The 114833-nt window shown below is 70.4% G+C and carries 103 protein-coding genes and 3 pseudogenes (2 of these 106 cut by a window edge); 61 read left to right on the forward strand and 45 right to left on the reverse strand.

Translation table 11 applies throughout. The features are described from left to right. The 3 genes from CLV43_RS00245 to CLV43_RS00255 form a co-directional block, all read right to left on the reverse strand. Positions 1-22, reverse strand: the beginning of a protein-coding gene (locus CLV43_RS00245) for a dynamin family protein (protein ID WP_106184922.1). 1511 nt of this gene lie to the left of the window's left edge; the window shows 22 of its 1533 coding nt (coding positions 1-22); the start codon lies at positions 20-22; its stop codon lies beyond the left edge, outside the window. 136 nt (positions 23-158) lie between these two features. Then, entirely contained in the window at positions 159-530 is a 372-nt protein-coding gene (locus CLV43_RS00250) for a GntR family transcriptional regulator (protein WP_106184923.1), read from the reverse strand. Beyond that, complete coding sequence (locus CLV43_RS00255; protein WP_106184924.1) at positions 527-1252, reverse strand: hypothetical protein; 726 nt, start codon at positions 1250-1252, stop codon at positions 527-529. The genes CLV43_RS00250 and CLV43_RS00255 overlap by 4 nt, the downstream gene beginning before the upstream one ends. Positions 1253-1442: 190 nt before the next feature. Between CLV43_RS00255 and CLV43_RS00260 the strand changes: the two genes are divergently transcribed. Beyond that, positions 1443-2603 (forward strand): sensor histidine kinase, encoded by a 1161-nt coding sequence (locus tag CLV43_RS00260; protein WP_211304226.1) that lies wholly within the window; start codon positions 1443-1445, stop codon positions 2601-2603. A 10-nt stretch (positions 2604-2613) separates the two neighbouring features. Beyond that, positions 2614-3270, forward strand: a complete 657-nt coding sequence (locus tag CLV43_RS00265) for a response regulator (RefSeq protein ID WP_106185870.1) — start codon at positions 2614-2616, stop codon at positions 3268-3270. Between the two features lie 55 nt (positions 3271-3325). Here CLV43_RS00265 and CLV43_RS50400 read toward each other — a convergent pair. From CLV43_RS50400 to CLV43_RS00280, 3 genes and pseudogenes are all read right to left on the reverse strand, one after another. Next, positions 3326-3601 (reverse strand): annotated as a pseudogene (locus CLV43_RS50400) (hypothetical protein); the annotation flags it as partial. Between the two features lie 802 nt (positions 3602-4403). Further along, entirely contained in the window at positions 4404-5318 is a 915-nt protein-coding gene (locus CLV43_RS00275) for an SDR family oxidoreductase (RefSeq protein ID WP_106184926.1), read from the reverse strand. Continuing rightward, the gene (locus CLV43_RS00280) at positions 5318-5890 is read right to left on the reverse strand and encodes a TetR/AcrR family transcriptional regulator (protein WP_106184927.1); all 573 of its coding nucleotides are present in this window, start codon (positions 5888-5890) and stop codon (positions 5318-5320) included. Before CLV43_RS00280 ends, CLV43_RS00275 begins: the two co-directional genes overlap by 1 nt. Positions 5891-5943: 53 nt before the next feature. Here CLV43_RS00280 and CLV43_RS00285 point away from each other — a divergent pair, with 53 nt between their 5' ends. Further along, entirely contained in the window at positions 5944-6747 is an 804-nt protein-coding gene (locus tag CLV43_RS00285; RefSeq protein WP_106185872.1) for an HAD family hydrolase, read from the forward strand. 348 nt (positions 6748-7095) lie between these two features. On the opposite strand, the gene CLV43_RS00290 is transcribed toward CLV43_RS00285, so the two are convergent. Continuing rightward, on the reverse strand, positions 7096-7530 hold the full coding sequence (locus CLV43_RS00290; protein ID WP_106184928.1) for a PPOX class F420-dependent oxidoreductase: 435 nt from the start codon (positions 7528-7530) through the stop codon (positions 7096-7098). A gap of 219 nt (positions 7531-7749) precedes the next feature. Here CLV43_RS00290 and CLV43_RS00295 point away from each other — a divergent pair, with 219 nt between their 5' ends. From CLV43_RS00295 to CLV43_RS00335, 9 genes are all read left to right on the forward strand, one after another. Next, positions 7750-8661, forward strand: a complete 912-nt coding sequence (locus CLV43_RS00295; protein ID WP_106184929.1) for an ABC transporter ATP-binding protein — start codon at positions 7750-7752, stop codon at positions 8659-8661. A gap of 4 nt (positions 8662-8665) precedes the next feature. Continuing rightward, positions 8666-9427 carry an ABC transporter permease gene (locus tag CLV43_RS00300; RefSeq protein ID WP_106184930.1) on the forward strand — a complete coding sequence of 254 codons (762 nt, stop codon included), beginning with the start codon at positions 8666-8668 and terminating at the stop codon, positions 9425-9427. Positions 9428-9631: 204 nt separating this feature from the next. Continuing rightward, on the forward strand, positions 9632-10384 hold the full coding sequence (locus tag CLV43_RS00305; protein ID WP_106184931.1) for an ABC transporter permease: 753 nt from the start codon (positions 9632-9634) through the stop codon (positions 10382-10384). 39 nt (positions 10385-10423) lie between these two features. Then, on the forward strand, positions 10424-11326 hold the full coding sequence (locus tag CLV43_RS00310) for an ABC transporter ATP-binding protein (protein WP_106184932.1): 903 nt from the start codon (positions 10424-10426) through the stop codon (positions 11324-11326). Between the two features lie 458 nt (positions 11327-11784). After that, positions 11785-12279, forward strand: a complete 495-nt coding sequence (locus tag CLV43_RS00315; RefSeq protein WP_245886038.1) for a hypothetical protein — start codon at positions 11785-11787, stop codon at positions 12277-12279. A gap of 105 nt (positions 12280-12384) precedes the next feature. Next, positions 12385-13038 carry a tRNA (guanosine(46)-N7)-methyltransferase TrmB gene (gene trmB / locus CLV43_RS00320; RefSeq protein ID WP_245886155.1) on the forward strand — a complete coding sequence of 218 codons (654 nt, stop codon included), beginning with the start codon at positions 12385-12387 and terminating at the stop codon, positions 13036-13038. Between the two features lie 222 nt (positions 13039-13260). Beyond that, the gene (locus tag CLV43_RS00325; protein ID WP_245886039.1) at positions 13261-14349 is read left to right on the forward strand and encodes a nitric oxide synthase oxygenase; all 1089 of its coding nucleotides are present in this window, start codon (positions 13261-13263) and stop codon (positions 14347-14349) included. 328 nt (positions 14350-14677) lie between these two features. Beyond that, on the forward strand, positions 14678-15835 hold the full coding sequence (locus CLV43_RS00330; protein ID WP_245886040.1) for a sensor histidine kinase: 1158 nt from the start codon (positions 14678-14680) through the stop codon (positions 15833-15835). 114 nt (positions 15836-15949) lie between these two features. After that, positions 15950-17257 carry an amidohydrolase family protein gene (locus CLV43_RS00335; RefSeq protein ID WP_106184937.1) on the forward strand — a complete coding sequence of 436 codons (1308 nt, stop codon included), beginning with the start codon at positions 15950-15952 and terminating at the stop codon, positions 17255-17257. Between the two features lie 229 nt (positions 17258-17486). Here the strand turns inward: CLV43_RS00335 and CLV43_RS49025 are convergent. From CLV43_RS49025 to CLV43_RS00365, 6 genes and pseudogenes are all read right to left on the reverse strand, one after another. Then, positions 17487-18145, reverse strand: a pseudogene (locus tag CLV43_RS49025) (IS5 family transposase); the annotation flags it as partial. Between the two features lie 592 nt (positions 18146-18737). Further along, a complete protein-coding gene (locus tag CLV43_RS00345) occupies positions 18738-19421 on the reverse strand; it encodes an SDR family oxidoreductase (protein ID WP_106184938.1) in 684 nt (227 codons plus the stop codon). Between the two features lie 61 nt (positions 19422-19482). Next, positions 19483-20037: a DUF3455 domain-containing protein gene (locus CLV43_RS00350; RefSeq protein WP_106184939.1), complete on the reverse strand. Its 555-nt coding sequence runs from the start codon at positions 20035-20037 to the stop codon at positions 19483-19485. Positions 20038-20185: 148 nt separating this feature from the next. Then, the gene (locus tag CLV43_RS00355; RefSeq protein WP_245886041.1) at positions 20186-22291 is read right to left on the reverse strand and encodes a PhoX family protein; all 2106 of its coding nucleotides are present in this window, start codon (positions 22289-22291) and stop codon (positions 20186-20188) included. A gap of 109 nt (positions 22292-22400) precedes the next feature. Beyond that, on the reverse strand, positions 22401-24446 hold the full coding sequence (locus CLV43_RS00360) for a PhoX family protein (RefSeq protein WP_106184941.1): 2046 nt from the start codon (positions 24444-24446) through the stop codon (positions 22401-22403). 62 nt (positions 24447-24508) lie between these two features. Further along, entirely contained in the window at positions 24509-25726 is a 1218-nt protein-coding gene (locus CLV43_RS00365; RefSeq protein ID WP_245886042.1) for an MFS transporter, read from the reverse strand. Between the two features lie 68 nt (positions 25727-25794). Between CLV43_RS00365 and CLV43_RS00370 the strand changes: the two genes are divergently transcribed. After that, positions 25795-26430 carry an HAD family hydrolase gene (locus CLV43_RS00370; RefSeq protein ID WP_106185874.1) on the forward strand — a complete coding sequence of 212 codons (636 nt, stop codon included), beginning with the start codon at positions 25795-25797 and terminating at the stop codon, positions 26428-26430. Here CLV43_RS00370 and CLV43_RS00375 read toward each other — a convergent pair. Continuing rightward, positions 26393-26971, reverse strand: a complete 579-nt coding sequence (locus CLV43_RS00375; protein WP_146174594.1) for a hypothetical protein — start codon at positions 26969-26971, stop codon at positions 26393-26395. The two genes, CLV43_RS00370 and CLV43_RS00375, sit on opposite strands and share 38 nt — an antisense overlap. 553 nt (positions 26972-27524) lie before the next feature. Here CLV43_RS00375 and CLV43_RS00380 point away from each other — a divergent pair. Beyond that, the gene (locus tag CLV43_RS00380) at positions 27525-28262 is read left to right on the forward strand and encodes an SDR family NAD(P)-dependent oxidoreductase (RefSeq protein WP_106184943.1); all 738 of its coding nucleotides are present in this window, start codon (positions 27525-27527) and stop codon (positions 28260-28262) included. Here the strand turns inward: CLV43_RS00380 and CLV43_RS00385 are convergent. From CLV43_RS00385 to CLV43_RS00395, 3 genes are all read right to left on the reverse strand, one after another. After that, positions 28259-28669, reverse strand: coding sequence for a hypothetical protein (locus CLV43_RS00385; RefSeq protein WP_146174595.1), 411 nt, complete (start codon positions 28667-28669; stop codon positions 28259-28261). The two genes, CLV43_RS00380 and CLV43_RS00385, sit on opposite strands and share 4 nt — an antisense overlap. Positions 28670-28736: 67 nt before the next feature. Then, positions 28737-29828 carry an inositol-3-phosphate synthase gene (locus tag CLV43_RS00390; protein ID WP_106184945.1) on the reverse strand — a complete coding sequence of 364 codons (1092 nt, stop codon included), beginning with the start codon at positions 29826-29828 and terminating at the stop codon, positions 28737-28739. Between the two features lie 52 nt (positions 29829-29880). After that, complete coding sequence (locus CLV43_RS00395) at positions 29881-30426, reverse strand: PadR family transcriptional regulator (RefSeq protein WP_106184946.1); 546 nt, start codon at positions 30424-30426, stop codon at positions 29881-29883. 164 nt (positions 30427-30590) lie between these two features. On the opposite strand from CLV43_RS00395, the gene CLV43_RS00400 reads away from it, so the two are divergent. From CLV43_RS00400 to CLV43_RS00410, 3 genes are all read left to right on the forward strand, one after another. Next, entirely contained in the window at positions 30591-30995 is a 405-nt protein-coding gene (locus CLV43_RS00400; protein WP_170155652.1) for a DUF5318 domain-containing protein, read from the forward strand. A gap of 562 nt (positions 30996-31557) precedes the next feature. Further along, the gene (locus tag CLV43_RS00405; RefSeq protein ID WP_106184948.1) at positions 31558-34047 is read left to right on the forward strand and encodes a transglycosylase domain-containing protein; all 2490 of its coding nucleotides are present in this window, start codon (positions 31558-31560) and stop codon (positions 34045-34047) included. A 120-nt stretch (positions 34048-34167) separates the two neighbouring features. After that, complete coding sequence (locus CLV43_RS00410; RefSeq protein ID WP_106184949.1) at positions 34168-35739, forward strand: glycosyltransferase family 87 protein; 1572 nt, start codon at positions 34168-34170, stop codon at positions 35737-35739. 43 nt (positions 35740-35782) lie between these two features. Here CLV43_RS00410 and CLV43_RS00415 read toward each other — a convergent pair whose 3' ends face one another. Both CLV43_RS00415 and CLV43_RS00420 read right to left on the reverse strand, forming a co-directional pair. Next, positions 35783-37183, reverse strand: coding sequence for a glycosyltransferase family 87 protein (locus CLV43_RS00415; protein WP_342749740.1), 1401 nt, complete (start codon positions 37181-37183; stop codon positions 35783-35785). A gap of 26 nt (positions 37184-37209) precedes the next feature. After that, on the reverse strand, positions 37210-37980 hold the full coding sequence (locus tag CLV43_RS00420; protein ID WP_106185876.1) for a deoxyribonuclease IV: 771 nt from the start codon (positions 37978-37980) through the stop codon (positions 37210-37212). A gap of 161 nt (positions 37981-38141) precedes the next feature. Between CLV43_RS00420 and CLV43_RS00425 the strand changes: the two genes are divergently transcribed. The 6 genes from CLV43_RS00425 (at position 38142) to dnaB (ending at position 43462) form a co-directional block, all read left to right on the forward strand. Next, positions 38142-39149 carry a hypothetical protein gene (locus CLV43_RS00425; protein WP_106184950.1) on the forward strand — a complete coding sequence of 336 codons (1008 nt, stop codon included), beginning with the start codon at positions 38142-38144 and terminating at the stop codon, positions 39147-39149. Between the two features lie 138 nt (positions 39150-39287). Continuing rightward, on the forward strand, positions 39288-39632 hold the full coding sequence (gene rpsF, locus CLV43_RS00430) for a 30S ribosomal protein S6 (RefSeq protein WP_106185877.1): 345 nt from the start codon (positions 39288-39290) through the stop codon (positions 39630-39632). Positions 39633-39648: 16 nt separating this feature from the next. Continuing rightward, positions 39649-40152 carry a single-stranded DNA-binding protein gene (locus tag CLV43_RS00435; protein WP_106184951.1) on the forward strand — a complete coding sequence of 168 codons (504 nt, stop codon included), beginning with the start codon at positions 39649-39651 and terminating at the stop codon, positions 40150-40152. Positions 40153-40205: 53 nt separating this feature from the next. Then, positions 40206-40445 carry a 30S ribosomal protein S18 gene (gene rpsR, locus CLV43_RS00440; protein WP_106184952.1) on the forward strand — a complete coding sequence of 80 codons (240 nt, stop codon included), beginning with the start codon at positions 40206-40208 and terminating at the stop codon, positions 40443-40445. Between the two features lie 25 nt (positions 40446-40470). Next, positions 40471-40926 (forward strand): 50S ribosomal protein L9, encoded by a 456-nt coding sequence (gene rplI, locus CLV43_RS00445; protein WP_106184953.1) that lies wholly within the window; start codon positions 40471-40473, stop codon positions 40924-40926. A gap of 490 nt (positions 40927-41416) precedes the next feature. Continuing rightward, positions 41417-43462: a replicative DNA helicase gene (gene dnaB, locus CLV43_RS00450; protein ID WP_211304228.1), complete on the forward strand. Its 2046-nt coding sequence runs from the start codon at positions 41417-41419 to the stop codon at positions 43460-43462. 350 nt (positions 43463-43812) lie between these two features. On the opposite strand, the gene CLV43_RS00455 is transcribed toward dnaB, so the two are convergent. Beyond that, positions 43813-45591: a hypothetical protein gene (locus CLV43_RS00455; RefSeq protein ID WP_146174596.1), complete on the reverse strand. Its 1779-nt coding sequence runs from the start codon at positions 45589-45591 to the stop codon at positions 43813-43815. A 208-nt stretch (positions 45592-45799) separates the two neighbouring features. On the opposite strand from CLV43_RS00455, the gene CLV43_RS00460 reads away from it, so the two are divergent. Together CLV43_RS00460 and CLV43_RS00465 are read left to right on the forward strand one after the other, a co-directional pair. Next, on the forward strand, positions 45800-46678 hold the full coding sequence (locus CLV43_RS00460; RefSeq protein WP_106185878.1) for an exonuclease domain-containing protein: 879 nt from the start codon (positions 45800-45802) through the stop codon (positions 46676-46678). A 129-nt stretch (positions 46679-46807) separates the two neighbouring features. Next, a complete protein-coding gene (locus tag CLV43_RS00465) occupies positions 46808-47647 on the forward strand; it encodes a GGDEF domain-containing protein (RefSeq protein ID WP_106184956.1) in 840 nt (279 codons plus the stop codon). 100 nt (positions 47648-47747) lie between these two features. Here the strand turns inward: CLV43_RS00465 and CLV43_RS49935 are convergent, their stop codons facing one another. The 3 genes from CLV43_RS49935 to CLV43_RS00480 all read right to left on the reverse strand — a co-directional run bounded on the left by CLV43_RS49935 (position 47748) and on the right by CLV43_RS00480 (position 54230). Further along, positions 47748-50753 (reverse strand): beta strand repeat-containing protein, encoded by a 3006-nt coding sequence (locus CLV43_RS49935; RefSeq protein WP_106184957.1) that lies wholly within the window; start codon positions 50751-50753, stop codon positions 47748-47750. 252 nt (positions 50754-51005) lie between these two features. Continuing rightward, positions 51006-51938, reverse strand: a complete 933-nt coding sequence (locus CLV43_RS00475) for a hypothetical protein (protein WP_146174597.1) — start codon at positions 51936-51938, stop codon at positions 51006-51008. A gap of 78 nt (positions 51939-52016) precedes the next feature. Continuing rightward, on the reverse strand, positions 52017-54230 hold the full coding sequence (locus CLV43_RS00480; protein ID WP_245886044.1) for a translocation/assembly module TamB domain-containing protein: 2214 nt from the start codon (positions 54228-54230) through the stop codon (positions 52017-52019). A gap of 78 nt (positions 54231-54308) precedes the next feature. On the opposite strand from CLV43_RS00480, the gene CLV43_RS00485 reads away from it, so the two are divergent. Next, complete coding sequence (locus tag CLV43_RS00485; RefSeq protein ID WP_106185880.1) at positions 54309-55460, forward strand: AI-2E family transporter; 1152 nt, start codon at positions 54309-54311, stop codon at positions 55458-55460. A gap of 44 nt (positions 55461-55504) precedes the next feature. After that, positions 55505-56590: an IS630 family transposase gene (locus CLV43_RS00490; RefSeq protein WP_106184959.1), complete on the forward strand. Its 1086-nt coding sequence runs from the start codon at positions 55505-55507 to the stop codon at positions 56588-56590. 3 nt (positions 56591-56593) lie between these two features. Here CLV43_RS00490 and CLV43_RS00495 read toward each other — a convergent pair whose 3' ends face one another. Continuing rightward, positions 56594-57790 carry a diguanylate cyclase gene (locus CLV43_RS00495; protein WP_106185881.1) on the reverse strand — a complete coding sequence of 399 codons (1197 nt, stop codon included), beginning with the start codon at positions 57788-57790 and terminating at the stop codon, positions 56594-56596. Between the two features lie 162 nt (positions 57791-57952). On the opposite strand from CLV43_RS00495, the gene macS reads away from it, so the two are divergent. From macS to CLV43_RS00520, 5 genes are all read left to right on the forward strand, one after another. Further along, positions 57953-59110 (forward strand): MacS family sensor histidine kinase, encoded by a 1158-nt coding sequence (macS, locus tag CLV43_RS00500; RefSeq protein ID WP_106185882.1) that lies wholly within the window; start codon positions 57953-57955, stop codon positions 59108-59110. Next, positions 59107-59760 carry a response regulator gene (locus tag CLV43_RS00505; protein ID WP_106184960.1) on the forward strand — a complete coding sequence of 218 codons (654 nt, stop codon included), beginning with the start codon at positions 59107-59109 and terminating at the stop codon, positions 59758-59760. Before macS ends, CLV43_RS00505 begins: the two co-directional genes overlap by 4 nt. A gap of 2 nt (positions 59761-59762) precedes the next feature. After that, a complete protein-coding gene (locus tag CLV43_RS00510) occupies positions 59763-60374 on the forward strand; it encodes a DUF1707 SHOCT-like domain-containing protein (protein ID WP_106184961.1) in 612 nt (203 codons plus the stop codon). Between the two features lie 208 nt (positions 60375-60582). After that, a complete protein-coding gene (tdh, locus tag CLV43_RS00515) occupies positions 60583-61614 on the forward strand; it encodes an L-threonine 3-dehydrogenase (RefSeq protein ID WP_106184962.1) in 1032 nt (343 codons plus the stop codon). Next, positions 61614-62792 (forward strand): glycine C-acetyltransferase, encoded by a 1179-nt coding sequence (locus tag CLV43_RS00520; protein WP_106184963.1) that lies wholly within the window; start codon positions 61614-61616, stop codon positions 62790-62792. Before tdh ends, CLV43_RS00520 begins: the two co-directional genes overlap by 1 nt. 43 nt (positions 62793-62835) lie before the next feature. Here CLV43_RS00520 and CLV43_RS00525 read toward each other — a convergent pair whose 3' ends face one another. Then, a complete protein-coding gene (locus CLV43_RS00525; protein WP_106184964.1) occupies positions 62836-63738 on the reverse strand; it encodes an SDR family NAD(P)-dependent oxidoreductase in 903 nt (300 codons plus the stop codon). A 102-nt stretch (positions 63739-63840) separates the two neighbouring features. On the opposite strand from CLV43_RS00525, the gene CLV43_RS00530 reads away from it, so the two are divergent. Beyond that, positions 63841-64668 (forward strand): helix-turn-helix domain-containing protein, encoded by an 828-nt coding sequence (locus CLV43_RS00530; protein WP_106184965.1) that lies wholly within the window; start codon positions 63841-63843, stop codon positions 64666-64668. 43 nt (positions 64669-64711) lie between these two features. On the opposite strand, the gene CLV43_RS00535 is transcribed toward CLV43_RS00530, so the two are convergent. Next, positions 64712-64990 carry a hypothetical protein gene (locus tag CLV43_RS00535; RefSeq protein WP_106184966.1) on the reverse strand — a complete coding sequence of 93 codons (279 nt, stop codon included), beginning with the start codon at positions 64988-64990 and terminating at the stop codon, positions 64712-64714. Positions 64991-65473: 483 nt separating this feature from the next. Between CLV43_RS00535 and CLV43_RS00540 the strand changes: the two genes are divergently transcribed. Both CLV43_RS00540 and CLV43_RS00545 read left to right on the forward strand, forming a co-directional pair. After that, positions 65474-66454 (forward strand): hypothetical protein, encoded by a 981-nt coding sequence (locus CLV43_RS00540; protein WP_146174598.1) that lies wholly within the window; start codon positions 65474-65476, stop codon positions 66452-66454. A 16-nt stretch (positions 66455-66470) separates the two neighbouring features. Then, positions 66471-67334 carry a LysR family transcriptional regulator gene (locus CLV43_RS00545; protein WP_106184968.1) on the forward strand — a complete coding sequence of 288 codons (864 nt, stop codon included), beginning with the start codon at positions 66471-66473 and terminating at the stop codon, positions 67332-67334. On the opposite strand, the gene CLV43_RS00550 is transcribed toward CLV43_RS00545, so the two are convergent. After that, positions 67331-67687 carry a winged helix-turn-helix transcriptional regulator gene (locus CLV43_RS00550; RefSeq protein WP_106184969.1) on the reverse strand — a complete coding sequence of 119 codons (357 nt, stop codon included), beginning with the start codon at positions 67685-67687 and terminating at the stop codon, positions 67331-67333. The genes CLV43_RS00545 and CLV43_RS00550 overlap by 4 nt on opposite strands. 131 nt (positions 67688-67818) lie before the next feature. On the opposite strand from CLV43_RS00550, the gene CLV43_RS00555 reads away from it, so the two are divergent. Beyond that, positions 67819-68664 carry an NmrA family NAD(P)-binding protein gene (locus CLV43_RS00555; RefSeq protein WP_106184970.1) on the forward strand — a complete coding sequence of 282 codons (846 nt, stop codon included), beginning with the start codon at positions 67819-67821 and terminating at the stop codon, positions 68662-68664. A 48-nt stretch (positions 68665-68712) separates the two neighbouring features. On the opposite strand, the gene ptsP is transcribed toward CLV43_RS00555, so the two are convergent. Next, positions 68713-70344 (reverse strand): phosphoenolpyruvate--protein phosphotransferase, encoded by a 1632-nt coding sequence (ptsP, locus tag CLV43_RS00560; protein WP_106184971.1) that lies wholly within the window; start codon positions 70342-70344, stop codon positions 68713-68715. Between the two features lie 108 nt (positions 70345-70452). After that, positions 70453-71328, reverse strand: a complete 876-nt coding sequence (locus CLV43_RS00565; RefSeq protein WP_106184972.1) for a ribokinase — start codon at positions 71326-71328, stop codon at positions 70453-70455. Positions 71329-71433: 105 nt separating this feature from the next. On the opposite strand from CLV43_RS00565, the gene CLV43_RS00570 reads away from it, so the two are divergent. Both CLV43_RS00570 and CLV43_RS00575 read left to right on the forward strand, forming a co-directional pair. Further along, the gene (locus tag CLV43_RS00570) at positions 71434-73389 is read left to right on the forward strand and encodes a DUF2339 domain-containing protein (RefSeq protein WP_106184973.1); all 1956 of its coding nucleotides are present in this window, start codon (positions 71434-71436) and stop codon (positions 73387-73389) included. A 242-nt stretch (positions 73390-73631) separates the two neighbouring features. Continuing rightward, the gene (locus tag CLV43_RS00575; protein ID WP_106184974.1) at positions 73632-74714 is read left to right on the forward strand and encodes a YncE family protein; all 1083 of its coding nucleotides are present in this window, start codon (positions 73632-73634) and stop codon (positions 74712-74714) included. Here the strand turns inward: CLV43_RS00575 and CLV43_RS00580 are convergent. Both CLV43_RS00580 and CLV43_RS00585 read right to left on the reverse strand, forming a co-directional pair. Further along, positions 74711-75226 (reverse strand): VOC family protein, encoded by a 516-nt coding sequence (locus CLV43_RS00580; protein WP_106184975.1) that lies wholly within the window; start codon positions 75224-75226, stop codon positions 74711-74713. The genes CLV43_RS00575 and CLV43_RS00580 overlap by 4 nt on opposite strands. A gap of 73 nt (positions 75227-75299) precedes the next feature. Next, positions 75300-77477 carry an MMPL family transporter gene (locus tag CLV43_RS00585; protein WP_106184976.1) on the reverse strand — a complete coding sequence of 726 codons (2178 nt, stop codon included), beginning with the start codon at positions 77475-77477 and terminating at the stop codon, positions 75300-75302. A 125-nt stretch (positions 77478-77602) separates the two neighbouring features. Here CLV43_RS00585 and CLV43_RS00590 point away from each other — a divergent pair, with 125 nt between their 5' ends. Continuing rightward, a complete protein-coding gene (locus CLV43_RS00590; protein ID WP_106184977.1) occupies positions 77603-78343 on the forward strand; it encodes a TetR/AcrR family transcriptional regulator in 741 nt (246 codons plus the stop codon). A gap of 45 nt (positions 78344-78388) precedes the next feature. Here CLV43_RS00590 and leuS read toward each other — a convergent pair whose 3' ends face one another. After that, positions 78389-81178 (reverse strand): leucine--tRNA ligase, encoded by a 2790-nt coding sequence (gene leuS / locus CLV43_RS00595; protein WP_106184978.1) that lies wholly within the window; start codon positions 81176-81178, stop codon positions 78389-78391. A gap of 267 nt (positions 81179-81445) precedes the next feature. On the opposite strand from leuS, the gene CLV43_RS00600 reads away from it, so the two are divergent. Further along, positions 81446-81850, forward strand: coding sequence for an SdpI family protein (locus CLV43_RS00600; RefSeq protein WP_106184979.1), 405 nt, complete (start codon positions 81446-81448; stop codon positions 81848-81850). Between the two features lie 16 nt (positions 81851-81866). On the opposite strand, the gene CLV43_RS00605 is transcribed toward CLV43_RS00600, so the two are convergent. After that, positions 81867-82439, reverse strand: a complete 573-nt coding sequence (locus CLV43_RS00605; RefSeq protein WP_170155653.1) for a YqgE/AlgH family protein — start codon at positions 82437-82439, stop codon at positions 81867-81869. 323 nt (positions 82440-82762) lie between these two features. Between CLV43_RS00605 and CLV43_RS00610 the strand changes: the two genes are divergently transcribed. Further along, entirely contained in the window at positions 82763-84046 is a 1284-nt protein-coding gene (locus tag CLV43_RS00610) for an MFS transporter (RefSeq protein ID WP_106184981.1), read from the forward strand. Here CLV43_RS00610 and CLV43_RS00615 read toward each other — a convergent pair. Together CLV43_RS00615 and CLV43_RS00620 are read right to left on the reverse strand one after the other, a co-directional pair. After that, positions 84029-84289: a LuxR C-terminal-related transcriptional regulator gene (locus tag CLV43_RS00615; RefSeq protein WP_106184982.1), complete on the reverse strand. Its 261-nt coding sequence runs from the start codon at positions 84287-84289 to the stop codon at positions 84029-84031. The two genes, CLV43_RS00610 and CLV43_RS00615, sit on opposite strands and share 18 nt — an antisense overlap. A 111-nt stretch (positions 84290-84400) precedes the next feature. Further along, complete coding sequence (locus tag CLV43_RS00620) at positions 84401-85861, reverse strand: CCA tRNA nucleotidyltransferase (RefSeq protein WP_425445708.1); 1461 nt, start codon at positions 85859-85861, stop codon at positions 84401-84403. Positions 85862-85953: 92 nt separating this feature from the next. On the opposite strand from CLV43_RS00620, the gene CLV43_RS00625 reads away from it, so the two are divergent. From CLV43_RS00625 to CLV43_RS00675, 11 genes are all read left to right on the forward strand, one after another. Next, positions 85954-86493 carry an NUDIX hydrolase gene (locus CLV43_RS00625; RefSeq protein WP_106185883.1) on the forward strand — a complete coding sequence of 180 codons (540 nt, stop codon included), beginning with the start codon at positions 85954-85956 and terminating at the stop codon, positions 86491-86493. Continuing rightward, the gene (locus CLV43_RS00630; RefSeq protein WP_106184984.1) at positions 86490-88778 is read left to right on the forward strand and encodes a DUF6049 family protein; all 2289 of its coding nucleotides are present in this window, start codon (positions 86490-86492) and stop codon (positions 88776-88778) included. The genes CLV43_RS00625 and CLV43_RS00630 overlap by 4 nt, the downstream gene beginning before the upstream one ends. Positions 88779-88792: 14 nt before the next feature. After that, a complete protein-coding gene (gene murJ / locus CLV43_RS00635) occupies positions 88793-90412 on the forward strand; it encodes a murein biosynthesis integral membrane protein MurJ (RefSeq protein WP_245886045.1) in 1620 nt (539 codons plus the stop codon). A gap of 86 nt (positions 90413-90498) precedes the next feature. After that, positions 90499-92043, forward strand: coding sequence for a protein kinase family protein (locus CLV43_RS00640; RefSeq protein ID WP_245886046.1), 1545 nt, complete (start codon positions 90499-90501; stop codon positions 92041-92043). A 200-nt stretch (positions 92044-92243) separates the two neighbouring features. Next, complete coding sequence (gene sigM, locus CLV43_RS00645) at positions 92244-92861, forward strand: RNA polymerase sigma factor SigM (protein ID WP_106184985.1); 618 nt, start codon at positions 92244-92246, stop codon at positions 92859-92861. Further along, complete coding sequence (locus CLV43_RS00650) at positions 92858-93631, forward strand: hypothetical protein (protein WP_146174599.1); 774 nt, start codon at positions 92858-92860, stop codon at positions 93629-93631. Before sigM ends, CLV43_RS00650 begins: the two co-directional genes overlap by 4 nt. Before the next feature lie 135 nt (positions 93632-93766). After that, a complete protein-coding gene (gene trxB, locus CLV43_RS00655; protein ID WP_106184987.1) occupies positions 93767-94765 on the forward strand; it encodes a thioredoxin-disulfide reductase in 999 nt (332 codons plus the stop codon). 50 nt (positions 94766-94815) lie between these two features. Continuing rightward, entirely contained in the window at positions 94816-95145 is a 330-nt protein-coding gene (gene trxA / locus CLV43_RS00660; protein WP_106184988.1) for a thioredoxin, read from the forward strand. A 203-nt stretch (positions 95146-95348) separates the two neighbouring features. Further along, complete coding sequence (locus tag CLV43_RS00665) at positions 95349-96482, forward strand: N-acetylmuramoyl-L-alanine amidase (RefSeq protein ID WP_106184989.1); 1134 nt, start codon at positions 95349-95351, stop codon at positions 96480-96482. Between the two features lie 94 nt (positions 96483-96576). Continuing rightward, complete coding sequence (locus CLV43_RS00670) at positions 96577-97539, forward strand: helix-turn-helix domain-containing protein (RefSeq protein WP_106184990.1); 963 nt, start codon at positions 96577-96579, stop codon at positions 97537-97539. Next, positions 97466-97687 (forward strand): DUF397 domain-containing protein, encoded by a 222-nt coding sequence (locus tag CLV43_RS00675; protein WP_245886157.1) that lies wholly within the window; start codon positions 97466-97468, stop codon positions 97685-97687. Before CLV43_RS00670 ends, CLV43_RS00675 begins: the two co-directional genes overlap by 74 nt. Here CLV43_RS00675 and CLV43_RS00680 read toward each other — a convergent pair. Then, positions 97684-98328: a GNAT family N-acetyltransferase gene (locus CLV43_RS00680; protein ID WP_106185886.1), complete on the reverse strand. Its 645-nt coding sequence runs from the start codon at positions 98326-98328 to the stop codon at positions 97684-97686. The genes CLV43_RS00675 and CLV43_RS00680 overlap by 4 nt on opposite strands. Before the next feature lie 154 nt (positions 98329-98482). Between CLV43_RS00680 and CLV43_RS00685 the strand changes: the two genes are divergently transcribed. Further along, a complete protein-coding gene (locus CLV43_RS00685; protein ID WP_245886047.1) occupies positions 98483-99799 on the forward strand; it encodes an aminotransferase-like domain-containing protein in 1317 nt (438 codons plus the stop codon). 114 nt (positions 99800-99913) lie between these two features. Next, on the forward strand, positions 99914-100861 hold the full coding sequence (locus tag CLV43_RS00690) for a D-alanine--D-alanine ligase family protein (protein ID WP_106184992.1): 948 nt from the start codon (positions 99914-99916) through the stop codon (positions 100859-100861). Between the two features lie 98 nt (positions 100862-100959). Here the strand turns inward: CLV43_RS00690 and CLV43_RS00695 are convergent, their stop codons facing one another. The 3 genes from CLV43_RS00695 to rsmG all read right to left on the reverse strand — a co-directional run bounded on the left by CLV43_RS00695 (position 100960) and on the right by rsmG (position 103657). Then, positions 100960-101946 carry a ParB/RepB/Spo0J family partition protein gene (locus tag CLV43_RS00695; protein WP_106184993.1) on the reverse strand — a complete coding sequence of 329 codons (987 nt, stop codon included), beginning with the start codon at positions 101944-101946 and terminating at the stop codon, positions 100960-100962. Beyond that, a complete protein-coding gene (locus CLV43_RS00700; protein WP_106185888.1) occupies positions 101943-102854 on the reverse strand; it encodes a ParA family protein in 912 nt (303 codons plus the stop codon). The genes CLV43_RS00695 and CLV43_RS00700 overlap by 4 nt, the downstream gene beginning before the upstream one ends. 137 nt (positions 102855-102991) lie before the next feature. Beyond that, the gene (gene rsmG / locus CLV43_RS00705) at positions 102992-103657 is read right to left on the reverse strand and encodes a 16S rRNA (guanine(527)-N(7))-methyltransferase RsmG (RefSeq protein ID WP_245886048.1); all 666 of its coding nucleotides are present in this window, start codon (positions 103655-103657) and stop codon (positions 102992-102994) included. Positions 103658-103909: 252 nt separating this feature from the next. Between rsmG and CLV43_RS00710 the strand changes: the two genes are divergently transcribed. Further along, a complete protein-coding gene (locus tag CLV43_RS00710) occupies positions 103910-104332 on the forward strand; it encodes a protein-tyrosine phosphatase family protein (protein ID WP_211304185.1) in 423 nt (140 codons plus the stop codon). Between the two features lie 54 nt (positions 104333-104386). On the opposite strand, the pseudogene CLV43_RS00715 reads toward CLV43_RS00710, so the two are convergent. The 6 genes and pseudogenes from CLV43_RS00715 to rpmH form a co-directional block, all read right to left on the reverse strand. Beyond that, a pseudogene (locus CLV43_RS00715) lies at positions 104387-104731 on the reverse strand (integrase core domain-containing protein); the annotation flags it as partial. 141 nt (positions 104732-104872) lie between these two features. Continuing rightward, on the reverse strand, positions 104873-105433 hold the full coding sequence (locus CLV43_RS00720) for a Jag family protein (RefSeq protein ID WP_211304187.1): 561 nt from the start codon (positions 105431-105433) through the stop codon (positions 104873-104875). Positions 105434-105462: 29 nt separating this feature from the next. Beyond that, the gene (gene yidC / locus CLV43_RS00725) at positions 105463-106584 is read right to left on the reverse strand and encodes a membrane protein insertase YidC (protein ID WP_106184996.1); all 1122 of its coding nucleotides are present in this window, start codon (positions 106582-106584) and stop codon (positions 105463-105465) included. Positions 106585-106588: 4 nt separating this feature from the next. Then, the gene (gene yidD / locus CLV43_RS00730) at positions 106589-106870 is read right to left on the reverse strand and encodes a membrane protein insertion efficiency factor YidD (protein ID WP_106184997.1); all 282 of its coding nucleotides are present in this window, start codon (positions 106868-106870) and stop codon (positions 106589-106591) included. After that, positions 106867-107241: a ribonuclease P protein component gene (gene rnpA, locus CLV43_RS00735; RefSeq protein WP_106184998.1), complete on the reverse strand. Its 375-nt coding sequence runs from the start codon at positions 107239-107241 to the stop codon at positions 106867-106869. The genes yidD and rnpA overlap by 4 nt, the downstream gene beginning before the upstream one ends. Before the next feature lie 13 nt (positions 107242-107254). Further along, complete coding sequence (rpmH, locus tag CLV43_RS00740; protein WP_106184999.1) at positions 107255-107398, reverse strand: 50S ribosomal protein L34; 144 nt, start codon at positions 107396-107398, stop codon at positions 107255-107257. 461 nt (positions 107399-107859) lie between these two features. Between rpmH and dnaA the strand changes: the two genes are divergently transcribed. The 6 genes from dnaA to gyrB all read left to right on the forward strand — a co-directional run. Next, the gene (dnaA, locus tag CLV43_RS00745) at positions 107860-109503 is read left to right on the forward strand and encodes a chromosomal replication initiator protein DnaA (protein ID WP_106185000.1); all 1644 of its coding nucleotides are present in this window, start codon (positions 107860-107862) and stop codon (positions 109501-109503) included. Positions 109504-110549: 1046 nt separating this feature from the next. Beyond that, positions 110550-111689, forward strand: a complete 1140-nt coding sequence (gene dnaN / locus CLV43_RS00750) for a DNA polymerase III subunit beta (RefSeq protein WP_106185001.1) — start codon at positions 110550-110552, stop codon at positions 111687-111689. A gap of 30 nt (positions 111690-111719) precedes the next feature. Next, entirely contained in the window at positions 111720-112634 is a 915-nt protein-coding gene (gene gnd, locus CLV43_RS00755; protein WP_106185002.1) for a phosphogluconate dehydrogenase (NAD(+)-dependent, decarboxylating), read from the forward strand. A gap of 8 nt (positions 112635-112642) precedes the next feature. Further along, positions 112643-113794 (forward strand): DNA replication/repair protein RecF, encoded by a 1152-nt coding sequence (gene recF, locus CLV43_RS00760; protein ID WP_106185003.1) that lies wholly within the window; start codon positions 112643-112645, stop codon positions 113792-113794. Between the two features lie 58 nt (positions 113795-113852). Beyond that, on the forward strand, positions 113853-114434 hold the full coding sequence (locus CLV43_RS00765; protein WP_425445726.1) for a DciA family protein: 582 nt from the start codon (positions 113853-113855) through the stop codon (positions 114432-114434). A 237-nt stretch (positions 114435-114671) separates the two neighbouring features. Further along, positions 114672-114833 carry the beginning of a DNA topoisomerase (ATP-hydrolyzing) subunit B gene (gene gyrB, locus CLV43_RS00770; RefSeq protein ID WP_245886049.1) on the forward strand. 1806 nt of this gene lie beyond the right edge of the window, so only the first 162 of its 1968 coding nucleotides appear in the window; the start codon lies at positions 114672-114674; its stop codon lies beyond the right edge, outside the window.

Here is a 114833-nt window from a genome sequence, read left to right on the forward strand (position 1 = left end):
GTCGTCCGGTAGCCGTGGTCACGCGGCAGATCGTGCCACGACGGTGCCGGACGTGGTGGCCGTTCGGTTTCGGGACCTGCCGCGACGGGTGCTCGGCAGCCTGCGGAACCCGTTCTCGGTGGGCGAACGCTGATCTCGACCATCGGCCGCTGAAAGCCCTACTCGACCGAGTAGGCGGCGCGGACGGCAGCCACGGCGTCGTCCACCCCGATCCCCAGTGCCCTGGCCGCCCCGGCGAACTCCGCCGCGGCGGCCTCGAGCGCGTCCGGGGCGGGGACGGGCGCGGCGGCGACCACGGTGCCCTGCCGCCTGCCGGTGCTCAGCACGCCGCTCGTCTCCAGCTCCCGGTAGGCGCGCGCCACCGTGCCGGGCGCGATGCCCAGATCGCCCGCGAGCTGCCGGATCGTCGGCAGGCGCGACCCGGTCGGCAGCCACCCCAGGGTGATGAGCCTGCTGATCTGGTCGCGGACCTGGCGCCACGGTGCGACACCGCTGTCCACGTCCACGACGATCCGGGGCGGTGCGCTCATCTCCGGACGGGCGTCCGCGACACGTACGGCGGGGTCGCCAGCCAGCCGAGGCCGAAGACCACCGCGAGCACCGCGAGGAGCAGCACCGGCAGCCCCCGTGCGGACGAGTACGACGTGACCAGGCCGGTCAGCGCCACGCCCAGACCCAGCGCCACCCGCGCGCTGCGCACCCGGAAAGCGGAGTCGACGGCCTCGTCGCCGCTGGTCGGGCGGGTGACGGCCAGCCGGACCCCGCCGAGCGCCGCGAGCACGCCGACCGCCAGCACCGCGAGCCCCACCCAGGGCAGCGGTCGGGTCGTCAGGAGCACCACCAGCACGGCGACAACGCTAACGCCGAACAGCGCCACTCCCCACACGGGCACCAGGTCGAGCGCCCGGCGCGGCGCCAGCACGGCCTCGCGCCTGCGCCCCTTGCTGGGGCGCAGGGCGGCGATCAGCTCGGCCAGCAGCATGCCCGCGAGCACCGTCACCAGGATCGCCAGGAAGAAGTCCGGTTCCGGCTCGACCCGCGAGCTGACGTAGCTCGTCCCGACGAACAGCCACGGGTACAGCAGCCGCCGCCGCTTGAGGTACACCTTCGACTCGGCGACCTGCGCGGCCGTCGGGTCCGCGACGCGCCACCTGCGCAGCACCTTGGCCGCGGTCTTGTCGGTCGGCCACAACGCGATCAGGAGCATGACGCCGACGAACGCGGCGGATACCAGGTCGACCCAGGAGTGCATGCCCGTCCTCCGGTTTTGTACCGACTTCTTGGTACAAGCATGGCACAGCTGGCCGGGTTTTGTACCACGTGCTCGACACAACGCGATCGCGGCCGTCAACCTGGAGGCGTACGCACGTTCAGCCCGTGGCGCGACGCGAATGGTTCGCCCGGTACCTAATCTTGCTGTCGTGCAGCGGTTGAGCCTGTGGATGAGAGCGCACCCGGTGTTCGGGGACTCCCTGATCGCCGGGCTGCTGTTCCTGGCCGACCTCTCGTCGTTCGCGAGCACCGACCGGGTGCCCGGCGGAGCGATCTTCCTCGTGGGGCTGCTGCTCACCGTGCCGGTGGCGTTCCGCCGCCGGTACCCGCTGGCCAGCAGCTACGTCGTCCTGCTCGGCGGGTTCCTCCAGCTGATGACGCACGGCGGTCTGCTGGACGGGCTGCCGGTGCGGGCGGGCGACCTGGCGCTGGCCATCGCCCTGTACACGGTCGTGGCCTACGTGGGGAAGCAGCCCGCGCTGCTCTACACGATGGCGCTGTTCGTCGGGACGCTCATCTGGGCGGTGTGGCGGATCGCCGACCCCACCGCCGCGGTGTTCCTCACCGCACTGGTCGCGGCGATCTTCGGGTTCAGCTGGGCGCTCGGCTCGTTCGTCGGCGCGCGGCGGGCCTACCACTCGGAGCTGGAGCAGCGGCTGAAGCTGCTGGAGACCGAGCGCGACCAGCAGGCCAGGATCGCGGTCGGCGAGGAGCGGTCGCGGATCGCCCGCGAGCTGCACGACGTGGTCGCGCACGCGGTCAGCGTGATGGTCGTGCAGGCCGACGGCGCGGGGTACGCGATCCGCACGAAACCGGAGCTGGCCGAGGCCGCCGTGAAGACGATCTCGGACACCGGCAGGCAGGCGTTGACGGAGCTGCGCAGGCTGCTCGGCGTGCTGCGCAGCGAGGACCAGTCAGGCACCCAGTGGGCGCCCCAGCCCGACGCGCGCGAGCTGGAGAACCTGGCGGAGAACTGCCGGGCCGCCGGGCTGCCGGTGCGGCTGGAGATCACCGGTGACGTCGACCAGCTGCCGGTCGGCCTCGGTCTGAGCATCTACCGGATCGTCCAGGAGGCGCTGACCAACACGCTCAAGCACGCGGGCAGCGGCGCGGGCGCGGTGGTGAAGGTGCTGCGCACCGGCGAGAAGGTCGTGGTCGAGGTGACCGACGACGGGTACGGCACGCCGCACGACCTGGTCGCGGTGTCCGGCGGCAACGGCCTCATCGGCATGCGCGAACGGGCCGGTGTGCTCGGCGGCACGCTCGACGCCGGTCCCAATCCGGGCGGTGGCTGGCGGGTTCGCGCCGTGCTCCCGCTGATCGCGTCCTAGGGTGGCACCCGTGATCCGTGTACTGCTCGTCGACGACCAAGAGCTCATGCGCATGGGGTTCCGCATGGTGCTCGGCGCCCAACCCGACGTGGACGTCGTCGGCGAGGCCGCGGACGGGCTCGACGCGGTGCAGCTCGCCGACCAGCTCAGGCCCGACGTCGTGCTGATGGACGTCCGGATGCCGGTGCTGGACGGAGTCGAGGCGACCAAGAGGATCACCGAAGCGGGCACGTCCAAGGTGCTCGTGATGACCACGTTCGACATGGACGAGTACGCGCTGTCCGCGCTGCGCAACGGGGCCAGCGGGTTCCTGCTGAAGGACACCCCGCCCGGTGACCTGGTGTCGGCGCTGCGCGCGGTCGCCAGCGGCGACGCCGTGGTCTCGCCGAGCGTGACGAAGCGGCTGCTGAGCCGGTTCCTCGGGGAGAGCGGTGGCGAGCTGCGCGACGCGGCGGTGCTGGACGTGCTCACCGAGCGGGAGCGCGAGGTGCTGGTGCTGATCGCGAAGGGCCTGTCCAACACCGAGATCGCCCGGAAGCTGTTCCTGTCCGAGGCGACCGTGAAGACGCACGTCGGGCGGATCCTGGCGAAGCTGGAGATCAGGGACCGGGTGCAGGCCGTGGTCCTGGCCTACGAGACCGGTCTGGTGCGTCCGGGGGACGTGTAGTCCTCGGGCCGGTCGGTGGCGTTACGCGTCACGCCACCGACCGGGACCCGGTCGCTCAGCCGATCTTCTCGATGCGGGCGTTGCGGATCAGGAACTTGCCCGGCTCGCGGACCTGCTCGAACGCCGCGTTGTTCAGCAGGGCGCAGCTGCCCGACACGCTCGTGACGCTGACCGTCGTGGACTTGTTGTTGTCCAGGTTCGTGATCTTCAGCTGCGTGCCGACGGGGAACTGGTTGCTGCTGGCACCGGGCGCGCCACCTTCACCGGAGAGCGTCACGGTCGACCCGGCGCAGACGACCTGGCCGGTCGCGGGCTGCGCGGCGGCAGGCGGGTTGGCCGCCGCGGGCTGACCGGCCGCGGGCTGGGCCGCGGCACCGCCGCCGACGACCTCGACGGTGTTGTTGCGGATCACGTTCTTGCCCGCCTCGCGGACCTGGTCCATCGCCGCGGTGTTGAGCAGCGCGCAGCTCGCCGACGTGCCGATGACCGGAACCGTGGTGGACTTCTTGTTGTCCAGGTTCGTGATCTTCAGCTGGGTGCCGACCGGGAACTTGTTGCTCGTGACGCCCGGTGCGGCGTTGTCGGAGAAGAACGTGAGGTTGCCGGGGCACACCGACGCGCCCGCGGCGGGCGCCGGCTGGGCGGCGGGCTGACCCGCGCCGGGCTGCGCCGCGCCGCCACCGCTGACGACCTCGACCTTGTTGTTGCGGATCACGTTCTTGCCGGTCTCGCGGACCTGGTCCATCGCGGCGGTGTTCAGCAGCGCGCAGCTGCCGGACACCCCGGTGACCGGCACCGTCGTGGACTTGCCGTTGTCCAGGTTCGTGATCTTGAGCTGGGTGCCCACCGGGAACTGGTTGCTGGTCACCCCCGGCGCCGCGGTGTCGGAGAAGAACGTGAGGTTCTGGCCCTGGCAGGCGACCGTGCTCGCGGCGCCGCCCCCCATGGCGAAGGCCGACCCGGCACCCGCGCCAACCACCACTAGGAGACCGGCAGCGATCGTCCAGCGCCGCTTTCGCGCTACCTCGGGCATCCGTCGGCTCATTGCCGTCACTTCCTTTCGTCGCGTGACCAGGCCTACGGCCGATGGCGATGCGCGGTTCAGACCAGTGACGGAAACCTGTGGAGGTCAACTATCGGTAGGCCGAGGCATCAACGCTGGTGGGAGCGGTCCCAGTCGACACCACGTCGGTATTCCACCGACCCCAGTCCGGCTGGGTGCCGTCGAGGTCGGTGACCCCGTACTCGTGCATGAGCGACCACGACGACAGCGCCCGACCGGCGAACTTCGCGCGGTCCGGGTCCGCCGCCAGCGCGGCCACCCCTCGACCGAGGTAGTGCGGCGTCTCCGCCATCACGTAGTGCGGCTCCTTGGCGATGGCGTCGCGCCAGTTCTCCTCGGTGACGCCGAAGTGCTCCAGCATCTGCTCGGAGCGCAGGAACCCCGGTGTCACCGCGACCGCCGTGCAGCCGTGCGGTTCCAGCTCCTTCGCCAGCGCGAACCCGAGCCGCCGGATGGCGACCTTCACGGAGTCGTAGGCCATCGACTCGGGGTAGTAGGAGTCGGAGTCGCCGTCGGTCACCTCGACCACGAGGCCGCCCGGCCGCTTGATGACCAGCGGCACCAGCTTGTGCAGCGCCACGAAGTGGGCCTCCATGCAGTTGCGCCACATCCCGAGCTGCCGGTCGAGGTCGGTCTCCCAGAACGGCTTGAACTCGACGTCCTGCTCGCCGCCCCACACGTCGTCCACGAGGACGTCGAGCCTGCCGTCCACTTCGGACTCGATGCGGGCGCGGAACGCGTCCACGTCAGCCGGGACGGTGAAGTCGCAGCGCACCGCGATCCCCCGCCCGCCCGCGGCCGTCACCAGCTCGGCGGTCTCCTCGATCGTCTCGGCGCGCCCCACCCGCGACCGGCTCTCCCGCGTCGAGCGGCCGCCGACGAACACCGTCGCCCCGGCCGCGCCCAGCTCCACCGCGATCGCCCTGCCCGCTCCCCTCGTCGCACCGGTGACCGCGGCCACCTTGTCCCGCAACGGCTTGTCCATCAGACCTTCCTCCACATCCCCAACACCGAGTCCACGTCTTCGGCGACCCGGTCCGCGAACGCGCCGCGGGGCCGGATCGACCAGTCCATCGAAATGCCGTTGATCAGCCCGGCGAGCACCCGCGCGGCGAGCTCCGGGGCGGGTGCGCTGGGCAGCGCGGCGGCGCGCACGAGCACGCACAGCTCGTCCTCGACGGCCGCGAAGTGCTCGACCAGCAGCGCGCGCAGGCTCGGGTCGACGAGGTCGACGCCGAGCTGGGCCAGGCTGTTCGCCGCGACCTCCGGGTCGGCCAGCTCGCCGAACAGCGTGAGGAGCGCGGCGCGGAGGCCGTCGACCGGGTCGTCGGTCGCCCCGGCCGCGTCGCGCATCCTCGTCACCGCGATCCGGGTGGTGACCCGGCTGACCTCTTGCAGGAGGCCGCTCTTGGAGCCGAACCGCTGGGCGATCGTGCCGACGGAGACACCCGCCTCGGCCGCCACCTCCGCGAGGGTGAACTCGGGGCCGCGACGGCCGATCACCAGCATGGTGGCGTCCAGGAGCCGCTCGTCGGTGATCGTCTTGGGCCTGGCCACACGGTTATTGAACCATGGTTCATTAATGGGTGCCAGTGACTATTCTCGACGCGGTGACCACACCTGACTGGCGTCCGCGGCTCATCGCACTCGACATCGACGGAACGATCGCCCGGATGGGCGAGAACGAGATCGCGCCCGCGGTCCGGGCGGCGATCGGGCGGGCGGTGGGACACGGGACGCACGTGGTGCTGTCCACCGGGCGGTCGCTCATGGGGACCCGGACGATCCTGGACTCACTGGGGCTGGAGAACGCCACCGCGCTGTGTTCGAACGGGGCGGTGTGGTGGGACACGACGTCCGCGTCTGTGGTGAAGTGCACGGCGTTCGACGTGGGAGTGGTGATGGACCGGCTGCTGGGGCTGCTGCCGGGAGCGGTGTACGGCGCCGAGGTGACCGGGGTCGGGAACCTGATGTACGGCCGTTTTCCGGAGGGGAACCTGTGGGGGGAGCTGCGGGAGGTCGGCCTGGAGGAGTTCGTCGCGGAGCCGACGCCGCGGCTGGTGGTGCGGTGGCTGGACCACACGCCGGAGGAGATGGCGTTCCGGCTGATGGACGTGGAACTGCCGGGGGCGGACTGGACGGTGGATCACACGATCGCGTGGTTGACGGCCGGGCCGGTGGGGGTGACGAAGGGGGCCGAGCTGGAGGAGCTGCGGGTTCGATTGGGGGTGGAGGCGTCGGAGACGTTGGCGATCGGGGACGGGCACAACGACGTGGAGATGCTGCGGTGGGCGGCGCACGGGGTGGCGATGGGGCAGGCGCCCGCGACTGTGAGGGAGGCGGCGGATGAGGTGGTGGGGAGTGTGTTCGAGGATGGGGCGGCGGGGGTTTTGGATCGGTTTTTTCCGGGGTGAGGGGGTGGGGGTGGGGGGGTCACCCCGGCTCGCCGAGTGTTCTATGCCCACCACCGCTTGTCAAGACGATAGGGCTGTCTTGACAAGCGGTGGTGGGCATAGAGGGGCTTTCTCGTCGGGGTGGGTGGGGGAGGTGTGGGTGGGGAGGGCATCAGGCTGCGCCTGACAGGGCATCCTCGCTGCGCGTCGGACAGAGCATCCTTGCTGCGCGGCGGACAAGGCCCCAGGCGCTCCGCGCCGGATGCGCGCTGGCGGGCTTCGCCCGGTGGGGTGTTGTGCTCGGCTGCGCCATCGGGGGGAAGGCATCCTCGCTGCGCGTCGGATGGGGTGGTAGGGGTGGGGGTGGGGTTAGTCGGTTACGTCGAGTTTGGCTACGACCTTGATGTCGCGGACTCGGACTACGACCTCGTCGGGGACGCCGTTGCGTTCGGCGAATTCGTCGGCGCGGTGGTCGCCCATGTAGCGGGCGGCGATGCGGCCGGTCCAGTACTTGACCTGGTCGCGGTTGTCGTCGATTTGGGCGGTGCCGCTGATGGTGGCGAAGGAGAACGGGGGGAGTTCGTCGTCGAAGCAGATGGAGACGCGGCCGTCGCGGGCGATGGCCTTGCCCTTGATGGACCGGGTGTTGGTGGTGAAGACCAGGGTGCCGCCGTCCAGGTCGACCCACACGGGGGAGACGTGGGGGGAGCCGTCCTTGCGGACGATGGCGAGCTTGCCGGTCTTGGCTGGTGCCGCGGAGATGAACTCGCGCCACCAGCCCTCAGGAGCGTCGGTGTAACCCATGACCGAACACCGTAGAGGCCTCCGTCCCTGAGAAAAATCGGCAAAGGCCTAGGGGGCGACTCAGGGTCACCACTGATTGCTACGACCGAGGTATCGAGGACAGTAAGACTGAAGTCGCACCGAACAATCAACTACAGACCGATGTGTCCGACCCCTGCGGAGCGGCAGGCTGTGATCCATCAACCAGGGGAAGCGGCAGGCGCCGCCAGGGGAGAGATCATGATCGAGGCGATCGGCCTCACCAAGCGGTACGGGAACACGGTGGCGGTGGACGACCTGTCGTTCACCGTGGCTCCCGGCAGGGTGACGGGGTTCCTCGGGCCCAACGGCGCGGGCAAGTCCACGACCATGCGGATGATCCTGGGGCTCGACCGGCCGACGAGCGGCAAGGCGCTCATCGACGGGAAGCCCTACGCGCAGCTGGACCGTCCACTGCGGACGGTCGGGGCGCTGCTCGACGCGAAGTGGGTGCACCCCAACCGCTCGGCGCGGGCGCACCTGCAGTGGCTGGCGAAGTCCAACGGGCTGCCCGCGCGTCGGGTCGAAGAGGTGTTGGAGATGGTGGGGCTCACGGCGGTCGCGAAGCGGCGGGCCGGGGGCTACTCGTTGGGCATGGCGCAGCGGTTGGGCATCGCGGGGGCGTTGCTGGGGGACCCGCAGGTGCTGCTGTTCGACGAGCCGGTGAACGGGTTGGACCCGGAGGGCATCCTCTGGATCCGGCAGTTCATGCAGGGCCTGGCGGCGGAGGGGCGCACCGTGCTGGTGTCGAGCCACCTGCTGTCGGAGATGGCGCTGACCGCGCAGGACCTGGTGGTCATCGGCAAGGGCAAGATCATTTCGCAGAGCAGCACGACGGAGTTCATCGAGCGGGCGACGGAGAACAGCGTCCTGGTGCGCAGCCCGCAGGCGAGCAAGCTCGGACCGCTCCTGGTCGACAAGGGGTACACGGTCCGCACCGACGACGACGGCTCGCTGTCGGTCACCGGGGCGACCAGCGACCAGGTCGGCGACATCGCGGGCGCCAACGCCGTGGTGCTGCACGAGCTGAGCCCGCAGCGCGGATCGCTGGAGCAGGCGTTCATGCAGCTGACCGGCGACTCCGTCGAGTACCACGCCGAGATCGGGAAGTGAATCGATGACTCTGCTCGCAGTCGAACGCATCAAGCTGTTCAGCACGCGCTCGCCGTGGTGGTGCATGGCGCTGGCCATCGCGCTCACCGTCGGCATGGCCTCGTTGATCGCGGCCAACACGGGTGACCAGTTCCCGCTCAACGTGGCGGTCACCCAGAGCTTCACCGACTTCGGGATGGTCGTGATCATGGTGATGGCCGCCTTGGCCGCCACCACCGAGTACCGGTTCGGCACGATCCGGGCCACGTTCCTCGCGGTGCCGAGCCGCACCGGGGCGCTGGTCGCGAAGGCCACCGTCGTGGCGCTGCTCGCCGGCGTCGTGGGCGAGGTCGTCGCCTTCGGGTCGTGGGGGATCAGCAAGCTGATCAAGCCGAACGTCGACCTGGCGATCAACTCCACCGCGGAGTGGCGCAACGTCGCGGGCACCGGCCTGGTGTTCATGATCGCCGCGCTCCTCGCGGTGGCGGTGGGCATCCTGATCAGGCAGACCGCGGGGGCGGTCGCGATCCTGCTCGTCTACACGATGCTGGTGGAGAACCTGATCGGGCTCATCCCGACGCTCGGCCAGAAGATCCAGCGCTGGCTGCCGTTCATGCACGCGAACAACTTCCGGACCGCGGACGGCGCACCGGTCACCGACGGACCGGGCGCCGGATCGCAACTGGACTTCCCGTTCGGCCCATGGGGATCGCTGGCCTACTTCGCGGCCATCGGTGTCGGTCTGCTGGTCGTGGCGCTGGTCGTCGCGAAGCGGCGGGACGCGTAAAGGGGACGCGTAGGGATGAACGGATCCGACCGCACGGGCGCATCGGGGTCGCTCGCGGTCGGAACGGGGGAGAAGGAGCTCGGATCACCTCTCGGGGTGGTGGTCCGGGCTCCTTCAACGTTCTCGGATCGCGAAGATCACCGGAATGCGCGACGGTTGTCCGGAACACCGCGGCAGTCGCCCCAAGGACCGGGAAGTGAACCAGTGACCCTGCTCGCCGTCGAACGCATCAAGCTCTTCAGCACGCGCTCGCCCTGGTGGTGCATGGCGCTGGCCATGGTGATCACCATCGGCATGGCCGCGCTGATCTCGGCCAACACCGACGACCGGTTCCCGCTGACCGTGTCGGTGTCGCAGGGGTTCAGCAACTTCGGGATGGTCGTGATCATGGTGATGGCCGCGCTGGCCGTCACGACGGAGTACAGGTTCGGCACGATCCGGGCCACCTTCCTCGCCGTGCCCGGCCGCGTGCAGGCGCTGCTGGCCAAGACCGCCGTCGTGGCGCTGCTCGCGGGCGTTGTCGGCGAGGCCGTGGCGTTCGGCTCCTGGGGCATCGGCACGCTGATCAAGCCCGACGCCGACATGGCGATCAACTCCTCGGCGGAGTGGCGCAACGTGGCGGGCACCGGCCTGGTGTTCGCGCTCGCCGCCGTGCTGGCCGTCGCGGTGGGCGTCCTGGTGCGCCAGACAGCAGGCGCCGTGGCGATCCTGCTGGTCTACACGATGCTGGTGGAGAGCCTGATCGGGCTCATCCCCACGCTCGGCCAGAAGATCCAGCGCTGGCTGCCGTTCCAGAACTCGACCAACTTCCAGACGGCGGGCAACGAGTCGTTCATGAACGAGACCGGCGGCCTGGACTACCCGTTCGGGCCCTGGGGGTCGCTGGTCTACTTCGCCGCCATCTGCGTCGGCCTGCTCGTCGTGGCGCTCGTGGTGGCCAAGCGGCGGGACGCCTAGCTCGTTCGTTCACGCACAACGGACCCGATCGGAGCGGTCATGATCGAAGCTGCGGGACTCACCAAGCACTACGGCACCACGGTCGCCGTCGACGACCTGTCGTTCACCGTCGAGGCGGGCCGCGTGACCGGCTTCCTCGGCCCGAACGGCGCCGGCAAGTCGACCACCATGCGGATGATCCTGGGGCTGGACACCCCCAACAAGGGCCGCGCGCTCATCGACGGCAAGCCCTACGTGGAGCTCAAGCGCCCGCTCGGCACGGTCGGCGCGCTGCTCGACGCGAAGTGGGTGCACCCCAACCGCTCGGCCCGCTCGCACCTGCGCTGGCTCGCCAAGTCCAACCACATCTCCTACCAGCGCGTCGACGAGGTGCTGGAGATGGTCGGCCTCACCGCCGTCGCCCACCGCAACGCAGGCGGCTTCTCGCTCGGCATGGCGCAGCGGCTCGGCATCGCGGGCGCGCTGCTGGGCGACCCCTCGGTCCTGCTGTTCGACGAGCCCGTCAACGGCCTCGACCCCGAGGGCATCGTCTGGATCCGCCAGTTCATGCACCGCCTCGCGGGCGAGGGCCGGACCGTGCTGGTGTCGAGCCACCTGCTCTCGGAGATGGCGCAGACCGCGCAGGACCTGATCGTCATCGGCAGGGGCAAGCTGATCGCCCAGACCAGCACCGACCAGTTCATCAAGGACGCCACCGAGGACAGCGTCCGGGTCCGGTCGCCGCACGCCGACAAGCTCCGCGAGCTGCTCGACGGCTCCGCCGCGGTCACCGACGACGCCGTCGACGGCGCCCTCGTCGTGCACGGCATGGACCCCGCGTCGATCGGTGAGCTGGCCGCCGCGAACGGCGTCGTGCTGCACGAGCTGAGCCCGACGCGCGGCTCGCTGGAGGAGGCGTTCATGCAGCTGACCAAGGAGTCGGTGGAGTACCACGGAGCGTGAGCACCCCTCACCCGAACGCGCGCTCACGACCGGCGGATTACGTCCGACCGCACGGCTCCACGACGTTCCGGGCGACCCCTGGAAAACCGCGTTCTCGCACTTCAAACCTGAAAGTGGTGCCTTTCACACAGTGGGTCTCACCACGAATAATCGATGTCCGACATGTTTCAAGAAGGACACCGGACAGGTCAGGCGTAAGACATCCGTTAATAGCACGTGAACTCCGGCACAGCTCCATGACAACGGCCTCCGCACAGGCTCAGATGGAGGTACGGATCGCACGCAGGCCCTGGCACAGCGCGGTGCTCACCAGGTGTGGCCGCGTCCGCGATCGGATATCCCCCGTCTAGGAACTCCGCGGAGGTGAACCCGTGACGGTGCTTGACCCCAACCCGGTAGCCGGATCCCCGGTTGCCAAGAACGCCCGACCCCGCGCACACGGTGTGCGGGTCGAGCCGATGGTCGGTCTCGAATGGTCGCACGCCATCGAGTCCACGAACACGGTTGACCTCGCGTTGAGCCCCGCCGACCACCGGCGCTCGTGGATCCACCGCGCGGACGAGGAACAGGTGCTGTCGCTGTTCCGCGCCGTGCACACCGTCACGCAGAACCCGCCTTCCCCGTGGTGGCTCAGAGCGCTGCACCGGGGCAAGCTGCCCTCCCGCGCCGCGGGCTTCGCGGTCGAGGACGAGGTGACCGCGCTGCTGATCTCCCGACCCGGCTGGGTCTACGTGCCCTGGGCGTCGGAGGGGGAGGTCGGCTACTGGGAGTTCGTGCCGTCGGAGAGCGGCGTGTACGGCCCCTCCGAGCCGACGACGGTCCAGTTCACCGACCTGCACCCCGGCTGGGTCGACCTGCTCCCCGTGCACCGGGGGCCGGGCCTCCAGCAGCCGATCGCGTTCACCGCGGCCGACCTGCGCGAGCAGATCGAGGACCTGGAGAACATCGCCTGACGTGTGCTTCGGCGGGGCTTTGTAGGCTGTGCGGTCGTGACCCCCAGCCAGCAGACCCCGCCGAACCACCGGTCCATCGTCAGCTTCGTCCAGCGCGGCGAGCGGATGACGGTCGGCCAGCAGAAGGCGTGGGACGCGCACTGGGAGCGCCTCGGGCGGGACGTGAAGGAGCTGCCCGCCGGTCCGGTGGACTTCACCGGGTGGTTCGGGCGGGACGCGCCGGTGCTGCTGGAGATCGGTTCGGGCATGGGCGAGACCACGTCGCAGCTGGTCGCCGACGCCCCGGACGTGAACTACGTGGCCGTCGAGGTCTACAAGCCCGGCCTGGCGATGCTGATCCTGCGCGCCGAGCTCCTCGAGGTCGACAACCTGCGCCTGCTGCGCGGCGACGCGGTCGACCTGATCACCGAGCACGTGCCCGAGGCCTCGCTGTCCGGCGTGCGGATCTTCTTCCCGGACCCGTGGCCGAAGAAGAAGCACCACAAGCGCCGCCTCGTGCAGCCGGAGTTCATCTCGCTGCTGTCCTCGCGCCTGGTGCCCGGCGGGATGCTGCACCTCGCGACCGACTGGGAGAACTACGCCGACCAGATGATGGCGGTCTGCTCGGCTGAGCCGAAGCTCGACAACCCGCACGCGGACGAGCCCGGTGGGTGGGCACCGCGACCGGAGTGGCGGCCGATCACCAAGTTCGAACAGCGCGCGGTCGAGGAGGACCGGATCAGCCACGATCTGATGTTCCTCCGGAACACGCTCACCTGACCGTGTACTCAAGTCACGACCCTCAGTGGTCGATGTGCCACCACTGAGGGTTTCGGGATCGCTTGATCGGGTGGTGCTTGTTGATCACCCGGAGTGCCCCGTCTGGCAGTGACGAGTAAAGACGTTCCGCAACTACGGTTACCGACCGTGACCGCAGTCCACAACGGAGTCAGAGCGCTCCCCGAGGCACCAGACCTCGATGCCGCGGAGGGTTTCCTCCGCATGTTCCACATCGCACACCCCGAGGCGGGCGCCATCGGCACCCGGCTGGCGGCCGTGCGTGCGGAAGTGGCGCAGACCGGTACCTACCGGCACACCACCCAGGAGCTGTCCTACGGCGCGCGGATCGCGATGCGCGACAGCGGCTGGTGCACCAGCGGCCTGCCGTGGCGCAGGCTGAAGGTGCGCGACCTGCGCGGCCTGCGCAACGCGGCCGCCGTGGCCAACGAGTGCGTCGAGCACCTGCGGCTGGCCACCAACGGCGGTGAGATCCGCCCGCTGGTGACGGTGTTCGCGCCGGACTCGCCGTCCGGACCCGGCCCGTGCGTCTGGAACGAGCAGCTCATCCGGTACGCCGGGTACTCCGACGGCATCGGCGACCCGCGCTACGCCGCGTTCACCGACGCGGTGCAGGGCATGGGCTGGAAGGCGCCGACCATGCGCAGCAGGTTCGACGTGCTGCCGCTCGTCGTGGAGACCGCCCACGAGGGACCGCGGCTGTTCACGCTGCCACCTGAGGTGGTGCACGAGGTGCCGATCGAGCACCCCGACCTGCCGTGGTTCGGCGGGCTCGGGCTGCGCTGGCACGCCGTGCCGGTGATCGGCAACATGCGGCTGTCCATCGGCGGCGTCAGCTACCCCGCGGCGCCGTTCAACTCGTGGTTCGTCGGGTCCGAGATCGGCACCCGCAGCCTGGGCGACGAGAACGGCTACGCCGCCGCCAAACCCGTCGCGCAAGCGCTTGGCCTGGACACGACCTCCGAGCGCACGCTGTGGCGCGACCGCGCCGTCGTCGAGCTGAACCGCGCGGTGCTGCACTCGTTCGACCGCGCCGAGGTGACCATCACCGACCACCACGCCGAGTCGCAGCACCGGCTGTCGTGGCTGCGCGCCCGGCAGCGGCACAGCGGCAACCGGCCGACGTTCCGCCTCGACCCCGGCTCGGCGCAACGAGCGCGCACCGGTGGCCCCGCGCGATTTTCCGCATCGGAAAGCGAAACCACCCGACCCCAGTCCCCCGGTCGTTTGGCGGAACTCCTCAGGCACCACAACGACCGCTCGAGCGGACTGCACTCCGACGATTCGCGATAATTACAAGCCGGTAATTCCCGGCGGATTCCTCAGCGCTGCGAGTCGACCATCACGCCTGATAGGGCCATCAGGATCAGAATGAGCAAGCCGACGACAGCGCCGAACCACGTAGCGATAACCGTGAACATGACGTCCTCCGTTTCCCCGAACCTCGCCACTCCAGAATCACCCCTCACCGGGTGATCCGACATCGGCCAGCGGGGTATTTCCGCAGGGGTCCGGGTCAGCCTTCCGGCTGATGCCGCACCCGACCGGGGGCGGACGCGCTCTCAGCCTCCAGGTCCTACGGTGGCTCCTTGTGCAGAGCTCACAGTTGGACTGGCGAGCGTTGGCCAGACGCCAGTGGCCGTTGGTCCTGGCACTGCTGTTCCTGGGGTTCCTGGAGACCGTGTCCGTCTGGTCCGGCGACCCCGCGCGGCTGCTCCAGATCCCCGGCTCCATCGTGGTGTGCGTCCTCGCGGTGCTGTCGCCCCGCCGCCCGTTCGACACCGCGCTGGTCACGGCGGCGGCCATCCTGGCCAGCTCGGTGCTGCTCAGGATCGTGAACCAGGCGGGCACCCCGCAGATCCTGGGCGGGCTGAGCTTCACCGAGACGGCGGCGCTGATGGCGTTGATCGCCATCCTCGTCCGGCAGGCACCGAGGGCGCGGGCGGCGATCGGGGTCGTCCTGCTCATCGCGACGGTGGTCGCGGCGAAGCTGATCCGGCCGGACTACTTCGAGCTGCAGGGGTACGAGTCCACCAGCCTGCCCGACGACCTGATCGGCGGCGGCGTGATCCTGGTCCTCTCGGTGGGGACGGGGCTGTACTTCCGGTCCCGCGACCGGGAGCGCAGCCGCGGCGTCGAGGCCGAGATCCTCGAGGCGCAGCACGCCGAGCGGATGGCGTTGGCGCGGGAGCTGCACGACGTGGTCGCGCACTACGTGACCAGCATCGTCGTGCACTCGCAGGCCGCGGAGGCCGTGCTCGAGCTGAACCCGGACGCGGCCCGCGAGGTGCTGCCGGTGATCACCAACAGCGGTACCGAGGCGCTGGCCGCGATGCGCAGGCTCGTCGGCACGCTGCGCGGCTCCGAGCTCGCCGGGCACGGCGCGGTCGACTCGACCAGCGACCTCGCGGGCGACGTGCGGGCCGTGGCCGACCAGTCGAACCTGCCGGTGCACCTGGAGTTCGACCTGTCCGACCAGGTGCCGCCGGAGTTCGAGCGGTCGGTGCTGCGCCTGGTGCAGGAGTCGCTGACCAACTCGCGCAAGCACGCCTCCGACGTGAGCCGGGTGGACGTGTCGGTGTCGACGAAGGAGGGGGCGGTGCACGTGCGCGTCGCCGACAACGGCCGCGGCACCCGGCAGGTGCCGATCGGCGGGTCGGGCGGGTACGGGCTGGTCGGCATGCGCGAACGCGTCGAGCTGCTGGGCGGCACGTTCACAGCGGGCACGCGGCCCGGTGACGGCTGGGAAGTGCGGGCCAGCATCCCGATCACGACCTGAGCGTTCAAGAGGCCCGACGCGTCATCGCGCCGGGCCCCTCGGTGGAGACAGGTCTGGTGACGAGCGGATACCCGGTCCGTGCGGGACCAAACCAGACCGGGCAGGATTTGCCCCATGTCCTCGCGCCTGCACGCCCCGGTGGTCCTGCCCTGCGATCCGACCTGCGGCGTGCTGCGGGACGCCGTGGTCGACGTGGCCGACGACGGCCGCATCACCCACGTCGGACCGGCGGCCACCGCGCCCGCGTTCGACGGCGAGCGGCGCGAGCTGACCGGCATCCTCATGCCCGGCCTCGTGAACACGCACGCCCACAGCCCGATGACCGTGCTCCGCGGTCTGGGCGGCGACCTGCCGCTGCTGCGCTGGCTGCAGGAGGCGATCTGGCCGAACGAGGCCAAGATGACCCCGCAGGACAGCGGCGCCGGCATGCTCCTCGGCGCCGTCGAGATGCTGCGCAACGGCGTCACCACCAGCGCCGAGATGTACTTCCACGCCGAACAGCTCGTCGAGTCCGCGCTGGCCGCGGGCTCGCGCACCGTCGTCGGCATCGCCGTGCTCGACCTGCCCGGCATGCCGTGGCGCCCGATGGCCGAGGCGATCGACAAGTGGATCGACGCCGACGGCCTCCGCTTCGGCCCCGGCGACCGCGTCGAGCTCGGCTACGGCCCCCACTCCGCGTACATGCTCGCACCCGAGGTGCTCGGCGAGCTCGCCGCCGCTGCCCGGCAGCGCGGCGCCCTCACCCAGATCCACGTCGCCGAGGCCCCGAACGAGGACGCCGCCCAGCGCGCCTCCCACGGCTCGGTGCCGAAGCTGCTGGAACAGGCCGGCGTCCTCGACGGCCGCGTGCTCTCCGCGCACTCCGTGCACCTGTCCGCCGAGGACATCGCCATCTACGCGAAGCACCGCGTCGGCGTCGCCCACTGCCCCGGCTCCAACACCAAGCTCGCCTCCGGCATCGCCCCGCTCCGCGCCTACCTCGACGCGGGCGTCCCCGTCGGCCTCGGCACCGACGGCCCCGCCAGCAACGACGACCTCGACCTCTTCGAAGAAGCCCGCCTGGCCGCCCTCCTCGCCAGGGTCACCGCCCTCGACGCCTCCGCCGTCAAAGCCGCCGACGCCCTCCTCCTCGCCACCCGCGGCGGCGCCGCCGCCCTCGGCCGCACCGACATCGGCACCCTGGCCCCCGACCACTGGGCCGACCTCGTCCACATCGACGTCGACGACCCCGCCTTCGCCACCGGCCTCGACGCCCCCGACGACCAGATCCTGGCGAACCTCGTGTGGGCCACGGGTTCCCGGCGGGTGCTCGACGTGTGGGTGGCGGGGGAGCAGGTCGTGGCCGGCGGGGAGAGCACGCGGGTGGACCGGGCGGAGGCTCAGGCGGCGGTGGGCGCCGTCGCGGCTCGCCTGCGGGGCTGATCTGCGGGCTGGCCCACCCGCTGGGTTCACGCCATTCGCTTACAGGTCGGGCAGATCCGCCTGGATTGCCGCATAGGGGCGTCGAAGCAGGGCTCACGTATCCCGCGCCGACCGGCTTCGCGTTCAAGCCGGTCCTGGTGGCCTGGCTGTGCCGACCCAGGAAGTCGGGAACGCGGTTGCGGGCTGGCCGACCGCTCACCGCAGTGGTGACTATCGATGTGCAGCCATCACGGCGTTCGGTTCCGAAGGCGTAGGGCCGTTCCTCGCACAAGGTGCGATCGACCCACCATTGGTCTCCCACCGGTGGCGACGGCTCCGTTCGCGGACGACCGCGACGGCCCCGTATCGCGGGGACGGCTCGGGTCAAGGGCATCAGTTGCGTGACGTCGTTGCGGTTGCCGCCGGTCAGCGACACCGCCAACGGGATGCCGTGCGCCTCGGTGATCAGATGGTGTTTCGAGCCAGGCCTGGCACGGTCGACTGGGCTCGGTCCGGTTTTGGGCCGCCCTTCATGGCTCGCAAGTGGGAGTCGTCGATCACCGCCCGCGACCAGTCCAACGCACCGGCCCCGTTCAACTCGGCCGGCAGCGATTCGTGCAGGCGCTGCCAGACCCCGGCCTCGTTCCAGTCCCGCAGTCGCCGCCAGCAGGTCATGCCCGACCCGAACCCCAACTCCTGCGGCAGGAACTCCCAGGAGATGGCCGTGTACAGCACGAACAGGATGCCGCACAACGCTGTGCGGTCATCCAGTCGAGGACGACCAGGGTGACGAGGGTCGTGTCAGGCGACCGGCAGCAACGACTCGATGCGTGCCCACAACTCGTCGGACACGATCCACGGAGGCTGCTGCCCCTTCCAGGTCGGGCAGATCCGCCTGGCCTGCCGCATAGAGAACGTCAAAGCAGGGCTCACGTATCCCGCGCCGACCGGCTCGCGCTCAGGCCGGTCCTGATGACCTTGCCGTGCCGACCCCAGGGACATCGGGAACGCGGTTGCCGACCGGCTGACCGCCACCGCAGTACACCGAGACATCCATCAAGATCACCACCACCGCCCCCGATACAGACCCCGCCCGACCCAGGGGGACAGCCCTGGGCCAGTTTATCGAGGTGGGAGGCCTGGTGGGGGTGGCGGGCGGGGAGCTGTGGACAACTTCGAGGCTGTGGACAACTCGTGGTGGTGGCGCGAGGGCGGGTGACCTGCGCGGAGAGGGCCGACGTGCTCCGGGGCTCGTGTGGAGGTCTGAAAGTCCCGCTGGTCGGGTGAACGCCGACCCGCCAAGACATGGCTGCAAGTCCTCCCGAAGCACCGCGGGTCCGGCAGGCAACGACTCCGAGCCTGCCAGCTCCAAAGCAGCACGCCGCGTCAGCCAGGACCGCGACCAGCTCCAGCGATGCGCCGGTACCGGCCAAGCACCACCGAAGACCCGACACCAGCCAGAAACCACACCTACTGCAGCCAAACCCGACGACCGCCCCGCCTAGTGCGCCCGTGGCCGGATGACGATGTCGGTGAGGTGGGCGTCGGGGCTGGCGTGGACGGCGGCGGCGACGGCGCGGCCGACCGAGTCCGCTTCGAGGTAGTACTGCGGTTCGTACTCGCCGCCCTCCTGGGCGCGGACGTCGCGCTGCATGTCGGTGTCGACGCGGCCGGGGTGGACCGAGGTGACGCGGAGGCCGCCGCGGTCTTCTTCGGCGCGCAGCGAGTCGCCGAAGGCGTGCAGGGCGAACTTGCTGGCGGCGTAGACGCCCCAGTTGGGGTTGGCGCGCAGGCCCGCGCCGGAGTTGATGAGGACGACGTGGCCCTTGGCCGAGCGGAGGGCCGGGAGGAGGAGGCGGGTGAGCTCGGCGACGGCGAAGACGTTGAGGTCGAACGTGCGGCGCCAGACGTCGGGGGTGGCGTCGGCGACGTGGCCGAGCTCGGTCATGCCCGCGCTGTGCACGAGCACGTCGAGGCTGTCGATGTCGGCGGTGGCCTCGGCGAGCGCGGCGGGGTCGGTGATGTCGACCGGCCAGGTGCGGGCGTCGGGGAGGGAGGCCGCGAGGGACGTGAGGGCGGCGGAGTCGCGGCCGCCGAGGAGCAGCTGGTGGGTGTCCGCGAGGGAGCGGGCGATGGCGGCGCCGATGCCGCGTGACGCCCCGGTGATCAAAGCGACGGGTGACATACCGGAACCCTAAGGGGCGGGATCGTCCTGCGGCTCGGTGGAACCGCAGGACGATCCGCCGTCACGCGGTGGCGTAGAAGGTGTAGAGCGCGCGGTAGGGAACGGACAGCTGCGCGTTCGGCTGGCACGTGCCCGCCGGGGCGACGCCGCCCTCGGTGTTCAGCCGCTGCACGTAGGTGACGCCGCCGAGCAGGCCGTCGCCGCGGGTGGTCTTGGTCTTGAGGAGGAGCTCCGGGATGGCGTCGGGCCGGTCGGCCTTGCCGCCCTCGACCGGGGTCGCGTCGACGGCGCTGCCGTCCACGGTGGACACCCAGACCGGGCCGCGGGAGTGCAGGATGATCGGCTTGCCGTCCTTGTCCACCAGGGTGGCGGCGGGTTCGAGGAGCTTCCACGCGCCGGCGGTGCAGGTGTAGGCCTGGACACCGCCGGCCTCGTACCTGCCGACGAGCTTGTTGCCGTCCGGGACCCGAACGGCGGCGGCGACGGGGGTGTCGGCCACCTTGACGTCCGAAGACGGTAGGGCGGTGCCCGCCGTGGCGTCGCCGCCGCACGCCGTCGTCGCACCCGCCAACGCGATGGCGCCGAGGGTCAGTCCGATGAGCTTGATGCGCTTCACTTCGCACTCCTGTGGGATGGCCGTTGGGGGAACCGGCTGTCCGCGGTGCAGCCACCGACAACACGTGCGGTGTTCTGGAGTGGTTCAAGTTCAGCGCGGAAGTGGCCTGGGACACAGGATGCGCCCCAGGCCACCGTCTCGAGTGGACTCAGCCGCAGATGCGGCCGTTGTCCTTCTTCCACGCCACCACGACGGCGGGCCGGGGCTGGCTGGTGCCGCCGTCGGGCCAGTGCGACAGCGGGTTGTCCGCGTTCGCGCCGGTGATCTCACCGGGGTGCTGCACCGACACCAGCACGAACCGGTCGTTGACCACGGGGCCGCAGGTCTCGGCGCCCTTGGGCACGGTCAGGAACTGCTTCACGCGGCCGCGGTACTTCCCCTCGACGGGCACGGCGAACAGGCCGTCGTTGGAGCCCAGGGCGTTGCCGTCGGTGGAGATCCACAGGTTGCCCGCGCTGTCGAACGCCACGTTGTCCGGGCACGAGATGGGGCTGACCTGCGACTTGTCGTAGCCGCCGAAGTAGGTGTCGGCGGTGGCCGGGTCGCCGCAGACCAGCAGCAGCGTCCAGCGGAACGTCGTCGCGGTCGGGTCGCCCCGGTTCTCCTCCCACTCCAGGACGTGGCCGTTCTTGTTGCCCACGCGCGGGTTGATCTCGGTGCCCGCTTCCTTGCCGGGCTTGCCGCGGTCGGTGTTGTTGGTCAGCGCGGCGTACACCTTCCCGGTGCGCGGGCTGGCCTCGATGTCCTCCGGCCGGTCCATCTTCGTGGCGCCCGCCTTGTCGGCCGCGAGCCTGGTGAAGACGTACACCTCCTCGGCGGTGAACCCGTCCACGAACGACCGGTCGCCGCTGACCAGCTTGAGCCACTCGCCGGTGCCGTCGAAGTGGCCGTCGGACGGCAGCTTGCCGGTGCCGTCGATCTCGGCGGCCGGGCTGTTGCCGCTGAACCTGGCGACGTAGAGCGTGCCGTCGGAGAGCAGCTTCTTGTTCTGCTCGCGGGCACGCCTGCTGTCGCCCTTCACGATCTTGTTCTTCGACACGTACTTGTAGATGTAGTCGAACCGCTCGTCGTCGCCCATGTACGCGACGACCCGGCCGTCCTTCGCCACGCGGATGGTGCAGCCCTCGTGCTTGAACCGGCCGAGCGCGGTGTGCTTCACCGGCGCCGCGTCCTTGTCGTGCGGGTCGATCTCGACGACCCAGCCGAACCGGTTGAACTCGTTGGGCTCCTGCGCCAGGTCGAAGCGCTTGTCGAACCGCTCCCACTTGCGCTCGGTCGCCGCGCCCGGCAGGCCGTAGCGGGTGGCGCGGGCCAGCGCGACCGGGTCGGTGATCGAGGCGCCACCGGCGAAGTAGCCGTTGAAGTTCTCCTCGCCGGACAGGATCGTGCCCCACGGGGTCACGCCGCCCGCGCAGTTGCCGAACGTGCCGAGCACCTTCTTGCCGGTCGGGTCGACCGACGTCTTCAGGAACTTGCTGCCCGCGGCCGGTCCGTCGACGACGAACGGGGTGGTCGCGGTGATGCGGCGGTTGTACTTGCGGTCCAGCTTCGGCACGAGCTTGCCGCTGCGGTGGTCCTGCTCGACCACGACGACGGAGAACCCGTGCGCCGCCCAGCCGATCTTGACCTGCGCCTCGGTGGGGTTGTTGGCGTCGTAGCCCTTGTGCAGGAACGGTTCCGTTGTGTACTCGTGGTTCGACCCCATCAGCCAGCGGTTCCAGCCGTCGAGCGGGACCAGGCCGCAGAAGTCGTTGTTGTAGCCGAACTGCAGGGCCTGCGCCTCGGGCGTCTGGTGGTCGAAGTCGAACGCGGGCGCGCCCGGCACGACCGGGTCGCCCCAGCGGATCACGACGGCGGACTCGTAGCCCTCGGCCGTGACGACGCGGTCCTCGGTGTTCGGTGCCACGGCGGTGAAGTTGAGGCCGTCCCGACGGCGGCCGCCGCCCAGGTCGGCGTCGGCGTTCAGGTCGGCGGAGGGCGGGGGTGTCGCGGGGGCCGCGGCCGCGCTGCCGGTGCCGAGGGTCGCGGCGCCGAGACCCGCCACCGTGAGCACGGCACCCGCCTTCAGGGCACCGCGGCGGCTGACGACCTCGCGGACGACGTCGCCGAAGTAGGCGTTGTCCGACGTGTTGGGCGCGTCGTGCGCACAGGCGTTGGCGCAGCGGTAGAGACAGGTCGTCTCCGACCGCCCCAGGGGGTGGTTGGGCAGCAACAGGGGCAGCAGGCGACGGCCCCGATCGGCGGGTGCGGACACGCGGACCTCCGTGGTGGGTCGGTGGGAACCGGCCGACCGTAGGAGGGGAAGCGGTTGTCCAGTGGACATCGAGGTGAACGCCGGACGAACACCCGCCGATCAGGGCACCTCAGGACCCGATGCCGTCCGGCTGCCGCCTGCCCGGCTTCCACACCGCGACCACCGACGGACGGGGCTGGCTGGTGCCGCCGTCCGGCCAGTGCGACACCGGGTTGTCCGCGTTCGCGCCGTCCACCTCACCCGGGTGCTGCACGCACACCAGCACCACCCGCTCGGTGATGACCGGTCCGCACGTCTCCGCGCCGCGCGGCACGGTGAGGAACTGCTTGAGGTGCCCGCGGTGCGAGCCCGACACCGGGACGCCGAACAGCCCGTCGTTGTTGCCGTTCAACGCGGCCGCGGAGTCGCTGGAGATCCACAGGTTGCCGTGCGGGTCGAACGCCACGTTGTCCGGGCTGGAGATCGGCGACACCTGGTCCTTCGGGAAGCCCGCGAAGTAGGTGTCCGGTGCGGCCGGGTCGCCGCAGACCAGGAACAGGTTCCAGGAGAACGCCAGAGCGAGCGGGTCGCCACGGCGTTCGGTCACCTCCAGCACCTGGCCGTGCTTGTTGAGCAGCCTCGGGTTCGGCTCGGTCGCGCCTTCCTTGCCGGGCTTGCCGCGGTCGACGTTGTTGCTCAGCGCGCAGTAGACGACGCCGGTCGTCGGGTGCGCCTGGATGTCCTCGGGCCGGTCCATCTTGGTGGCGCCGACCTTGTCGCCCGCGAGCCGGGTGAAGACGTAGACCTCCTCTGCCGTCATGCCCTCCACGAACGACCGGTCGCCGGACGCGAGCGGGATCCACTCGCCGGAGCCGTCGAAGTTCCCGTCGGACGGCAGCTTCCCGGTGCCGTCGATCTCGGCGGGCGGGCTGTCGCCGGTGAAGCGGCCGACGTAGAGCGTGCCGTCGTCGAGCAGCGTCATGTTGTGCCTGCGCGCGGCCTTGCTGTCGCCCTTGCGCACCTTGCCGGTGGAGATGAACTTGTAGATGTACTCGAACCGCTCGTCGTCACCGGAGTACGCGACGACCCGGCCGTCGGCGGCGACCCGGATGTTCGCGGTCTCGTGCTTGAAGCGGCCGAGGGCGGTGTGCTTGACCGGTGTCGAGGTCGGGTCGTTCGGGTCGAGCTCGACCACCCAGCCGAACCTGTTGACCTCGTTGGGCTCCTGGGCCAGGTCGAACCGCTTGTCGAAGCGCTCCCACTTGCGCCCGGTCGCCGTGCCGGTGACGCCGTAGCGGGTCAGCCTCGGGTCGTTGAGCGGTCCGGCGTTGGCGAAGTACTGGTTGAAGTTCTCCTCGCCGGACAGGATCGTGCCCCACGGCGTCACGCCGCCCGAGCAGTTGTTCATCGTGCCGAGCACGCGCTTGCCGGTCGGGTCGACCGACGTCTTGAGCAGGTCGCTGCCGGCCGCCGGTCCGCGCACCTCGAACGGCGTGTGCAGGGTGAACCGCCGGTTGAAGCGGCTGAACGACGGCGTGAGCTTCCCGGAGGTGGCGGACCGCCGGACCATCACCACGCTCAGGCCGTGCGCCGCCCACGCGATGCGCACCTGCTCCTCGGTGGGGTTGTTGGCGTCGTAGCCGTGGAACATCATCGGCTCGGTCGTGTACTCGTGGTTGGTCACCAGCAGGTTGACCAGCCCCAAGGGGTCCTGGGGGAGCAGCGCGGCGAAGTCGCAGTTGAAGCCGAACTGCTGGGCCTGCTTCTCGGCGGTCTGGTCGTCGAAGTCGAACTGGGGCACGCCGGGGAACAGCGGGTCGCCCCACCGGATCACGACGTGCTGCTGGTACCCGTCGGGCACCACCACCGCGTCCAGCTGGTTGGGGGCCACGGCCTTGAAGTCGAGCCCGCGCGGCGCCTGGTCGGGGCGCTGCCGCTCCTCGGGGTCGGCGGTGGCCGTGCCGGTCGCGGCGAACCCGGTGCTCGCGGCGAACGCGACCACCGCTCCGGCCTTGAACGCGGTGCGCCGGTCGATCAGCTGCTGGACCACGTCGCCGAGGTAGTTGTTGGCGGACGTGTTGGGCACGTCGTGGAAACACGCGTTGCCGCACCGGTACTCGCACGTCAGCGCGGCACGGCTGGATGAGTGGTTGGACAGCAGGGGTAGGTGTCGCACTCGAACGCCTCCTACGGTCAGTCCGGGGAACACACTGACCGTAAGGGGTCGTTCACCTTTTGTTAACCAACAGCTTCGTCCCCGACGAGCACCGCTCCGGCGGGCAGCTCACGGGCGTCGGGCTGCTCGGCGCCGATGGACAGCAGACCCGCCGCGATCAAGCACAGCACGGTGGCGGCGACGAACGGGGCGTGGTCCGAGCCGAACCACTCGGCAACGTGGCCGACCAGCGTCGCGGCCGCGGCACCGCCGAGCCAGCGCAGGAAGTTGTAGCCCGCGCTCGCGACCGGGCGCGGCGCCGGGCTGATGCTCATGGCGGTACCGGTGAACAGGGTGTTGAGCAGGCCGGACACCACACCGCTGAGGATCACGCCGACGACCAGCACGGCCTTGTTGTCCACGCTCATCACCAGCATCAGGGCGGCGAAGCCGAGCACCGCGAACACCGTCGCGTGCCGCTCGCCGAACCGCGCGGCCAGCCGGGGTGCCAGCACGACACCGGCGACGGCGACGCACAGGCCCCAGCCGAAGAAGATCAGGCCGATCTGGACGGCGCCCCAGCGCAGCACGAACGGCGACCAGGCCAGCACCGTGAAGAACGCGGCGGTGTACAGCGCGGCACCGGCGGACGTGCGGAACAGGCCGCCGTGCCCGAGCGCGCGCAACGGGTCGAGCAGGCCCACCCTCGCGCGCTTTTCGGTCGAGTCCGACGGCAGCATCGTCGCGCACAGGACCAGCGCGACGGCCATCAGCGCGGCCGTGCCGAAGAACGGTCCGCGCCACGAGATGCTGCCCAGCAGGGCACCGAGCAGCGGGCCGACCGACAGGCCGATGCCGAGCGCCGCCTCGTACAGCAGGATCGCGCCCTTCTGGCCACCGGACGCGGCGCCGACGATCACCGACAGCGCGGTCGCGATGAAGAAGGCGTTGCCCAGGCCCCACACCGCGCGCAGCCCGACCAGCTGGCCGATCGTGCCCGCCATCGCGCAGGCCAGCGTCGCCACCACGATCAGCACGAGGCCGGTCAGGACGGTGCGCTTGGCGCCGAACCGCGCGGCCATCGCGCCGGTGAACAGCATCGCGAGGACCTGGACGCCCAGGTAGGAGGAGAACAGGAGGGTGACCTGCGAAGGCGTCGCGTTCAGGCCTTCGGCGATGGACAGCAGGATCGGGTCGACGAGGCCGATGCCCATGAACGCGATCACCGCGGCGAACGCGGTGATCCACACCGGGCGGGGCTGACCCTTGATCGCATCGAGGAGTTTCGGGTGTTCGCTCACAGTTAGCTATGCTAACGTATTTTGCTTCGCCATCCTAAGTACTTTGTCTCACAGGTACGGTCATGCCCGTGGATGCGGTGGTTTTCGACCTGGACGGCGTGCTCGTGGACTCCGAGCGCATGTGGGACGAGGTGCGGCAGGCCTTCGCCGCCGCGCACGGCGGGCGGTGGCTGCCCGACTCGACACGGGCCATGCAGGGCATGAGCACCCCCGAGTGGGCCTCCTACCTGGTCACCGAGGTCGGCGTCGAGCTCACTCCCGAGGAGACGGCCGCGGGCGTGGTCCAGGAGATGGCCTCCCGCTACGCCGAGCACGCCCCCGTCATCGACGGCGCCGTCGAGGCGGTCCGCGCCGTCGCCGCCCGCTACCCCGTCGCCATCGCCAGCTCGTCGCCGCCGGTGCTCATCAAGGCGTTCCTCGTCGCCACCGACCTCACCGCACTGGTTCCCGTCGCCCTGTCCAGCGAACAGACCGGCGCCGGCAAACCCGCCCCCGACGTCTACCTCGCCGCGGCCCGCGCCCTCGGCGTCGACCCCACCGCCTGCGCCGCCGTCGAGGACTCCACCAACGGCCTCCGCGCCGCCCTCGCCGCGGGCATGACCGTCTACGCCGTCCCCAACCCGCACTTCCCCCCGGACCCCGCCGTGCTGACCGACGTCACCGTCGTCAACTCGATCGCGGAGCTACCGGCCGCACTGGGCTGACGAAGCTCAACGCGGCCAACCCGACCGCGAAGCACACCATGGCCACCACACCCTTCGGCCAGTAGATGTGGCTGTCCAGGAACAGGTACGCCCCGAACAGCAGCACCACCCCACCCGGCACCGCCTTCCACCCCACCTGCCACGCGATCCCGCCGAACAGCAACGCGGCCGCCACCAGGAAGCACCACGCCCCCGGCGTCCCCAGCGCGTTGCCCACGTCGAACAACGGGTCGATCACCGCCGTCCGCCCGTTCTGCGCGATCGCCATCGCCCCACCCCCGACACCCGCGATCGTGTCCAACGCCCCGTAGAGCACCGCGTACCCGAACGCCGCCGCCCGCCCCACCCACTTGACCACGACCGGACTGCCCTCGAGCAACACCCACACCGCCACCGCCACCAACGGGAACACGAACGCCAACCCCACATGCATGTCCCGCCAGTGGTGGGCCGTCGACGCATCCAGGTACTGCGGATGAGTCACCCCAACCGCGGCGAGAACCAGACCGGGCAACGCGACCAGAACGGTGCGAATGTGCATCGCGCCAAGCTAACCGCCCCCACCCCAGAACACCCCCGCGGTCACAGACCTGTAAGGACTATGGCGGGCAGGCAGGGGAAGGGGAAAGGGAAGCAACCTGCGCCAGACCGGGCCCAACACACCGCCCAACGACGCTGGAAGCAGGACACAAGCCGCCCAACGACGCTGGAAGCGAGCATGCTCGTCCGCTCGTGCGGTCGGCTTGACTTGGGGTTTTTGGGCTTAGACTTGCGGCGGCGGGCAGGCTCTACCACCTGCCCTTTTTCGCCCGACGAAGCCCAAAAAAGGGGCCCCAAGTCAAGCCGACCGCACCCGGAGTCCGTGGTGGCGACACCCCGTAGTCCGCTGTAGCGACACCCCCGGACACGGCCGCAGCGACCCCCGCCGATTGACCACCACAGACGCCCCCACCAGCCACAAGCACCCCGAAGACACACCACCCCAAGGGTCCCCCGCCCGTGAGAACCCCCCGACGCACACCCTACGACCGGGGTACGACAATTCCCGCCGACAACCCTTCCCACCAGCCGAAACCACCCCCTAACCTCCCCTCATGACCGATCGAGTAGCCGTCGTCACCGGCGCCGCCCAGGGCATGGGTCGCCAGATCGCCGAGGTCCTCCGCGCCGAGGGCTACAGCGTGGTCGGGTTCGACCTCCAGGACACCGAGGGCGGGATCACCGGCAACGTGGCCTCCGCGGCCGACGTCACCCGCCTCACCGACCACGTCCGCCAGGAGCACGGTCGGGTCGACGTCCTGGTCAACAACGCGGGCATCGCGGGGATCACGCCGTTCGAGGACACGTCGCTGGAGCTGTGGCAGCGGATCATCGAGGTGAACCTCACGGGTCCGTTCCTGCTCAGCCAGTCGTTCGGCCGCATGATGCTCGACCAGCGGGCCGGTTCGATCGTCAACATCGCCTCGGTCGCGGGCCTGTCCGGTGTGGCCGACCGCGCCGCCTACAACACCAGCAAGCACGGCCTCATCGGCATGACGCGCACCCTCGCCGTCGAGTGGGGCGGTCGAGGGGTGCGGGTCAACGCGGTGTGCCCCGGCTGGGTCAAGACGGAGATGGACGTGGAGTCGCAGGCGGGTGGGTTCTACGTCGACGACGACATCACCGAGCACGTGCCGATGGGCAGGTTCGCGGTACCGGACGACATCGCGCAGGCCGTCTCGTTCCTGGCCGACCCCGCGCGCAGCGGTTACGTCAACGGCGTCGCGCTGCCCGTCGACGGCGGGTGGACCGCCGACGGGTCCTGGCGATCGCTGCGGTTGTCCAAGCGCTAGACGGTCTGCCAGCGCGTGCAGGTCTCGTACGCGTGCGAGCCCGTCAGCACGAACCCGGTGGCGCACGCGCGGACCGCGGTGGCGTCGGCGCTGATGACACCCGCGTCGGTCACGGCGCTGAGCTCACCGTTGCCGGTGACCGCCTTCCGCGCGATCGTGAGCGGTTCGGGCCACATCTCGCGGCGCTGCTGCACCACGACCTCCAGCTGGTCCGGCGCGTCCTTCGCGGCCGGGACGAACCGGCCGTAGCCCGCGAACTCCTTGCCGCTGTAGGGCAGCAGGTCGACGCACAGCTCGGTCTTGTCCGAGACCGGCGGTTCGAGGCAGGTGGACGGCGGCGCGGCGGCCGCGGCCACGGGCGTGCAGAGACCGGTCAACAACACGGCTACCAACAACGGCTTCATCATGTGAAATACCCCCTGTTCCGCAGGGTATCGGCCCGCGGAACAGGGGGTATCCGCCAAACGGGGAGGCTTAGCGGTCGGCTTCGCCGCGGATGAAGCCCTCCACGGCGAGGTGCGCCTCGGAGTCGGAGTACTGCACGGGCGGGGACTTCATGAAGTACGAGGAGGCGGACAGGATCGGGCCGCCGATGCCGCGGTCGAGGGCGATCTTCGCGGCGCGGACGGCGTCGATGATGATGCCCGCGGAGTTGGGGGAGTCCCACACCTCGAGCTTGTACTCCAGGCTCAGCGGCACGTCGCCGAAGGCGCGACCCTCCAGCCGCACGAACGCCCACTTGCGGTCGTCGAGCCACGCCACGTAGTCCGACGGGCCGATGTGGACGTTGCGCTTGCCGAGGTCGCGGTCGATCTGGGAGGTGACGGCCTGGGTCTTGGAGACCTTCTTGGACTCCAGGCGCTCCAGTTCCTTCATGTTGAGGAAGTCCATGTTGCCGCCCACGTTCAGCTGCATGGTGCGGTCGAGCTGGACACCGCGGTCCTCGAACAGCTTGGCCAGCACGCGGTGCGTGATGGTGGCGCCGACCTGCGACTTGATGTCGTCGCCGACGATCGGGACGCCCGCGGCGCGGAACTTCTCCGCCCACACCGGGTCGGAGGCGATGAACACGGGCAGGGCGTTGACGAACGCGACCTTCGCGTCGATCGCGGCCTGGGCGTAGAAGCGGTCCGCTTCCTCGGACCCCACCGGCAGGTAGGCGACGAGCACGTCGGCCTTGGTGTCGCGCAGCACCTGCACGACGTCGACCGGCGCCTCCTCGGACTCCTCGATGGTCTCCCGGTAGAACTTCCCGAGCCCGTCGTAGGTGTGCCCGCGCTGGACCGGCACGCCGAGCGGCGGCACGTCGGCGATCTTGATCGTGTTGTTCTCGCTGGCGCCGATCGCCTCGGACAGGTCGTAGCCGACCTTCTTGGCGTCGACGTCGAACGCGGCGACGAACTCGATGTCGCTGACGTGGTAGTCGCCGAACTGGACGTGCATCAGACCGGGCACTCGGACGTTCGGGTCGGCGTCCCGGTAGTACTGGACGCCCTGCACCAGCGAAGCCGCGCAGTTGCCCACCCCGACGATGGCCACTCGAACAGTGCGGCGGTTTGCGCTCATGCCGAAGTCCTCCTTCTGTGTTCCTGCGGTGGTTGTGCCGTGAGATCGGCGGTCATTCCTCGGACTTCCGCTGCTCGGCCTGCTCGTGGGCGATCAGCTCGTTGAGCCACCGCACCTCGCGCTCGGTCGTGTCCAGCCCCATGCGGTGCAGCTCACGGGTGTAGCGGTCGATCCGGTCGCTCGCGCTCCCCAACGTGGTGCGCAAGCCCTCCCGGCGTTCCTCGACCCGACGGCGCCTGCCCTCCAGGATGCGCATCCTGACCTCGGCGGGCGTGCGGGAGAAGAACGCCATGTGGACGCCGAACGAGTCGTCGTCCCACGTCTGCGGTCCCGCGTCGACCAGGAGCTCGGCGAACCGCTCCTTGCCCTCCGCGGTGATCTTGTAGACCTTGCGCGCCCGGCGGCCCCAGGCTCTCAGGTCGTCCTCGGGCGCCTCCTCCGCGATGAGGTGGGCGCGCTGGAGCTTGCCGAGCGTCGGGTAGAGCGTCCCGTAGGAGAACGCCCGGAAGGCCCCCAGCAGCTCGTGCAGCCGCTTGCGCAGCTCGTAGCCGTGCATGGGTGCCTCGTGCAGCAGGCCGAGGATGGCGAATTCCAGCACGAGTCACCTCCCTACCCAGGCTCCGATGTACGCGGTCAGTATATCGGTCCGATACATCTGCGCCTCCTGTTGAGTGTGTGCTGTGGCACACCGTGATATCGGATTCACCGACGCTGCCCTGAACGGACCACCGAAGGCGGGCGGTCGCCACGTACTCTTGTCGCGTGGTGACCCAACGACAGGTCGTGGACTACGCGTTGCAGCGCCGTGCGCTGCTCGCCGACGTGCACTCGGGTCGTGTGGGTACCATGGAAGTCTGCGATGCGAGTCCATACCTACTCCGAGCTGCGAAGTTCCACGGCCAGCCGAGCGACGTGACGTGCCCGGTGTGCCGCAAGGAACCGCTGACTCTGGTGTCCTGGGTGTACGGCGAAGAGCTCAAGCACGCGGCCGGTTCGGCTCGAACCGCCGACGAGCTCGCGCGGATGTCGAACCTCTACGAGGAATTCACCGTGTACGTCGTGGAAGTCTGCCGCACATGTAGTTGGAACCACCTGGTGCAGTCGTACGTCCTGGGAACACGTGGCTTGAAGACCCAGAAGCCACGTCGGAGGACCGCGGCGGAGTGAAACCGGCTCCACCCGCGTTCCGCCGCACCCCGAGAACAGGCGACGTACGACCGCACCGAACCGCGCACACCCGTGCGCCGGTCTGGGAGGCCTTTTCGTGAACGACCAGCATGACGACAGGCAGCGTGGCGGGGAACCGCAGTGGCCGACGGGCGACGACCCGGACGCCGGCGGGGCCACACGGCGCCACGGTGCCCCGGATCAGCCGGAGGATCGAGGCGGCGCCCGGAACCCGTCCCAGGACGTGAACCGGCCCCCACGACCGGGCACACCGCCCGGTGGTTTTCCACGCCCTCCGCAGGGTGCGGTACCTCCACGTCCGGGCACGCCGCCCGGCGGCTTCGCGCGCCCGCAGGGCGGACCGCCCGGTCCACCTCCCGGCGCGGCGAACCAGGGGCCACCGCCCCGCCAGCCCGGTGGCCAAGGTGCCCCCGGCGGTCGTCCGGGCGGTCCGCCTCCCGGCCCGGTCGGCCCCGGCCAGCGCCCACCGGTACCACCCGGCGGCGTGCGCAGGCCACCGATCCCGCCCGGCGGCAAACCGCCTCAGGGCGTTCGTCCCCCCATGCCCCCCGGCGGCCCGCGCCCCGGTGGTCCTGGTGGTCCCGGCGCGCCCGGTGGACCGGCTGGTCCGCCCGCCCGCAACAAGGCCGACGAGCTGACCGACCTGCTCCAGCCGGTGCAGCCGCCGATGAAGCGCGAACCCGACCTGCTCACGCACCGGGAGCCCGACGAACCGTCGATGTACCTCGAAGAGGACGCCTACGACGAGTACGACGGCGAGGAGCTGAGCGAGGAGGAGGAGCGCCGCTTGCGCAAGAAGAAGATCTGGCGGCGCGTCCGCCGCATCTCCTACATCGCCGCGGGCCTGATGATCCTGACCCCGGTGGTCGCCTTCGCGATCGCCTACCAGGTCGTCGAGGTGCCCGACCCGGCCGTGGTCGCGGCGGGCCAGGACAAGGCCGTCACGATCCTGTACTCCGACGGCTCCGAGATGGCGAAGATCGCGCCGCAGGGGTCGAACCGCGAGCTGCTCAAGGTCGACGACCCGGCGCTGACCGAGGACGTGAAGCACGCGATCTTCGCGGCCGAGGACGCGACCTTCGAGACCAACCCCGGCTTCGACTTCAAGGCCATCGGGCGAGCGGTCTGGATCCAGATCAGCGGTGGTGAGAGCGGTGGTTCCGGTCTGACGCAGCAGTACGTCAAGAAGGCCACCGAGAACGAGGACCCGACGCTGTCGAGGAAGTTCACCGAGGTCGTCAAGGCCTACAAGATGAGCAACCAGAAGAGCAAGTCGGAGATCCTCGCCGCGTACCTGAACACGATCTACCAGGGGCGGTCGGCGTTCGGCATCAAGGCCGCCGCGCAGATGTACTACAAGAAGGACGTGAAGGACCTCAGCGCGTCCGAGGCCGCCCTGATCGCGGGCATGATCCAGAACCCCAGCCGGTCCGAGGAGGAGAAGTACCCCGTCTCCCGGTGGAAGTTCGTGATGGGTCAGATGCTCGACAAGGGGTGGATCACCAAGGAGTACTACGACACCCAGACCTACCCCGCGCCGGTGCCGCTGGCCGACGTGCAGCAGAACGCGCTGGAGGGCGTCCGCGCCCACATCCAGGCCCAGGTCGAGGCCGAGATGGAGAGCCCGGAGATCGGGCTGACCAAGGAGAAGGCGCTCAAGCAGGGCGTCGTCGTCCACACCAGCATCGACCCGAAGATGCAGACCGCCGCCGAGGAGGCCGTCCAGGAGGTCATGAACGGCCAGCCGGACGTCCTGCGGTACTCGTTGACCGCCATCGAGCCCAGCACCGGCGCCGTGCGCGCCTACTGGGCGGGCAACGACGGCATCGGCATCGACTACAACAAGGGCACGCTCCAGGAGCCCGGCTCGTCGTTCAAGCCGTTCGACCTGGTCGCCGCGCTCAAGATCGGGGAAGGTGTCGGCGAGGTCTACGACGGCAGCTCCCCGCGCCCGTTCCCCGGTCGTGAGAACAACCCGGTGAAGAACGCGCAGGGCGTCGCGTGCAACGTCCCGAAGCAGTGCAGCGTCCGCGAGGCGATGGTCAAGTCGGTGAACACCGTGTTCTACGACATGGCCGTCAACAAGGTGGGCACCGGCGCCGTGGCCAAGGCCGCCTACCAGGCGGGCATCCCCGAGGACGTCGTCGTCGGCGGCGAGGACCACAAGCTGCTCAAGGGCGAGGACGGCGGTGACTCCCCCGACGGCAACATCTCCATCGGTGGTGGTCAGACGCTCGTGCGGCCGTTCGACATGACGTCGGCGTACGCGACCTTCGCGGCCAGGGGCACCTACCACGAGCCGTTCTTCATCACGAAGATCGAGAGCCCGGACGGGACCCTGCTGCACCAGCACGCCGACAAGTCCCGCTCCGCGTTCGACGACGACCCGTCCAAGAGCGAGCAGATCGCGGACAACGTCACCGACGTGCTCAAGGACATCCCGAAGGCCAGCACCCGGACGATCTGCGCCGGCGGCCGCGAGTGCGCGGGCAAGACCGGCACGCACGAGCTCGACGGCGTGGACAACTCGAAGGCGTGGATGGTGGGCTACACCCCGTCCCTCGCCGCGGGTGTCTACATGGGCACCGAGGCAGGCAACGTCGCACTGCGCAACGCCGACGACGCCCCGATCTTCGGTTCCGGCCTGCCGGGCCAGATCTGGAAGGCCTTCATGGACAAGGCCCTGGACGGCTCTCCGAAGGAGACCTTCCCCAAGGCCAAGATGATCGGGGTCGCGGTCCCGCCGCCGCCGAGCACGTCCAAGCCCTCTCCGCCGCCCGCGCCGACCTCGGAGCGGACGCAGGAGTCCAAGCCGGACGACAAGTCGAACACGCCCCCGCCGCCCACGGGCACGAGCACGCCCACCAAGGGCAACCCCGGCAACCCCGGTAATCCGGGCAACTGCCTCCCGCTCCAGCCGAACTGCCCGAGCAACCCCACCAACACGTCCTCCAACAACAACGGACCGGGCAACGGTGGCGGCGGCGGAGCGGGCGCGGGTACCGAGGCACGAGATCCGAACGACCCCTGAACGACCTGAGAACGGACGAAGGGCCCGGCGCACCAGCGCCGGGCCCTTCCCGCGTCCGGGGAGGGTCGACTAGTCGGGACTTGACCCCGGTGAGATCGGGTTGCCCGTAGCATCCGGCGGGTGTCCAGCCCATCGGATGTACAGCACACCAACGCAGACGACACGGACTCGCTCGGCCCGGACGAGCGGGTCATCCCGACGTGGACGGAACCGCTGGCGAAACAGGCCAGCCGTCCGTTCGGCGGACCGGTCGGTCGGCACGCGTCGATCGGGCGGCACTGGTTCTGGACGCCGCTCCGGGTGGTGCTGCTGCTGGCGGTCGTGACGCTGTCGCTGGCGTGGCTGCAGAAGTCGCCGTGCGTGCAGCAGTACGTGGACGACAAGGGGCAGGTGCAGCTGGACTGGCGGGGCTCCCGGCAGTTCGTGGCGCTCTGCTACTCCGACGTCGTGCCGCTCTACACGGCCGAGCGGATGGACCAGCCGGGGACGTTCCCGTACCGGACGTCGTGGATCGACGACGAGGGCAAGCCGACCGCGCACATCCGGTACATGGAGTACCCGGTGCTGACCGGCGTGTTCCAGTGGGTGAACGCGCGGATGGCGCAGGGGTGGATCTCGCTGGCGCAGTCCGGGTGGCTGCCCGCCCCGATGACGGTGATCGTCTACTTCAACATGACCGCCCTGTGGCTGGCGCTGGCGTGGCTGGCGACGGCGTGGGCAGTGGCGCGGCTGGCCAGGCGGAGGGTGTGGGACGCGGCCATCGTGGCGCTGTCACCGCTGGTCGTCGTGCACGCGTTCACGAACTTCGACACGATCGCGACGGCGTTCGCGACGACCGGGATGCTGGCGTGGGCGCGCAAGAAGCCCGTGCTGGCCGGGGTGCTGCTGGGGCTGGGCGGTGCGGCGAAGCTGTACCCGCTGTTCCTGCTGGGCCCGCTGCTGCTGTTGTGCTGGCGCTCCGACCGGGTGCGCGACGGGCTGACCACGGTCGCGTCCGCGCTCGCCACCTGGGCGGTGGTGAACCTGCCGATCGCGCTGCTGTACCGGCCGGGGTGGCAGGAGTTCTTCCGGCTCAACACCGAGCGCGGGGCTGACCCGGACTCGCTGTATAACGTCGTGGCGCAGTGGACCGGCTGGCAGGGCTTCGACCCCGGCCTGGTGCAGGGTCAGGTGCCGGACGGGCTGAACACGGTGAGCGCGGCGCTGTTCGTGCTGTGCTGCGCCGGGGTCGGCTACGTCGCGCTGTCCGCGCCGACGAGACCGCGGCTGGCGCAGCTGGCGTTCCTGGTGGTGGCCGCGTTCCTGCTGACGAACAAGGTGTGGAGCCCGCAGTACTCGCTGTGGCTGGTCCCGCTGGCGGTGCTGGCGCTGCCGCGCTGGAAGCTGCTGCTGGCGTGGATGGCGCTCGACGCGCTGGTGTGGGTGCCGCGGATGTTCTTCTACCTCGGCACCGACCACAAGGGACTGCCGATCGACTGGTTCCTCGGCGCCGTGCTGCTGCGCGACGCGGCGGTGGTCCTGCTCTGCGTCCTGGTGGTCCGCGAGGTCTACCGGCCCGCGCTGGACCTGGTCCGCAAGTCCGGTGAGGACGACCCGTGCGGCGGTGTGCTGGACGGCGCGCCGGACCGCCGGGTGCTGCGGTTCCCGTGGCAGCGACCGGTGCACGAGCCCGCGCACCAGCTCCAGAGCTGACCGAGACCCGGTCGGCGGCAGCGCGCCGCCGACCGGGTGCTGGTCAGATCGGTCGACCCGCTTCGAGCACCGGGTGCTGCTCGACGACCGGCGGCTCCTCATCACCTTCGGTCACCGTGTCGCGGGCTCTCAGGAACACGTAGAACAGCGCCACGAGCAGCGCGGCCCGACCCCAGACGCCGATCACCACGGCCTGCGCGGAGAAGCCGTCGTAGATGCCGGCGGGCTGGCCGAACTCGATCGCGTAGTACCAGCGGAAGATGCCGATGCCCATCGCGAGGTCGGCCGCGAAGTAGGCGAACGCCCAGCCGAGCGGGATGCGCAGCAGCACGAACATCGGCACCAGCCACAGCGTGTACTGCGGCGAGTGGACCTTGTGCAGCAGCAGGAACCCGCACAGCATCGCGGCGGACACCGGGATCCACGGGTAGGTGCCCTCGTGCTTGAAGCGGCGCCAGCCGATCCAGCACGCCAGCACGAACGACAGCGCCATGCACACCGGCGACAGCACGCTGACCAGCGACTGCATGGTGTCGTCGGCCATGAACGGCCGCATGCCCCAGTACCAGATGGAGTTCGTGGTGATGTCGACCTTGCGCTGCCCCTGGAACTCGAACGACGCCTTCCAGCCCTCGTAGCCGAAGATCGCGAACGGCAGGTTCGCCAGCACCACGGTGATGATCGGCGCCAGCGCCACGCGCGCCATGCCCGACCAGTCGTACCGCTTGCCCGCGGGCAGCTCGCGGCCGCCGGGACCGCCGGTCAGGACGTAGAGCATCAGCGGCAGCACGAACAGCGCCGGGTAGATCTTGAACGCGAACCCGATGCCGAGCAGCACCGACGAGACGACGGCCCGGCGCACCAGCGGCCGGTCCGCACCCGCCTTGCCCCAACCTCGGTGCACCACGTAGACGGCGGCGACCGCGCACAGCACGACCGGCAGGTCCCAGTTGTGGAACGCGTAGAGCACCAGCGGCGGCCCGATGGCCCACAGCAGCGCCCGCCACCGCGACAGCTTGCCCAGCAGCCACGCCGTCGCCAGGCCGAACGGGGCCATCAGCAGCGCGGAGAACAGCAGGAAGCCCGCGTCGGTGTCGGTGAAGATCGCGCCCGCCCAGATCAGCAGGCCGGTGAGCACCGGATACTCGACGCTGCCGCCGATCAGCGTGCCCTTGGCGTTGATGTTGCCGTGGACGTAGGGGAAGACGTGCCGGTCGACGTCGCGGCCGATCCACAGGTGCTGGATGTCGGAGTAGCAGACGTCCCGCTTGTTCCGCTCCTCGTAGTCGGGCTGGCTGCGGCCCCACTGGTCGAAGGACGGACCGGTGCAGCGGTCCTTGTTCACGAACCCGATGAGCAGGGTGAGGCCGCAGAGCAGCACCAGCACCGCCATCGCGGTCCGCGCGAAGTGGTTGGACCGAGGCCCGTCGACGTGCTCGGGCACAACGGCCACCACTTCCTGAGCCATGCTCACGGGCCGACGTGCTCGCGCAGGAACGCGATGTCGGCGGCTTGACCCTCGTCCGGTGTCTCCACCACGACGGGGGCACCGGCGGCCGCCACGACGGCGACCAGCTGTTCGGCGGGGATGGTGCCGGACGCGATGTTCGCGTGCCGGTCGCGCGCCGAGTCGAACTCGTCACGGGAGCTGTTCAGGTGCACCAGGTCGATGCGGCCGGTGATCGCCTTGACCCGGTCGACGATGTCGACCAGGTCCTCGCCCGCCGCGTAGGCGTGGCAGGTGTCCAGGCAGAACCCGGCGCCGAAGTCGCCGACCTCGTCCCAGAGGCGTTTGAGCGAGTCGAAGCGGCGGGCCATGGCGTAGTCGCCGCCCGCGGTGTTCTCGATCAGGATCGGCACGGCGAAGCCGCCCGACTCCTGCTGCCGCTCGAACAGCTTTCGCCAGTTCGCGAAGCCGTCCGCCGGGTCCTCGCCCTTGGTGACGTGGCCACCGTGCACGACCAGGCCCTCGGCGCCGACGGCCTTGGCGGCCTCGGCGTGCTGGGTCACGGTCTTGCGGGACGGGATGCGGATGCGGTTGTTGAGGGAGGCGACGTTGAGGACGTACGGCGAGTGGACGAACACGGTGATGTCCGAGGCGAGCAGCTCGGCGGTCCGCGGGTGCGGTTTGGGGGCTTTCCAGCCCTGAGGGTCGGCCAGGAAGAACTGGACGACTTCCGCGCCACGGTCCGCCGCGGCGCCGAGCGGGTCGTCGTCGCGGACATGAGCCCCGATGCGCATGACCATGCAGGGTAGTCGGCTTCGGTGGGGCCCTGCCGCCCCACCGTCGATATGCGGCTGGGTGGATGAAAGTCAACCGAAGACGTGACTGCGTCACCACCAGGACCTACGCTCGTTACTTGAAAGTAGGAAACGAAGTGCGGCAGGTCAGGAGGCACGGCATGCGGACCCGGCTCACCCGGTTGTTCGGGGCGGTCGTCGTGGCGCTCGCGGTCGGCGTGATCGGCGCCGCCGCAGGTCAGGGCACCGCCGCCGCTGCCGAACCGGTGGTCGTGGGCAGCTGCGCCGCGTCCGTCGAGGGCACCCCCGGCACCCCCGTCTCGCTGAGCCCCGGTGCCGTGGTCGACCCCGTGGTCAACGTGGTCCGCGCCGTCCCGCTGCTCGGCCCGCCCATCGCGGACCAGCTCCGACCCGTGTTCACCTCGCTGCCGCCGATCCCGATCGGCGCCATCCCGGACGGCAAGGGCTTCATCACCGGCGGCCAGATCGCCAACCAGGTGGTCGCCCAGCTGAACAACATCCCGCTGCTCGGACCGGTCATCAGCACGGTCAGCGGGTCGGTCCAGCAGACCCTGTCCGGCCTGTGCGGCGTGACCGTGAACGGCGTCAACGCCGTCGCCGCGCCCGTCCAGGACGGGACCAGCGCCATCGCGGACGCCTCGCAGAAGGCCGTCGAGCAGATCCCCGGCCTCGGCCAGCCCCAGACCCCTCCGCCCGGCGGGCAGCCCTCCACGGGCCAGCCGGGCACCGGCACGACCCCCGGCACCGGCACGGGCACCGTCCCCGGCCAGCCGGGCCCCGGCAGCATCTTCAGCCCCGTCGGCGGGGTCGGCGCGGGCGACCTGCAGCTCTACGGCCCGACCGGGCTCGGCGCGAACTTCGGCCGCGTCCCGCTGTTCGGCTACGGCTCGCTGCCGTTCGCGACTCCCGGCCTGTTCTCGCCCTCGCCCGGCGTCCGCTACGGCGGCCAGGTCCCCGGCTACACCCCCGGCTACGGGCTGCCCACGACGGACCCCGGCGCCGTGCAGACCGCGGGCCGGGCGCAGGCGCTGCCGGGCACCGGGAAGATGGGCGGCGTCGCGGCCCCCGTGCTGCTCGCCGTGCTCGCGCTGTCCTGCGTGACCGGTGCGCTGGTGCGCACGTGGGTCCTCCGCCGTTCGGCGGCTTGACCCTCCCCGCACCCCGCTGACCGGGGACGGTGCGTGAGCACTGTGCGCGCGCTGTTACCCTGGACAGGTTGCTGACGCGACGACCCTCCTGCCACGGATAGTCCGTGGCCGCGAGTCCACAGGAGGTGAGTGGTCCTCATGCGTCATTACGAAGTGATGGTCATCCTTGACCCCAGTCTCGACGAGCGCACTGTCGCACCGTCGCTCGACACCTTTCTCAACGTGATCCGCACGACTGGCGGAAACGTGGAGAAGGTCGAGGTGTGGGGCAAGCGCCGGTTGAGCTTCGAGATCAACAAGAGCAGCGAGGGCATCTACGCGGTGCTCGACCTGACCTCGACTCCCGACGCGGTGAAGGAACTGGACCGCCAGCTGGGCCTGCAGGAGACCGTGCTGCGGACCAAGGTCATGCGGCGCCACCCCCCGAAGGCCACGAAGGCTTCGGCGAAGGCGGCCAAGAACGCCGCCAAGGCCAAGGTCTGAGGCAGGGGCTCCCGACATGGCTGGCGAGACGACGATCACGGTGGTCGGAAACCTGACCGCCGATCCCGAACTCCGCTTCACCCAGTCCGGCGCCGCGGTGGCGAGCTTCACCGTGGCGTCCACTCCCCGCACGTTCGACAAGGCGTCGGGCGAGTGGAAGGACGGCGAAGCGCTGTTCCTGCGGTGCAACGTGTGGCGGCAGGTCGCGGAGAACGTGGCCGAGTCGCTCACGCGTGGTTCGCGTGTGCTCGTGACCGGGCGGCTGCGCCAGCGTTCCTTCGAGACGAAGGAAGGCGAGAAGCGCACCGTCATGGAGCTGGAGGTCGACGAGATCGGCCCCTCGCTGCGCTACGCGACCGCGAAGGTCAACAAGGTCAGCCGTGGCGGCGGTGAGGGCGGCGGCTTCGGCGGCGGTTCCTCGGCACCCCGCGGTGGTGGCGCTCCCGCTGACGACCCCTGGGGCTCCGCCCCGGCGGCGAGCAACAGCGGCGGCGGCTTCGCCGACGAGCCCCCCTTCTAGACCGCGCACCGGTCACCCAGACAACCCACACCGCGTTTACCAGGAGCTAACACATGGCCAAGCCGCCTGTGCGCAAGCCCAAGAAGAAGGTCTGCGCCTTCTGCAAGGACAAGAGCGCCACTCAGATCGACTACAAAGACACCACCATGCTGCGGAAGTTCATCTCCGACCGCGGCAAGATCCGCGCGCGCCGCGTGACGGGCAACTGCTCGCAGCACCAGCGCGACGTCGCCATCGCCGTGAAGAACTCGCGTGAGATGGCACTGCTCCCCTACACCTCCACCGCCCGCTGACACAGAGAGAGACGGAGCCCAGAACATGAAGCTCATCCTCACTGCTGACGTGAGCGGCCTCGGTGGCCCCGGCGACATCGTCGAGGTCAAGGACGGTTACGGACGCAACTACCTGCTGCCCCGCGGTCTGGCCATCGTGGCCACCAAGGGTGCGGCCAAGCAGGTCGAGGTCATCCGCCGTGCCCAGGAGACGCGCCGCGTGCGCGACCTGGACCACGCCAAGGAGATCAAGACCGCGCTCGAGGGCCTCGGCGCGGTCGCGCTCAAGGCCAAGTCCGCCAAGGGCTCCGGCAAGCTGTTCGGCTCGGTCACCACGTCCGACGTGGTGTCCGCGGTCCGTTCCGCCGGTGGTCCGACGCTGGACAAGCGCGCCATCGAGCTTGCCGGTCACATCAAGACGACCGGCAAGCACGCGGTGACCGTCCGGCTGCACCCGGAGGTCACGGTCTCGCTCTCGGTGGACGTGTCCTCCGCCAGCTGAGCACCGCAGACAGCTGCACCGACAGCGCCGTTCGCCCGGTTCGCCGGGCGGGCGGCGCTGTCGCTCGTTTGCCGTAGTGCGCGGGTAATCGGCCACCTGTGGACAGCCGGTGTGACAGGTGCCCTGCGACACGCCGAACAGGCGGTTACACGCGACACGCCGCGCCCAAGACCAACAACTTTTTCCACAAGTTGTGCACAGCCCCTGAGCTGGCGTTATTTCTGTCACACACCAAGTTGTCCACAAGTTGTCCCCACCTTCTCGGCCATCTGTGGCTTGTTGGCGCGGATCATCCACAACCTGTCCACCGACTTGTCCACAGGCAGGTTTGCTTGCTCCAGTCGGGTGGCTCTAGCGTCCGGTCATAACCCCGGTGCTCGCTGTGCGTCGCGAGCACGCCCGCGGAATTGTCGGTGGGTCGGGGTAGAACACTTCGAACAGCTCGATGCGTGGAGGTGAGGGCGCGGTGGCGCTGGTGGACGACCGAGGAATGGCCGAACCCAGCTTCGAACGGCAGCCCCCCCAGGACCTGGCCGCGGAGCAGTCGGTACTGGGCGGCATGCTGCTGAGCAAGGACGCCATCGCCGACGTGATCGAGGCGCTCGCGCCGACGGACTTCTACCGGCCCGCGCACCAGGCCGTGTACGACTGCATCCTCGACCTGTACGGGCGCGGCGAGCCCGCCGACCCGATCACGGTGTCGGCCGAGCTGGAGCGCCGCGGCGAGCTGCTGCGCGTCGGCGGCGCCCCGTACCTGCACACGTTGATCGCGACCGTGCCGACGGCGGCCAACGCCGGGTACTACGCGGAGATCGTGGCCGAGAAGGCCGTCCTGCGCAGGCTCGTCGAGGCGGGCACGCGCATCGTGCAGCTCGGCTACAACGGCGCCGAGGGCGCGGACGTGGACGAGGTCGTCGACCGGGCGCAGGCCGCCATCTACGAGGTCACCGACCGGCGCACGAGCGAGGACTACGTGGCGCTGGAGGACCTGCTCCAGCCGACCATGGACGAGATCGACGCCATCGCCTCGCGCGGCGGCAACTCGCGCGGCATCCCGACCGGGTTCGCCGACCTCGACGAGCTGACCAACGGCCTGCACCCCGGCCAGATGATCATCGTCGCGGCGCGGCCCGGTGTCGGCAAGGCGCTGGCGCTGGACACCCCGCTGCCCACGCCGACCGGGTGGACGACCATGGGTGCCGTCGAGGTCGGCCACCACCTGATGGGCGCGGACGGCAGGCCGACCAGGGTCGTCGCGGCCACCGAGGTGATGGTGGACCGGCCGTGCTTCGACGTGGAGTTCAGCGACGGCACCGTCATCACGGCCGACGCGCAGCACCAGTGGCTGACCGAGTCGTGCAGCGCCACCGGCGGGTTCTGGGCGATCCGCACCACCGAGCAGATCCACCGCAGCAGCGCGCGGCACTCCGTGCGGCTGGCGTGCGGCTGGAACCTGCCGACCGCGGCACTGCCCCTGCCGCCCCGCACGCTCGGCGCGTTCCTCGTGGGCGTCGGCGAACTGGGGTTCGTCGAGGGCGAGCTGACCGACGACGAGATCCACACCGCCAAGGAGCTCGGCCTCGCCGACGACCCGCACATCCCCGCCGAGTACCTGCGGGCCAGCCGCTCCCAGCGGCAGGAGCTGCTCGACGCGCTCCTGGTCGGCGGCGAGCTCGGCACCAGGTTCGTCCGGCTGGCGCGCGACATCGCGGAGCTGCTCCGCACGTTCGGCGGCGACCGCGTCGACATCGTCGCCGTGCGGCCCGTCGAGAGCGTTCCGGTGCGGTGCGTCGAGGTCGACAACCACGACCACATGTACCTCGCCGGGCAGACGACGATCCCGACGCACAACTCCACGCTGGGCCTCGACTTCGCCAGGTCCGCCTCGATCAAGCACGGCATGACCAGCGCCATCTTCTCGCTGGAGATGAGCCGCACCGAGATCGTCATGCGCATGCTCTCCGCCGAGGCCAAGATCCGCCTCGGCGACATGCGCGGCGGCAAGATGAGCGACGACGACTGGACCAGGCTGGCCCGCCGGATGAGCGAGATCAGCGAAGCACCCATCTTCGTCGACGACTCGCCCAACCTGACCATGATGGAGATCCGCGCCAAGGCCAGGCGCCTCAAGCAGCGCCACGACCTCAAGCTCGTGGTCGTCGACTACCTCCAGCTGATGTCGTCGGGCAAGCGCACCGAGTCCCGCCAGCAGGAGGTCTCGGAGTTCTCCCGAAACCTCAAGCTGATCGCCAAGGAGCTCGAGGTACCGGTGATCGCGATCAGCCAGCTGAACCGCGGCCCGGAACAGCGCACCGACAAGAAGCCGATGCTGTCCGACCTGCGCGAGTCCGGGTCGCTGGAGCAGGACGCGGACATGGTGATCATGATCAACCGGCCGGATGCTTGGGAGCGGGACGATCCTCGGGCTGGGGAGGCGGACTTGATCATCGCCAAGCATCGTGCGGGGCCCACGGCGACGATCGTGGTGGCGCATCAGCTGCACTACAGCCGGTTCACGGATCTGGCGCATAGTTAGGTCGGGCGTGTAGTTAGTTCAGGCGCGTAGTTAGCTGGCGGGTTCGAAACGGGTGTCGCTATCCGCGGACTCCGGGGGTGTCGCTACAGCTGTCTCCGGGTGCGGTCGGCTTGACTTGGGGCCCCTTTTTGGGCTTCGTCGGGCGAAAAAGGGCAGGTGGTAGAGCCTGCCCGCCGCCGCAAGTCTAAGCCCAAAAACCCCAAGTCAAGCCGACCGCACGGCGGACGAGCACCGCTCGCTTCCAGCGTCGCTGGGTGGGCGGCTTGTTGCTTCCAGCTGGGTTGGGCCGTTTGTCTTTCGTTCCAGCGTCGTTGGGCCGTTTGTCTTTCGTTTCAGTGTCGTTGGTTGGCTCAGTTATGTTTGCTGCTTGGGGTTGTTTCCGGTGCTTTGAGGACGGTGTCCTTGAGCTTGTTGAAGGGTTTGAGGACGACGGTCCAGCCGAGTTGTTCGTAGGCGGGTTGCTGCCACTGCTGTGCGGGTTCCAGTACGAGGTAGTCGGCGTGGTAGCGGTGGGCGATGGCGGTGAGCTGGAGTGCGGTGAGGGAGTTGTAGAGGCCGGGGTCTTGTTTGATGCATTGTTTGATGCCGCCGAGAGCGGTGAGTCTGGCCTCGTAGTCGACGGTGGCGTCGCCGCCGTAGGCGCCGTTCTTGCAGTCGACGACCACGCCGCGGGCGGTGGCGAGTCTTAGGTCGATGGCTAGTGGGGGGATCAGCATGGTGCTGTCGGGTGGGACGACGGACTGGACGGCTTTGCCCCAGGTGCGGAGGTCGTCGTTCGGGATGAACGTGAGGTCGAGGGGGCGCCAGACGAAGGAGTGGGCGACGATCACGGACATGGTGAGGCCGGCGAGGATGCCCGTGGTGACGATGGTGCGGGGGAGCTTGGCGAAGCCTGCCAGGACCACGGCGGCCAGGGAGAGGTAGAGCCAGTTGCCGCCGTTGGTGCGGTCGAACGGGTAGGCGAACTCGGTCATCTTGGTGCCGAGCACGAAGTAGGCGAGTGCGGGGACCAGCGCGACGAGCAGCCAGCGGACCCAGGTGGCTCGGCGGGCGAAGACGGGGGTGAGGGCGCCCCAGACGGCCATCGGCATGAGGACGACGTCGAGCCGGTAGATGTTGAGGCCCTGCGCAAGGGTGCCCCAGGTCGGGACGTTGAAGCGGTCGAGGAGCACGCCCGCGGTGAGGCCGATGGCGGGCAGCGCGACCAGCACCAGCCACAGGGAGCGGCGACCGGGGCGGAAGTGGGCGATGCTCAGCAGGGCCAGGCCGACCAGGGCGAACCCGCCCCACATCATCTGCGGCGACCAGCTCGTGGCCTCGCAGTGGTACGGGATGAGGTCGCGGCAGACCTTGGCGAACTCCTCGGTGTCACCCGCGACGGGCCGCGCCACGAGGTTGGCGGCGACGATGCCGAACGTCACGACGGCCGTGCCGAGCAGGGGCCAGTGGATCCGACGGTCGCGTGCGGCGTGCACCAGGACGACGGCGAGCAGCAGCACGCCGACGACGGCGCCCTGCTGGACGTGCACCAACGCGGTCGCGATCGCGGCGATAGCGGCGACGACGTGGTGCTCGGTGACGAGCGCGGCGACGGCCAGGTAGATGAGGAACCCGGCGAGCACGCCGGGGAGTGCGATGGCGAGCATCGGGGAGCCGGTGCCGAGCAGCCACCACGGGGTGACCGCGCCGATCGCCGAGACGGCGATGGTCGCCAGCCAGGTGTGCCGCGGCGCCCAGGCCCGTGCGAGCAGAGCGGTGGCGAAGCCGAACACGAGCAGGCCGAGCACCCAGTAGCCGAAGTAGACGGCCTCCAGGGTGCCCGTGGCCGTACCCGCCCAGGTGACGACGTCGAACAGCCAGTGCGGCTGGGGCGCGTTCGCGATGACCCAGTCGTCGCCGAACAGGTCGGGGTTCGCCCAGTGCATGCCGAGCGCGGACAGGACCAGGTGGTCACCGGTGCCCGCGGTGTAGCCGTAGCGCATGTGCAGCAGGAGGCCGACGATCGCGGCGCTGAGCAGCGTCTGCGCGGCGGCAGCCGCCCGGCGTCTCGATCTTCCGGGCGGGTCGGGATCGTCGCGTTCGGGACGCTCGATCACCGGGGCCGGCGCGGCCTTCAGCGCAGTGGACAACGTTCCCCCAGAGTTTGGCGCCGAGGTGGAAGCACCCGTCGGCTACACCCTGAAGACGCTTGGGTGACCGGATTCGTTGCAGGATCTCCGACACGTTACGAAATCCGACGGAACTCCGCGCGCCAGGGCGGAGCGACCAACATCATCCGGGGTACATTTCGATCATCCTCGGTCGGCATCGGATCTCGTCTGTGTGGGTGTGTCGCTGGTGAGTGCGGGTTACGCGGTCGTCGACACCGAGACGACCGGCTTCGCGGCGCGGGGTGGTGACCGGATCGCGGAGGTCGCGGTGGTGCACCTCGACGAGGACGGTGTGGTCACCGACGAGTGGTGCACGCTGGTCAACCCGGTCCGCGACCTCGGGCCGCAGCACGTCCACCGGATCAGCGCGGCCGAGGTGTGGCACGCGCCGACGTTCGCCGAGGTCGCCGGAGCGCTGGCCGCGCGGCTGGCCAACCGGGTGCTGGTGGCGCACAACCTCGCCTTCGACGCCCGCTTCCTGACCGCCGAGTTCGGCAGGCTCGGCGTCGAGTGGCCGACCCCCGGCCTGTGCACGATGCGGCTGGCCGCCGACTACCTGCCCGGACGCGCCGGTCGGTCGCTGCGCGCGTGCTGCGACGCGGCGGGGGTGTCGCTGCTCGACGCCCACTCCGCGCTGCACGACGCGCACGCCGCCGCGGGCCTGTTCGCCGACTACCTGCGCAAGGCCGGGCGGCCCGAGCCGTGGCGCGGCCTGCTCGACGACGCCGAGCGCGCGCCGTGGCCGGTGTTCGCCTCCGACCAGGCGCAGCTCGTGCGGCGCGGCGAGGTCGTGGCGCAGCGGACCACCGGTACCGAGCTCGTCACGCTGGTGCGCGGCGACACCGTCGTGTTCACCGGCCAGATGCTCGACCCGCGCGACGTGTGGGTCGACCGCGCCTCGGCCGCCGGACTGCGCGTCGTCCAGGGCTACGTCACGAAGGCCACCCGCGTCCTCGTCGCGGCCGATCCGTTCACCTTGTCCAGCAAGGCGCGCCGTGCTCGCGCATATGAGGTGCCGATCGTGTCCGAAGAGGACTTCGGGTCCATGCTCGCCCGGTTGGCCTAGCAGGTCACGGCGTTACAGCCAGGGCGAAAGATCACCGAACTGGGTGTCATTGGGCCTATTGAAAACGTCGCTACCTGCGGGGAAGCTCGTCACGAACAGGCCAGGCAGCCAGCGGAAGGTACGAGCGACATGCGTACCGTGCAGACAGCCCCCACCCGCCCGGTGTGGGAAGAACTCGTCGCGGAGTTACCGGTCGGCGTGCTGCTGATGGATGCCGTGGGGAACGTGCTCGCCGGGAACCGGTTGGCGGCGGACCTGCTGGGGTTGCGGCAGGAGGACCTGCTGTCCAGCGGACGGCCGGTCGGGTGGGACGTCCAGGACGACTCCGGCGCCCCGCTGCCCTCGCGGGCGGAGCTCGCCGGTCAGGTGCTGCGGACCGGGGCGCTGACCATCCCCCTGGTCGTGACGCGGCACGGTCGGCGGCAGGCTCAGGTGTGGGCCGAGTACCACCCGCTGGTCATCCGCGGGGAGCAGCGCCTGCTGGTGCTGCTCCAGCCGGTGACGGTCGACGTCCCGCACAGCCGCGGGTTGCTGGACCCGTTGACGGGGCTGCCGGGGCGGGCGCTGCTGCACGACCGGCTGGACCAGGCGCTGGCACGGGCGCGGACGCACGGGACCGTGGTGACGCTGGTGCTGGTCGACGTGCACAAGATGGCCGCGGTGAACGCGGAGCACGGGTTCCAGCGGGGGGACGAGCTGCTGGCGGTGCTCGGCGGGCGGCTGCGGGAGGGGCTGCGGGAGGACTACACCGTGGCCCGGTACGGCGGGGACGAGTTCGCCGTGGTGGCCGAGCACAGCTGCGGGTCCGGGGAGGCCGTGGCCGAGCGGGTGCGGGAGCTGGCCGGGCGGGCGGTTCGGGTGGGGAGCAGCCGGGTCCGGCCGGGGGTGCGGGTCTGCTGGGTGACCAGCGACGGGGCCGCACCCATGCACGCGGTGATCGCGCACGTGGAGGAGAGGCTGCGCCGGTGAACGGCGTCGCGAGGCGGGAAAGGACCGAGCCCCCGACGCTGGTGCGTCGGGGGCTCGGTGTCTAGCTACCAGGTACTACAGGTGGAACGGTCCGTCACCGTCAGATGCGGGGCATCTGGATGGTGTCCTCGAGGTTGCCGAAGAGGGACCGGGTGTCCAGACCCGCGAGGGCCGGGGCGGTGGGGAGGGAGCGCTCGCCGTCGGCGGCCTTGAGGGCGTCACCGGTGGCGTCGAGCTTCAGACCGCTCAGCGACGTGGTCGGCAGGGCCGGCAGGGCCGGGGTGCCGAGCGCGCGGGGCTGGGCGACGGGGACGACCGGGACGACGACCGGCAGCGTGGCCGGAACGGCGACCGGGGCCGCGGGGACGGTCGGCAGGCTGCGGCCGGCGGGCGTCAGGGGCAGCAGGCCCTGGACGACCGGGGTGAAGCCGAAGTTGCCGCCGACCAGGGGCAGGGTGCCACCGAAGGAGCGCTCCTCCGGCAGGCCCAGCTCGTCGGTCGGGAGGGACAGGTCGCCCGCGGGCAGGTCGAGGCCCTGGGTGGGGAGCTCGACGCCGCTCAGCTGGTCGGTGTCGGGGAGCTGGTTCACCGGGAGGGTGCTCAGCATCTCCGAGCCGACGGGCAGGCGGTTCAGGTTGGTCAGGCTCGGGACCTCGGTCGCGCCGAGCAGGCTGTCCACGCCGACGGGGAGGTCGACGCCGCGGGCCACGTCGGCCGCGCGAACCGCGTCGGCGTCCTCGCCGGTGACCTGGGTGGTGTTGGTGTAGACGAGAGCGGTGGCCTCGCCGAGCACCTCGACCGGCACGTCGTAGACCTGCGCTGCGGCCTCGACCGGCACCGGGATGTCGTGGGCCGTGAGGGCGCCGCCGTTGCCGGTGGTGTCGGTGTCGCCGCCTGCCTGGCTGAGCAGGGTGCTGTCCGAGGTGGTCTTCGAGATGCCCGCGGCCGAGATCGGCTCGCCGAACACGGTCGGGACCGCGTTCACCGGGACGGTGACCAGGTTGCCCGCGAGCGAGGCGTCCTTGCCCGACGAGGTGCTGTCGCCACCGGCGATGACGGTGGTGTCGCCGAACGTGTTGGAGTAGCCGTTCGCGGCACCGGTGACGGTGTCCGCGAAGACCTGCACCGGCGCGGCGGCCTGGGCGGCCACCCCGTTGCCCGACAGGGAGCCGCGGTCACCGGTGGTGGTGACGTCGCCGCCCGAGATGGAGCTGTAGTGGTTGGCGGCGTCGCTCTCGACGTTGCTGCCGGCACCGACCGCGTTGCCGAAGACCTCGAGGGCCGTGGCCTCGGGGGCGGAGACCACGTTGCCCGCGATGGCGCCCGCGGCACCGTCGCTGGTCGCGTCGCCACCGGAGGTGGACTCCAGCGTGGAGTCGACGTTCGACGAGCCGTTGCCGACCGCGACGACGGTGTCGCCGAAGACCTGCGCGGGGTTCGAGGTCGGGACCTGCACGATGTTGCCCGACGCGGAGCCGTGGTGGCCGGTCGCGTTGGACGGGCCGCCCGCGGTCAGCGTGGTGTCGCTGGCCGTGTCGGTGTTCGGGTTGCCGACGAGCGCGGCGGCGTCGCCGAAGGCCTGCGCGCCGACGGCCGTGGGCGCGGTGACGATGTTGCTCGACACCGTGCCGTTGTCGTCCTGGCTGTTCGGCGTTCCGCCGGACGTGATGCTCTTGTGCTCTTCGGTGGTGCTGGTCGGCGTGCCCACGATGCTCGCGGCGGCGCCGTACACCTCACCCGGAACCACGACGGGGACCTGGCCGATGTTGCCGGAGCCCACGCTGTCGTTGCCGGTCGTGCCGTTGTAACCACCGGTCTCGGAGGTCACGTCGTTGTCGCACAGCGCGGCGGCGTTGCCCGCACCCGCGACGGCGTCGCCGCACACGTCGACGGCGCCCGCGGGTGCGGCGGTGACGGTGTTGGCGCCGAGCACCGAGTCGTCGCCGTTGGTGTACGTGCCGTCGCCCGCCTTGGCGGTGACGTCGTTGCTGTGCTGCGCGGCCGTGTTGCCGATCGCCGAGACGGCGTTGCCGCCACCGGAGACGGGCAGCGCCACGGGCGCGTCGGCCAGGTTGCCGGAGAGCGTGGAGCCCTCACCGGTCGTGCTGGTGAAGCCGCCGGCCTCGGCGTCGTTCACCGTGCTGCTGGTGGCCGTGGAGTTGGCCGCACCGGCGACCGCGTTGTCGTCGACCGACACCGGGCCCGCGAGCTGCGGCTGGACCACGTTGCCCGCGAGGGTGGCGGGGTCGCCGCTGGTCTGCGTCCACGAGGGGATGCCGTTGATGCCGGTGCGCGTGGTGCCCGCGTCGGCGGTCGCGCTGTTCTTCGCGACCGAGTCCGCGTTGCCGGCACCGGCGATGCCGTTGCCGTTCACCGCGGCGATCGGGGCCAGCGGCACGCCGACGACGTTGCCGCCGCCGGAGCTGTTGTCGCCGTCGGTCTTCAGCGAGCCGAGGGACTCGGCCGAGTTGCTGGCGTCCGAGTCGGTGTAGGCGTTGCCGCCACCGCCGACCGCGTTGTTCGTCACCTGGATGGGCAGTGCGCCCTGGACGGCGGCGATGTTGCCGGACAGCGTGCTGCGCTCGCCCGACGTGGTGATGTCGCCACCGGTGGAGGCCGACTGGTCGGCCGAGGTGTTGGCGTAGGCGTTGCCGAGGACGGCGATGGCGTTGCCGGTGACCTGCGCCGGGACGGCGAGGCCGACGGCGACGACGTTGCCCGCGAGGGAGCCGTTCGACCCGTCGGTCAGCACGGCGTCGGGCTGCGCGACGGACTGGCTGCACGTGGTCTCGACGCCCGCGTTGCCGCCGGCGGCGATGGCGTTGCCGCAGATGTTGACCGGCACGACGGCGTTCGGCTGGACCACGTTGCCGCGGAACACCGACGAGTCGTAGCGGTCGCTCACGTCGCGGACCAGCGGGTTCGCGCCGGTGAGCTGGTTGGTGCTGATCTCGCGGTGGATCTCGGGCAGCTCACGCTGGCCGACGGGGGTGCCCAGCGCGTTCTTCTCGATGTCGATCGGCACGGTGATGCCGCCGTCGATCGTCGAGGGAGTGGCGTCGGGGTTGACGTTCTCCTGGGCAGAAGCGATGCCCGTACCGAGCATCAGCAAACCACCAGTTACAAGCGCGGACTGGATTCCGCGCTTTGCCCAGGTCTGCATTGAGACTCCTTTTTCCTTTGTCCCTTGCGGGGGGATTTGGCGGGTGGCCGGACGCGAGGCGTCGGAAGCGGACCACCCAGATCGAGGGAGGCTGGGTGCGCGGCATCTCGACCAACAAAGGAGCGCATGGAGAAAGAGCGCGCCGGTCGATTACCCGGAACAGCGTTGGAAGCTGTTCAGGACCGCGCGCTCAGATCAGTCAGGGGTGCTGCCGGGCTGCTTTCCCGGAAGCACGGAGATCCGCTCGGTGGTGGGCTTGAGCGCCCGAGCCACAGCGGAGTTGTAGGCGTTGACGAACGCGGCCTGGGAGGCCGAGTTCTGGCTGCCTGCCGAACCGGAACCGTCGCCACCGCAAGAGCAGTGCACCGGCGTGTTGACCGGCGGAGCGAACGGGGCGAACGGCACCGGAGAGCGGTCTCCGGGGAAATCCGGGCGAGACTCGTCGCCCTGCGCGGTGCGCGGGGGGACGGGCTGCTGCGCCCACTGGTCGCCGAACCGCGAGTGGTGCGTGGCCGGGGCCTCCACGACGGGCGTGCCGACCGTTGCCGGTGCGACGACGTCACTGGTCGTGGGGGACACCTGGGACACGGCGCTCGCGGTCTTGCCGACCGGGAGCAGAGCGCTGGGGTCGAGGACTTCCGCCCAGCGCGGCTCGAACCAGGAACCCACCTCGTCGAAACCGCCGCGGAGCTGGTCCGCGACCTCTTCGAGCTTCGGGGTGGTGGCAGCGCGCGCTTTCTCCTGCTCGGCGCGCAGTGCCTGATCGATCCCAGCAACGGTCTGGGTGGCCGGCGCGACGACCGGATCGACCGCGGTGTTCATGCGGGCGGGCAGCACCTCGTCGAACTGGTGCTGCGACGCCCCGGCGGAAACCGCCGTCACCACGTCGGACTCCGGCGCCTCGGCGGCTGCCGTGGCCGTGGAAAGCACCCAGGCGGCGGCAGTGCCTGCCGCCGCACCGCCGAGGACGAGCAGAGCGCGGCCGAGGGCACGCCGAACTCGGCGCGCCCCCATCCCCGCTCGCTCGTCCACGGCAGACAACCTGGGTACCTCCACCTTGACTGGGTCGCCGACCGAAGTGATCAAGTCGACGTCGTGAGCCTGCCAGGAGGACGGCGTCGAACGCACGCCGCAGAGCGACGGTTCGTCACATCGTGTGACGGACACTCTGTGAAGTCAGGCGTGACTTCCAGTAGTCGACGCTGGTCAGATCCTCTTCAGCACCCGAGCCGCACCCGCCGCGGCGGTCGAGGCGAGGATCCAGCCGACCGCGATCTGCACGCTGGAGATCCACTGGGACGCCCCGGTGAACCGCCACTTGCCGTCCTGGCCGAGGTCGACGATCGGGATCAGCAGGTCCATCGACAGCAGCCAGGCGTTCCACACCGGCTCCTCGTCGGTGTTGAGCCGCTCCATGACGTGCCAGTTGAACCACAGCGACCCGGCCAGCCAGAACACCAGCAGCCAGGTGATCGCGAGCCACGGCCGGTAGCCGTAGCCGACCGTCCAGCGCTGGAGGAACCCCCAGACCCGGCCCGCGCGGCCCAGCTCCGAGTAGCGCCGGTGCTGCTTCTCCAGCTGCACGTGCTGGGCGAGCTCCTCCTCGCCGCCGTTGCGGTAGACGGCCGCGAGCTGCTCGTACGGGCCGGGCGCGAAGTCCGGCTGCACCTCGCGCAGCCAGCGCAGCCGGGTGTGCACGTCGACCCCGGCCGTCGCGGAGATCGAGTCGAACGTGAAGTCCTCCACGTCCACGCCGCCGGTCGCCGCCCACAGCCCCGGCCCGTCCGACACCGAGGTGGCCCTCGCCCTGGTCAGCACGACCCGGCCGACCGGCACCCGGTCGGCGTCGAGCCGCAGCACCAACTGGTGCACCTGGAGGCCGTAGGCGTTGAGCGCGATCTCGCTGCCCGGTCCGCCGAGGCGCGCGCCCGCGAACGTGGCCATCTTGCTGACCTCGGCCAGCCGGATCCGCACGCCGCCGTCGGCCTGGAAGCCGAAGCTGCACAGGAGGTCCTTGCCGATGGTGACGACCCGCGCGTCCAGCGACGGCTTCGCGGTGCCGTCGCCGCGGCGGCGCGGGTGGGTCAGGCGTGCGCCGGAGCAGTCGAGGGTGGAGCCGATGTTCGCGTTCTGCAGCCGGATCGAGCCCTTGGCCCGGAGGTCGCGCAGGAACAGGGTGCCGCCGACGCGCAGCCGGTCGGCGAACAGGACGTCGATGCCGGGGCCGTTGAGCTGCACCCCGGACAGGCTCATGCTGCCGCGCACGTGCGCGTCGACCAGCCGCACCTGGCCGTAGGCGCGCAGTGCCGTCTCGTACGCGCCGTCGCCGGTGAACCCGCCGTTGACCGCGCCGCGCGCCTCCACGTCGCCGCGGACCTGGATGCCGTCGGCGTGCAGCGCGACCGGGATGCGGCTCACCACCAGGCCGGTCAGGTCCTCCAGCTCCTCGACGACGTCCTGCCTGCCGATGACCGCTCCGGACAGCCGGAGGTAGCCGCCGATGTCGGCGTTGGGCAGCCGGACCGCGCCGGAGGAGGTGAACCCGTCGTCGAGCTCCACGTTGCCCTCGACCTTGATCCGGTCCGCGACCAGCGCGGCGGACTCGTCGGCCGTGCCGCGGGGGATGACCAGCACCGGCCGGTCCACCGTGCTGGCCGACCGCAGGCGCGCGCCGGAGAAGATGACGTCACCGCCGACGCGGGCGCCGTCGAGCAGGATCCGGCCCTCCGCGGTGAAGCGGCCGCCCTCGGCGTCGCAGAACAGGTTGCCCGCGATGACGACGCCGGAGGCCTCCAGCGCGTCCTGGGACGGGTTGACCAGCCGGGCGCCGCCGAGGTGGACGCTGCCGCCGATGTTCGCGCCGCGCAGCCGCACCTCGCCGTTGGCGCGCAGGGCGATGGCCTGGATGGAACCGGACACCCGGATGCGGGCGGCCAGCAGCGCGTGGTCACCCCGGCTGCGCAGCACCGCTCCCGCGAGCCGGAACGTGCCGTCGACCGTCGCGTCGGTCAGGTCGACCACGCCGTCGCTGGTGAACCCCGCCTCCAGCACCAGGTCGCTGGCCACCCGGAGGTTGCGGCCCCACAGGCCCGGCACCCGGCAGCCGCGCATCCGCAGGCCGACCAGGTGCGCCATCCGGAAGTCCGGCGGCTGCTCGAACGCGCAGTCCAGCAGGTCGATCACGGTCCGCAGCCGGGCGCCTTCGAGGTCGAACCGGCCGACCACGTCGGCGCCGCGCAGCCGCAGCGCGGGCACGCCGGGCGCGCGGACCCGGTACACGCCGTTGAGCAGCCCGGTCAGCACGGAGCCGCGGACGGTGCGCTCGGCCCGCTCCTTCGTGTCCTTCCTCAGGTCGATCGGGGTTCCGGACGCGTACGCCACGCATACCCGGCGCTCGACCTCGGTCAGCTCTTCGTCCATCACCCTCCCCCGCGACGACACGATCTGATCACCTGAACCACGGTGCTGACCAGGGATTCGCGGGATACGGTGACCAGCGTGACTGCACCCGAATCCGAGATCAGCAACCGCGTGCCGAGGCTGCTGCGGGTGAGCGCGGCGCTGAGCTGGCGGTTCGTCGCCGTGGTCGCCGCCCTCTACGTGGTTGCCAACGTCGTGTCGTTCCTGGCCACGATCGTCATCCCGGTCGCGATCGCGCTGCTGCTCGCGGCCCTGCTGTCACCACTGGTCTCCCAGCTCGTGCAGCTGCGGGTGCCGCGCGGCGTCGCCTCCGGACTGGTGCTGATCGGCGGCATCGCCGTGGTCGGCGGCGTGCTGACGTTCGTGATCACCGAGTTCTCCAAGGGCCTTCCCGAGCTGCAGACCCAGGTGTCGGCGAGCCTCGACACCATCCGCGGGTGGCTGAAGGACGGCCCGCTGCACCTGAGCGACGTCCAGCTCCAGGCGTACCTGGACCGGATGCTGAACACGATCAAGGAGAACCAGTCCGAGATCACCTCGGGCGCGCTGACCACCGCGGCGACCGTCGGCGAGCTGCTGACCGGTGTGCTGCTGGCGCTGTTCACCCTCATCTTCTTCCTGCACGACGGCGACGGCATCTGGCGGTTCGTCATGCGCGGCGTGCCGGGCGACGTCCGCCCGCGCGCCGACGTCGCGGGCAGGCGCGGCTTCGCGTCGCTGGTCAGCTACGTGCGGGCCACCGCCGCCGTGGCGGTCGTGGACGCGGTCGGCGTCGGCATCGGCCTGTGGGCCGTCGGGGTCCCGCTGATCGTGCCGCTGTCCGCGCTGGTGTTCCTCGGCGCGTTCATCCCGATCATCGGCGCGGTGATCACCGGCGCGGTCGCCGTGCTGATCGCGCTGGTCGCCAACGGCCCGGTCGCGGCGCTCGTGGTGCTCGCCGTGCTGATCGGCGTGATGCAGCTGGAGAGCCACGTGCTCCAGCCGCTGCTGCTCGGCCGCGCGGTGAAGCTGCACCCGCTGGCCGTGGTCCTCGCGATCACCGCCGGGTTGGTCGTCGGCGGCATCGCGGGCGCGCTGCTCGCCGTGCCGCTGCTGGCGGTGCTGAACTCCGGCATCCGCTCGCTGCTGTCGGACTCCGACGCCGACGTGAGCCCGTCGCAGGTCGACGTGCACGCGCCGCAGGAGAGCGGACCGGAGGACGGGTCGGGCGACCGGGTCAAGGACCTCTAGTGTCCTGAGTCGTTAGTTCGTGTGCAGGCGTAGGGTTCGGTGGCATGCCGAATCCGAAGCTGCCCGAGCTGGTGTTGTCCGACGACGAGGCGGGCGTGTTGCGGGGCTGGACGCGACGTCGCAAGACTGCGCAGGCGCTGGCCCTGAGGGCTCGGATTGTGTTGCGGTGCGCCGAAGGCGGCTCGAACAGTGAGATCGCCGCGGAGCTGGGGATTCAACGGGCGACGGTGGCGAAGTGGCGTTCACGGTTCGTGCTCGATCGGCTGGACGGGCTGCTCGACGAGGCGCGTCCCGGGCGTCCGCGCACGATCACTGACGAGCAGGTCGAGGCGGTGATCACCGCGACGCTGGAGTCGGCACCCGTGAACGCCACGCACTGGTCGACCCGGTCGATGGCCGCGGAGTCGGGGTTGACCCAGACCGCGGTGACGCGGATCTGGAACGCGTTCGGTCTGCAGCCGCATCGCCGCGAGGCGTGGAAGTTGTCCAAGGACCCGTTGTTCGTGGACAAGGTCAAGGACGTCGTAGGACTCTACCTCGCACCACCGGAGCGGGCGGTGGTGCTGTGCGTGGACGAGAAGTCCCAGATCCAGGCACTCAACCGCACCGCCCCGATCCTTCCGATGCTGCCGGGCACTCCGCAGCGTGCCACGCACGACTACACCCGGCACGGCACGTCGAGTCTGTATGCGGCCCTGGACATCGCCACCGGCAAGGTCATCGGCCGGCTGCACGCGTGGCACCGCGCGATCGAGTTCAGGAAGTTCCTGATCGCCATCGACAAGGAGGTGCCCGCGGATCTGGCGGTGCATCTGGTGATGGACAACGTCGCGACCCACAAGACCCCGATGATCAAACGCTGGCTGGCTGCCCACCCGCGCTTCACCGTGCACTTCACTCCGACCTCGAGTTCCTGGCTCAACCTCGTCGAACGCTGGTTCTCCGAGCTGACGACCAAGAAACTCCAACGAGGAAGCCACACCAGCGTCCGCGCGCTCAACCGCGACATCCGTGCCTGGATCGAGACCTGGAACGACGAGCCACGGCCCTACGTCTGGACCAAGACCGCCGACCAGATCCTCGACTCCATCGCACGCTACTGCACACGAATTAAGAACTCAGGACACTAGGAACTAGGCCATCTCCACCAGGTTGCGGCCGTAGCCCTTGGCGGTGAGCAGGGCGGCGTCGGCGGCGACCAGGAGGTCCGGCAGGTCGTAGCCGAAGCGGTCGGTGGTGGCCACGCCGATGCTGACGGTGAGCCCGGTGAGGGTGTGCTGGTTGCCGTCGGTGGCCACGGTCGGGACGGTGAGGCCCGCGACGGCGTGCCGCATCCGCTGGGCGACGGCCTCGGCGACCGCGGGCTCGGCCTCGGGGAGCAGGACCACGAACTCCTCGCCGCCGAACCGGCCGACGAGGTCGCCGCGCCGGGTGGTGCTGCTGAGCAGCAGGGCGACGGCCGCCAGCGCCGCGTCGCCCGCGAGGTGGCCGAGCTTGTCGTTGACCCGCTTGAAGTGGTCGAGGTCCATCAGCATCACGGCCATGGCCCTGGTCTCGCCCCGGCCCTTCGCCAGTTCGGCGCGGGCCCGGCTGTCCCAGTGGACGGCGTTGGAGAGCCCCGTCTTGGCGTCGCGCTGCGCGGACCGGCGCCACTGCGGCAGCTGCGCCGCGCGTTCGAGCAGCGCCATCGGCGGCCCGGCGACGAGGGTGTGGATGGCCATGGCGGTGGCGACGCAGCCCATCAGGCCGCCGATGCTGACGGCGACGACGCCGAGGATGGCGTCTATCGGCTCGCCGACGGTCTCCTCGAACGGCGCGCCCGGTTTGCGCAGCCGCAGGCCCGCGGCGATGAGGCCCGCGCGCACCACCAGCAGCACGGTGGCGCCAGCGACCATCATGTAGATGCTGTCCGACGGCTCGGTCCAGCCGTAGGCGAAGCGGGTGGCGAACACGGCCAGCGCGGTCGCGGAGAGCGTGAACAGCCAGCGGTGCGACTCCGGGCGCTGGGTGAGGACGCCGTGCAGCGCGGGGCCGAACAGGAGCAGGACCAGCAGGTTCGGCGGAAGCGCGATGATGCCCGCGGTGAGGTAGCACAGGTGCGCGGCCCACGGGTTGCGCTCGGTCTCGCCGAGGTGGTGGCTGTAGATGGAGCTGCCGATGATGACCGCGCCCGCGGTGCCCGCGATGGCGGCGAACCGGCCGACGTCGGCGGGTTCCGGGGTCGGGGTGGCCGCGATGACGAAGACGACGACGCCCAGTGCGGCCAGGTCGACCACGAGCCAGTAGACGAGTGCGGGCCAGCGCAACGTCCACAGGGGCCAGTCGCGCACCGCTTCCCTCCCCGCCGTGGGAGTGCCGATGTGGTGGCCCACCACCGGGCCGCCAGGGCTCGGCGCCAGCCTTGCACATCCCGGTGGCTCGGAGTAGTCGTCCACCTGGGGGTTAGCTGGGCCACTCCGACACGGCAGGATGGGGTGCGAAGGGAGCGCACCGTGCACATCAAGTCCGACGCCGAGGGGCCATCTGTGCTCGAGGACCCCGTCGCGCACCTGTGGCGGGGGACCGTCGCGCTACGCGTAGTCACCTTCCTCTTCGCGCTGGGCAACGTCGCGGTGCACGCCACCGGTTACGAACGGCAGTGGCTGGCCTGGGCGGTGATCGGCGTGATGGCGGGGTGGACCGCCTTCACCACCAGGGCGTACAGCCGGGAGTCGGGCAGGCAGCCGTGGGTCGTGCTCGCCGACCTGGTCGTGTCCTGCGTCCTGATGTCGCTCTCGCCGCTGGCCATGACGGACCTCCAGCTGCTCGCGAACGTCCCGCTGCTCACCACGATCTGGGCGTGCGGTCCGGCGGTGGCCGCGGGTGCGCTGGCGGGCCGGTACGCGGGCGCGGCGTCCGGCGGGGTCATCGGGCTGTGCACCTACCTCAACCGCGGGGCGATGAGCGTCGACCTGGTGCGGGACGTGGTGCTGCTGGCCGGGGCCGGGTTCGTGGTCGGCATGGCGTCGTCCACGGCGCGGCGGTCGGCCGTGCGGCTGGCGCAGGCGTTGCGGACCGAGGCGGCCACGGCGGAGCGCGAGCGGCTGGCCCGCTCCATCCACGACGGCGTGCTCCAGGTGCTGGCCCGGGTGCGCAAGCGCGGCATGGAGCTGGGTGGCGAGGCAGCCGAACTGGCCGAGCTGGCCGGCGAGCAGGAGGTGGCGCTGCGGTCGCTGGTCGCCGCGTCGCCGGTCGAGTCGACGGTGGACGGCGAGTCCGACCTGAACCCCGCGCTGCAGATCCTGGCCACCCAGAAGGTGCAGGTGTCCACACCCGCCACGCAGGTGATGCTGCCCGCCGTGGTCGCGCTGGAGCTGACCGCCGTGGTGCGGGAGATGCTGTCGAACGTGGACAAGCACGCCGGTCCGGGCGCCAAGGCGTGGGTGCTGCTGGAGGACCTGGGCGAACAGGTCGTGGTGAGCATCCGCGACGACGGCCCCGGCATCCCGGAGGGCCGCATCGACGACGCCGAGGCCGAGGGCCGGATGGGGATCGCGAAGTCGATCAGGGGACGGGTCGCGCTGCTCGGCGGCACGTTGGAGCTGCAGACCGGGCCCGGCGAGGGCACCGAGTGGGAAGTGCGCGTGTTCCGAGTAGGGGGAGTGCGGTGACGGTTTCGGTGATGGTGGTCGACGACCACCCGCTGTGGCGCGACGGCGTGGCCAGGGACCTCGCCGAGCGCGGGTTCGAGGTGGTCGCGACCGCGGGCGACGCGGCGTCGGCGACGCGGATCGCCCGCGCGGTGCGACCGGACGTGGTGCTGATGGACCTCAACCTGGGGGAGCTGTCCGGGGTCGACGCCACCGCGATGATCACCGGTGAGCTGCCGGGGACGCGGGTGCTGGTGCTGTCCGCCAGCGGCGAGCACGACGACGTGCTGCAGGCCGTGAAGGCGGGCGCGTCGGGGTACCTGGTGAAGTCCGCGTCCGCCGAGGAGCTCGTGGACGCGGTCAACCGGACGGCGGCGGGCGACGCGGTGTTCACCGCCGGTCTGGCGGGCCTGGTGCTCGGCGAGTACCGGCGGATGGCGGCGACCCCCGACGAGGAGGACAAGCCGCAACTCACCGAGCGCGAGACCGAGGTGCTGCGACTTGTGGCGAAGGGCCTGACAGCGCGGCAGATCGCGACCAGACTGGTGATCTCGCACCGGACTGTGGAGAACCACGTGCAGTCCACGTTGCGGAAGCTCCAGCTGCACAACCGGGTCGAGCTGGCCCGCTACGCGATCGAACACGGCCTCGACGCCGAACCGGAGGCTTGACCATGACCGATCCCAAGGACTACCGGGTGTCGGACGCCGAGCGCGAACACGTGATCGGCCTGCTCCAGAAGGCCATCGGCCAGGGTCTGATCACCCTGGACGAGTTCTCCACGCGCACCGACACCGCGCTGGTCGCGAAGACCAGGGCCGAGCTGAACGCGGTCCTGCTCGACCTGCCGGGCATGACGCACAACGAGCAGGCGCCGAAGGCCCTCGTGCCCAAGGACCGGGTCGAGATCAAGAGCACCATGTCGTCGGTCAACCGCAAGGGCCACTGGTCGGTGCCGCGGGAGCTGGTGGTGCTCAACAGGATGGGCTCGACCGACCTCGACTTCAGCGAGGCCGAGATCCCGCACGCGGTGGTGACGATCGAGCTGGACGTGACGGCCGGGTCGGTGTCGATCCTGCTGCCCGAGGGCGCGACCGTGGACACCGACGACGTCCAGATGGCGGCGGGCAGCGTCACGGACAAGTCGGGCGCGGGCGACGGCAGGCCGCACTTCGTGCTGACGGGTGTGGTGCGCGCGGGCTCGGTGAACATCAAGCGGGTCCGGATGATCCGGATGGGCGCCTACCTGGTGCGCATGCCGGGGTTCCGGGTGACCAGGGCCTGACCCCGTTCCCGGACGTTCCGAGTGGCGCCCGCGCCGGGTCGCGGGTCCACTTGTCGGCAGCGCGGTGCCGTCCGCGGTGGCCGTCGCACGTGATCGTCCTCGACACCCCGGTCCGCGGCGTCGCGCGTCGCCCTTGTGAAGAAGGGCTAACAAGCGATTGCAGAAAGTCCTGATGGACTGAACAGCGGGGACAGGTGAGACTGCGCGGATGAAGGCACTGGTCAAGGTGGCCGCAGGGCCGGGACTCGAGCTCGTGGACGTCCCAGACCCCCTCGCGGGCCCCGGTGACGTCGTCGTGCGGGTGCTCCGCACCGGCATCTGCGGCACCGATCTGCACATCGACTCCTGGGACGACTGGGCCGCGCGCAACGTCAAGGCGCCGCTCGTGCTCGGCCACGAGTTCGTCGGCGAGGTCGTCGAGATCGGCATCGCCGTGACCGGGGTCCGGGTCGGCGACCTGGTGTCCGGCGAAGGGCACCTGGTCTGCGGCACGTGCCGCAACTGCAAGGCGGGCCGCAGGCACCTGTGCGCGAACACCCGCGGCCTCGGCGTGCACGTCGACGGCGCGTTCGCCCAGTACGCGGTGCTGCCCCAGGAGAACGCCTGGGTGCACCGCGACAAGGTGGACCTGGACGTGGCCGCGATCTTCGACCCGTTCGGCAACGCCGTGCACACCGCGCTGTCGTTCCCGGTCATCGGCGAGGACGTGCTGATCACCGGCGCGGGCCCGATCGGCATCATGGCCGCGGCCGTCGCCAAGCACGCGGGCGCGCGCAACGTCGTGATCACCGACGTGAGCGAGCACCGCCTGGACATCGCCCGCAAGGTCGGCGTTGACCTCGCGCTGAACGTCGCCACGGCCACGATCGCCGACGCGCAGGTCGAGCTGGGCATGTCCGAGGGCTTCGACGTCGGCATGGAGATGTCCGGCAAGCCCGTCGCGATGCAGGACATGATCGCGAACATGTCCCACGGCGGCCGGATCGCGATGCTCGGCCTGCCCGCGGAGGAGTTCGCGGTCGACTGGAGCAGCGTGGTGCTGAAGATGCTGCACATCAAGGGCATCTACGGTCGTGAGATGTTCGAGACCTGGTACTCGATGTCCGTGCTGCTCCAGCGCGGCCTCGACCTGACCCCGGTGATCACCCACAAGTTCGGCTACCGCGACCACGCGCAGGCGTTCGCGACGGCTCGTGAAGGCAAGTGCGGCAAGGTCGTGCTCGATTGGACGGAGGCCTGATGTTCGGCGCGATGAAGGACGACCTGCTCGCCGGGATCGAGGACATCAGGGCGGCCGGCCTGTACAAGGCCGAGCGGGTGATCGGCAGCCCGCAGAACGCCGAGGTGCGGGTCGGCGACGGCGACGAGGTGCTGAACTTCTGCGCCAACAACTACCTGGGCCTGGCCGACCACCCGGTGCTGGTGAACGCGGCGAAGGACGCGCTGGACCGCTGGGGCTTCGGCATGGCGTCCGTCCGGTTCATCTGCGGCACGCAGGAGCCGCACAAGCAGCTCGAGGCCCGGCTGGCCCAGTTCCTCGGCACCGAGGACACGATCCTCTACAGCTCCTGCTTCGACGCCAACGGCGGCCTGTTCGAGACCCTGCTGTCCGACCAGGACGCGGTGATCTCCGACGAGCTGAACCACGCGTCGATCATCGACGGCGTCCGGCTCTGCAAGGCGCGCCGCTACCGGTACAAGAACCGGGACATGGACGACCTGGAGCGGCAGCTCAAGGACTCGGCCGACGCCCGCTACCGGCTGATCGCGACCGACGGCGTGTTCTCCATGGACGGCTACTTCGCGCCGCTCGACGAGATCTGCGACCTGGCCGACCGGTACGACGCGCTGGTCATGGTCGACGACTCGCACGCCGTCGGCTTCATCGGCCCGAACGGCGGCGGCACGCCCGAGCTGTTCGGCGTCCAGAACCGGGTCGACGTCGTCACCGGCACGCTGGGCAAGGCGCTGGGCGGGGCCAGCGGCGGGTACACGTCGGGCCGCCGCGAGATCATCGAGATGCTCCGCCAGCGCTCGCGCCCGTACCTGTTCTCCAACTCGCTGGCCCCGTCGATCACCGCCGCGTCGATCGCCGCGCTGGACCTGATCGGCTCCTCCGGCGCCCTGCACGCCAGGCTGCGCGAGAACTCGGCGCTGTTCCGGGCCCGGATGGCCGACGAGGGCTTCGACCTGCTGCCCGGTGAGCACGCGATCATCCCGGTCATGATCGGCGACGCGGCGAAGGCGAGCCGGATGGCCGACCTCCTGCTGGAGCAGGGCGTCTACGTCATCGGCTTCTCCTACCCGGTCGTGCCGCACGGCAAGGCCCGCATCCGCACCCAGATGTCCGCGGCCCACTCGACCGCCGACGTGAACCGGGCCGTGGACGCGTTCGTCACGGCCCGTTCCCGGATGTAGGTCGCGCCCGTCGACGCCGCGCCGGTCGCGCGGCGTCGGCGGGTCAGCCCACGAGCCGGGTCGCCGTGGTCCAGAGCCGTTCGGCGTTGGCCGGGTCGACCGCCCACGCCGCCACGCCGCCGCCGAACACCTCCGGCGGCCCGGTGAGCACGGCGGACTCGGCGCAGTCCTCGAAGTAGCGCCCACCGACGCCCTCCACCAGCGGCGACGCCGCCAGCAGCACGGACGTCGCCGCGCCCTGGGCGACGGTCTTGCGCTTCTCCACGGGCGTCCGCATGCCGCCGATGTGCTTCTGCAGGCCGGTCGGGATGGCGCCGGGGTTCACCGCGTTGGCCAGGACGCCGTCGTCGGCCCAGTGCGCGGTCGCGCCCACCGCGAGCAGCACGTCGGCGGTCTTCGACTGGCCGTAGGCGAGCCACGGGTCGTAGGCGCGGTGCGCGAAGGCGAGGTCGTCGTGGACCACGTCGGAGTAGTGGTGCGCGTTCGAGCTGAGCGAGACGACCCTGGCGCCCCCGGCCTCCGCGAGGGCGGTGCGCAGGCCCGTGGTCAGGGCGAAGTGGCCGAGGAAGTTCGTGGCGAACTGCAGCTCGTGGCCCTCCGCGGTCAGCTGGAGCTCTTGGAGGGCCATGATCCCGGCGTTGTTGACGAGCACGTGCAACGGCCCGGTCCAGTCGCGGACGAACGCGGCCACCGACGACGGCACGGCGAGGTCGAGCGGTCGGGCCGTGACGAGCGGGTTGCCGGTGCGCTCGGTGATCAGCGCCGCGGTCGCGGGCCCGTCGCGCCGGACCGCGAGGACGACCTCGGCACCGGCCGCCGCCAGCGCCCGCGCGGTCTCGAAGCCGATGCCGGACGACGCGCCGGTCACCACCGCCCGCCGCCCGGTCAGGTCGACGCCCGCCAGCACGTCGTCGGTGGTGGAGGAGAAGCCGAAGGAAGTGGTCATGGCACCAGCGTGCGCCGGGCCGGACGGCGTGGCCAGGTCCCCGTCGACCCTGGTGCCGGCAGGGACAGGATCAGCCGGCGGGACCGGGTTACTGTCGATCCCATGGCCCTGAGCAGCACACTCGGCGACTACCTGCGGGCGCGGCGCGAGCTGGTCCGCCCCGGTGACGTCGGGCTGCCCGCGGGGGAGCGGCGGCGGGTGCCGGGGCTGCGGCGCGAGGAGGTCGCGCTGCTGGCGGGCATCAGCGCCGAGTACTACCTGCGGCTGGAGCAGGGCCGCGACCAGCACCCGTCCGACCAGGTGCTGGACAGCATCGCGAGCGCGTTGCGGCTGGACGCCGAGGCGTCGGCCTACCTGCACGACCTGGCCCACCCAGTGCCGCCCAGGCGGAGGCCGCCGAAACCGGAGAAGGTCGGCGCGGGCGTGCGGACCCTGATCGACAACTGGACCACCACCCCGGCGTACGTGCAGGGCAGGACCATGACCGTGCTCGCGGCGAACCCACTGGCCATCGCCCTGTCCCCGTTCTTCGCGCCCGGCGTGAACACCCTGCGCGCGGCCTTCCTCGAACCCGCGATGCGGACCTTCTACCGCGACTGGGACGAGATGACCGCCAAGGTCGTCCCCTACCTGCGCTCGGTGGTCGGCACCGCCACCGACGACCCCCGCCTGGTCACCCTCATCGGCCAGCTCAGCCTGCACAGCGACCGCTTCCGCACCCTCTGGGCCCGCCACGACGTCCGCCAGAAGTCCAGCGGCCCCACCCACCTCCTCCACCCGCAGGTGGGCCCCCTCGACCTGCACTACGAGAAGCTCGTCCTCCCCGAGGCCGACCAGGTCCTCATCACCTACCACGCCGCCCCCGGTTCGGCGTCCGAGGAACGCCTGCACCTGCTCGGCACGCTGGCCAAGGGCACTATGGGCGCGTGATCGTCTGGTGGGGCGGTGAAAACACCACCCCACCAGACAAGGATCAACCGCCCAGGCGCTTGCCCACCCATCGCAAGACCGCGGCACCCACCGCAGCCGCACTCGCCGAAGCCGCGCCCCAGAGCCAACCCGCGCAAAGTGCGAAGACCAGGACGAGCAGCAACGCCACCATGAAGCGCCGGAACATCGCCCGGTCGCCGAAGATCATGACGAAGAAGCGGACCCAACCGCGATCGTCATCCGCCCACTTCTGAACGTCATCCGATTGGGCACGGTCGGCGACCCCCTCAGTCTTGCTGCCACTTTCACCCTCCGTGTGCACGGCGCAACTCCTTGCCCATACTGCTTTTCCGATGTTCAGCGAAACCGCCGAACCGGCAGGCCAATGCACGGCCAGGCCGTCAAGTCCATCCGGAAAGCCAAGATGTGGACGGCTCGCTGAGCACAATCGAAGCATCTCGATTGCCAGATACGTAATCGGCAGGGATCACTCCATCGAGAACACTCCAGTCACCCGAAAGGCAAAACAAGGTCATACAACCACCGAGATTGCCGATAACCCGAACATTCCTCTCCCAGCCACCCGAGGCGCCCAACGCTCCTGTGGTCAACTATGGTGTGGGCAACGAGGGAGAAGCCGACCCGCCGAAGCCCAAGTCCCACCAGGTCGTCATTGATTCGGGGGCATCGTCGAAGACGTCGCTCGAGTTCTTCCAAGGCTTAACCACGCGCGGCGAGACGGGAAGAGCGTGCGGGAGAAGCGCTTTTATTCTCCCATCGCGTCGGACGGATACTAGGAGCGAACATGTCACGTGACGACGACCACAACCCTAGGAAGCCACGGGCCTCATCGCAGAAGCCTGCGACCAACGCGCTGGTGTACAAGCTCACCTCCACCGAGTCCATCACGAAGCAGGCGCTGCATCTCGACGAGCAAGGGCTGGCCCGCCGCAAGTTGAGTCTTTTCCTGGCTACGACACTGGTCGACCACCGCGGCACCATGACCACGGCCTACAGGGCGGTGAAGGACCGCTGGGAGATGGAGGCCGGACACTGGGCCTACGGCAAGAACGTCAACAAGCTCCAGTCCGAATGCGGGAAGTTCGTCGGCACGGGGATCGAAGCGAGGCCTTTGGACTGGGCCAAGATCCGAGACCTCCTGGTGGCCAACCAGAAGGAAGACCTCATCCCGCAAGCCGCGTACCTCTTTCGCCGAGCGGCGAACATCGGCGAGTCCGAACTCGATGACGTGAAAGCGGTCACACGGCCGGAGTGGGACGTTGACGGAGTCGAAGTCGTTACCTCGTTGATGATTGGCGGCCATAAATGGGCACTTCAATTCTGGGATTTCCAAGAGGCCATGTTGACCAACACCCAAGAGGTCGACCTCCTCAAAGCACATCTTCCAGTGACCTACGAATTAATTATGGGCCTTGCCAGGGAGCAGCTCCGGCTGGACACAGGTCTCGCCAAAGCCAAGCGGGACCTGGAGGCTGCACAGCGGGAATTGAGCTTGCTATACGAGCAGTTCAAGATTCGGGAGGAGCATGCGCAGAGGGCCTTCGAACATCGAATGCGACGAGTTGGCGATGAGGTCGGGAGACAGAGTTCGGAGTTGCTACTGGAACGCAATGCCCTTCTCGAACAGTGCGCGAAGCTCCGGACTGTGAACGCCCTCCTAGAAAGACAACTTAACTCCGCAACGGAAGAGCGCGAGTGGGCTCAGAGGAGGCTCCGCGCGCTGGGTGACGACGAAACGACTGAAATGCACCTCCAGCTCACCTAGCGCCTATGTTGGGCGCGTGATCGATCCTCGGCGGTTGCCGGTGCTGCGCGCGTTGGCCGACCACGGCACGGTGACGGCGGCAGGGAAGGCGTTGCACCTGACGCCGTCGGCGGTGTCGCAGCAGCTCACGGCGTTGGAGGCGGAGACGGGGCAGGAGCTGTTGCGGCGGCGGGGGCGGCGGGTGTCGTTGACGGCGGCCGGTGAGCTGCTGGTGGGGCACGCGAACGCGGTGGCGGCGGAGCTGGAGCGGGCGCAGGCGACGTTGGCGGCGTTCGCCGAGGGGACGGCCGGGCAGATCAAGGTGGCCGGGTTCGCGTCGGCGATCAGCCAGGTGGTCGCGCCCGCGATCGCGGAGCTGCGCCGGACCGCGCCGGGGCTGAAGGTGGTGGTGCGGGACGTGGAGGGGCACGCCAGCCTGCCGTTGCTGCTGGACGGGGAGATCGACCTCGCGATCACCGAGGAGGACCGGCCGGGTGACCTGCGGGTGACGCGGTTCCCGCTGTACGCCGAGCCGTTCGACGTCGTCGTGCCGGCGGACCACCGTCTCGCTGAGCGGACGACGATCGACGTGCGCGACCTGTCCGACGACGACTGGGTGGCGCCGCTGCCCGGCAACCCGTGCCGCGACGTCGTGACGCTGGCCGTGCCGCACGCGCGGATCGTGCACACCTCGGACGACTTCCGGGCCGTGGTGGCGCTGGTCGCGGCGGGCGCCGGGGTGGCGCTGGTGCCGCGCAACGCGCTCGCGGACGTGCCGGGGGCGATCGTCGTGCCGGTGCGGGGCACGCCGCCGTTGCGCCGGGTCTGCGCCGCGATCCGGCAGGGCAGCGAGGAGCACCCGCTGGTCAAGGCCGTGGTCGACGCGCTCGCGCGGGTCTAGCGGGCGTCGTAGGCGGCCTGGGCCTCGGTCACCTCGTCGATGTGGGTCTCCGCCCACAGCCGCAGGCCGTCGACCAGGGTGAGCAGGCTGCGGCCGAGCCCGGTCAGCTCGTAGTCGACCCGCGGCGGCACGACCGCGTGGACAGTGCGGGTGAGCAGTCCGTCCCGTTCCAGGGTCCGCAGGGTCTGGGTGAGCATCTTGGGGCTCACGCCGCTGATGCGCCGCGCCAGCTCCGTGTAGCGCATCGGGCCGTCGGCCAGCGAGCCCACGACCATCACGCTCCAGGTGTCGCCGATGCGGTCCAGCACCTTGCGACTCGGACACCCCTTGTCGGCGTACACGCTCGTCTCCACCAGGACACTATCCCTCAGGTGCGTACTGCACTTCAAGGTGCTCACTCTCCATTGGGAACTTAGTTCTGACCTGCGTGGTTGTCCGAGGTGGCGGTCGGACGACCGCCTGTCACGCACGTGAGGAGCTACCAATGACCATCGTCGTCACCGGCGCCACCGGACCGTTCGGCCGTCTCGCCGTCGAGAGCCTGCTGGCCCGCGGGGTCGCCGCCGACCGGATCGTCGGGGTCGGCCGGAGCGTCGGGAGGATCCAGGACCTCGCGGACCGCGGCGTCGTCGTGAGGCAGGCGGGGTACGAGGACCCGGACGCGCTGCGGGCGGCGTTCGAGGGTGCGGACAAGCTGCTCTTCGTCTCGGGCAGCGAGATCGGCAAGCGGGTCCAGCAGCACACCAACGTCGTCGTGGCGGCCAAGGACGCAGGCATCGGGCAGGTCGCCTACACGTCCATCCCGCACGCCGACACCTCCACGATGGTCCTGGCGCGCGAGCACCTGTTCACCGAGCGCGCGCTGACCGACTCCGGCATCCCGTCGGTCTTCCTGCGCAACAGCTCCTACCTGGAGGTCTTCGACGTCAGGGGCGCCGTCGAACGCGGCCTGTTCGGCGCGGCGGGTGGCGGCAGGGTCAGCATCGCCACCAGGCCCGACCTGGCCGAGGCGGCGGCCGCGGCGATCCTCGCCGACCGGCACGACCAGCGGGCCTACGAGCTGGGAGGCGAGTCCGTGACGCTGGCGGAGCTGGCCGCCGAGGTGTCCCGGCAGTCCGGGCGCGAGGTCGTCTACACCGACCTGCCGCAGGACCGGTTCGTCGAGTTCCTGGTGGCAGGCGGCCTGCCCGAGGCGCACGCCGCAGTGATGGCCGACGCGCACCGGGGCGTGGCCGCCGGTGAGGCCGACACCGGCCCGAAGGACCTGGAGGAGCTGCTGGGCCGCCCGGTGACGCCGCTCGCCGACGCGATCCGCGCGGCACTCGCCTGACGCGCCGAAGGGGGCCGCCCGGTCCGGACGGCCCCCTTCGGTGAACACCTAGTGCGGGGCGCGGGCCGCGATCTTCGCCGACGCCGGGTCGTGCGCGCCCACGGCGCCGCGGGCGGCGAGCTGGCAGACGTCGAGGCTGGTGGAGGCGAGCCTGGCGCCGACGGTGGCCAGCGCGGTGTGGTTCATCGACAGGCTGGTCACGCCCATGCCGGTGAGCACGCACGCGAGCAGCGGGTCCGCCGCCGCCTCGCCGCAGACGCCCACCGGGGTGCCGGTGGCGACACCGACCTCGCCGACGAGCTTGATCAGCCGGAGCAGGGCGGGCTGCCACGGGTCGTTGAGCGCGGCCACGGCGCCGAGCTGCCGGTCGGCCGCGAACAGGTACTGGGCCAGGTCGTTGGTGCCGAGCGACACGAAGTCGACGACGGCGGCGATCTCGCGGGCGGTCAGCGCGGCGGCCGGGATCTCGATCATCACGCCCGCGCGGGCGATGCCCGCGGCACGGGCGCGCTTCACGAACCACGCGGCCTCGGCGGCGGTGGCGACCATGGGGGCCATGACCGACACGTCGGCGCCGGTGTCCTTGGCCGCGAGGGCGATGGCCTCCAGCTGGCGGTCGATGATCTCCGGCTGGTCGAACGCGACCCGAACCCCGCGCACGCCCAGCGCCGGGTTCGGCTCGGGCTCCGGGTCGAGGAACGCCAGCGGCTTGTCGGCGCCCGCGTCGAGGGTCCGCACGACGACGGGCTTGCCCGCGAACGGGGCGAGCACGGCCGCGTAGGCCTTGCGCTGCTCCTCGACCGTCGGCTCCTCGGTCGCGGACAGGAAGCAGAACTCGGTGCGGAACAGGCCGACGCCCTCGGCACCGGCGGCGGCAGCGGCCGCCGCGTCGGCGGGGGAGCCGACGTTGCCGAGCACCTTCACCCGGTGGCCGTCGCGCAGGATGCCGACGCCGTTCCAGGTGGACTTGCCGGTGTTGCCCGCGGCGCGCACGACGCCGTCGGACTCCCGCACGACGCCGGTGTCGCCGTCGACGGCGAGCGAGGACGGGTCGAGGGCGAGGATCCCGCGGCACGCGACGACGGCGGGGATGCCGAGCGAGCGGGCCAGGATCGCGGTGTGCGAGGTGGGCCCGCCCTCCTCGGTGACCAGCGCGAGCACCTTGCTCGGGTCGAGGCCCGCGGTGTCGGCGGGGGCGAGGTCGCGGGCGACGAGCACGCTGGGCGAGGCGAGGTCGGGGACGCCGGGGGCGGCGAGGCCGAGCAGCTCGGCGACCAGCCGGTCGCGGACGTCCTGCACGTCGCGGGCGCGTTCGGCCATGTAGCCGCCCGCGTTCTGGAGCATGGTGATGAAGCCGCCCGCGGCCTGGTGAACCGCTCGCGCGGCGGGCAGGCCCTCGTCGGTGACGAGCTTCTCGGCCTGCGCCAGCAGGGACGGGTCCGCCGCCATGGCCGCGGTCGTCTCGAGCACCGCCTTCGCGTCGCCCTCGACCGTCGCGGCGCGCGCGGTCAGCCGCTGCGCCACCACGTCCGCGGCGGGGCGGATGCGCGCGGCCTCGGCCGCCGCGTCCGCGGGCGCCGGTGTGGCCGGGGGCTCGCCCAGTGGTTCGGCGACTCGGACAACGGGGCCGGAAGCCCGACCGGAACTGACACCGACACCGCTCAGGCGCGCGCTCGACATGGTCTAGACCATACCCTTCGGGTGGGTAGCGATTCCGCACAGTGTGACGTGGACACCAGGTGTCCGACAGCCAACACGGCGGGGCCGCCCGGCACCAGACACCTGCTGTTAACGATCGACCTCGGCGGGCAGCACGTCCGCCGCGAGCGGGTAGGACGGCTGGGCGCCCGCCTTCGTGACCGACGTGGCCGCGACGCGGGCCGCGTACCCGGCGGCCGCCACGAGGTCGTCGCCCCCGGCGAGCCGGGCGGCGAGCGCTCCCGCGAAGGCGTCACCGGCGCCGGTGGTGTCGACGGGGGTCACCGCGGGCGCGGGCACCTCGGTCAGGCCGTCCGGCGTGACGACCGCGGCCCCGCGCGCGCCCAGGGTCACCACCGCCGAACGCGGACCGAGGTCGAGCAGCGCCTCGAACGTCGGCGCGAGCTGGGCGGCCTCGTGCTCGTTCACGATCAGCGGGTCCAGCAGCGCCAGGGTCCCCGCCGACAGCTCGGCCACCGGGGAGAGGTTGAGCACCGGGCGGATCCCGTGCCGCGCGGCCCAGGCCACGGCGTGCTCGACGGTCGGCACGGGCACCTCCAGCGAGCACACCAGCACCGCGAACCCGGCCGGGGGCACCGCGTCCACATCGGACGGCGCCACGTCTCCGTTCGCGCCGGGTGCCACCACGATCGCGTTCTCGCCGTCCGGCGTGACGGTGATGTAGGCGATCCCGGTCGGGCGGTCGGACGTGCGCACGAACGCCGTGCCGACGCCGGAGGAGGTGAGCGAGTCCCGCAGCAGCGCGCCGTGCTGGTCGGAGCCGACCGCGCCGAGCAGGTCGACCGACGCGCCGACCCGCGCCGCGGCGACCGCGGTGTTCGCGCCCTTGCCGCCGGGCAGCACCGCGGTGTCGCCGCCGAGCACGGTCTCACCGCCCCCCGGACGCCGGGAGACCTCGACGACGAGGTCCGCGTTGGCCGACCCGAGTACCAGTACGGAGCTCATCCACCCGAGGATGCCAGGCGTGCGAAGACCTCGGTGACCACATCGTCACGCGTGTTGAGTAGACGTACGGATCCAATTGGGACGCACAGGCCGCACCCTGGTCGCATGACTGGAGCAGACCCGCTGTTGAGGCTCGCCGACGAGCTGGGCGAACTCGGCCGCAAGCTGGGTGACGTCGGCATGGAGCTGCGCAGGCTCCAGGTCGCACCGGTGCGACCGGCCGCGACCGCCGTGGCCGACCCCGCGCCCGCCCCGACGACGCCGCCCCAGCCGGTCGTGCCGGTGCAGCAGCCCGCCGCGCCGCAGGTCCAGCAGCCCGTGCCGGTGCAACCGGTCCAGCCGGTCCAGGCCCAGGCCCCGGTCCAGCCGGTGCAGGCGCCGGCCTTCGGTCCGGTCGCGCCGCAGCCGATGCCCGCTCATGTCCCCACACCCTGGCGCCCGCCGATCGCGCCGCCGCCCCAGCAGCACTGGCCGGTCGGGCCGGTGCAGCCGCCGGTGCCGCGCCGCACGCTGCTCGACCGGCTCGGCGAGGACGGCGCCGGCAGCAAGCTGCTGGCCTGGGTCGGCGGTGTGGTCACGCTGCTCGGCGTCGTGCTGCTGCTGGTCCTGGCCGTGCAGCGCGACTACCTCGGCCCGCTGCCCCGCGTGGTCGGCGGCGCCGTGCTGGCGCTCGTCCTCGTCGGGATCGGGCTGCGCCTGCACCGCAGCGAGACCTCGCGGACCGGTGCGTTCGCGCTGGCCGCGACCGGTGTCGCCGCGCTCTACCTCGACGTGGTCGCGGCCACCAAGATCTACGACTACCTGCCGGAGTGGGCCGGTCTCGGCGTCGGCCTCGCGGTCGCGCTCGGCGGTCTGCTGCTGGCCATGCGCTGGGACTCGCCGACGTTCGCCATCGGTGTCGTGCTCGCCTGCGCGGTCCTCGCGCCGATCCTGACCGGTGGCTTCACGCCGCTGCTGGTCGGCTTCCTGCTCGTGCTCAAGACCGCCGCGAGCCCGGTGCAGTGGCGCCGGAACTGGCCGTGGCTGGCCATCGCCGCCGGTGCCCCCGCGGTGCTCGGCTCCCTGCTGGCGATCGGGTTCGCGGTCGAGGCGGAGAACCAGGCCCCGACGGCGGCGATCATCCTGCTGACCGCGGTGGTCGGCGTGCTGGGTGCGCTGATCTCGGTGCGGCGGCGCCCCGACGACGTCGTGTCGGTGATCATGGTCGCCGCGTCGCCGGTGCCCGCGCTGCTCGCGACCGGGCTGCTCGACCGCACGTGGGCGACCGCGATGACCGGTGCCATCGCGGTGCTGATGATCGCGCTGTGGGCCGTGGGCCGCCCGTCGCTGCCCAGGCGATTCGTGCTGGCCGCGGGTGTGGTGGGCGTGTTCGCGCTGTTCCAGACCACGGCCATCGCCCTGGACGGCAGCGCGCGGGCCGCGACCGTGCTCGCCGAGGCGTTGCTGCTGCTGTTCCTGGCCGACCGGATCGCCTCGCGCGGGCCGCTGCTGGGTGGCGCGGTGTTCGCCGGTCTCGGTCTGCTGCTGGCCGTGGAGGCCATCCCGCCGCGGCTGCTCGCGTACGCGCCGAGCCTGGAGATCCGCACCGCGGGCACGCTGGTCGGCGCGATGCTGACCGCGCTGGTCCTGGCGCTGGTCGCGGTCGCCCTGCCGTGGGTGGCCACCCGCCGCGGGGTGCTCGCCGAACCGGGCAAGAGCCCGGTCGCGCTGGTGGTCGCCGGTCTGGTGCTGCTCTACGCGGCGGCCGCGTTCGTGCTCTGCGCCGCCCTGCTGGTGTCGCAGACGCCGACCGGCTTCCTCTTCGGGCACACGGTCGTCACCGTGTCGTGGACGGTGGCCGCGCTGGTCCTGCTCGTCCGGGGGATCGACGTGCTGCCGCTGCGGATCGCCGGTCTGGTGCTGGTCGGTGCCGCCGTCGCGAAGCTGGTGCTGTTCGACCTCTCGGCGCTCGACGGGATCGCCAGGGTGGCCGCGTTCATCGGTGCGGGCCTGGTCCTGCTGACAGCGGGCACCCGCTACGCCAAACTGGTGGCGATCCGCAGGAATTCGGCTGATTCGTAGCGGCTGGACGTCGAAATGCCCCTCTTCCGGGACGTCTGGTGGTATGTCTCGTGCAGTCGGGGTTCGACCAACCGGTGCAACGCACCGGGAGGGGTCCGGCGTCGGTCGTTTCGCCCCCCGAGCGATCGACGCCGGGCACACCGCTGCCAGTGGTGAACGCCTTCACTCGACCGGGTTGTGAAATCACCCGGTCGACGGACGGGAGTGGATAGCCCCGAGCCGCAGGTGGTCCCATTCGCGCCATGTGGGCGCAGAGCACGGTCGGACCCCGCCGACTCGGTACGGCCTTCTTCTCCTTCGCCGCGCTGTTCGCGCTGTCCGCGGCCCCGGCGGCGCTGGCCGACGGCCCGCCACCCGCCGTCGACCCGGCGGCCAGCGGCCCCTCGCCCCAGGCGTACGTCGTCGGCCGCTCCGGTCAGGTGCAGGTCGTGGACACGGTGCGGGGCAAGGTCCTGGCGACGGCCAGGACCGGCGGCCGCACCACCGGTGTCGCGGTGGCCCCGGACGGCGGGCACGTCTACGTCGTCAACGGCTGGACCGGCGTCATCACGGCGATCGACCCCGCGACGGGCGCCGTCGTCGGCAGGCTGGAGACCGGCACGCAGCTCGCCCAGGCCGTGATGCACCCGGACGGGCAGCGGCTCTACGTCACCGGCAACTCCAGCCGCGGCGGCTCGGTCGTCGTGGTCGACCCGAGGACGTTCACGCTCGCCGCCGTGGTCCCGCTCGGCGGCCAGGTCCAGGGCGTCACCCTCAGCCCGGACGGGCGGATGCTCTACGTCGCGGGCGCCCAGGACGGCACGGTCGCGCTCGTGGACGCGCTGACCCTGACCCCGCAGGCAACCGTGGAGATCGGCGGGATGCCGCAGCACGTCGCGGTCAGCCCGGACGGGTCCACGCTCTACGCCAGCGTGCTGCACCTCGGCGCGCGGAAGGCGAGCGCCGGACTCGTGGTCGTGGACACCAAGCGCCGCACCCGGCTCGCGGAGGTCCCGGTCGGCACGGGCGCGGGCGGTGTCGCGGTCACCCCGGACGGGTCGCGGGTGTACGTGGCGCTCACCCGGCAGCGGGCGGTCGCGGTCGTGGACACGACGACCCGGACCCTGCTGCGGACACTGCCCTACGACGCGCGGGGGCTGTCGAACGCGCCCGGTGACCGGCGGATCTTCCTGGCCACCGGGTCCACGACGACGGTGCTGGACGGGTCCGACGACACCGAGCTGGCGAGGTTCGACCTGGACGAGCTGGACCTGCCGGGGATCACCGGCAAGCCCACCGGGTTCGAGGCGACCATGGTCGCGTTCGCCCCGGACCCGAGCCACTAGCCGAGCGCGGGTACCGACACCCCGACGCCGCCGCGCAGGTCGGCGCCGTAGAGCTCGGCCTCGGCGGCCAGGTCCAGTGGCCTGGAGCCGTTGACCGCGCGCAGGTCGTCGGTGATCCGGTCGGCGGGCACCAGCCAGCAGACCTCGAACTCGATGCCGTCGACGTCGTGGGCGTAGAGCGCCTTGGTGGTGCCGTGGTCGGACTCGCCGACGAGGGCGCCGTGCTCGACCAGCCTGGCGCGGATGGCGGCGAGCTCGGCGAGCGTGTCGACCTCCCACGCCAGGTGGTAGAGGCCGACCGCGGTGCGGCCCGCGGGGGAGGGCGTCGCGTGCTCACCCATGGCGAACAGGCCGAGGTCGTGGTCGTTCGTCGAGCCCGCGGCCTGGAGGAACGCGGCCCGGCCGGGCATCTCGGTGATCGTCTTGAAGCCGAGCACGTCCCCGTAGAAGGCCACCGCCTTCGCGACGTCCCGGACGTACAGCACGGCGTGGTTCAGGCGCTGGATCGGCATGGCGGGGCTCCCCAATAGTTGAATCCTCAACCATCACGATACGTCGTGATGGTTGAGGATTCAACCGGGAGTCCTAGTGCACCGTCTCCGGCGTGCGCTCCCTGGCGGCGGGCTCGTCCTCGTCGCCCGCGTCGCCGCCCTCGTGGATGGCCATCCGCTCCTGGACCCGGCGCAACGGGCCGGGAGCCCACCACGCCGCGTTGCCGAGCAGCCTGAGCACGGCGGGCACCAGCAGCATCCGGACGACCGTCGCGTCCAGCACCAGCGCCAGGATCATGCCGACGCCGACGAACCGCATGATCGTGATCTGCGAGAAAGCGAACGCGCCGATCACGACGCTGAGCAGCAGGGCGGCGGCGGTGATCACGCGGCCGGTCTTGGCCAGCCCGGTCGCGACGGCGTCCTGGCTGCTCGCGCCCTTGTTGCGGGCCTCGACCATGCGGGAGAGCAGGAAGATCTCGTAGTCCGTCGACAGGCCGAACACGATGGCCGCCATCAGCACGACGATGCCGGACTCCAGCGGCGACGGCGTCACGCCGAGCAGCGAGGCGCCGTGGCCGTCCTGGAAGATCCAGACCAGCACGCCGAAGGTCGCCGACAGGCTCAGCGCGCTCATCACGATCGCCTTGAGCGGCAGCACGACCGACCCGAACGCCAGGAACATCAGCACGAACGTCGCCCCGACGAGCAGCAGCACCATCCACGGCAGGTTCGCCGCGATGGCCTCCAGGCTGTCGGACACCAGCGCGGTGGGACCGCCGACCAGCACCTCCGAACCGCTGGGCACGTCCAGCGCGCGCACGTCCTTGAGCGCCTGCTTGGCCTCGTCGGAGTAGGCGTCACCGCCGTCGAGCCCCGCGGCGGCCGCCCACACGCCGTTCTTCGGCTCGGCGGTGGCCTGCGCGGTGTCGACGCCCGCCACGTCGGAGACCTTCGCGAGGTAGGCCTGCACGGCGGCCGGGTCGGGGTCGCCGGAGATCACGATCTTGAAGCCGTTGGCGGACAGCGCCGTGAAGTCGGAGTTGATCGTCTCGGCGGCGATCCGCGCGGAGTTGCCCTCCGGCAGCACCTTCTCGGTGACCTGGCCGAACTTCACGCCCAGGAACGGCGCGCCGAGCGCGAGCAGGACACCGATGATCGGCACCGCGAACAGGATCGGGCGCTTCATGACGCGCCTGCCGAGCCGAGCCCAGCCGCGCCCCTCCTCGCCCTTGGCCGCGCGCTTGCGCCACGGCATCGCGAACTTGTCGACGCGGTGGCCGAGGATGCCGAGCAGCGCGGGCAGCAGTGTGAGCGAGACGACCGCGGCGATGGCCACGGCCGACATGCCGCCGTAGCTCAGCGACTTGAGGAAGCCCTGCGGGAACAGCAGCAGCCCGGCGAGGGCGATGACCAGGATCGTCGAGGAGAACGCCACGGTCCGGCCCGCCGAGGTCACCGTGCGGCGCACGGCGTCCTCCACGCTGCGGCCCGCGGCGAGCTCCTCGCGGAACCGGCCGACCATGAACAGGCCGTAGTCGATGGCCATGCCCAGGCCCAGCAGGCTGGCGACGTTGACGGCGAACGAGTTCACGTCGGCGCCGAGCGCCACGGCGTGCAGCACGCCGAGCGAGCCCAGGATCGAGAGGCCGCCGACGAGCACCGGCAGCGAGGCCGCGATGAGACCGCCGAAGATGACGATGAGCAGGACCAGCACGATGGGCAGCGACACCGCCTCGGCCTTGGTCAGGTCCGACGCCGTGATGTCGTTGATGGCCTTCTGGGTGGGGGTGAGGCCGCCGACCTGCGACTCCACGCCGTCCACGGCGAGCTTGTCCGAGATCTGCTGGAACTGCTTGATCTGCGCGTTCGAGTCACCGGCCTGCAGGGTGATCGCGGCGAGGCCCTTGGTCTTGTCCGCGTTCGCGAACGTCGGCAGCTGGGTGTTCCAGTAGGACGCGACCTGCTTGACCACGTCGTCGGGCAGCGCGTCCAGCTGCTTGGCGACCTTCGCCGCGAGCTCGGGGGAGTCGACGGTGGAGCCCTGCGGGGCGGTGTAGATGACGATGACGTCACCGCCCTGGCGGCCGAACGCGTCCTGCGCGACCTTGTTGGCGCGCGCCGCCTCGCTGCCCGGCGCGTCGTAGCCGCCCTGGCTCAGCTTGTCGAAGACGCCGAGTCCCCAGATGCCGCCACCGACGGACAGCAGCACGATCGCGATCAACACCACCCATCGGCGGTGATAGGCCAGCGAGCCCCACTTCGCGAACAACTCGTCCTCCTAGGCTGAATGGCGTTACGGTTCCGCAAACGGCGTCCACTTGGTAAACACCGTTCACTAAACTGGCACGACGGTACGCCGGCAGGACAGGCGTGAACAACCCGATGGGGTGACATATGACCCAGGCCACGCGCCGCGAACGGCTTCGCGCGGAGACCGAGCGCGACATCCGTCGGCAGGCACGCGCCTTGCTCGTGAACCACGGGCGCGAGGCCGTGACGCTGCGCGCCATCGCCCGCGAGGTCGGCATCACCGCCCCGGCGCTGTACCGGTACTACGACTCGCGCGAGGACCTGCTGCGCCACCTGTGCGACGACATCTGCCACGACCTGGAGGCCGAGCTGTACGCGGCGCTGGCCCCGTTGGGCGAGGACGCCGGGCACGAGCAGGTCTACGCGGTCTGCCGGGGCTTCCGGCGCTGGGCGCTGGCCCACCCGCAGGAGTTCTCGCTGGTGTTCGCCTCGCCCGAGAACGTCATCGGGTCGGTCGGCCCCGAGGACCTGCTCAAGGTCGGCGACCAGTTCGGGAAGGTGTTCCTGGAGGTCGCCAGCAGGCTGATCGCCAAGCACGACCACCCGCACGGCGAGGAGGTGGCCGAGCCCCCGGAGGTGCTGCACAACGACCTGCGGGCGTTCCAGCAGGTGATGATCAGGACGGTGACCGCGCGCGGTGTGCAGGTGGACGAGGAGTCGCTGCACCTGGGCGCGATCTTCCACATCCTCCAGGCGTGGGTGCGGCTCTACGGGCACGTGGCGCTGGAGGTGTTCGGGCGCTTCCCGCTGGCCGTGTCCGACCCGGAGCCGATGTTCGACGCGATGCTCGCGAGCCTCCTCGTGCCGATGGGCATCGAGGAGTGAGCCCACGGGTGTCCCGGACCTGCCGGGACACCCGCGTCCACGGGTCTACAGCACGATGTTCACCAGTCGGCCGGGCACGACGATCACCTTGCGCGGGGTGCCGCCCGCGACCAGCTCGGCGATCTTCTCCTCGGCCAGCGCCGCGGCCTTGACCTCGTCCTGACCGGCCGCGGCGGGCACCGTGATCCGGGCCCTGACCTTGCCGTTGACCTGGATCGGGTACTCGACCGAGTCCTCGACCAGGTACTTCTCGTCGGCCTTGGGGAACGGCCCGTGCGCCAGCGACCGGTCGTGGCCCAGCTTGGCCCACAGCTCCTCGGCGACGTGCGGGCCCAGCGGTGCCAGCATCAGCACCATGGCCTCGGCCAGCACCCTCGGCGTGCCGGTCGCGCTGTAGGCCTTGGTGACGTGGTTGTTCAGCTCGATCAGCTTCGCGCCCGCCGTGTTGTAGCGCAGGTTCACGAAGTCGTCGTGCACGCCCGCGATCGTCTTGTGCAGCAGCCGCAGCGACTCCTCGGGCGCGGCGTCCTCGACGACCCTCAGCTCACCGGTGTTCTCGTCGACCAGGTTGCGCCACAGCCGCTGCAGGAACCGCTGCGCGCCGACGACGTCCTTGGTCGCCCACGGACGGGACACGTCCATCGGGCCCATCGACATCTCGTACATCCGGAACGTGTCCGCGCCGTAGTTCTCGCACATCTCGTCCGGCGTGACGACGTTCTTCAGGCTCTTGCCCATCTTGCCGTACTCGCGCTTGACCTCCTCGCCGTTGAAGAAGAACTTCCCGTTCTCCTCCACGACCTCGTCGGCGGGCACGTACGTCTCGCGGGCGTCCTGGAACGCGTAGGCCTGGATGTAGCCCTGGTTGAACAGCTTGCGGTACGGCTCGTCGCCGGACACCTGGCCCAGGTCGAACAGCACCTTCTGCCAGAAGCGGGAGTACAGCAGGTGCAGCACCGCGTGCTCGACGCCGCCGATGTACAGGTCGACGCCACCGGGGTCGCCCGCGCCGTGCTCCGCGGTGCGCGGGCCCAGCCAGTACTGCTCGTTCTCGGCGTTGACGAACCGGTCGGACTCGGTCGGGTCGACGTAGCGCAGCTGGTACCAGCACGACCCGGCCCAGTTGGGCATGGTGTTGAAGTCGCGGCGGTACTTCTTCCTGCCCTCGCCCAGGTCCAGCTCGACCTCGGTCCAGTCGGTAGCGCGGGACAGCGGCGGCGACGGCTCGCTGTTCGCGTCCTCCGGCTCGAAGGTGCGCGGCGAGTAGTCGTCGACCTCGGGCAGCTCGACCGGCAGCATCTCCTCCGGCAGCGGGATCGGCGTGCCGTCCTCGTCGTAGACGATGGGGAACGGCTCGCCCCAGTACCGCTGGCGGGAGAACAGCCAGTCGCGCAGCTTGTACTGCACGGTGCCCTGGCCGAAGCCCTTCTCCTCCAGCCACGCGATCATCGTGGACTTGGCCTCGGTGACGCCCATGCCGTCCAGGAATCCCGAGTTGATCGCCGGACCGTCGCCGGTGAACGCCTCGCCGTCGAAGCCCTCGGACGGCTGCACGGTGCGGATGACCGGCAGGTCGTACGCGGTCGCGAAGTCCCAGTCGCGCTGGTCCTGGCCGGGGACGGCCATGATCGCGCCGGTGCCGTAGCCCATCAGCACGTAGTCGGCGATGTAGACCGGGATCCGCTCGCCGGTGGCCGGGTTCGTCGCGTGCGCGCCGGTGAAGACGCCGGTCTTCTCCTTGTTCTCCTGGCGGTCCAGTTCGGACTTCAGGGACGCGGCACGGCGGTACGCGGCGATGTCGGCGGCCTGCTCGGCGGTCGCGATCACGTCCACCAGCGCGTGCTCCGGCGCCAGCACCACGTAGGTCGCGCCGAACAGCGTGTCGGGGCGGGTCGTGAAGACCTCGATCTCCTGGTCGCCGACCGGGAAGCGCACGCGGGCGCCGTTGCTGCGCCCGATCCAGTTGCGCTGCATGGCCTTGACCTTCTCCGGCCAGTCCAGCCGGTCCAGGTCGTCGATCAGCCGGTCGGAGTACGCGGTGATCCGCATCATCCACTGGCGCAGGTTCCGCCGGAACACGGGGAAGTTGCCGCGCTCGCTGCGGCCGTCGGCGGTGACCTCCTCGTTGGCCAGCACCGTGCCCAGGCCGGGGCACCAGTTCACCGGCGCCTCGGACAGGTAGGCCAGGCGGTACTCGTTCAGCACCTTGCGCTGCTCGGCGCTGGTCAGCCCGGCCCACGGGCGGCCGTCCGGCGTCGGCCGGGAGCCGTCGGCGAACTGCGCCTCCAGCTCGGCGATCGGCCGCGCCTTGCCCGCGTCGGCGTCGTACCAGGAGTTGAAGATCTGCAGGAAGATCCACTGCGTCCACTTGTAGTACTCGACGTCGATCGTGGAGATCCGGCGGCGCTCGTCGTGGCCCAGCCCCAGCCTGCGGATCTGCCGCAGGTAGGTGGCCATGTTGTCCTCGGTGGTCTTGCGCGGGTGCTGGCCGGTCTGCACCGCGTACTGCTCCGCGGGCAGGCCGAACGCGTCGAAGCCCATGGTGTGCAGCACGTTCCGGCCGTTCATCCGGTGGTACCGGGCGAACACGTCGGTGCCGATGAAGCCCAGCGGGTGGCCGACGTGCAGCCCCGCGCCCGACGGGTACGGGAACATGTCCTGCACGAACAGCTTGTCCGCGGGCACCGGCTCACCGGTGGACAGCGGGCCGACCGGGTTCGGCGCGTGGAACGTGCCGTTGTCCTCCCAGTACTGCTGCCAGCGCTTCTCGATCCGACCTGCCAGCTCCGCCGTGTAGCGGAAGGCCGGGGTCTCCGCGGCCGCCTCCGTGCTCATCGAACGTCCCTCTCCATCGATTTCCTGCCCCTGACACGACGAAACCCCCCAGCCCATCAGGGCGTGAGGGGTGGCCGCGCCGACCAGCTTGTCGGTCAGCGCGGCTGGATAAGGAGCAGGCAGGCCTTGCTCATGCTCCTACGGTACCCGGTTGACCACGCTGGGCGAAAAGGGTATCTACCGCGGTGAGACCGGGATGAGTGATCCGCGCGACTCCAAGCCGGGGGCGCTGGGACGCCGGGGAGGGGCACACCTACCCTCGGGGGCGTGAACATCGTGCTGCCTGTGGTGCTCGGCTTGGTCGGCGTCTTCCTCGGGCTGATCGGCTACCTCGGGTTGAGCGGGAAGCTGCCGCGCAACCGCTACGTCGGCGTCCGCACCGCTCCGGCGATGCGCGACGACGAGGCGTTCCTGCTCGCCAACCGGGTCGCGGGCCTGCCGAACGTCGTCGCCGCGGTCGTCGCGGTCGGCGCGGGCACGGCCGCCGTCGTCAACCCGGACGCCGCGCTGACCGTCGGCGTCGTCGGTGTCGTCGGCGCGGTCGCGATCACCATCGCGGGCACGGCCGTCGGCCACCGCGCCGCCGAGGCCATGCCCGAGCCGGAGGCCCCCAAGGGCTGCGGTGGCTGCGCGTGCGCCGGTGGCGGGTGCAGCACGTTCTCGCGGGCCTGATGTTCCATGTGAAACATCAGTTCCGGTGGACGTCCGCCGGGTAGGTCGCCAGCAGTGCCGTCGGCATGCCCTGGCGCCGCAGCACCCGGCCCCACAGGTCGACCCCGGACGGCGTGAGGACGTCGTCCGGCAGACCCGGCACCACGATCCAGTCGCCGCGCTCGATCTCACCGGCCAGCTGCCGCGACCCCCAGCCCGCGTAGCCCGCGAACACCCGCAGGCCCCGGACCTTCTCGACGAGCACGTCCGGGTCGGCGTCCAGGTCGACGAGCGCCACCGGTCCGCGCACGCCGACCACACCCTCCAACGTGGACAGGTCCTCGCCGGTCCGCAGCGCCGCCAGGCACAACGCGGTCTTCTGCTCCACCGGCCCACCGATGTAGACGGCCTGCGGCCGCGTCACGTGCGGGCCCCAGGCGGGCAGCACGTCGTGCACCGCCACCTCGCTCGGCCGGTTCAACACCACCCCCAGCGTCCCCTCGCTGCGGTGGTCGATCAGGTAGACGACGGTCCGCTGGAAGTTCGAGTCCGTCAGCGTTGGCGCCGCCACGAGCAGGGAACCAGGTTCGACTTCTGCATCAGGGCGCACCAGCACATGATTTCACCCGAACCCCCGCGACGTGTGTCACACCTTGCGCGGAACATTCGCGCCCCCTCGGTCGTTGGAGTCCTCGTTGGATGCCTTCGAGTCCCCCGGGCCCACTCCACTGCCTTCTCGGAATACCGGTTCGGCCGGAGCCGGGTTGTGCACCACGCCGAGAGGCGACCTGGGCATCCGATCGACTAGGCCGGACCTCCGGGTTCGGCCTTTGTCGTACCCGGACCAGGTCCTCCCCGGTGTTCGGCCACCCGCCGCCGGACGTTCGACTCGCGCGGGGTCGGGGTGAGTGCGGCTGGACGTAGGGTGTCGGCGTGACGACGGTCGGGAGTCCCGCGGCGAAGCACCACCTCGGTGTCCGCAGGCTGCTGGCCGTCGCCGGGTTCCGCAGGCTGCTGATCAGCAGGCTGGCCTCCCAGTGGGGCGACGGCCTGTTCCAGGCCGGGCTGGCCGGCGCGGTGCTGTTCAACCCCGAGCGCCACGCCGACCCGGCCGCCGTGGCCGCGGGCTTCGCCGTGCTGCTGCTGCCGTACTCGATCGTCGGCCCGTTCGCGGGCGCGCTCCTGGACCGCTGGGACCGCCGCCGCGTCCTGGTGGTCGCGAACCTGACCCGCGGTGTCTTCGTCCTGCTCACCGCCGCCGCCGTCGGCTTCGGCCTGTCGGACGTCCCGCTGTACGCGGCCGCCCTGATGGTCACCGGCATCAGCCGGTTCGTCGGCTCCGGCCTGTCCGCCTCGCTCCCGCACGTCGTGGAGGAGGACCACCTCGTCGAGGCCAACGCGTTCGCCACCACGCTCGGCGCCCTCACCGCGGTGCTGGGCGCGGGCTCCGCCGTGGCGCTGCGCACGGTCCTCGGCGAAGGCGACGGGGGATCGGCGCGGACGACGTGCGCGGCGGTCGTCGGCTCGCTGCTGGCCGCCTACGTGGCCAGCCGCTTCAAGGCGGGCGTGCTCGGCCCGGACGAGGTGGTCGAGCCGAACCGGACGGTCACCGCCGTCGCGATGGGGCTGCTGGACGGCGCGCGAGCGGCCTGGCGCACGCCGAGCGTCACCGGCGTCCTGGTCGCGCTGCTGGCGCACCGGGCCGCGTTCGGCATCTCGCTGCTGCTCACGCTCCTGCTGATGCGCCACAGCATCGACACCGGCATCGCCGGGCTCGGCCAGATCGCGGTCGCGGGCGGCGCGGGCATCCTGGTCGCCGGGGTCATCACCGACCGGGTCGTGGACGTGCTGGGACGCCGGACGACGGTATCCGCCGCGCTGCTCCTGGCCGCGGCGGCGCAGCTCGGCCTCGGGCTGCCGATGCTGCTGCCGACGATCCTGGCCGGGTCGTTCCTGCTGACGTTCGCGGGCCAGGTCGTGAAGCTGTGCGTGGACGCGGCGGTGCAGGGCGAGATCGGCGACGAGGTGCGCGGCCGGGTGTTCGCCCTCTACGACACGCTGTTCAACGCGACCCAGGTGGCCGCCGTGTCGGTGGCGGCCGCCGTCGTCCCGCTCGACGGCCGCTCACCCGGCCTCATCGTCTTCGCCACCGCGCTCTACCTCGTGGGCCTCGGCGGTTACCTGCTCATGCTGAAGCGGTCACCTCGGCAGCGGTAGCCGGATGATGCCGGTCTCGTGGGCGAACACCACGGCGGCCATCCGGTCGCGCAGGTCGAGCGCCCGGAGGATGGCGACCACCTCCGCCGCGACCTGCTGCTGCGTGATCGCGAGCACGCGGGCTATCTCGTGGTCGGCCAGACCGCGCGCCAGGCAGCGCAGCACCGAGCGCTGCTGCTCGTTGAGCGCCGCGACCTCCTCGGTCGGGACACCGCTGTCCGCGGACAGTCCCCATGTGTTCATCGGACTCCACCCCCCGTGGGCGCTTGGGCGCGCACAGCGTCATGGTGTCGCAACTCGCTGTCATCTCGCTAACGCGGTGGCACCGAGTCGCCACTGCGGGTCACCCGGCGGTCAGCGTTCGGGCAGCTCCACGCCCTCGGAGCGGGCCCACGCGAACAGCTCGGCGATGGCCTCGTCGTGGTCGAGGGGACCGCGGTCGAGCCTGAGCTCCTTGAGGAACTTCCACGCCTTGCCGACGAGCGGGCCGGGCGGCAGGCCGAGCAGCCGCATGATCTCGTTGCCGTCGAGGTCGGGCCGGACGCGCTTGAGGTCCTCCTCCGCCCCGATCCGGGCGATGCGCTCCTCCAGCTCGTCGTAGGTCCGCTGCAACGAGCTCGCCTTGCGCTTGTTGCGGGTCGTGCAGTCGGCGCGGACGAGCTTGTGCAGCCGGGTCAGCAGGTGCTCGGCGTCGGTCACGTACCGGCGCACCGCCGAGTCGGTCCACTCGCCCTTGCCGTAGCCGTGGAACCGCAGGTGGAGGTACACGAGCTGGGCGACGTCCTCGGTGATCTCCTTCGAGTACCGCAACGCCCGCAAACGCTTGCGCGCCATCTTCGCGCCGACCACCTCGTGGTGGTGGAACGACACCCCGCCGCCGTCCTCGAACCGGCGCGTGTCCGGCTTGCCGATGTCGTGCAGCAGCGCCGCCAGCCTCAGCACGAGGTCGGGGGAGAGCTCCGGGTCCTCCAGGTCGATGGCCTGCTCCAGCACGACGAGCGAGTGCTCGTACACGTCCTTGTGCTGGTGGTGCTCGTCGATCTCGAGCTTCATGGCGGTCAGCTCGGGCAGCACGAGGTCGGCCAGCCCGGTCCGCACCATCAGCTCCAGGCCCAGCCGCGGGTGCGCGCCGCAGAGCAGCTTCGACAGCTCGGCCTGCACCCGTTCGGGCGTGATCCGGGCGAGCTGGGGTGCCATCGCGGTCATGGCCTCGACCACGCGCGGCGCGGGCGTGAAGCCGAGCTGGGACACGAACCGGGCCGCGCGCAGCATCCGCAGCGGGTCGTCGGAGAACGACTCCTCGGGGGTGGCGGGCGTGTCGAGGACCTTCGCCGCGACGGCCGCCATGCCGCCGGTCGGGTCCACGAACGCGCGGGTGCTCACCTCGAACGCCATCGCGTTGACGGTGAAGTCGCGGCGCACGAGGTCGCCGTCGATCGTGTCGCCGAAGGTGACCTCGGGGTTGCGGGTGACGCCGTCGTAGCTGTCGGCCCGGAACGTGGTGATCTCCACGGTCTCGCCGCGCTTGGTCGCGCCGAGGGTGCCGAACGCGATGCCGGTGTCCCAGACCGCGTCGGCCCACCCCTTGAGCAGGGCCTGGACCTGCGGGGGGCGGGCGTCGGTGGTGAAGTCGAGGTCGGTGGTCGGCCTGTCCAGCACGGCGTCCCGGACACTGCCCCCGACCAGGTACAACCGGTGCCCGGCCGCGGCGAACCGCTCGGCGAGCTCGTCGACTACCGGGGGCACCTTCAGCAGTTCCACCACCGCATTGTCCTCGGTGGTGGGCGCGTTGTCGTTCACGAGCGGTCGGGGCACGAGGAGCCAGGGTATAGGCATCCGGAGTTGATCACTCAGCGCATTTGCCGGGCAACGTCCTGTCACGTCACCTCGCCACTACCATCGGCACCATGCCCCCGTCGTCCGGTCGTTCCGGCGGTACCAAGCCGGGGCGCCGGAACAGACGCCGGGGCCGCAGGCTCAAAACTGTCGACGAAACCTCGGCTGGTGGTCTGGTGCTGGACGCCGACCACCGGAATGCTGCGGTGATCGGTCGTCTGGACCGGCGTGGTCGTCTGCTCTGGTCGTTGCCCAAGGGGCACATCGAGGCCGGTGAGACCGCCGAGCAGACCGCGGTGCGGGAAGTGGCCGAGGAGACCGGTATCCATAGCAGGGTGTTGCGGCCGCTCGGGGCGATCGACTACTGGTTCGTCGCCGAGGACCGCCGAGTGCACAAGACCGTCCACCACTTCCTTCTCGAGGCGTTGGGCGGAGAGCTATCCGATGAGGACGTGGAGGTCACCGAGGTGGCGTGGGTGCCCCTTGGCGAGTTGGACGGGAGGCTCGCCTACGCGGACGAGCGCCGTCTGGTCCGCCGAGCCGCAGAACTGCTCGCCGAGGCGACCGGACCCCCGGTCGTGCTGAACCCGGACGGAGCGGAGTCGGCGTGAAGAGGCTGCTGTCCGCGCTCGCGGCGGCCGGTGTGCTGGTCGTCTCGGGTGCCGCCGCGGCGCCCGCCGCGGCCGCGCCGACCGACGGTGGCAGGCTGCCCGTCAAACCCGTCCCGGCGACCCAGGTGTGGACGACGCGCCAGCTGTCGCAGCCCGGCACCCAGTCGCCGGTGTGGCTGCGCATGGAGGTCGACCAGCTGGTCCCGCGGGCGGTCATCGGCGGGACGCCGAACTCGGTCAAGGTCACCGGCAAGATCTTCAACGTCGGCGACCGCAAGATCACCGAGATCGACCTCCGGCTCGAGCGCGGCGACCCGCTCACCAAGGAGGAGGACGTGAAGAGCGCGCTGCGCGAACCCGTCCAGTCCGAGCTGGTGCGGCAGCCGACCTTCACCCCCATCAGCGAGTCGCTGGAGGCCGGGCAGAGCGCCGCGTTCAGCCTGGAGGTCCCGCTCAGCGGCGACGACCCCACGTCGTTGCAGATCACCGAGCCGGGCATCTACCCGATCCTCGCCAACGTGAACGGCAAGCCGGACTTCGGCGGCCGGGCGCGGCTGGCCGCGTTGAGCACGCTGCTCCCGGTGCTGTCGGTGCCCGGCGGCGGCAGCGTGGCCGCGCCGCCGAACCCGGCGAAGGTCACCGTGCTGTGGCCGCTGGTCGACCGCCCCCGGCTGGTCACCTCCGGTCCGCCCGGCGAGGCGGTGCTGACCGACGACGACCTGGCGCAGTCCCTGTCGTTGGGCGGCAGGCTGCACAGCCTCCTCAAGGCCTACGACTCGGCCGTGACCAGCGGTCTCGCGTCGTCGGTCTGCGTGGCGGTCGACCCCGACCTGCTGCGGACCGTCGAGGCGATGAGCAAGGGCTACCGGGTGCGCGACCAGGGTCCCGGCCGCGGCCAGAACGAGGCCAAGCTCTGGCTCGACCAGATCAGCAGGCTGACCGCGGGCCGGTGCGTCATGGCCGTGCCGTACGCGGACGCCGACCTCGTCGCGCTGTCGCGGGCGAAGCTCGTCGACCTCGGGAAGCTCGCCGTGACCGGCGCCGAGGTCGTGCAGGACGTGCTCGGCCAGGTCCAGGCGCTGCCCGGTGTCGTGTGGCCGGAGGACGGCCTGCTGGACAAGCAGACGATGGCCGACCTCATGGCCCAGGGCGTGCGGTCGGTCGTGCTCGACCAGTCCGGTGTCGCCGACGCCCCCGGCACGCAGCCGGTGCGGTTGCAGGACGCCGACGCGGCTCCGGTCACCGCGGTGCGGATCGACTCGTTGGTGTCCGACGCGCTGCGCGGCGGCTCGGACGGCTCCGGCGGCCTCTCCGGCGTGAGCACGCCGACCGAGACCAAGCCCGTGTCGGTGCAGAACGCGCTGGCCGCGCTGACGTTCCGCGCGGGCTTCCAGGGCAACGGCCAGAACGTGGTCATCGCCCCGCCGCGCCGGTGGAACGCCCCGGTCGGCGAGATGCAGGTCTTCCTGGACACGGTGAAGTCGCTGGTCGGAGGCGGTTACCTGGCTCCGGTCGGGCTGGACACCCTGGTGTCGGGCGCGACCGTGCCCGAACAGGTCGGCACGCTCTCCTACCCCGTCGAGGCCGGCGCGAAGGAGGTGCCGCCCGCGATCACCGCCGGTGTCGGCGCCTCGTGGGCGACTCTCCAGTCGATGTTCGAGTCGATGAGCCAGGAGGACAGCGGCGCCTCGCAGCCCGCGGACCTGGTCGACCCGCTGCGGCTGGAGCTGCTGCGCGGCGTGTCCGGTGCGTGGCGCGGCAACGACGCGGCCGCGCTCGGCTCGATCGCGATCGGCCAGGAGGAGATCGGGAAGCTCCAGGGCCAGGTCATGGTGATCGAGCCGAACAGCCCGATCCTGCTCGGCTCCGGCGACAGCCCCGTGCCGGTGACCATCAAGAACAAGCTCGACGTGCGGATCAACGTCCGGATCGTCATCGAGGACAAACCGGGCATCAAGGCCAAGCAGCTGGGCGACCTGGTGCTGCCCGCGCGCGGCGACCGCCTCGTGCGCGTCCCCGTCGAGGTCTTGCGCTCCGGCCGGTTCAGCGTGAACGTTCTCCTCACGACCCCGAACGGGGTCGTGCTGGGGGAGACCGTTCGACTCGAGGTCTCCTCCTCCGCCTACGGCACGATCACCATCGTCATCACCGCCACGGCCGCGGCCGCGCTGGTGCTCCTGTCCGCCAGGAGGATCTACCGGCGGGTCAGGGCGTCACGCCTGCCCAAGGTCGAGGTACCCGAAGACGCCAGCAGCGTCACACCAGAGAAGTCGAGTACGAGTTGAGCGACACTGCAACAGTGGTAATCGAACCGGTGTCCACCGGCCCCTCCGTGGCCAAGGCCAGCGGGTCGATGGCGATCGCCACGATCGTCAGCCGGGTCTCGGGCCTGCTGTCCAAGCTGATGCTGATCGCGATCATCGGTTCGGACGTCCTCAACGACTCCTACCAGGCGGCGACCACGCTGCCGACGATGATCAACGAGCTGCTGCTCGGCGGCGTGCTCACGAGCGTCGCGATCCCGCTGCTGGTCAGGGCCGAGAAGGAGGACCCGGACGGCGGCGAGTCGTACGCGCAGTGGCTGGTGACGATGTCGGCGGTCCTGCTCGGTGTCGGCACCATCGTCGCGGTCGCCTGCGCCCCGCTGCTCACCTCGGCGCTGACCAGCGGTTCCGAGAAGGCGAACCCGGCGCTGGTCACGGCGTTCGCCTACCTGGTCCTGCCGGGCATCATCTTCTACGGCATGTCCGCGCTGATCGGCGCGATCCTGAACACCAAGGGCGTGTTCGGCCTGCCCACGTGGGCGCCGGTGCTGAACAACGTGGTCGTCATCCTCACGCTGGGGATCTACTGGCTGCTGCCCGGCCAGATCTCGCTGAACCCGGTCGAGATGGGCAGCACGAAGCTCCTCGTGCTCGGTCTGGGGACGATGGCCGGTGTCGCGCTCCAGGCGCTGATCATGGTGCCCGCGATGAAGCGCACCGGCTTCAAGTTCAAGTGGCGCTGGGGCTGGGACCGGCGGCTCGCCGACTTCGGCGCGCTCGGCTTCTGGGTGCTGCTCTACGTCGGGCTCGGCCTGGTGAGCATGTTCGTGCTGACCAGGGTGGCGCTCAACGGCAAGGGCGCGCTGGTCGCCTACAACTACCAGTGGCTGGTCTCGCAGATGCCCTACGGCGTCCTCGGTGTCTCGCTGCTGACCGCGCTGATGCCGAAGATGAGCCGGGCCGCGGCCGCGAAGGACACCGACGGGCTCGTCGGCGACCTGTCGTTCGGCAACCGGATGTCGTCGATCATGCTCATGCCTTTCAGCGCGCTGCTGACCGTCGCGGGCCTGGCGATCGGCATCGGCGTGTTCTCGCTCGGCGCCTCCGGCATGGAGGGCGGCACCCGGATCGGCATGGCGCTCGCGCTGTCGGCGTTCGGCCTGGTGCCCTACGCGATCACGCTGCTCCAGCTCCGGGTCTTCTACGCCATGAAGGACGCCCGCACGCCGACGCTGATCCAGGCGATCATCGTGGTGGTCCGGATCGGGCTGCTGTACGCGTTCCTGGCGATCTCCCCGTCGGAGAAGCTCGCGGTCGGCGTGTCGATCGCCATGTCGCTGAGCTTCGTCGTCGGCGCGGTCGTCGGCCAGGTGTGGCTGCGGATCCGGCTCGGCAGGCTGCGCACCGGTTTCACCCTGTGGACGGTGTGCCTGACCGTGGTCGCCTCGGCGATCGGCTGCGCGGTGGGGGTCGGCGTCTCGATGCTCGTGAACAAGGTGCTGGGCGTCGAGTCGGAGCGGATCGGGGCCTGGGTGGAGATCGTCTCCCAGACCGTTGTCGGATTGCCGCTCAGTTTCGGTTTGCTCGCCGCGTTCCGGGTACCCGAGATGAAGCCGGCAGTGGACAAGATCATCCGTCTGGTGCGGCGACGATGACCACGGAGTGCTAGCTCGGTCCCGTACCCTCGGTCACGACACTTGAGGGACACGCCTTGGGGGGATCGCGGACAGGGGAAGGTCGCGTGAGTAGCGGGCCGAAACTGGGGAACAGCCCCGGTGCGAACAACGCCTCGCTGGTACCCGGCGGGGTGCTCGGCGACGGCCGCTACCGGCTGCTCGCGCAGTCGGGAGCCGACGACCGCGGCGCCGCGCAGCTGTGGCGTGCCAGGGACGGGCAGCTCAACCGGGACGTGGCGCTGACCATCCTGGTGGGCGACCTCTCCGACATCCAGGCCGTCGCCAGGGCGCGGCGGACCACCGAACGCGCGATGCACGCGTCGAGCTTCACCCACCCCGGCGTGTCCAGGGTGATCGACGTGCTGACGCCCGGCTCCGGACTCCGCATGGAGGAAGGGGTGCTCGGCGTCGTCGTGGCCGAGTGGACCCAGGGCACCGACCTGATGGACCTGATCACCGAGGGCCCGCTGCCCGCGGGTGCGGCGACCAGGCTGCTCGAACCGCTCGGCGCCGCCATCGAGGGCGCGCACCACGCCGGCCTCGTGCTGGGCGCGGACCACCCGCAGCGCATCCGGGTCACCCCGGACGGCAGGCTGCGGCTCGCGTTCCCCGGCGCCCGGCCGGAGGCCATCGCCCGCGACGACGTCAAGGGCCTCGGCGCGATCCTCTACCTGCTGCTCACCGGCAAGTGGGCGCTGCCGGGCGGGCCTTCGGGCGTGCCCGTGGCGCCGACCGGTCCGGACGGCGCGGTCCTCGCGCCCAGCACGTTGCAGCCGTACGTGCCGCACGAGCTGTCGTCGGTCGCGGTCCGCAGCCTCGAGGACACCAGCGTGGGCGGCATCCGCACCAGCGCCGCGATCCTCCAGGTGCTGGACCAGATCGCGGAGGAGGAGGCGCAGACCGCGCTGATCGCCCCGATCTCCGACGACGACGACGGCGACCGCGCGGTGTGGACCACGCAGAAGCCGCTCAGCGGCCGCGGCCACCGGCGCAAGCTGATGGTCAGCGTCGCCCTGCTCGCCGTCGCCACGATCGCGGTCATCGCGTGGCTCGGGTTCCAGATCGTCGGCTTCTTCAGCGACGAGCCGACCCACAACACCGGCCCGACCGTCGTGATCGGCCAGTCGACCTCACCGGGCCAGAGCCAGGCGCCCACGGCCCCCGTGCCCGCCGGGCCGATCGCGCCGGGCGCGGTCGGCGTGTACGACGTGACCAACAACCCGGACAACGCCAACCGCGCCAACCGGGCCGTCGACAGCAACCCCGACACCGCCTGGAACACCGACAGCTACTTCCAGCCGTTCCCCACCCTCAAGCCCGGCATCGGCCTCATGGCCTCCTTCGCCGAGCCGGTGAAGCTGGCCTCGGTCACGATCACGTCCAAGAGCGCGGGCACCGTCGTCGAGATCCGCATCGCCGCGGCCGAGGACTCGCCCATCGACGAGACCAAGGTCATCGCCACCGCCACCCTGTCCGCGGGCCAGACCCAGATCCAGCTCAACGACCACGACGCCACCCAGCACGTCCTGGTGTGGATCACCAAGCTCGCGGGCAGCGGCAAGGACAACCAAAGCGAAATCGGCGAACTCGTATTTACCCGCGCGCAGTAACACCGACCCACCCGCGAGGCCGCGTCGGTAGGTCGGCCCCGATTTCTCGGCGCCGGGCGACGAAGTCCCCCGACGTCGACAAATCGGGGCCGAACTGCCGACTCCCCGGCGGCCTCGCCCGCCGTCTGCGTAGCAGCGGCCATCAACACTGAGTAGAGACACCCTGGGGAGTGTGTGGGCGAGCTAGATACGCTCATCAGGTGACGGCCGCAGCCAGTACGGACGCAGATCTCATCACGGCGCATGCCGCGGGTGACCCGCACGCATTCCCGGAGCTCGTGCGACGACACCGGGACCGGTTGTGGGCGGTGGCGTTGCGCACGTTGCGCGATCCGGAAGAGGCAGCCGACGCCTTGCAGGAGGCGTTCATCTCGGCGTTCCGCGCGGCGGGCTCGTTCCGGGCCGAGTCGCAGGTGACGACGTGGCTGCACCGGATCGTGGTCAACGCGTGCCTGGACCGGATGAGACGGCGGCAGACGAGACCGACCGTGCCGTTACCGGAGGCAGGCCCCGGCGAACCGGTGGCGCCGCGCGACCAGATGGCCGAGCGGGAGACCAGGCTCGTGGTCGCGGCAGCTCTCGCGGAGTTGCCCGAAGAGCAGCGGGCACCCATCGTTCTCGTCGACGTAGAGGGCTATTCAGTGGCGGAAACCGCCCAGATGCTGGGCATCGCCGAAGGCACGGTGAAGAGCAGGTGTGCTCGTGGACGGGCCAAGCTGGCCAAAAGTCTGGGGCACCTCCGGAACCGAAGTGCAGATGCGAACGTCCCAGATGACGGTGTGAATGTGCAGCAGCAACGTCAGCGGGAGGCACGATGAGCGGCAGTGATGGGCGTCAGGGGACGCCGATCGATCCGCCGTGGTCCGTGGATCTGCTGGCCGACTTGCACGCGGGTGTGCTGGACGCCGAGACGGAGGCCGCGCTGCGGCCGCGGATCGAGTCCGACCCGGAGGCACTGGCGGTGCTGGAGGCGCTCGACGCCACCCTGGCCGACCTGTCGTCGTTGCCGCCGATCCCGATGCCGCGGGACGTGGCCGAGCGGATCGACGCGGCCATCGCGGCCGAGGCTCAGGGGGCTCGGCCCCCGGTCGTCAGCCTGAACGACGCGCGCAAGCGCAAGAACAAGCGGGTCGGGTGGGGCGCGAGCGTGCTCGTGGCGGCCGCCGCGGCGATCGGGGTGGCCGTGGTGACCCTGCCCGGCGGCGCCGACAAGAACACCAGCGACGTGGCCGCGCCACCGGTCAAGACCAGCGCGGCCCCCGGCCAGGCGGCGCCCACCGCGGCGCCTCCGCTGGCCGTGACGGGGCAGAACTTCGGCCCGGTCATCGGCGACGTCCTCAAGGCGCAGAACTACGGGCCCCTGGAGAACCAGGAGACGCTCGTAGGGTGCCTCAAGGGCGGCAAAATCCCCGCCTCGAAACCGCTCGGCGTGAGCCCCATCCAGCTGGACGACAAGGCGGCCGTGATGGCGATCCTGCCCGGCGGCGGTCCGAAGCCCGGCACGTTCCGGATCGTGGTGCTCGACCCGAAGACCTGCGGCCCCGACAACCCCAACGGAGTGCTGGCCGACTCGCCCGTCACGCCCTAGCGAACCGGCTGGTCCGGGAGTAGCGAACCTCACCTCGGGGGTCCGGAATTCCGGCCCCCTACGATCGCGTTGAAGCAGAGTGCGCGGCCGGGATCCCGTCCCGGCCCCACGCGACGACTTAATCGGAGGTCGAGGGTGTCGGACGTTCGGAACCTGATCATCGTGGGATCCGGGCCCGCCGGGTACACCGCGGCGGTGTACGCGGCACGAGCCCAGCTCGAACCACTCGTGTTCGAGGGCAGCCAGTACGGCGGCGCCCTGATGACGACGACCGAGGTCGAGAACTACCCCGGCTTCCGCGACGGCATCATGGGCCCCGAGCTCATGGACCAGATGCGGGAGCAGGCGAAGCGCTTCGGCGCCGAGCTGCGCTCCGAGGACGTCGAGTCGGTCGAGCTGGCGGGCGACGTGAAGCACGTGACCGCGAACGGCGTGCGGTACGCGGCGAAGGCCGTCGTGCTGGCGATGGGCGCGGCTGCCCGCTACCTCCACGTGCCGGGTGAGCAGGAGCTGCTCGGCCGTGGCGTGTCCGCGTGCGCGACCTGCGACGGCTTCTTCTTCCGCGACCAGGACATCGCCGTCGTCGGCGGCGGTGACTCGGCCATGGAGGAGGCGACGTTCCTGACCAAGTTCGCGCGGTCGGTGACGATCATCCACCGGCGCGAGGAGTTCCGCTCGTCGCGGATCATGCTGGACCGCGCCCGCGCGAACGACAAGATCAAGTGGCTGCTGAACACCGAGGTCCTCGAAGTGCTGGGCGAGGGCACCGTCAGCGGCGTCAAGGTGGCCGACACGGTCACCGGTGAGACCTCGGAGAAGCCCTTCACGGGTGTCTTCATGGCGATCGGCCACGACCCGCGCAGCGAGCTCGTGCGGGGCCAGGTCGACGTCGACGAGGACGGGTACGTGCGGACCAAGGCTCCGACCACGTACACGAACCTCGACGGCGTGTTCGCCGCCGGAGACCTCGTCGACCGCACCTACCGCCAGGCCATCACCGCGTCCGGCTCCGGCTGCGCCGCGGCGATCGACGCCGAGCGCTGGCTCGCCGAGCACGGCGAGGAGCACGCGGCACTGGCGTCGGAGCAGGTCGGTGGCGGGTACGCCGCCGCCGAGGCCGTCACCACCAGCTGACAGTCCGTCCCCCCGCGTACGACGTCCGACCCGAGTTAGGGAGTAGTTACATGGCTGGCAACACAGTGGTCGTGACCGACAAGAGCTTCGCCGACGACGTCCTGACCAGCGAGAAGCCGGTTCTCGTCGACTTCTGGGCGACCTGGTGCGGCCCGTGCAAGATGGTTGCCCCCGTCCTCGAGGAGATCGCGGCCGAGCACGCCGAGAAGATCACCGTCGCGAAGCTCGACATCGACGCCAACCCCGGCATCGCCCGCGACTACCAGATCATGTCGGTCCCGACGCTGATCCTCTTCCAGGGCGGCCGCCCGGTGAAGCAGATCGTCGGCGCGAAGCCCAAGGCGGCTCTGCTGAACGACCTCTCCGAGGTTCTTGCCTGAAATCGGCCTGCAACGCATAACGTGGCCCGTCCGTCATTCGATAAGACGGACGGGCCACGTCCGTTCGGAGGAACGCCCGTCCGCCAACGTGGTCGATCGGCCACTGCGAGTAGCCCTGCGTAGAGCTACTGGCGGAGCAGGGCACAATAGGGGCTTCAAGTCAGCGTCGACCTCGGTCGGCGCCCTAGTCGAGCGAGGGGTGCATGCTGCTACTCCGCCGCGGGGATGTCGGGCCGGACGTTGCCGACATCAGGTCCACACTGACCAAGATCGGTCTTCTGTCGGATCCGCAGGCATCACCGGTGTTCGACCTCTCCGTCGAGCACGCCGTGCGTGCCTTCCAGCAGCAGCGGGGCCTCATCACCGATGGCATCGTCGGCCCGGCCACCTATCGTGCGCTGCGCGATGCGACCTTCCGCCTCGGCGACCGGCCGTTGGCGTACCTGATCGCCCAGCCGGTGACGGGTGACGACGTCTTCGCGTTGCAGGAGCGCCTGCTGGAGATGGGGTACGACGCGGGTCGTGCCAACGGTGAGTTCGGCCAGCAGACCGAGCAGGCGTTGCGCAGCTTCCAGCGCGACTACGGCCTGACGATCGACGGGATGTGCGGGCCGAACACGGTCCGCGCGCTGCGCCAGCTGCAGCCGAAGGTCCGCGGCGGCCGTCCGGTCTTCCTGCGCGAGCAGGAGCGGGTCCGCAAGGCCGGTCCGAGGCTGTCCGGGAAGCGGATCATCATCGATCCCGGCCACGGCGGTGACGACCTCGGTGTCGTCGTCGACCACCTGAACGAGGCCAGGCTCATGCTCGACCTGGCCCGCAGGCTGGAGGGCAAGATGGCCGCCACGGGCATGGAGGCCCTGCTCACCAGGGGGCCGGGGAACTGCCCCGACGAGGCCGAACGGGCCAAGTTCGCCAACGAGGCGGGGGCGGACCTGATCCTTTCCCTGCACACCGACGGCAACTCCTCCCCGAAGGCTTCCGGTGTCGCGAGCTTCCACTACGGCACCGGCAACGGCACCAGCTCCACGGTCGGCGAGGCACTCGCGGGCTTCATCCAGCGCGAGATCACGGCCAGGACGGGCATGCCGGACTGCGGCACCCACCCCAAGTCCTGGGACGTGCTCCGGATGACCAGGTGCACGGCCGTGCGGGTCGAGGTCGGCTACCTGACCAACGAGCAGGACCGCAGGCGCCTGGCCGACCCCGCCTTCCGCGACGTCGTCGCCGAGGGCATCCTGGTCGCCGTCAAGCGCCTGTACCTGCTGGGCAAGGACGACCAGCCCACCGGCACGTTCACCATGGACGACCTGATGAAGCGCGAGCTCTCCAAGTTTTGACCGCCGGGCACATCTCTTGACGTGGTGATCCCTTGGAGTGGAAAACAGCTCTGACCAGTGTTTTCCGCTCCAAGGGGCACTAGTTTCGGTCGCCATGGAAGACCTGGGCGAAGAGCACCTGGCACGGATGACGACCGCGCGCACCAGAGAGCTGGGGCACGAGCTGCACCTGGCCCGGAAGCGCGCGAACCTCAAGGCGACCACGGTCGCCGAGGAGCTGGGGTGGTCGCCGGGCAAGCTCAGCAAGCTGGAACGCGGCTGGCGCCAGACCAGCGACTGGGACTACGGCACCCTGCTCGGGAAGCTGGGAGTGGATCCGCAGACCCGAGCCCGCATCCACCGAATAGCTGCTGAGCAGGACATCGGCCACTTCCTCCGGGAACATGACCGGCGGCTCTCGGACAACCTGCTCTGCCTGATCATCCACGAGCGGGCTGCACTGACCATGTGCACCTACGAGCCGATGATCATCCCCGGACTGTTGCAGACGGAGGCCTACGCCAGGGCGGTGACCAACGCCGACGGCACCTCCACCTCGGATGAGCACGAATTCGATCTAGCCGCGCGGATGGACCGCCAATCGATGCTCAGCGTTGTCAGATCTCCGGAGTCGGTCTTCTACATCCATGAGATCGCCTTGCAGGCGGTGGTCGGCAACGGCCGGATCATGCATGACCAGATGATGCGGCTCGCCTTCATGTGCGAGTGGGAGCGCTTGTCTCCTCGGGTCATCCCCCTGGCCAGCACTGGGCACCCGCACCTGGTCCACTCCTTCACCTTGATGACCTTCGCGAGGCCGGTGAAACCGGTTGCCTACAGCGAGACGGATGTGGTGACCGTCTTCAGCGAGGAGGAGCGGTCGATCAAGGTGTTCGAGCGCAAGCGGAAGCTACTCGCAGATCTCGCGCTGAGTGCGGAACAATCGCGGTCGGTGTTCGCTCGCTGGGCGGACTTCTACGACCGTCGAGGAGACCGCGATGACGATGGAGCCGACCTGGCGCAAGAGCACCTACAGCGGCCAAGGGCAGAGCAACTGCGTCGAGATCGCATGGCGTAAGAGCACCTACAGCACCAGTGGCAACAGTGCCTGCGTCGAGGTCGCTTTCCCGGCCGTGGGTGTGGCTGTGCGGGACTCCAAGAACACCACCGGACCAGAGCTTGCTTTCCCACTGGTCCAGTGGCGGTTGTTCCTGGCGCGCGTCTAGATCTTGGCTGAAGCGGGCCGGAAGCTCGGTTCGGCGGTGGACACCGTGACGGTGTTGAGCAGCCGTTCCAGCGCCGCCTCGACGTCTTCCTTCCACCCCAGCGCGGTCCGCAGCTCAAGGCGGAGCCTCGGCCAGCGGTGGTGGGGGCGGACGGTCTTGAAGCCCACTTGGAGCAGGAAGTCGGCCGGGATGACGCAGCCGGGGGCGTCCGGGTCGGGCTGGTTGTCGCCGAAGGCCTCGATGGCCTTCACACCGCGCTTGGTGAGGTCCTTCGCGACCGACTGCACCAGGACCCGGCCGAGGCCGCCGCCGCGGAACTCGGGCAGCACCTCCAGCGAGGTCATGAGCACGGCGTCGGCGCTGACCGGTGACGTGGGGAAGGCGATGGCGCGCGGGACCGCGGCGGGCGGGGCGTAGAACGCCGAGCCCGCGGGGATGCCGTCGCAGTAGATGATGCGGCCGCACGAACCCCATTCGAGCAGGACGCTGGAGACCCAGGCTTCCTTCTCGAACTCGGTGTCGCCGTACTCCTCGGCCTGCTCCTTCAAGTGGGGGGCCAGCTCCCAGAAGACGCACGTTCTGCTGTGCTTCGAGAGGTGCTCCAGGTTGTCAAGCGTGACGCCCACAACGCGTCGCGACACCCCGACCTCCAAACCCAGTTTTCGGAACCTCCACGAGGATAGGCGGCGTAGACCGATGCCGGAAGGCGGATGCCACTAACGGGACGACGGTTACACTCGCCCGGTACCAACCCGCAGGTAATCATCACTCCCAGCGCGAGTGCAGGAGTCCACCGTGACCAGTCCCGGACAGCCCGCGAAGCAGGGCCCCAGAAGTCTCGATCCCCACGTGCGCCGGTACGCGGCACGCACGGCGGGGATGACGGCGTCGGAGATCCGGGCACTCTTCGCAGTCGCCAGCCGGCCGGAGGTGGTGTCCCTCGCGGGTGGGATGCCGCACCTGGCAGCACTGCCGCTGGACGGGCTGGCGCGCGAGGTCGGCGAGATGATGGCCACCGACGGCCTGGTCGCCCTCCAGTACGGCTCCGCGCACGGGCTCCCCGAGCTGCGCGAGCAGATCTGCGACGTGATGGCCCTGGAGGGCATCAACGCGCACCCGGACGACGTGGTGGTGACGGTCGGGTCCCAGATGGGGCTGGACATGGTCACCCGGATCTTCGTCGACCCCGGTGACGTCGTGCTGGCCGAAGGCCCCTCGTACGTGGGCGCGCTCGGCTCGTTCGCCGCCTACCAGGCGCAGGTCGTGCACGTGGCCATGGACGCGCACGGGCTGGTGCCGGAGGCGCTGCGCGAGGCGCTGGCCGCGGTCGAGCGGTCCGGTCGGCGGGTCAAGTTCCTGTACACGATCCCGAACTTCCACAACCCCGCCGGCGTGACGCTGGCGGTCAACCGCCGCGCCGAGGTCCTGGAGATCTGCCGCCAGGCGGGCGTCCTGGTCGTCGAGGACAACCCGTACGGCCTCCTGGGCTTCGACGGCCAGACGTACCCGGCGCTGCGGTCCACCGACCCGGACAACGTCGTGTACCTCGGGTCGTTCTCGAAGACGTTCGCGCCCGGTCTGCGCGTCGGCTGGGTGCTCGCGCCGCACGCCGTGCGCGAGAAGCTCGTCCTGGCCGCCGAGTCGGCCACGCTGTGCCCGCCCACGCTGAACCAGATGATCGTGTCCCGGTACCTGTCGACGCACGACTGGAAGGGCCAGATCAAGATCTACCGCGAGGCCTACCGGGAACGCCGGGACGCGGCGATCTCGGCGCTGGAGCAGCACATGCCCGAGGGCTGCTCGTGGAACCGGCCGGACGGCGGGTTCTACGTGTGGCTGACGGTGCCGGAGGGCATCGACACCAAGGCGATGCTCCCGCGCGCGGTCACCCAGCGGGTGGCGTACGCGTCGGGCACCGGGTTCTACGCGGACCGGCTCGGCAGCAGGCAGCTGCGGATCTCGTACTGCTACCCGACGCCGGAGCGGATCCGCGAGGGCATCCGGCGGCTGGCCAACGTCCTGGAGGACGAGGCCCAGCTGCACGCCACGTTCGGTCCGACCACCAGCCGCGAGGTCGGTGGTCCGCAGAGCCCGTCACCGGACACCGCCTAGCGAGCGTCCGGCAAGCTCTTCGCTGGGGCCATCCACGTATCGTCCGACCGGACGGCACCTGGATGGCCCCGTTGGTTTTCCAGTGGACCCGTAGTCGAGTTGGGGAGATGTGTCGTGTCGGAGCGTTGGGTAGCGGTACTCGCCGGTGGGCTGTCGCACGAGCGCGAGGTGTCGCTGCGGTCCGGCCGCAGGCTGTCGGCCGCGTTGCGCTCGGTCGGCGTGACGGTGGAGGAGTGGGACACCGACCGCGGTCTGCTGACCCGGTTGCAGGAGCACCGGCCGGACGCGGTCGTCGTCGCCCTGCACGGGGGTGAGGGCGAGAACGGGTCGGTGCAGGCGATCCTGGAGATGTTCGGCGTCCCGTACGTCGGCACGGACTCGCGCGCCTGCCGCCGGGCGTGGGACAAGCCGATCGCGAAGGCCGAGCTGGCCCGTGCGGGCCTGACGACGCCGGAGTGGGTGGTGCTGCCGCACGCGACGTTCCGGGAGCTCGGCGCGCAGCCGGTGCTCGACTCGATGGTGCGCAGCCTCGGGCTGCCGCTGATGCTCAAGCCGGACCAGGGTGGGTCCGCGCTGGGCGCCCAGGTCGTCCGGGACGCCTCGGAGCTGCCGACCGCGATGGTGGGCTGCCTGGCGTACGGCGAGACCGTCCTGGCCGAGCAGTACATCGAGGGCACGGAGGTGGCGGTCGTCGTCATCGACGGACCAGACGGTCCGTACGCGCTGCCGCCCGTGGAGATCGTTCCGGAGAACGGCGAGATCTACGACTACACCTCGCGGTACACCGCCGGGCTGACCGACTTCCACGCGCCCGCCCGGTTGGACGCCGCCGCGGCCAAGTCGGTGGGGGAGCTGGCGGTCGCCGCGCACCGGCTGCTCGGTCTGCGGGACGTGTCGCGCACCGACGCGATCGTGACGGCCGACGGCACCGTCCAGTTCCTCGAAGTGAACGTGTCGCCGGGGCTGACCGAGACCTCGCTGCTGCCGATGGCGGTCGAGGCGGCGGGCGAGTCGCTCGGGGAGATCTACGCCGGGCTCATCGAGCGCGCCGTTTCACGCTGACTTTCGCGTCGTTTCACGTGGAACATGCGATTGCCCTCCGTGTTCTTTCGAACGCGGAGGGCAATCGTCACCGTGACAAAGCGACCTGGTGGGATACCCTAGGCCTCCAACGATGTCCGATTTGTCGCTTCTGGCGCCATCAGCTGGATGATCCGTTCAAGATCGTCAACTGACCCGAATTCGACGACGATCCGGCCTTTTCGCTGCCCCAACTCGACCTTCACGCGGGTGTCGAAGTTGTCCGAGAGCCGTTCGGCGAGATCTTGGAGACCCGGCGCGTGGATCGCCTTCCGGCGGACCACCTTCGCCTTGGCGGGCTCCGCGTTCTTCGCGAGCGTCACCGCCTCCTCGGTCGCGCGGACCGACATCCCCTCCGCGACGATCTTCGTCGCCAGCTCCTCCTGGGCGCCGGGGTTCTCCAACCCGAGCAACGCGCGCGCGTGCCCGGCCGACAGGACACCCGCCGCCACCCGCCGCTGCACGGGGAGGGGGAGCTTCAGCAAGCGGATCGTGTTCGTCACGACCGGGCGGCTGCGACCGATCTTGTCGGCCAGCTCCTCGTGCGTGACGCCGAACTCCTGGAGCAGCTGCTGGTACGCCGCCGCCTCTTCGAGCGGGTTCAGCTGCACCCGGTGGATGTTCTCCAGCAGGGCGTCGCGAAGCATCACGTCGTCGTGCGTCTGCCGCACGATCGCCGGGATCGTCTTCAGCCCGGCCTGCTGGGTGGCGCGCCAACGGCGCTCACCCATGACCAGTTCGTAGGTGTCCCCGCCGAGCTCGCGCACGACGATCGGCTGCATGAGGCCGAACTCGCGGATCGAGTGCTCGAGCTCGTTGAGCGCCTCTTCGTCGAAGACGTGCCGCGGCTGCTTCGGGTTGGTCTTGATCGCGTTGACCGGCAGCTCCCGGTACACCGCACCCGCGACCGAGCCGCCGTGGTCCGCCACGTCGGTGTCGGAACGCGCAGGGGCGGAGCCGTTGCCGTTCGTGGCGTGCGGCCGCACTGGGCCGGACCCCGGCGGCGGCCCGCTCGGAATCAAGGCGGCGAGCCCTCGTCCGAGTCCACCCTTGCGCTGCTCCGTCATGCCAACCCCATCCTCGCGCCGAACTCGGCGATCTCGCGTGCTGCGTCCAGGTAGCTCATCGCACCCCGTGAGCCGGGATCGTAGGTGAGCACCGTCTGAGCGAATCCGGGTGCCTCGGACACCTTCACGCTACGGGGGATGACCGTCCGCAGAACCGTGTCGCCGAAGTGGCCCCGCACCTCGCTGGTCACCTGGTCGGCCAGCTTGGTCCGGCCGTCGTACATGGTGAGCAGGATGGTCGAGACGTTCAGCGTCGGGTTCAGGTGCGCCTGCACCAGCTCGATGTTGCGGAGCAGCTGCCCGAGCCCCTCCAGCGCGTAGTACTCGCACTGGATCGGGATCAGCACCTCCTGCGCGGCGACCATCGCGTTGACGGTCAGCAGACCGAGCGACGGCGGGCAGTCGATGAAGATGTAGTCCGGGTCGATCCCCTCCAGCGCCTCCGGGCTCAGCGCCTCCTTCAGCCGCGACTCGCGCGCCACCATCGAGACGAGCTCGATCTCGGCACCTGCGAGGTCGATCGTCGCGGGCACGCAGTAGAGGTTGGGGGACTGGTTGCTGACCTGAGCGGCCTCCGACACCGAGATCTCACCGATCAGCACCTCGTACACCGAGGGGGTGCCGGAGCGGTGCTCGATCGCCAACGCGGTGCTCGCGTTGCCCTGCGGGTCGAGGTCGATGACGAGGACCTTGAGCCCGGCGATCGCCAGACCGGCGGCGAGGTTGACCGTGCTGGTGGTCTTGCCGACGCCGCCCTTCTGGTTGGCGACGGTCAGGATGCGGCGGCGCGTGGGGCGGGGGAGTTTGAGGTTGTCGGGGTGCAGCACGCGGGTTGCGCGGGCGGCTTCTTCGGCGATCGGTGTCCACACGGCGCTGTCTCCTGCCGTTCCAGTCTGCGGGGTGGTGATCGGGGGGAGCGCTTGGTCGACTCCGACAGCGCCGTCGGGAGCGGCCGGGCGCTCGGTTTCACGTGGAACATCAGCCGCCCGGAACAGCGGCTGCAGAGCTTCGTTGCCGGGTCGTGCTACCGGATCCGGATACACGCTCACCGATCCTTCCTTCGTCGACGTGCTCCGTCACGACGACCACTCAGCTCGGAACGTTCCACGAGCACGACCGTGGTCGGCACTTCGAGTACATCGGCGCCGCAGGACACCACGCGTTGCCGGGAACCCCCGGCTCGGCGCACCGCCTCGGCGTCGCGCTCCATCTCCTCCAGCGCACTCTCGCCCTTGAGAGCCACCAGCTGGCCACCCGGCTTCAGCAGCGGCATGCACCACCGCGCCAGCCGTTCCAGCGGAGCCACCGCGCGCGCTGTCACGACGTCGATGTCGAACAGCTGCTCCCGCACGGACGCCTCCTCAGCTCGACCTCGGATCACCGTCACCGACAGGTCCAACGTCTCCACGACCTCGTCCAGCCACGCCACCCGGCGGGCCATCGGCTCCAGGAGGGTGAGCTTCAGATCCGGCCGGGCGATCGCCAGGGGGATGCCCGGCAGTCCCGCGCCCGAGCCTACGTCCACCACCCGACAATTCTCCGGAAGCAGCTCCGCGATGACCGCGGAGTTGAGCAGGTGGCGTTCCCACAGGCGTTCGACCTCGCGTGGCCCGATCAGTCCGCGCTCGACCCCGTGGTCGGTGAGCAGTTGAGCGAACGCGACCGCTTGGTCGAGGTGGTCGCCGAAGACTCGCTTCGCGCGGTCTTCCATGTCTCCGACCATGTCTCCATCCGTGACGTTTCACGTGAAACCACGCGGGCCACGTTGTGGCGGCCGGGTGGTGGGTAGGTGGGCGTCCGCAGAATCCGCGAAAACTGCCGCTGTACATGATGGCGGATGAATCGTCCGACACGCTAATGCCGGCACGAAGATCAGTGGTGTTTCACGTGAAACGAGGGCCAAATCATGCACCCACCCGTGACCTACCCGACGACCCGCACCTTTCCAGGCCGACTCAGCACGATGGCGCATCCACCCGGAGGTGCCGAGCTCCCCGCCTTCCTGACGGCACTGAGGACGTCCGGTGTGGACATCCTCGTCTCCGCGCTGACGCTAGGGGAGGAGGAGCTGTTGGACCTGACCGACGAGCGCTCCTCCGCCGAGTCCGCCGGGATGGAGTTCCGCTCGCTGCCGATCGACGACTTCGGCGTCCCCGACCGCGCCACCGTCACCCCGGCGCTCACCGCTCTCGTGGCGGAGCTGCGCGGGGGAGCGAACGTCGTCGTCCACTGCCGGGGCGGCGTCGGTCGCTCCTCGTTGCTCGCAGCCGGCCTCCTCGTCCTGGACGGCGTCGAGCCCGACGAGGCGTGGCGGCTCATCTCCGCGGCGCGCGGCCGGACCGTGCCCGAGACCGACGAGCAGCGCGAGTGGATCCGTTTCACGTGAAACACGACGGCCGGCTCCCGCCACCGGTCACGCGTTTCACGTGAAACGTGCCGACTAGCTGTGCTGACCTGAGAGGTCAGGGACACGGCTGGCGGGTGCGAGGCCTGCGAGTGCGGTGTGACCGCGGTGGTGATTGCAGTCGTGCAGCCACCGCGGGAACGCCCCGCGGCGTTCGGTCTCCGACCGGCACGGCCGGGCGCAGGCCCATTCGTCGAGCAGGGTGCGGTTGCAGCGTTCGACCTTGCCGTTGGTCTGCGGCCGGTAGGGGCGGGTGCGTTTGTGGGTGATCCCGGCGGTCGTGAGGGTGTCGCGCCAGAGGTGGGGGCGGTGGCAGGACCCGTTGTCGGTGAGCACCCGTGCGACGATGATTCCGTTGGCGGTGAAGCAGGTCTGCGCCCTGGACCTTGGTCTCAAGAGCGAACCGCCGCAGCGGTTGCCGGCTGCGGTGGATCCGGCCGACCGAGCCGCCCGGATCGCGGGCAACAAAAAAGCGCGGCCCGCTCCACGGGGGAGCGGGCCGCGCTTCGGGTTACGGCGGAGTCAGGCCTGCGGCAGGATCACCACTCGGCGCTGGGGCTCCTCGCCCTCGCTCTCGCTGTGCACACCCGCGACGGCCGCCACGGCGTCGTGGACGACCTTGCGCTCGAACGGGGTCATCGGGTGGAGGCGGATGCGCTCACCCGAGGACAGCACCTTCTCGGCCGTGGTGCGGCCGAGTTCGGCGAGCTCGGCTCGGCGGCCCGCCCGCCAGCCCGCCACGTCCAGCATGAGCCTGCTGCGCACGCCGGTCTCCTGCTGGACGGCCAGGCGGGTCAGCTCCTGCAGCGACTCGAGCACGGTGCCGCGGGTGCCGACGAGCTTCTCCAGGTCCTCACCGCCGTCGATGCTGACGATGGCCCGACCCGCTTCGACGTCCAGGTCGATGTCGCCGTCGTAGTCGAGCAGGTCGAGCAGGCGCTCCAGGTAGTCGCCCGCGATGTCGCCCTCCTGGACGAGCAGGTCCTCCGAACTGCCACGCGTCTTCGGCTCAGCCTCGACGGTGTCCTCAGCCGCCTCCACCTCGGTCGCGTCCACTTCGGCCGCCTGCAACGTCTCCGACACGATGTCTCCTCTCCAGGGCAAGCGCCCGGTCAACGACGCTTCTTGTTGCCCTGCTTCTTGCCAGGGGATCGACCTGTGATCAGGCCGGGGATCTCGGTGTTGGCCGCGGGGTCGTCGCCGTTGGTCCCGGACGTCTTCGGCGTCGACTCGACGACCGCCGGAGGCGTGCCCTGGGTGGGGGAGACGGGCCGCTTGGCCTTGGCGCTGCCTGCCGGCTTGGCGGTGCCCGCGGCCTTGGCGCTCGTGGTGGTGCGCACGCCCGGGGTGGGCTTCTGGACCTGGGCGGGCTTCTGGCCGGGCCGGGGGGAGATGGGCTTGGCACCGGGCTTGGGGGCGAGGGCGGAGCGGGCGTTGACCGCCTCGACCTTCTTCGTCTCCTCCTCGCGGTCGATGGCCCGGTACACGAAGTGCTGCTGCGCGAGCGTCCAGCCGTTGTTGCTCAGCCAGTAGAGCAGGATCGCGATCGGGAAGAAGAGACCACCGACGAGGACGCCCAGCGGGAAGATGTAGAGCGTCAGCTTGTTCATGATGGCGGTCTGCGGGTTGTCCGTCGCCGCCTGCTTCTGCCGGGCCACCGAGTGGCGCGCGGTGAAGTGGGTCGCGATGCTCGCCACGATCATCATGGGGATCGCGACGATGATGACCGACGAGCGCTCGGTGAGGAACGTGGCCAGCTGGTCGGCGGGCATCGTGATGAACGTCGACAGGTTCGCGCCGAACAGCTTCGCCTGGACGAACGACTCCACGCCCTTGGCGTCGAAGAAGTAGACCTCGCCCCAGCCGGGCTTGAACGAGCGCAGCACGTGGAACAGGCCGATGAACACCGGGATCTGGACCAGCATCGGCAGGCAGCCGCCGAGCGGGTTCACGCCGTGCTCGGACTGCAGCTTCTGCATCTCCGCGGCCTGGCGCTGCTTGTCGTTCGCGTACTTCTTCTTGATCTTCTGCAGCTCGGGCGCGAACTCCTGCATCTTCCGCATGGAGCGCACCTGGCCGACGAACGGCTTGAACAGCAGTGCGCGGAGGGTGAAGACCAGGAAGACCACCGCCAGCGCCCACGCGATTCCGCTGGACTCACCGAAGACGTGGCCGAAAACCCAGTGCCAACACCAGAGGATGAATGACACCGGGTAGTAGATGAAGTTGAGCACGGAGCTACTCCTCGGCGGGGATGTCGGGGACCGGTTCCTGGCTCGGTCGCCTCGGTGGAACTGGGTCCAGGCCTCCAGGGTGCCAGGGTCCGCAGCGGGCCAGCCGGCGAAGCGTCAGCCAGGAGCCCCGCAGCGCACCGTGGACGGTCAACGCCTCTACCGCGTAGACACTGCAACTCGGGTAGAAGCGACAGCTCGGTGGCAGGTAGGGGGAGATGAACCTCTGGTACAGCCGCACCGGCAGGATCAGCACCCGCGCCAGTGGACTCGACTGCGTGGCGGTCATCGCAACAGCCTGCGCAAGGCGGCGTCGAAGTCGCCCGCGAGCTCCGCGCTGGACGCCTCGGCTGAGGCGGGCAGGGCGCGCACGACGAGCGAGGTGCCTTCGGGCAACAGCGCCAACCGGTCGCGGACGACGTGGCGCAACTTGCGGCTCACCCGGTGGCGGACCACCGAGTTGCCCACTGCTTTGCTCACGACGAAGCCCACCTTGGACATGTCCAAGGTGGGCCGCGCCGACGATTCAGTAGATGTCTGCCGCCCCGCTGACGGCATCAGGGCATGCACGACCAGCCGGGGCCGTCCTGCACGGCGGCCTCGGCGAACCACCAGGCCGAAGTCCTGGCTGCGGGTCAGCCGGGCGGCCGCGGGAAGCACGGCGCTGCGGTCGTCAGGCGGACAGGCGGTCGCGGCCCTTGGTGCGCCGCGCGGCGAGGATGGCCCGGCCGGCACGGGTGCGCATGCGCAGCCGGAACCCGTGCGTCTTGGCGCGGCGGCGGTTGTTGGGCTGGAAGGTGCGCTTACCCTTGCTCACGGCTGGATCTCCCGGTGCTGACTACCAAGCAGGTCTGTGGGTGTCCCCAGCCGATACATCCGGCGCCGTCCGGCACCTGGGCAGGACGGTCGCGGCAAGAGCGCGCCAAACGCACCCGTCGCTCGCGGGAGACTTAACCTACGGTACGCAGGCGGGTGCCCTGTTCTCAAATCGGGGTGGTCACCGCCACGTCGGGTCACCGGCGGTCGACGGGTGCGCGCACCGCCTTGTGAGGAGCGCTCCGGCTTGTTAACGTGCACGCTCCGCGGATTTCGAGGCGCACCTGGATGTCGCCGAAACGGGCCGCACGGTGCGCTGATACCGCCGTCGGTACCCGCCGCGCCCCGACGCACCTTCGTGCACAGTTGTGGATAACTCTGTGGATGCCTCTATTCTCCGAGTCCACACCGTGAAGCGGGTAGCTCCGCGGGGGAGCACGTCGAGGGGAGGGGAGCGCGGAGGTGTCCAACCACCAGACCGATCTCGGTCTTGTGTGGGAGCAGGTGGTCGCGGAACTGGCCGCCAGCACCTTGTCCCCGCAGCAACGAGCTTGGATGCGGGTGACCAGGCCCATCGGTCTGCTCGACGGGACCGCGCTGCTGGCGGCGCCGAGCGACTTCGCGAAGGAGGCGATCGAGCGCGCGTTGCGCGAGCCGATCACCGCCGCGTTGTCCCGCAGGCTCGGCCGGGCGGTGTCACTCGCCGTGAAGGTCGACTCGCCGGAGCCGGTGAACACCCCGACGACCCCGATCCAGGTCGCGCACGGCGTCCCCGGCGGCAACGGGATCAGCCAGCCCATCGGGCTGCTCGACCAGCCGATGCCGGGGCAGCAGATGCCCGGCCAGCCGATGCCGGGTCCGGCCATGCCGGGTCAGCAGATGTCGATGCCGGGCATGCCCGTCGTCGGCGAGGACGGCGACGGCGAGTCCGACAGCGATGAGGTGGACGAGGAGCGCGAGGCCCGCGAGGCGCTCGCGACCGTCCACGAGATCTGGCCGACGTTCAGCGGCAGCGCCCCGGTCAGCGGCACGCCGTTCACCCGGCCCGCGAACCCGCCGACGTCGCAGACCCGGCTGAACGAGAAGTACAACTTCGACACCTTCGTGATCGGCGCCTCGAACCGGTTCGCCCACGCGGCCGCGGTCGCGGTGGCCGAGGCGCCCGCCCGCGCGTACAACCCGCTGTTCATCTGGGGCGAGTCCGGGCTCGGCAAGACGCACCTGCTGCACGCGGTCGGGCACTACGCCCAGCGGCTGTTCCCCGGCATGCGGGTGCGGTACGTGTCGACCGAGGAGTTCACGAACGACTTCATCAACTCGCTCCGGGACGACCGCAAGGTCGCCTTCCAGCGCCGGTACCGGGACATCGACGTGCTGCTCGTCGACGACATCCAGTTCCTGGAGGGCAAGGAAGGCACCCAGGAGGAGTTCTTCCACACCTTCAACACGCTGCACAACTCGAACAAGCAGATCGTCGTGTCCTCCGACCGGCCGCCCAAGCGGCTGGAGACGCTGGAGGACCGGCTGCGGACGCGGTTCGAGTGGGGCCTGATCACCGACATCCAGCCGCCCGAGCTGGAGACCCGGATCGCGATCCTGCGCAAGAAGGCGGCGCAGGACCGGTTGGCCGCGCCCGCCGAGGTGCTGGAGTTCATCGCGGCCAGGATCGAGCGGAACATCCGCGAGCTCGAGGGCGCGCTGATCCGGGTGACGGCGTTCGCGTCGCTCAACCGGCAGCCGGTCGACGTGCAGCTGGCGGAGATCGTGCTGCGGGACCTGATCCCGGACTCGCACGCGCCCGAGGTGACCGCGCCGACGATCATGGCCGTCACGGCGGAGTACTTCGGCGTGACGATCGACGACCTGTGCGGCAAGGGCAAGACGAAAGCGCTTGCGAACGCCCGGCAGATCTCCATGTACCTGTGCCGCGAGCTGACCGACCTGTCGCTGCCGAAGATCGGCCAGACGTTCGGCGGCCGCGACCACACCACGGTGATGCACGCGGACAAGAAGATCCGCAAGGAGATGGCCGAGCGCCGCCGGATCTACGACCAGGTCCAGGAGCTCACGTCCCGGATCAAGCAGAGGTCCCGGCACACCATCTAGTGGTGGGCGGCTCCCGCTGCCGGGAGTCCGCGGCCCCCCTTCTTCTCACTGCCCACCCCCGCGCGGGGGTGGGCAGTTCTGGTTCCGGCGGTCGAGCCGAGTCGCGGGTCGGCCGTCCGGGAGGCGCGGGGGCAACGACCGGCTCGGTGCGTTCCGGTCCGCGCACTGAGTAGTACTGAGTCGAAGGCGGCCGAGGAGTACTGAGCCGAAGGCGGCCGGGATCACCGGGCGGGTGGGGTCCGCGCGCCCGTTCCCGTGGGACCCTTACCGCGCCCCTCCCGTCGGACGCGGCCCTCGTTCTGAAGACGCCCCCGACCCGTGGCGCGCGTCCGACCAGAAACCCCGGCGGCCCCCGAACCGCACCCGCGGACCCCTCCGCGACCTTTCGCAGTGCCCCCGGACCACGACTCCGGACCGCCGTCGAGCACCGCCGAGGGGTCGGGGTGGCGGCCCGTCGCGGCATCTTTTCTGGTGGACCAACGGGATCGGCCTGTGTACAACCTCAGAAAAGTTGTCCGAACGGGGGAGTTTTCGGCTCCGGACCCTGTGCAGCACCCGGGGACAACCGCACCTGCACCCGGGGACGCACCCGGGGACAAGTCGGCCTTCCTGTGGACCAAACGGAGCAGTCCACGAGTTGTCCCCGGGTGCCCCGAGTTGTCCCCGGGTGGCACCCCCCAGTTGCCCACAGGTTCGAAGGGGCTCCGACCTGCGAGGACAGCTGTTGTCCACACAATCCACAGCCCTTACTACTACTGCTGTTGTTCTCTCTTGAAGAGAAGAACAAAAGAAAAACAGGGGGTGGCGAAACCCGGGGACAAGCGCTCGGACGGCGCTCCCGCACTCGCCGCCCCGAGATGACGTGGAGGCTCCGGACGCTCTACGGTGGAGCAACTGCGCCAGGAGGTTGGAGCCGAGCTCGACCCACCTGAGGCGAACGCGGTCCGCTTCCCAGCGGCTCCCCACCCCACACAGCTCCCCAACGCTCCGCCACGTTGGACCGACCGTCCCCTCGGTCGGTCATGCCGACTTGAGGAAGGACGCTCATGAAGATCCGCGTCGAGCGAGATGGCTTGGCCGACGCCGTGGCCTGGGTCGCGCGCAGCCTGCCGTCGAGGCCGCCCGTTCCGGTCCTCGGTGGCGTCATGCTCGACGCCGGGTCGTCGGACGGCGACGGTGGCGACTCGCTCACGGTCTCCGGGTTCGACTACGAGGTCTCGGCGACGGTCGGCGTGCCCGCCACGGTGGCCGACGGCGGCAAGGCGCTCGTCTCCGGTCGCCTCCTCGCCGACATCACCAAGGCGCTGCCGAACCACCCGGTCGAGATCGCGGTCGACGGCTCCCGGATGACGATCACTTGCGGCAGCGCCAAGTTCAGCCTCCCGACGATGCCGGTCGAGGACTACCCCGCGCTGCCGAACATGCCGCAGCTCGCGGGTGAGCTGGCGGGCGAGATCTTCGGCGAGGCCGTCGCCCAGGTCGCCGTCGCGGCGGGCAAGGACGACACGCTCCCGATGCTGACCGGTGTCCGGCTGGAGATCGGCGAGGGCAAGCTGACCCTCGTCGCGACCGACCGCTTCCGGCTGGCGATGCGCGAGTTCGCCTGGGAGCCCAACGAGACCCTGAGCGAGACCGCGGTCCTGGTCCCCGCGAAGACGCTCGCCGACGCGGCGAAGACCCTCGGCGGGGCGGGCAACAAGGTCGAGCTGTCGCTCGCGGCGAACGACGGGCTGCTGGGCCTGTCCGGCAACGGCAGGCGAACCACCACCCGGCTCCTCGACGCGGACTTCCCCAAGTACCGCCAGCTCCTCCCGAGCGAGCACTCGGCCGCGGCGATCATCGAGGTCGACTCCCTCGTCCAGGCCATCAAGCGCGTGTCGCTGGTCGCCGAGCGGGGCACCCAGGTGCGGCTGGAGTTCGTCGACGGCGGCCTGCGCCTGTCCGCCGGTGGCGACGACGAGGGCAGCGCCGAGGAAGAGCTCCCGGTCGAGTACACCGGCGAGCCGGTGACGATCGCGTTCAACCCCACGTACCTCCTGGAGGGCGTGCACGCCGTGCGCACTCCCAAGGCCCACCTGTCCTTCACCACCCCCAGCAGGCCAGCGCTGTTGAAGCCGGTCGATGATGATGGCGGCGTGGCGCCGGGCTACCTGTACCTGCTTATGCCCGTACGCCTGCCCGGCTAAACGTCAACTCGAAACAGGGGAGCTAGAACCGTGCAGCTCGGACTTGTGGGCCTCGGCAAGATGGGCTTCAACATGCGCGAGCGGATTCGCCGCGCGGGCCACGAGGTTGTCGGTTACGACCGCAACCCCGAGGTCACCGACGCGAGTTCGCTCGCCGACCTGGTCGACAAGCTGGCAGCACCGCGCGTGGTGTGGGTGATGGTGCCCTCCGGCGACATCACCCGTAACACGATCGCCGAGCTGGGCGGGCTGCTGGCCCCCGGTGACCTCGTCATCGACGGCGGCAACTCCCGCTACACCGACGACAAGGTGAACGCCGAAGCGTTGGCGGACAAGGGGATCGGCTACCTCGACGCCGGCGTGTCCGGTGGCGTGTGGGGCCTCGACAACGGCTACGGCCTGATGGTCGGCGGCGCCGCGGAGCACGTCGAGCTGGCGATGCCGATCTTCGACGCGCTGCGCCCGGAGGGGCCGCGCGAGGAGGGCTTCGCGCACGCGGGAACCGTCGGCGCGGGCCACTTCGCGAAGATGATCCACAACGGCATCGAGTACGGCCTGATGCAGGCGTACGCGGAGGGCTTCGAGCTCCTCGAGGCGTCCAAGCTCGTGGAGAACGTGCCCGCGACCATCAAGGCGTGGCAGCGCGGCACCGTCGTCCGGTCCTGGCTGCTCGACCTCCTGGTCCGCGCGCTCGACTCCGACCCCGAGCTGGACGACCTGCGCGGCCACGTCGAGGACTCCGGCGAAGGCCGGTGGACCGTCGAGGAGGCGATCAACCTCGCGGTGCCCGCGCCGGTGATCTCCGCCGCGCTGTTCGCCCGGTTCGCCTCCCGTCAGGACGACTCGCCCGCCATGCGCGCGGTCGCCGCACTGCGCAACCAGTTCGGTGGCCACGCCGTCACCGCCGCCGGGCCGTCGTCCGGCAGCGGCAGCACGCAGGGCTGACACCCCCGTTGTACGTCAGGCACCTCCAGGTCAGCGACTTCCGCTCGTGGGAGCGCGCGGACCTGGCGTTCGAGCCGGGGGTCAGCGTGCTGGTCGGGCCGAACGGCCAGGGCAAGACGAACCTGGTCGAAGCGCTCGGCTACGTGGCCACGCTCGGGTCGCACCGGGTGGCCACCGACCTGCCGCTGATCCGGCACGGCAGCCCCCGCGCGGTCGTGCGGACCGCTGTCGTCAACGACGGCCGCGAACTGCTGGTCGAACTGGAGATCACGGCGGGCAAGGCCAACCGGGCGCGGGTCAACCGCGGCCCGGTGCCCCGCCCCCGTGACGTGCTGGGCATCCTGCGCACCGTGCTGTTCGCGCCGGAGGACCTGGCGCTGGTGCGCGGCGACCCCGGCGAACGCCGCAGGTTCCTCGACGACATGCTCGTGGCGCGCGCACCCCGGTACGCCGGGGTGCGCAGCGACTACGAACGGGTGCTCAAGCAGCGCGGCGCACTGCTGAAGACCGCGGGAGCCGCCCGCCGGGCCGGGCGGTCCGGTGACATCAGCACCCTCGACGTGTGGGACGGGCACCTCGCCAAGCACGGCGCCGAACTGCTCGCGGCCCGGCTCGACCTGGTCGCGGACATCGCACCGCACGTCGCCGCCTCCTACGCGGAAGTGGCACCGGAGTCCCGCCCCGCGCGGATCGGCTACCGGTCGAGCCTCGGCGAGTCGCAACCCGAGGGCTTCGGCAGACCGGACGGACCGCGCGCCGACCGCGAAGCGCTGGAGGCCGCGATGCTCACCGAGCTGCACCGGGTCCGCCCCCAGGAGATCGACCGCGGCGTCTGCCTGGTCGGCCCGCACCGCGACGAGCTCGAACTGGCCCTCGGTGAACTGCCTGCGAAGGGTTACGCCAGTCACGGAGAGTCGTGGTCGTTCGCGCTGGCGCTCCGCCTCGGCGGCTACGAGCTGCTGCGGGGCGACGGCGCCGAACCGGTCCTCGTGCTGGACGACGTGTTCGCCGAGCTGGACCGCGGCCGCCGACGGCAGCTGGCCAAGGTCGCGGCCGCCGCGGAGCAGGTGCTCATCACCGCGGCCGTGGCGGAGGACGTTCCCGAAGAGCTCGACGGTGCTCGGTTCGAGGTCCGCCACGGGGAGGTGCACAGTGCCTGAGGACGTCCCTCGAACGGGTGTGACAAGTCGCACAACTGGGGACAACCCTGTGGATGGTGTGGATAACTCGCCACAAAATGCGGACATATCCACAGCCGGAGTCACTCCAGAGGGTGTTCTGTCCCCAGCTGACGGTGAAACCCTCAAGGGGTCGGACCTCGCGCGGGCGGCACTGGAGGCGGCGCGCGCCTCGGCGAAGGCCCGTGGCAAGCAGGGCGGACGGCGGACGACGGGTGGCGCGAACCGGTCGAAGCGACGCCGCTGGTCGGGAGCGGGCCCGGACGACCGGGACCCCCAGCCGCTGGGCAGGCTGGCCTCGCGCGTCGCGGCCGACCACGGGTGGGCCGAACGCCTCGCGGGCGGCAACGTGTTCGGGAAGTGGGCCAAGCTGGTCGGCGAGGACGTCGCCGAACACGCCAAACCGATCACGCTGAGCGACGGCGAGCTGACGGTGCAGGCGGACTCCACGGCATGGGCCACGCAGCTGCGGTTGTTGCAGCGCGAGCTCATCAAGCGCATCGCGGCGGGGGTCGGCGACGGCGTGGTGAAGAAGCTGAAGGTGCAAGGTCCCCAGGCTCCCAACTGGCGATTCGGCCCCAGGCACGCTCCAGGGCGCGGCCCACGTGATACCTACGGCTGAGGCGCGATAATCGTTCAGCGGCGATCCTGTGGCGCACTGAGCGCTCACCAGCCGATTCGACCCCCATGGTCGGCCGATCGCCACGTCCGGGTCAAGTTGAGAGCCTCTGCGAGCAAACCAGGGGTGTCCTTGGCGCATCCTGGCTCGATCCGACCGGTAGAATAACGGGTAAGCATGACCATCAGCGTCGCCGCTCGGCGACGTCCTGTCGCTTCATGTCGAGGAGACACCAGGCCCGTGGCAGACAAGAATGAGTACGGCGCGTCCTCAATCAGCGTCCTCGAGGGCCTGGAGGCGGTCCGCAAGCGGCCCGGTATGTACATCGGTTCCACCGGCGAGCGGGGCCTGCACCACCTCATCCAGGAGGTCGTCGACAACTCGGTCGACGAGGCCATGGCG

It is taken from the genome of Umezawaea tangerina (assembly GCF_003002815.1).
GTDB lineage: Bacteria > Actinomycetota > Actinomycetes > Mycobacteriales > Pseudonocardiaceae > Umezawaea > Umezawaea tangerina.

What these genes read in the sequence shown, in the direction of transcription:
- CLV43_RS00385 (WP_146174595.1), bottom strand. Translation starts at nt 28,669, where the DNA reads ATGATGAAGCCGTTGTTGGTAGCCGTGTTGTTGACCGGTCTCTGCACG.
- CLV43_RS00650 (WP_146174599.1), top strand. Translation starts at nt 92,858, where the DNA reads ATGAGCGGCAGTGATGGGCGTCAGGGGACGCCGATCGATCCGCCGTGG.
- CLV43_RS00710 (WP_211304185.1), top strand. Translation starts at nt 103,910, where the DNA reads ATGGCGCATCCACCCGGAGGTGCCGAGCTCCCCGCCTTCCTGACGGCA.
- CLV43_RS00670 (WP_106184990.1), top strand. Translation starts at nt 96,577, where the DNA reads ATGGAAGACCTGGGCGAAGAGCACCTGGCACGGATGACGACCGCGCGC.
- CLV43_RS00540 (WP_146174598.1), top strand. Translation starts at nt 65,474, where the DNA reads ATGTCACGTGACGACGACCACAACCCTAGGAAGCCACGGGCCTCATCG.
- CLV43_RS00300 (WP_106184930.1), top strand. Translation starts at nt 8,666, where the DNA reads ATGACTCTGCTCGCAGTCGAACGCATCAAGCTGTTCAGCACGCGCTCG.
- CLV43_RS00255 (WP_106184924.1), bottom strand. Translation starts at nt 1,252, where the DNA reads ATGCACTCCTGGGTCGACCTGGTATCCGCCGCGTTCGTCGGCGTCATG.
- rsmG (WP_245886048.1), bottom strand. Translation starts at nt 103,657, where the DNA reads ATGGAAGACCGCGCGAAGCGAGTCTTCGGCGACCACCTCGACCAAGCG.
- CLV43_RS00260 (WP_211304226.1), top strand. Translation starts at nt 1,443, where the DNA reads ATGAGAGCGCACCCGGTGTTCGGGGACTCCCTGATCGCCGGGCTGCTG.
- CLV43_RS00325 (WP_245886039.1), top strand. Translation starts at nt 13,261, where the DNA reads ATGTTCCACATCGCACACCCCGAGGCGGGCGCCATCGGCACCCGGCTG.
- CLV43_RS00335 (WP_106184937.1), top strand. Translation starts at nt 15,950, where the DNA reads ATGTCCTCGCGCCTGCACGCCCCGGTGGTCCTGCCCTGCGATCCGACC.
- CLV43_RS00530 (WP_106184965.1), top strand. Translation starts at nt 63,841, where the DNA reads ATGGCCCTGAGCAGCACACTCGGCGACTACCTGCGGGCGCGGCGCGAG.
- CLV43_RS00435 (WP_106184951.1), top strand. Translation starts at nt 39,649, where the DNA reads ATGGCTGGCGAGACGACGATCACGGTGGTCGGAAACCTGACCGCCGAT.
- trmB (WP_245886155.1), top strand. Translation starts at nt 12,385, where the DNA reads ATGACGGTCGGCCAGCAGAAGGCGTGGGACGCGCACTGGGAGCGCCTC.
- CLV43_RS00490 (WP_106184959.1), top strand. Translation starts at nt 55,505, where the DNA reads ATGCCGAATCCGAAGCTGCCCGAGCTGGTGTTGTCCGACGACGAGGCG.
- CLV43_RS00405 (WP_106184948.1), top strand. Translation starts at nt 31,558, where the DNA reads ATGCCCCCCGGCGGCCCGCGCCCCGGTGGTCCTGGTGGTCCCGGCGCG.
- dnaN (WP_106185001.1), top strand. Translation starts at nt 110,550, where the DNA reads ATGAAGATCCGCGTCGAGCGAGATGGCTTGGCCGACGCCGTGGCCTGG.
- rplI (WP_106184953.1), top strand. Translation starts at nt 40,471, where the DNA reads ATGAAGCTCATCCTCACTGCTGACGTGAGCGGCCTCGGTGGCCCCGGC.
- CLV43_RS00575 (WP_106184974.1), top strand. Translation starts at nt 73,632, where the DNA reads ATGTGGGCGCAGAGCACGGTCGGACCCCGCCGACTCGGTACGGCCTTC.
- CLV43_RS00665 (WP_106184989.1), top strand. Translation starts at nt 95,349, where the DNA reads ATGCTGCTACTCCGCCGCGGGGATGTCGGGCCGGACGTTGCCGACATC.
- CLV43_RS00615 (WP_106184982.1), bottom strand. Translation starts at nt 84,289, where the DNA reads ATGAACACATGGGGACTGTCCGCGGACAGCGGTGTCCCGACCGAGGAG.
- CLV43_RS00625 (WP_106185883.1), top strand. Translation starts at nt 85,954, where the DNA reads ATGCCCCCGTCGTCCGGTCGTTCCGGCGGTACCAAGCCGGGGCGCCGG.
- tdh (WP_106184962.1), top strand. Translation starts at nt 60,583, where the DNA reads ATGAAGGCACTGGTCAAGGTGGCCGCAGGGCCGGGACTCGAGCTCGTG.
- leuS (WP_106184978.1), bottom strand. Translation starts at nt 81,178, where the DNA reads ATGAGCACGGAGGCGGCCGCGGAGACCCCGGCCTTCCGCTACACGGCG.
- CLV43_RS00570 (WP_106184973.1), top strand. Translation starts at nt 71,434, where the DNA reads ATGACTGGAGCAGACCCGCTGTTGAGGCTCGCCGACGAGCTGGGCGAA.
- CLV43_RS00275 (WP_106184926.1), bottom strand. Translation starts at nt 5,318, where the DNA reads ATGGACAAGCCGTTGCGGGACAAGGTGGCCGCGGTCACCGGTGCGACG.
- CLV43_RS00425 (WP_106184950.1), top strand. Translation starts at nt 38,142, where the DNA reads ATGCGGACCCGGCTCACCCGGTTGTTCGGGGCGGTCGTCGTGGCGCTC.
- CLV43_RS00580 (WP_106184975.1), bottom strand. Translation starts at nt 75,226, where the DNA reads ATGCCGATCCAGCGCCTGAACCACGCCGTGCTGTACGTCCGGGACGTC.
- CLV43_RS00590 (WP_106184977.1), top strand. Translation starts at nt 77,603, where the DNA reads ATGACCCAGGCCACGCGCCGCGAACGGCTTCGCGCGGAGACCGAGCGC.
- ptsP (WP_106184971.1), bottom strand. Translation starts at nt 70,344, where the DNA reads ATGTCGAGCGCGCGCCTGAGCGGTGTCGGTGTCAGTTCCGGTCGGGCT.
- CLV43_RS00510 (WP_106184961.1), top strand. Translation starts at nt 59,763, where the DNA reads ATGACCGATCCCAAGGACTACCGGGTGTCGGACGCCGAGCGCGAACAC.
- CLV43_RS00250 (WP_106184923.1), bottom strand. Translation starts at nt 530, where the DNA reads ATGAGCGCACCGCCCCGGATCGTCGTGGACGTGGACAGCGGTGTCGCA.
- CLV43_RS00290 (WP_106184928.1), bottom strand. Translation starts at nt 7,530, where the DNA reads ATGGGTTACACCGACGCTCCTGAGGGCTGGTGGCGCGAGTTCATCTCC.
- CLV43_RS00525 (WP_106184964.1), bottom strand. Translation starts at nt 63,738, where the DNA reads ATGACCACTTCCTTCGGCTTCTCCTCCACCACCGACGACGTGCTGGCG.
- rpsR (WP_106184952.1), top strand. Translation starts at nt 40,206, where the DNA reads ATGGCCAAGCCGCCTGTGCGCAAGCCCAAGAAGAAGGTCTGCGCCTTC.
- CLV43_RS00420 (WP_106185876.1), bottom strand. Translation starts at nt 37,980, where the DNA reads ATGCGCATCGGGGCTCATGTCCGCGACGACGACCCGCTCGGCGCCGCG.
- CLV43_RS00555 (WP_106184970.1), top strand. Translation starts at nt 67,819, where the DNA reads ATGACCATCGTCGTCACCGGCGCCACCGGACCGTTCGGCCGTCTCGCC.
- dnaB (WP_211304228.1), top strand. Translation starts at nt 41,417, where the DNA reads ATGGCCGAACCCAGCTTCGAACGGCAGCCCCCCCAGGACCTGGCCGCG.
- CLV43_RS00675 (WP_245886157.1), top strand. Translation starts at nt 97,466, where the DNA reads ATGGAGCCGACCTGGCGCAAGAGCACCTACAGCGGCCAAGGGCAGAGC.
- CLV43_RS00480 (WP_245886044.1), bottom strand. Translation starts at nt 54,230, where the DNA reads ATGGACGAAGAGCTGACCGAGGTCGAGCGCCGGGTATGCGTGGCGTAC.
- CLV43_RS00695 (WP_106184993.1), bottom strand. Translation starts at nt 101,946, where the DNA reads ATGACGGAGCAGCGCAAGGGTGGACTCGGACGAGGGCTCGCCGCCTTG.
- CLV43_RS00375 (WP_146174594.1), bottom strand. Translation starts at nt 26,971, where the DNA reads ATGCACATTCGCACCGTTCTGGTCGCGTTGCCCGGTCTGGTTCTCGCC.
- CLV43_RS00390 (WP_106184945.1), bottom strand. Translation starts at nt 29,828, where the DNA reads ATGAGCGCAAACCGCCGCACTGTTCGAGTGGCCATCGTCGGGGTGGGC.
- CLV43_RS00565 (WP_106184972.1), bottom strand. Translation starts at nt 71,328, where the DNA reads ATGAGCTCCGTACTGGTACTCGGGTCGGCCAACGCGGACCTCGTCGTC.
- CLV43_RS49935 (WP_106184957.1), bottom strand. Translation starts at nt 50,753, where the DNA reads ATGCTCGGTACGGGCATCGCTTCTGCCCAGGAGAACGTCAACCCCGAC.
- CLV43_RS00380 (WP_106184943.1), top strand. Translation starts at nt 27,525, where the DNA reads ATGACCGATCGAGTAGCCGTCGTCACCGGCGCCGCCCAGGGCATGGGT.
- trxA (WP_106184988.1), top strand. Translation starts at nt 94,816, where the DNA reads ATGGCTGGCAACACAGTGGTCGTGACCGACAAGAGCTTCGCCGACGAC.
- CLV43_RS00345 (WP_106184938.1), bottom strand. Translation starts at nt 19,421, where the DNA reads ATGTCACCCGTCGCTTTGATCACCGGGGCGTCACGCGGCATCGGCGCC.
- CLV43_RS00315 (WP_245886038.1), top strand. Translation starts at nt 11,785, where the DNA reads ATGGTCGGTCTCGAATGGTCGCACGCCATCGAGTCCACGAACACGGTT.
- CLV43_RS00520 (WP_106184963.1), top strand. Translation starts at nt 61,614, where the DNA reads ATGTTCGGCGCGATGAAGGACGACCTGCTCGCCGGGATCGAGGACATC.
- CLV43_RS00295 (WP_106184929.1), top strand. Translation starts at nt 7,750, where the DNA reads ATGATCGAGGCGATCGGCCTCACCAAGCGGTACGGGAACACGGTGGCG.
- yidD (WP_106184997.1), bottom strand. Translation starts at nt 106,870, where the DNA reads ATGACCGCCACGCAGTCGAGTCCACTGGCGCGGGTGCTGATCCTGCCG.
- CLV43_RS00310 (WP_106184932.1), top strand. Translation starts at nt 10,424, where the DNA reads ATGATCGAAGCTGCGGGACTCACCAAGCACTACGGCACCACGGTCGCC.
- CLV43_RS00465 (WP_106184956.1), top strand. Translation starts at nt 46,808, where the DNA reads ATGCGTACCGTGCAGACAGCCCCCACCCGCCCGGTGTGGGAAGAACTC.
- rpsF (WP_106185877.1), top strand. Translation starts at nt 39,288, where the DNA reads ATGCGTCATTACGAAGTGATGGTCATCCTTGACCCCAGTCTCGACGAG.